At 65.3% G+C, this 95752-nt stretch carries 99 protein-coding genes, 1 tRNA gene and 1 other RNA gene (1 of these 101 cut by a window edge); 35 read left to right on the top strand and 66 right to left on the bottom strand.

Features of this window, described 5'->3' with window-relative positions:
- Together DSD28_RS12805 and DSD28_RS12800 are read left to right on the top strand one after the other, a co-directional pair.
- Window positions 1-417: amino acid ABC transporter ATP-binding protein (locus DSD28_RS12805; RefSeq protein WP_162911375.1), on the top strand; the 417-nt coding region annotated here is incomplete at its 5' end.
- 33 nt (window positions 418-450) lie between these two features.
- On the top strand, window positions 451-1500 hold the full coding sequence (locus DSD28_RS12800) for an Ldh family oxidoreductase (RefSeq protein WP_119256769.1): 1050 nt from the start codon (window positions 451-453) through the stop codon (window positions 1498-1500).
- A gap of 38 nt (window positions 1501-1538) precedes the next feature.
- Here DSD28_RS12800 and DSD28_RS12795 read toward each other — a convergent pair whose 3' ends face one another.
- The gene (locus DSD28_RS12795) at window positions 1539-2579 is read right to left on the bottom strand and encodes a tartrate dehydrogenase (protein ID WP_119256768.1); all 1041 of its coding nucleotides are present in this window, start codon (window positions 2577-2579) and stop codon (window positions 1539-1541) included.
- Between the two features lie 70 nt (window positions 2580-2649).
- The gene (locus DSD28_RS12790; protein ID WP_119256767.1) at window positions 2650-4035 is read right to left on the bottom strand and encodes an aspartate aminotransferase family protein; all 1386 of its coding nucleotides are present in this window, start codon (window positions 4033-4035) and stop codon (window positions 2650-2652) included.
- Window positions 4036-4473: 438 nt separating this feature from the next.
- On the opposite strand from DSD28_RS12790, the gene DSD28_RS12785 reads away from it, so the two are divergent.
- Window positions 4474-5148 (top strand): GntR family transcriptional regulator, encoded by a 675-nt coding sequence (locus tag DSD28_RS12785; RefSeq protein ID WP_162911374.1) that lies wholly within the window; start codon window positions 4474-4476, stop codon window positions 5146-5148.
- A gap of 101 nt (window positions 5149-5249) precedes the next feature.
- Window positions 5250-7199, top strand: coding sequence for a hybrid sensor histidine kinase/response regulator (locus tag DSD28_RS12780; protein ID WP_119256765.1), 1950 nt, complete (start codon window positions 5250-5252; stop codon window positions 7197-7199).
- Window positions 7200-7262: 63 nt separating this feature from the next.
- On the opposite strand, the gene DSD28_RS12775 is transcribed toward DSD28_RS12780, so the two are convergent.
- From DSD28_RS12775 to DSD28_RS12715, 13 genes are all read right to left on the bottom strand, one after another.
- A complete protein-coding gene (locus tag DSD28_RS12775) occupies window positions 7263-7760 on the bottom strand; it encodes a RidA family protein (RefSeq protein WP_205536200.1) in 498 nt (165 codons plus the stop codon).
- A gap of 133 nt (window positions 7761-7893) precedes the next feature.
- Entirely contained in the window at window positions 7894-8310 is a 417-nt protein-coding gene (locus DSD28_RS12770) for a c-type cytochrome (RefSeq protein WP_119256764.1), read from the bottom strand.
- Window positions 8311-8355: 45 nt separating this feature from the next.
- On the bottom strand, window positions 8356-9957 hold the full coding sequence (locus DSD28_RS12765; RefSeq protein ID WP_245424820.1) for a flavin monoamine oxidase family protein: 1602 nt from the start codon (window positions 9955-9957) through the stop codon (window positions 8356-8358).
- A gap of 37 nt (window positions 9958-9994) precedes the next feature.
- Window positions 9995-10381 carry a c-type cytochrome gene (locus DSD28_RS12760; RefSeq protein ID WP_119256763.1) on the bottom strand — a complete coding sequence of 129 codons (387 nt, stop codon included), beginning with the start codon at window positions 10379-10381 and terminating at the stop codon, window positions 9995-9997.
- A 340-nt stretch (window positions 10382-10721) separates the two neighbouring features.
- Window positions 10722-11612 carry a 3-hydroxyisobutyrate dehydrogenase gene (gene mmsB, locus DSD28_RS12755; protein ID WP_119256762.1) on the bottom strand — a complete coding sequence of 297 codons (891 nt, stop codon included), beginning with the start codon at window positions 11610-11612 and terminating at the stop codon, window positions 10722-10724.
- Window positions 11609-12697: an enoyl-CoA hydratase/isomerase family protein gene (locus DSD28_RS12750; RefSeq protein ID WP_432430856.1), complete on the bottom strand. Its 1089-nt coding sequence runs from the start codon at window positions 12695-12697 to the stop codon at window positions 11609-11611. The genes mmsB and DSD28_RS12750 overlap by 4 nt, the downstream gene beginning before the upstream one ends.
- Entirely contained in the window at window positions 12675-14060 is a 1386-nt protein-coding gene (gene lpdA, locus DSD28_RS12745; protein ID WP_119256760.1) for a dihydrolipoyl dehydrogenase, read from the bottom strand. The genes DSD28_RS12750 and lpdA overlap by 23 nt, the downstream gene beginning before the upstream one ends.
- Window positions 14061-14064: 4 nt before the next feature.
- The gene (locus tag DSD28_RS12740; RefSeq protein ID WP_119256759.1) at window positions 14065-15333 is read right to left on the bottom strand and encodes a dihydrolipoamide acetyltransferase family protein; all 1269 of its coding nucleotides are present in this window, start codon (window positions 15331-15333) and stop codon (window positions 14065-14067) included.
- A 2-nt stretch (window positions 15334-15335) separates the two neighbouring features.
- Window positions 15336-16349, bottom strand: coding sequence for an alpha-ketoacid dehydrogenase subunit beta (locus DSD28_RS12735; RefSeq protein WP_119256758.1), 1014 nt, complete (start codon window positions 16347-16349; stop codon window positions 15336-15338).
- A 1-nt stretch (window position 16350) separates the two neighbouring features.
- Entirely contained in the window at window positions 16351-17583 is a 1233-nt protein-coding gene (locus DSD28_RS12730; RefSeq protein WP_119256757.1) for a 3-methyl-2-oxobutanoate dehydrogenase (2-methylpropanoyl-transferring) subunit alpha, read from the bottom strand.
- A 63-nt stretch (window positions 17584-17646) separates the two neighbouring features.
- Entirely contained in the window at window positions 17647-18774 is a 1128-nt protein-coding gene (locus DSD28_RS12725) for an acyl-CoA dehydrogenase family protein (RefSeq protein WP_119256756.1), read from the bottom strand.
- 24 nt (window positions 18775-18798) lie between these two features.
- Window positions 18799-19980 carry an acetyl-CoA C-acyltransferase gene (locus tag DSD28_RS12720; protein ID WP_205536201.1) on the bottom strand — a complete coding sequence of 394 codons (1182 nt, stop codon included), beginning with the start codon at window positions 19978-19980 and terminating at the stop codon, window positions 18799-18801.
- Between the two features lie 15 nt (window positions 19981-19995).
- The gene (locus DSD28_RS12715) at window positions 19996-20763 is read right to left on the bottom strand and encodes a 3-hydroxyacyl-CoA dehydrogenase (protein WP_119256754.1); all 768 of its coding nucleotides are present in this window, start codon (window positions 20761-20763) and stop codon (window positions 19996-19998) included.
- A gap of 187 nt (window positions 20764-20950) precedes the next feature.
- On the opposite strand from DSD28_RS12715, the gene DSD28_RS12710 reads away from it, so the two are divergent.
- Together DSD28_RS12710 and DSD28_RS12705 are read left to right on the top strand one after the other, a co-directional pair.
- On the top strand, window positions 20951-21961 hold the full coding sequence (locus tag DSD28_RS12710) for an AraC family transcriptional regulator (protein WP_119256801.1): 1011 nt from the start codon (window positions 20951-20953) through the stop codon (window positions 21959-21961).
- Window positions 21962-22063: 102 nt separating this feature from the next.
- Complete coding sequence (locus DSD28_RS12705; RefSeq protein WP_119256753.1) at window positions 22064-22612, top strand: NADPH-dependent FMN reductase; 549 nt, start codon at window positions 22064-22066, stop codon at window positions 22610-22612.
- A gap of 30 nt (window positions 22613-22642) precedes the next feature.
- Here the strand turns inward: DSD28_RS12705 and DSD28_RS12700 are convergent.
- The 3 genes from DSD28_RS12700 to DSD28_RS12690 form a co-directional block, all read right to left on the bottom strand.
- A tRNA-Met gene (locus DSD28_RS12700) sits at window positions 22643-22719 on the bottom strand.
- A 133-nt stretch (window positions 22720-22852) separates the two neighbouring features.
- Window positions 22853-24049, bottom strand: a complete 1197-nt coding sequence (mnmA, locus tag DSD28_RS12695; RefSeq protein WP_119256752.1) for a tRNA 2-thiouridine(34) synthase MnmA — start codon at window positions 24047-24049, stop codon at window positions 22853-22855.
- Window positions 24050-24233: 184 nt separating this feature from the next.
- Window positions 24234-24983, bottom strand: coding sequence for a helix-turn-helix transcriptional regulator (locus tag DSD28_RS12690; RefSeq protein WP_119256751.1), 750 nt, complete (start codon window positions 24981-24983; stop codon window positions 24234-24236).
- A gap of 441 nt (window positions 24984-25424) precedes the next feature.
- On the opposite strand from DSD28_RS12690, the gene DSD28_RS12685 reads away from it, so the two are divergent.
- Together DSD28_RS12685 and DSD28_RS12680 are read left to right on the top strand one after the other, a co-directional pair.
- Window positions 25425-25700 carry a DUF1153 domain-containing protein gene (locus DSD28_RS12685; protein ID WP_023515011.1) on the top strand — a complete coding sequence of 92 codons (276 nt, stop codon included), beginning with the start codon at window positions 25425-25427 and terminating at the stop codon, window positions 25698-25700.
- A gap of 187 nt (window positions 25701-25887) precedes the next feature.
- Window positions 25888-26169 carry a GNAT family N-acetyltransferase gene (locus DSD28_RS12680; protein ID WP_119256750.1) on the top strand — a complete coding sequence of 94 codons (282 nt, stop codon included), beginning with the start codon at window positions 25888-25890 and terminating at the stop codon, window positions 26167-26169.
- 107 nt (window positions 26170-26276) lie between these two features.
- Here DSD28_RS12680 and DSD28_RS12675 read toward each other — a convergent pair whose 3' ends face one another.
- Window positions 26277-26627 carry a flagellar export protein FliJ gene (locus DSD28_RS12675; RefSeq protein WP_119256749.1) on the bottom strand — a complete coding sequence of 117 codons (351 nt, stop codon included), beginning with the start codon at window positions 26625-26627 and terminating at the stop codon, window positions 26277-26279.
- Window positions 26628-27156: 529 nt separating this feature from the next.
- Here DSD28_RS12675 and ctrA point away from each other — a divergent pair.
- Window positions 27157-27858 (top strand): response regulator transcription factor CtrA, encoded by a 702-nt coding sequence (gene ctrA / locus DSD28_RS12670; protein ID WP_119256748.1) that lies wholly within the window; start codon window positions 27157-27159, stop codon window positions 27856-27858.
- 279 nt (window positions 27859-28137) lie between these two features.
- Here the strand turns inward: ctrA and DSD28_RS12665 are convergent, their stop codons facing one another.
- Both DSD28_RS12665 and chpT read right to left on the bottom strand, forming a co-directional pair.
- A complete protein-coding gene (locus DSD28_RS12665; RefSeq protein WP_119256747.1) occupies window positions 28138-28500 on the bottom strand; it encodes a response regulator in 363 nt (120 codons plus the stop codon).
- 116 nt (window positions 28501-28616) lie between these two features.
- Window positions 28617-29270, bottom strand: coding sequence for a histidine phosphotransferase ChpT (gene chpT, locus DSD28_RS12660; RefSeq protein ID WP_119256746.1), 654 nt, complete (start codon window positions 29268-29270; stop codon window positions 28617-28619).
- Window positions 29271-29487: 217 nt separating this feature from the next.
- Here chpT and DSD28_RS12655 point away from each other — a divergent pair, with 217 nt between their 5' ends.
- The 3 genes from DSD28_RS12655 to DSD28_RS12645 all read left to right on the top strand — a co-directional run bounded on the left by DSD28_RS12655 (window position 29488) and on the right by DSD28_RS12645 (window position 32006).
- The gene (locus tag DSD28_RS12655) at window positions 29488-30066 is read left to right on the top strand and encodes a DUF1134 domain-containing protein (protein WP_119256745.1); all 579 of its coding nucleotides are present in this window, start codon (window positions 29488-29490) and stop codon (window positions 30064-30066) included.
- A gap of 139 nt (window positions 30067-30205) precedes the next feature.
- Window positions 30206-31360, top strand: coding sequence for a hypothetical protein (locus DSD28_RS12650; protein ID WP_119256744.1), 1155 nt, complete (start codon window positions 30206-30208; stop codon window positions 31358-31360).
- A gap of 115 nt (window positions 31361-31475) precedes the next feature.
- Window positions 31476-32006 carry a dihydrofolate reductase family protein gene (locus DSD28_RS12645; RefSeq protein ID WP_119256743.1) on the top strand — a complete coding sequence of 177 codons (531 nt, stop codon included), beginning with the start codon at window positions 31476-31478 and terminating at the stop codon, window positions 32004-32006.
- A gap of 97 nt (window positions 32007-32103) precedes the next feature.
- On the opposite strand, the gene DSD28_RS12640 is transcribed toward DSD28_RS12645, so the two are convergent.
- On the bottom strand, window positions 32104-32934 hold the full coding sequence (locus tag DSD28_RS12640) for a TrmH family RNA methyltransferase (RefSeq protein ID WP_119256742.1): 831 nt from the start codon (window positions 32932-32934) through the stop codon (window positions 32104-32106).
- A gap of 6 nt (window positions 32935-32940) precedes the next feature.
- On the bottom strand, window positions 32941-33330 hold the full coding sequence (locus DSD28_RS12635; protein WP_119256741.1) for a hypothetical protein: 390 nt from the start codon (window positions 33328-33330) through the stop codon (window positions 32941-32943).
- Between the two features lie 37 nt (window positions 33331-33367).
- Here DSD28_RS12635 and DSD28_RS12630 point away from each other — a divergent pair, with 37 nt between their 5' ends.
- The gene (locus DSD28_RS12630; protein ID WP_119256740.1) at window positions 33368-34402 is read left to right on the top strand and encodes an RluA family pseudouridine synthase; all 1035 of its coding nucleotides are present in this window, start codon (window positions 33368-33370) and stop codon (window positions 34400-34402) included.
- A gap of 246 nt (window positions 34403-34648) precedes the next feature.
- Window positions 34649-35554 carry an RNA polymerase sigma factor RpoH gene (rpoH, locus tag DSD28_RS12625; protein WP_119256739.1) on the top strand — a complete coding sequence of 302 codons (906 nt, stop codon included), beginning with the start codon at window positions 34649-34651 and terminating at the stop codon, window positions 35552-35554.
- Between the two features lie 73 nt (window positions 35555-35627).
- Here the strand turns inward: rpoH and DSD28_RS12620 are convergent, their stop codons facing one another.
- Together DSD28_RS12620 and DSD28_RS12615 are read right to left on the bottom strand one after the other, a co-directional pair.
- On the bottom strand, window positions 35628-37838 hold the full coding sequence (locus DSD28_RS12620) for a hypothetical protein (RefSeq protein ID WP_119256738.1): 2211 nt from the start codon (window positions 37836-37838) through the stop codon (window positions 35628-35630).
- A gap of 69 nt (window positions 37839-37907) precedes the next feature.
- Window positions 37908-39203, bottom strand: coding sequence for an adenylosuccinate synthase (locus tag DSD28_RS12615; RefSeq protein WP_119256737.1), 1296 nt, complete (start codon window positions 39201-39203; stop codon window positions 37908-37910).
- Between the two features lie 222 nt (window positions 39204-39425).
- Here DSD28_RS12615 and DSD28_RS12610 point away from each other — a divergent pair, with 222 nt between their 5' ends.
- Window positions 39426-40319: a DMT family transporter gene (locus tag DSD28_RS12610; protein ID WP_119256736.1), complete on the top strand. Its 894-nt coding sequence runs from the start codon at window positions 39426-39428 to the stop codon at window positions 40317-40319.
- 65 nt (window positions 40320-40384) lie between these two features.
- Here DSD28_RS12610 and serA read toward each other — a convergent pair whose 3' ends face one another.
- From serA to ruvC, 20 genes are all read right to left on the bottom strand, one after another.
- Entirely contained in the window at window positions 40385-41980 is a 1596-nt protein-coding gene (gene serA, locus DSD28_RS12605) for a phosphoglycerate dehydrogenase (RefSeq protein WP_119256735.1), read from the bottom strand.
- Between the two features lie 76 nt (window positions 41981-42056).
- Window positions 42057-43238, bottom strand: a complete 1182-nt coding sequence (locus tag DSD28_RS12600; protein WP_119256734.1) for a phosphoserine transaminase — start codon at window positions 43236-43238, stop codon at window positions 42057-42059.
- A gap of 175 nt (window positions 43239-43413) precedes the next feature.
- Complete coding sequence (locus tag DSD28_RS12595; protein WP_245424819.1) at window positions 43414-44142, bottom strand: outer membrane protein; 729 nt, start codon at window positions 44140-44142, stop codon at window positions 43414-43416.
- Between the two features lie 185 nt (window positions 44143-44327).
- Window positions 44328-45149 carry an outer membrane protein gene (locus tag DSD28_RS12590; RefSeq protein WP_119256733.1) on the bottom strand — a complete coding sequence of 274 codons (822 nt, stop codon included), beginning with the start codon at window positions 45147-45149 and terminating at the stop codon, window positions 44328-44330.
- A gap of 240 nt (window positions 45150-45389) precedes the next feature.
- Window positions 45390-46742, bottom strand: coding sequence for a phosphoglucosamine mutase (gene glmM, locus DSD28_RS12585; protein WP_119256732.1), 1353 nt, complete (start codon window positions 46740-46742; stop codon window positions 45390-45392).
- A 280-nt stretch (window positions 46743-47022) separates the two neighbouring features.
- Window positions 47023-48945: an ATP-dependent zinc metalloprotease FtsH gene (gene ftsH / locus DSD28_RS12580; RefSeq protein WP_119256731.1), complete on the bottom strand. Its 1923-nt coding sequence runs from the start codon at window positions 48943-48945 to the stop codon at window positions 47023-47025.
- Between the two features lie 211 nt (window positions 48946-49156).
- Entirely contained in the window at window positions 49157-50437 is a 1281-nt protein-coding gene (tilS, locus tag DSD28_RS12575; protein ID WP_119256730.1) for a tRNA lysidine(34) synthetase TilS, read from the bottom strand.
- 20 nt (window positions 50438-50457) lie between these two features.
- Window positions 50458-51465 carry a tol-pal system protein YbgF gene (gene ybgF, locus DSD28_RS12570; RefSeq protein ID WP_119256729.1) on the bottom strand — a complete coding sequence of 336 codons (1008 nt, stop codon included), beginning with the start codon at window positions 51463-51465 and terminating at the stop codon, window positions 50458-50460.
- A 151-nt stretch (window positions 51466-51616) separates the two neighbouring features.
- A complete protein-coding gene (gene pal / locus DSD28_RS12565; RefSeq protein ID WP_119256728.1) occupies window positions 51617-52153 on the bottom strand; it encodes a peptidoglycan-associated lipoprotein Pal in 537 nt (178 codons plus the stop codon).
- A 309-nt stretch (window positions 52154-52462) separates the two neighbouring features.
- Window positions 52463-53767 (bottom strand): Tol-Pal system beta propeller repeat protein TolB, encoded by a 1305-nt coding sequence (gene tolB, locus DSD28_RS12560; protein ID WP_119256727.1) that lies wholly within the window; start codon window positions 53765-53767, stop codon window positions 52463-52465.
- Between the two features lie 21 nt (window positions 53768-53788).
- Entirely contained in the window at window positions 53789-54901 is a 1113-nt protein-coding gene (locus DSD28_RS12555; RefSeq protein WP_119256726.1) for a hypothetical protein, read from the bottom strand.
- 9 nt (window positions 54902-54910) lie between these two features.
- Entirely contained in the window at window positions 54911-55363 is a 453-nt protein-coding gene (gene tolR, locus DSD28_RS12550; protein ID WP_119256725.1) for a protein TolR, read from the bottom strand.
- Between the two features lie 33 nt (window positions 55364-55396).
- Window positions 55397-56113, bottom strand: a complete 717-nt coding sequence (tolQ, locus tag DSD28_RS12545; protein ID WP_119256724.1) for a protein TolQ — start codon at window positions 56111-56113, stop codon at window positions 55397-55399.
- Window positions 56114-56425: 312 nt separating this feature from the next.
- Window positions 56426-56896 (bottom strand): tol-pal system-associated acyl-CoA thioesterase, encoded by a 471-nt coding sequence (gene ybgC / locus DSD28_RS12540; protein ID WP_119256723.1) that lies wholly within the window; start codon window positions 56894-56896, stop codon window positions 56426-56428.
- A 66-nt stretch (window positions 56897-56962) separates the two neighbouring features.
- Window positions 56963-57865, bottom strand: coding sequence for a metallophosphoesterase (locus tag DSD28_RS12535; protein WP_119256722.1), 903 nt, complete (start codon window positions 57863-57865; stop codon window positions 56963-56965).
- Window positions 57866-58906 carry a Holliday junction branch migration DNA helicase RuvB gene (ruvB, locus tag DSD28_RS12530; protein WP_119256721.1) on the bottom strand — a complete coding sequence of 347 codons (1041 nt, stop codon included), beginning with the start codon at window positions 58904-58906 and terminating at the stop codon, window positions 57866-57868.
- A gap of 40 nt (window positions 58907-58946) precedes the next feature.
- Window positions 58947-59564, bottom strand: a complete 618-nt coding sequence (gene ruvA / locus DSD28_RS12525; protein WP_119256720.1) for a Holliday junction branch migration protein RuvA — start codon at window positions 59562-59564, stop codon at window positions 58947-58949.
- 11 nt (window positions 59565-59575) lie between these two features.
- Window positions 59576-59992, bottom strand: a complete 417-nt coding sequence (locus DSD28_RS12520; RefSeq protein WP_205536199.1) for a type II toxin-antitoxin system VapC family toxin — start codon at window positions 59990-59992, stop codon at window positions 59576-59578.
- Window positions 59973-60233 (bottom strand): AbrB/MazE/SpoVT family DNA-binding domain-containing protein, encoded by a 261-nt coding sequence (locus tag DSD28_RS12515; protein ID WP_119256718.1) that lies wholly within the window; start codon window positions 60231-60233, stop codon window positions 59973-59975. The genes DSD28_RS12520 and DSD28_RS12515 overlap by 20 nt, the downstream gene beginning before the upstream one ends.
- Before the next feature lie 55 nt (window positions 60234-60288).
- A complete protein-coding gene (ruvC, locus tag DSD28_RS12510) occupies window positions 60289-60801 on the bottom strand; it encodes a crossover junction endodeoxyribonuclease RuvC (protein ID WP_119256717.1) in 513 nt (170 codons plus the stop codon).
- Between the two features lie 160 nt (window positions 60802-60961).
- On the opposite strand from ruvC, the gene DSD28_RS12505 reads away from it, so the two are divergent.
- Window positions 60962-61963, top strand: coding sequence for an LLM class flavin-dependent oxidoreductase (locus DSD28_RS12505; RefSeq protein WP_119256716.1), 1002 nt, complete (start codon window positions 60962-60964; stop codon window positions 61961-61963).
- 185 nt (window positions 61964-62148) lie between these two features.
- Here the strand turns inward: DSD28_RS12505 and DSD28_RS12500 are convergent, their stop codons facing one another.
- Together DSD28_RS12500 and DSD28_RS12495 are read right to left on the bottom strand one after the other, a co-directional pair.
- Complete coding sequence (locus DSD28_RS12500) at window positions 62149-62895, bottom strand: YebC/PmpR family DNA-binding transcriptional regulator (RefSeq protein WP_119256715.1); 747 nt, start codon at window positions 62893-62895, stop codon at window positions 62149-62151.
- 168 nt (window positions 62896-63063) lie between these two features.
- Window positions 63064-63558, bottom strand: coding sequence for a hypothetical protein (locus DSD28_RS12495; protein ID WP_162911373.1), 495 nt, complete (start codon window positions 63556-63558; stop codon window positions 63064-63066).
- 140 nt (window positions 63559-63698) lie between these two features.
- On the opposite strand from DSD28_RS12495, the gene DSD28_RS12490 reads away from it, so the two are divergent.
- Window positions 63699-64235 (top strand): pyridoxamine 5'-phosphate oxidase family protein, encoded by a 537-nt coding sequence (locus DSD28_RS12490; protein ID WP_119256713.1) that lies wholly within the window; start codon window positions 63699-63701, stop codon window positions 64233-64235.
- A gap of 9 nt (window positions 64236-64244) precedes the next feature.
- Here DSD28_RS12490 and DSD28_RS12485 read toward each other — a convergent pair whose 3' ends face one another.
- The 3 genes from DSD28_RS12485 to DSD28_RS12475 form a co-directional block, all read right to left on the bottom strand.
- Window positions 64245-65069: a TIGR00282 family metallophosphoesterase gene (locus DSD28_RS12485; RefSeq protein WP_119256712.1), complete on the bottom strand. Its 825-nt coding sequence runs from the start codon at window positions 65067-65069 to the stop codon at window positions 64245-64247.
- A gap of 9 nt (window positions 65070-65078) precedes the next feature.
- Window positions 65079-65663: a 5-formyltetrahydrofolate cyclo-ligase gene (locus DSD28_RS12480; RefSeq protein WP_119256711.1), complete on the bottom strand. Its 585-nt coding sequence runs from the start codon at window positions 65661-65663 to the stop codon at window positions 65079-65081.
- A 71-nt stretch (window positions 65664-65734) separates the two neighbouring features.
- Complete coding sequence (locus DSD28_RS12475) at window positions 65735-66721, bottom strand: sugar-binding transcriptional regulator (RefSeq protein WP_119256710.1); 987 nt, start codon at window positions 66719-66721, stop codon at window positions 65735-65737.
- 297 nt (window positions 66722-67018) lie between these two features.
- Between DSD28_RS12475 and tal the strand changes: the two genes are divergently transcribed.
- Complete coding sequence (gene tal, locus DSD28_RS12470; RefSeq protein WP_119256709.1) at window positions 67019-67981, top strand: transaldolase; 963 nt, start codon at window positions 67019-67021, stop codon at window positions 67979-67981.
- Between the two features lie 225 nt (window positions 67982-68206).
- Here tal and ssrS read toward each other — a convergent pair.
- The 3 genes from ssrS to DSD28_RS12455 all read right to left on the bottom strand — a co-directional run bounded on the left by ssrS (window position 68207) and on the right by DSD28_RS12455 (window position 69139).
- Window positions 68207-68365, bottom strand: a non-coding RNA gene (gene ssrS / locus DSD28_RS12465) — 6S RNA.
- Between the two features lie 108 nt (window positions 68366-68473).
- Window positions 68474-68845, bottom strand: a complete 372-nt coding sequence (locus tag DSD28_RS12460) for a cell division protein ZapA (RefSeq protein ID WP_119256708.1) — start codon at window positions 68843-68845, stop codon at window positions 68474-68476.
- Window positions 68846-68866: 21 nt separating this feature from the next.
- Window positions 68867-69139 carry a DUF4164 domain-containing protein gene (locus tag DSD28_RS12455; RefSeq protein WP_119256707.1) on the bottom strand — a complete coding sequence of 91 codons (273 nt, stop codon included), beginning with the start codon at window positions 69137-69139 and terminating at the stop codon, window positions 68867-68869.
- A gap of 329 nt (window positions 69140-69468) precedes the next feature.
- Between DSD28_RS12455 and tkt the strand changes: the two genes are divergently transcribed.
- From tkt to DSD28_RS12440, 3 genes are all read left to right on the top strand, one after another.
- Window positions 69469-71451: a transketolase gene (tkt, locus tag DSD28_RS12450; RefSeq protein WP_119256706.1), complete on the top strand. Its 1983-nt coding sequence runs from the start codon at window positions 69469-69471 to the stop codon at window positions 71449-71451.
- Between the two features lie 68 nt (window positions 71452-71519).
- Window positions 71520-72521 carry a type I glyceraldehyde-3-phosphate dehydrogenase gene (gene gap, locus DSD28_RS12445; RefSeq protein ID WP_119256705.1) on the top strand — a complete coding sequence of 334 codons (1002 nt, stop codon included), beginning with the start codon at window positions 71520-71522 and terminating at the stop codon, window positions 72519-72521.
- A 77-nt stretch (window positions 72522-72598) separates the two neighbouring features.
- Window positions 72599-73798, top strand: coding sequence for a phosphoglycerate kinase (locus tag DSD28_RS12440; protein ID WP_119256704.1), 1200 nt, complete (start codon window positions 72599-72601; stop codon window positions 73796-73798).
- 386 nt (window positions 73799-74184) lie between these two features.
- Here the strand turns inward: DSD28_RS12440 and DSD28_RS25910 are convergent, their stop codons facing one another.
- The gene (locus DSD28_RS25910; RefSeq protein WP_162911372.1) at window positions 74185-74340 is read right to left on the bottom strand and encodes a hypothetical protein; all 156 of its coding nucleotides are present in this window, start codon (window positions 74338-74340) and stop codon (window positions 74185-74187) included.
- Window positions 74341-74491: 151 nt separating this feature from the next.
- On the opposite strand from DSD28_RS25910, the gene DSD28_RS12435 reads away from it, so the two are divergent.
- Both DSD28_RS12435 and DSD28_RS12430 read left to right on the top strand, forming a co-directional pair.
- Complete coding sequence (locus DSD28_RS12435) at window positions 74492-75769, top strand: MFS transporter (RefSeq protein WP_119256703.1); 1278 nt, start codon at window positions 74492-74494, stop codon at window positions 75767-75769.
- On the top strand, window positions 75766-75954 hold the full coding sequence (locus DSD28_RS12430) for a DUF1192 domain-containing protein (protein WP_119256702.1): 189 nt from the start codon (window positions 75766-75768) through the stop codon (window positions 75952-75954). The genes DSD28_RS12435 and DSD28_RS12430 overlap by 4 nt, the downstream gene beginning before the upstream one ends.
- Here the strand turns inward: DSD28_RS12430 and DSD28_RS12425 are convergent.
- On the bottom strand, window positions 75951-76394 hold the full coding sequence (locus DSD28_RS12425; protein WP_205536198.1) for an NUDIX domain-containing protein: 444 nt from the start codon (window positions 76392-76394) through the stop codon (window positions 75951-75953). The genes DSD28_RS12430 and DSD28_RS12425 overlap by 4 nt on opposite strands.
- 420 nt (window positions 76395-76814) lie before the next feature.
- Here DSD28_RS12425 and DSD28_RS12420 point away from each other — a divergent pair, with 420 nt between their 5' ends.
- Window positions 76815-77333 carry a DUF1465 family protein gene (locus DSD28_RS12420; protein ID WP_119256700.1) on the top strand — a complete coding sequence of 173 codons (519 nt, stop codon included), beginning with the start codon at window positions 76815-76817 and terminating at the stop codon, window positions 77331-77333.
- A 297-nt stretch (window positions 77334-77630) separates the two neighbouring features.
- Here DSD28_RS12420 and rpmE read toward each other — a convergent pair whose 3' ends face one another.
- On the bottom strand, window positions 77631-77852 hold the full coding sequence (rpmE, locus tag DSD28_RS12415; RefSeq protein ID WP_119256699.1) for a 50S ribosomal protein L31: 222 nt from the start codon (window positions 77850-77852) through the stop codon (window positions 77631-77633).
- 190 nt (window positions 77853-78042) lie between these two features.
- Here rpmE and DSD28_RS12410 point away from each other — a divergent pair, with 190 nt between their 5' ends.
- The gene (locus tag DSD28_RS12410; protein WP_119256698.1) at window positions 78043-79866 is read left to right on the top strand and encodes an ABC transporter transmembrane domain-containing protein; all 1824 of its coding nucleotides are present in this window, start codon (window positions 78043-78045) and stop codon (window positions 79864-79866) included.
- Window positions 79867-79884: 18 nt separating this feature from the next.
- On the opposite strand, the gene DSD28_RS12405 is transcribed toward DSD28_RS12410, so the two are convergent.
- The 5 genes from DSD28_RS12405 to DSD28_RS12385 all read right to left on the bottom strand — a co-directional run bounded on the left by DSD28_RS12405 (window position 79885) and on the right by DSD28_RS12385 (window position 84873).
- Window positions 79885-80916 (bottom strand): peptidoglycan -binding protein, encoded by a 1032-nt coding sequence (locus DSD28_RS12405; RefSeq protein WP_119256697.1) that lies wholly within the window; start codon window positions 80914-80916, stop codon window positions 79885-79887.
- A complete protein-coding gene (locus DSD28_RS12400) occupies window positions 80917-81984 on the bottom strand; it encodes a MotA/TolQ/ExbB proton channel family protein (RefSeq protein ID WP_119256696.1) in 1068 nt (355 codons plus the stop codon). It abuts the gene before it with no gap.
- A 110-nt stretch (window positions 81985-82094) separates the two neighbouring features.
- Window positions 82095-82895 carry an inositol monophosphatase family protein gene (locus DSD28_RS12395; RefSeq protein WP_119256695.1) on the bottom strand — a complete coding sequence of 267 codons (801 nt, stop codon included), beginning with the start codon at window positions 82893-82895 and terminating at the stop codon, window positions 82095-82097.
- Window positions 82896-83076: 181 nt separating this feature from the next.
- Window positions 83077-84210 carry a tetratricopeptide repeat protein gene (locus DSD28_RS12390; RefSeq protein ID WP_119256694.1) on the bottom strand — a complete coding sequence of 378 codons (1134 nt, stop codon included), beginning with the start codon at window positions 84208-84210 and terminating at the stop codon, window positions 83077-83079.
- Between the two features lie 9 nt (window positions 84211-84219).
- On the bottom strand, window positions 84220-84873 hold the full coding sequence (locus tag DSD28_RS12385; RefSeq protein WP_119256693.1) for a thiamine phosphate synthase: 654 nt from the start codon (window positions 84871-84873) through the stop codon (window positions 84220-84222).
- 93 nt (window positions 84874-84966) lie between these two features.
- Between DSD28_RS12385 and DSD28_RS12380 the strand changes: the two genes are divergently transcribed.
- Together DSD28_RS12380 and DSD28_RS12375 are read left to right on the top strand one after the other, a co-directional pair.
- Window positions 84967-85737, top strand: coding sequence for a sulfite exporter TauE/SafE family protein (locus tag DSD28_RS12380; protein WP_119256692.1), 771 nt, complete (start codon window positions 84967-84969; stop codon window positions 85735-85737).
- Window positions 85738-85799: 62 nt separating this feature from the next.
- Window positions 85800-86060: an ArsR/SmtB family transcription factor gene (locus DSD28_RS12375; RefSeq protein WP_117370534.1), complete on the top strand. Its 261-nt coding sequence runs from the start codon at window positions 85800-85802 to the stop codon at window positions 86058-86060.
- Window positions 86061-86247: 187 nt separating this feature from the next.
- On the opposite strand, the gene DSD28_RS12370 is transcribed toward DSD28_RS12375, so the two are convergent.
- On the bottom strand, window positions 86248-86421 hold the full coding sequence (locus DSD28_RS12370) for a YdcH family protein (protein WP_119256691.1): 174 nt from the start codon (window positions 86419-86421) through the stop codon (window positions 86248-86250).
- Between the two features lie 217 nt (window positions 86422-86638).
- On the opposite strand from DSD28_RS12370, the gene DSD28_RS12365 reads away from it, so the two are divergent.
- The 5 genes from DSD28_RS12365 to DSD28_RS12345 all read left to right on the top strand — a co-directional run bounded on the left by DSD28_RS12365 (window position 86639) and on the right by DSD28_RS12345 (window position 89422).
- Complete coding sequence (locus DSD28_RS12365) at window positions 86639-86842, top strand: YdcH family protein (RefSeq protein WP_119256690.1); 204 nt, start codon at window positions 86639-86641, stop codon at window positions 86840-86842.
- 50 nt (window positions 86843-86892) lie between these two features.
- The gene (gene purE, locus DSD28_RS12360; RefSeq protein ID WP_119256799.1) at window positions 86893-87360 is read left to right on the top strand and encodes a 5-(carboxyamino)imidazole ribonucleotide mutase; all 468 of its coding nucleotides are present in this window, start codon (window positions 86893-86895) and stop codon (window positions 87358-87360) included.
- Window positions 87357-88415, top strand: coding sequence for a 5-(carboxyamino)imidazole ribonucleotide synthase (locus DSD28_RS12355; RefSeq protein WP_119256689.1), 1059 nt, complete (start codon window positions 87357-87359; stop codon window positions 88413-88415). The genes purE and DSD28_RS12355 overlap by 4 nt, the downstream gene beginning before the upstream one ends.
- Before the next feature lie 180 nt (window positions 88416-88595).
- Window positions 88596-88721, top strand: coding sequence for a type B 50S ribosomal protein L36 (ykgO, locus tag DSD28_RS12350; protein ID WP_119256688.1), 126 nt, complete (start codon window positions 88596-88598; stop codon window positions 88719-88721).
- Between the two features lie 83 nt (window positions 88722-88804).
- Window positions 88805-89422, top strand: a complete 618-nt coding sequence (locus DSD28_RS12345; protein WP_119256798.1) for a tetratricopeptide repeat protein — start codon at window positions 88805-88807, stop codon at window positions 89420-89422.
- 75 nt (window positions 89423-89497) lie between these two features.
- Here DSD28_RS12345 and pyk read toward each other — a convergent pair whose 3' ends face one another.
- Entirely contained in the window at window positions 89498-90937 is a 1440-nt protein-coding gene (gene pyk, locus DSD28_RS12340) for a pyruvate kinase (protein WP_119256687.1), read from the bottom strand.
- Window positions 90937-91413, bottom strand: coding sequence for a DUF1036 domain-containing protein (locus tag DSD28_RS12335; RefSeq protein WP_119256797.1), 477 nt, complete (start codon window positions 91411-91413; stop codon window positions 90937-90939). Before DSD28_RS12335 ends, pyk begins: the two co-directional genes overlap by 1 nt.
- A 194-nt stretch (window positions 91414-91607) precedes the next feature.
- Between DSD28_RS12335 and DSD28_RS12330 the strand changes: the two genes are divergently transcribed.
- From DSD28_RS12330 to DSD28_RS12320, 3 genes are all read left to right on the top strand, one after another.
- Complete coding sequence (locus DSD28_RS12330) at window positions 91608-92396, top strand: N-formylglutamate amidohydrolase (RefSeq protein WP_119256686.1); 789 nt, start codon at window positions 91608-91610, stop codon at window positions 92394-92396.
- Between the two features lie 10 nt (window positions 92397-92406).
- On the top strand, window positions 92407-92712 hold the full coding sequence (locus tag DSD28_RS12325; protein WP_119256685.1) for a DUF1244 domain-containing protein: 306 nt from the start codon (window positions 92407-92409) through the stop codon (window positions 92710-92712).
- 115 nt (window positions 92713-92827) lie between these two features.
- Window positions 92828-93094 carry a DUF2312 domain-containing protein gene (locus tag DSD28_RS12320; protein WP_119256684.1) on the top strand — a complete coding sequence of 89 codons (267 nt, stop codon included), beginning with the start codon at window positions 92828-92830 and terminating at the stop codon, window positions 93092-93094.
- A gap of 71 nt (window positions 93095-93165) precedes the next feature.
- Here DSD28_RS12320 and DSD28_RS12315 read toward each other — a convergent pair whose 3' ends face one another.
- A complete protein-coding gene (locus DSD28_RS12315) occupies window positions 93166-94932 on the bottom strand; it encodes a DUF882 domain-containing protein (protein WP_119256683.1) in 1767 nt (588 codons plus the stop codon).
- A 196-nt stretch (window positions 94933-95128) separates the two neighbouring features.
- On the bottom strand, window positions 95129-95752 hold the 3' end of the coding sequence (locus DSD28_RS12310; protein WP_119256796.1) for a sigma-54-dependent transcriptional regulator. 906 nt of this gene lie beyond the right edge of the window; the window shows 624 of its 1530 coding nt (coding positions 907-1530); the start codon falls outside the window, past its right edge; the stop codon is at window positions 95129-95131.

Below are 95752 nucleotides of genomic sequence, written 5' to 3'. Positions count from 1 at the left end.
TGGGTGCGCAAGATGCCGAAGAAGGACGCCGAGGAAGTGGCGATGCACTATCTCAAGCGCGTCAAGATCCCGGAACAGGCCCACAAATATCCCGGCCAGCTCTCGGGCGGCCAGCAGCAACGCGTGGCGATCGCCCGTTCGCTGTGCATGAAGCCGAAGATCATGCTGTTCGACGAGCCGACCTCTGCGCTCGATCCGGAAATGGTCAAGGAAGTGCTCGACACGATGGTGTCGCTGGCTGAAGAGGGCATGACCATGCTGTGCGTGACGCATGAAATGGGCTTTGCCCGCCAGGTCGCCAACCGGGTCATCTTCATGGACCAGGGGCAGATCGTCGAGCAGAACTCGCCGCACGAGTTCTTCGACAATCCGCAGCACGAGCGCACACGGCTCTTCCTCAGCCAGATCCTGCACTGAACAGGTCGCGAGACAGCCGCGAAGGAGACGACCATGCAACGCTACCGCTACACGGACCTCATGCACTTCTCCACGCGGCTGCTCGAACGCGCCGGCCTTGCGCGCGATCGGGCGGAAACCGTCGGCTCGCTCTTCCTCGAAGCCGACCTTCTCGGTTATTCGACCCACGGCATGCAGCGCCTGCCGACGAATGTCGAATGGCTGCTCAGTGGCGAGACGCGCCGGGAGGGCGACCACACGGTCCTCGGCGCATCCCGCAGCAACGAGGTCTGGGACGCCGAATTCCTGCCCGGCCCGTGGATCACGGCAAGGGCGGTGGACCGCGCCTGCGACATCGCGAAGACCGAGGGAACCGGCACCGTCGTCGTGCGCCGGGCGCAGCACATCGCGTGCCTTGCGAGCTACCTGGAGCGCGCGACCCGGCGCGGCATCATGGTGATGATCACCGCCAGCACGCCGACAGAGGCCGTCGTTGTGCCGCATGGCGGACTGAGCCGCGTCTTTTCCTGCAATCCGATCGCCGCCGGCATCCCGACGGACCGGGACCCCATTCTCATCGACACGACGGCCGCAATGTCCGCGCTGGGCCCGCTCAACCGCAGCTATCGGCTCGGGCAGACACTGCCGGCGCCCCTGGTCGTCGCGCAGGATGGCACGGTCACGGACGATCCCGCCGAATTCGTCGAACGAGGCGGCGGCATCCTGCCTATCGGCGGCACCGAACAGGGCTACAAAGGCTTCAGCCTCGCCCTCCTCACCGAAGCGCTCTCCGGCGCATTGGGTGGCTTCGGCCGCGGTTCGCAGACCGGCGACAGCGAGGCGAACGGCGTCTTCGTACAGGCCATCGACCCCGAACATTTCGCCGGCCGCGCGACCTTCGAGCAGGAGATGGGACGGCTTGCCGAGCAATGCAGGGCGAGCGCGGTCGCGCCGGGGCATGATCCGGTGCGCATTCCCGGAGATCGCTCGCTTGCCCGCAAGCGCGACCAGCTCGAAAACGGCGTGGGACTGATCGATACCATCGTCGGCGACATCCGCCCGTGGACGGTCAAGCTGGACTGCCCCTTCCCCGACCCGATCTGAACCGCCTCCGCCCTTCCAAGCGGAAGCGATATTCCATTTCAGTCGAGCGCTGCAAGCACGGCGGCGGCAATCGCATCCGTCTTGTCCTTGCCCGGCTTGACGCCGATGCCGCGCGCGGTGGTGCGCTCGATGGCGGCCATGACGCGGGCGGCGGCCTCGCGCTCGCCGAGATGATCGAGCATCATCGCGCCGGACCAGATGGCGGCGATGGGATTGGCGATGCCGAGATGGGCGATGTCGGGCGCCGAGCCATGCACCGGCTCGAACATCGAGGGCGCGTTGCGGTCGGGATTGATATTGGCGGAGGCGGCAAAGCCGAGGCCGCCCTGGATCGCCGCGCCGAGATCCGTCAGGATATCGCCGAAGAGGTTGGAGGCGACGACCACGTCGAGGCTTTCCGGCGCCATCACCATGCGGGCGGCCATGGCGTCGATGTGATAGCTGGTGACCTCGACATCGGGATATTCGGCCGCAAGCTGCCGGGTGATCTCGTCCCAGAACACCATCGAATATTTCTGCGCATTGGACTTGGTGACGGAGGCGAGCCTGCCACTGCGGGCGCGCGCCTGCTCGAAGCCGAAGCGCAGGATGCGCTCGACGCCCGTTCGGGTGAAGATGGAGGTCTCCACCGCCACCTCGTCCGCCGTGCCCTGATGGACGCGCCCGCCAGCGCCGGAATACTCACCTTCCGTGTTCTCACGGATGCACAGGATGTCGAAACCTTCCGCACGCAGCGGGCCTTCGACGCCCGGCAGCAGGCGGTGCGGGCGGATATTGGCATATTGCACGAAGGCCTTGCGGATCGGCAGCAGCAGGCCGTGCAGGGAAACGGAATCGGGAACTTCCGCCGGCCAGCCGACCGCGCCGAGCAGGATGGCGTCGAAGCCGCGCAGCGTCGCGATACCGTCCTGCGGCATCATCGCCCCGGTTTCCTTGTAGAAGGCGCAGGACCACGGGAAGGTCGTGCCCGAGAGCTTGAAAGTGCCGGACGCCGCCTTTTCGAGAACCGCCCATGCGGCTTCGGTGACGGCCGTGCCGATGCCATCGCCCGGGATGAGCGCGATCGAATAGGTCTTCATGGGATGGGTCTCCAGATCAGCCGGAAGGCAGAAAAGGGGCGCCGCGATCGACGCGGCGCCCCTTGCCGTCTCAGTTCAGGTTTTCTTCGGCGCGCCACTTGGCGGTGTCGTCGAGCGCCTTGCGCAGGCGGCTCACCGTCTCGTGCACCTGCTCCTCGGTGATGATGAGCGGCGGGCAGAGGGCAACGACGTCGCCGATGGCGCGGACGATGAGGCCATGTTCATGGCCTGCGGCGAAGGCGCGGGCGCCCGCCTTGCCGGCAGCGGCGAAGGGACGGCGGGTCTCCTTGTCGGCCACCATCTCGATGCCGGCGATGAGGCCGGCGCCGCGCACTTCCCCGACCAGCGGGTGATCGACCAGTTCCGCCAGGCGTGCCTGGAAGATTGCGCCCATGCGGGCGGCGTTGCCGATGAGGTCGCGCTCCTCGATGATCTTGAGGTTCTCGAGGCCGACGGCGGTCGCGACCGGATGGCCGGAGGCGGTGAAGCCATGGCCGAAGGTGCCGATCTTCGCCGTGTTGTCGGCAATCGCGTTATAGACCGCCTCGGTGAAGACGACGGCGGCAAGCGGCATGTAGGACGAGGTCAGTTGCTTGGACATGACCATGATATCGGGCGTGAAGCCGTAATGCTCGCAGCCGAAGCTCGTGCCGAGGCGGCCGAAGCCGCAGATCACTTCGTCGGCGATGAGCAGGATATCGTATTTGCGGCAGAGCGCCTCGATGCCCTTCCAGTAGCCGGCCGGCGGCGGCATGACGCCACCTGCGGCCATCAGCGGCTCGCCGATGAAGCCGGCAATGGTTTCGGGGCCTTCCTCGAGGATCACGGCTTCGGCTTCGGCGATCAGGCGCGCGGTGAACTGCGCCTCGCTCTCGCCGGGCTGACCGAAGCGATAGAAGTGCGGGCAGGTCAGGTGACGGACCGGGATCGCCGGTAGGTCGAAGTCGCGGTGGTTGTTCGGCAGGCCCGTCAGGCTGCCCGAAGCGATCGTGATGCCGTGATAGGCGCGGGTGCGGGCGAGGAACTTCTTCTTCTGCGGGCGGCCCAGCGCGTTGTTCATGTACCACACCATCTTGATCATGGTGTCGTTGGCTTCCGAGCCGGAGCTGGTGAAGAAGACGCGGGTCAGCGGCTCCGGCGTCATCTCGACGATCTTCTCCGACAGGCGGATGGAGGGCTCGTGCGCCTTGTGGCTGAAGGTGTGATAGTAGGGCAGCTTGGCCATCTGATCGGCCGCAGCCTTCACGAGACGCGGTTCGTCGAAGCCGATGGCGACCGACCAGAGGCCCGCAAGACCCTCGATATATTCCTTGCCGGCGTCGTCGTAGATATAGATGCCCTTGCCGTGGTCGATGATCATCGGGCCCTGGCGCTCATGGGCGCGGGCATCCGTATAGGGATGCAGGGTCGTCGTGATATCCGCATGGGCCAGCGAATTGGAGAGCGTGCCGCTCATGGTCTGTTCCTCCTTCGGGCTTTTCCGCCAGCGCGGAACCCCGGCGGCGGATGCAAGGCGCCCGCCGCATGCATATGTCTCGGCATCCTCGGGATGGCCGTTCGAAAACCGGAGGCGGCGCGCCGGGCGCCCGCCTCCGGCGGTGGCAGTGACACGCCGCACGCTCGCCCGTCAACGCCCGCGAATCCGGTGCGGGAGCGTCATCGAGCCCGACAGAGGGCGTTTGCGACAGATGGAGCCTGAACGCGACCACGATTTCGACAACACGCGTCTGGATTGTGGTTTTGTCCCGCCCTAGAATGGATCGCTTCCGGCGAAAGAAGGCGCTGTCCTTTCTTCTGTCTAGTGTTATAACACATTCAACATGCCGTCCGATGTTTTTGGTGTCAAGCCATCTGTTGGGTGTTATGACGAGTTGCGCACAAGGGGAGAGCCTATTTGACGATCCGTGACATCCCAGATGCTGGGGCGAACGCACCGGAACTGTCGCCGGTATCCCGGGACATGCTTCACGAGCAGATCTACGACATGCTGAAGCGCAACCTGATGATGGGCCGCTTCACCCCCGGGCAGAAGCTCCCGCTGCGCGGCCTCGCCAAGAGTCTCGGCACCAGCCTGATGCCGGTTCGCGACGCGCTGCAACGGCTCGAAAGCGTCGGCAGCGTGGTCTCCACGCCCAACCGGACCATGATGGTGCCGATCTTCAGCACCAAAGAATTGCAGGATATCCGCACGCTCCGCTCCATCCTCGAAAGCGCGGCCCTCGAGCGCGCGGTGGAGAACCGCACGGACGAGGAACTGGAAAAGCTCAAGGCCCATGTCGCCGACATCTTCCGCTCGGCCGAGATCAACGACCTCGACCTCTTCCTGGAAGCCAATTACCATTTCCATATGCTGATCGCGGAAATGAGCCGCCTCTCCTTCATCGCCCAGCTTCTGGAACCGTTGTGGATGCATATCGGCCCGTCCGTGCGCCATTCCGTACCGAACGAGGCGATGTTCCAGAGCTCCGCCCAGAACCACAAGGACGTCTACGACGCCATCGTCGCCCGCAACGCCAGGGCGGCGAGCGAAGCCCTGCAGCGCGATATTTCCGAAGGCTACAACTTCTAACGTCCCGGCCGGCAGAACCGGCGGAAGGCCCCGATAAAGGTTCGCGGCAGGGAACCTAATGGATGCTGCCGCGTTTTTGTGGGCCAGCAGCGGGGGACGAAATGTTGAAAGCCGAAATACCCATGCTCGACGTGGAGGACCGCTACCGGCTCCTGATCGACGCGATCACCGACTACGCCATTTACATGCTCGACCGGGACGGCAGGATCGTCAGCTGGAACGCCGGCGCAAGCCGTTTCAAGGGTTATGCGGCGGAGGAGGTCCTGGGCACGCATTTTTCCCGCTTCTATCGCCCCGCCGACCGCGAACGCGGGCTTCCGGCACGCGCGCTGCGACATGCCATGGACGAGGGCCGTTTCGAGGACGAAGGCTGGCATGTCCGCAAGGACGGCTCCGAATTCTGGGCCCATGTCATCATCGATCCCATCCATGACAGGAACGGCGCCCTCATCGGCTTTGCCAAGATCACGCGGGACCTTACCGAACGCCGGCAGGCCGAGGAACAGTTGCGCAAGGCCGAGCAGCAGTTCCGCCTTCTCGTGCAGGGCGTGACGGACTACGCCATCTACATGATGGATGCGGAAGGCCGCGTCTCCAGCTGGAACGCCGGCGCGGAACGCATCAAGGGCTACCGGCCGAATGAGATCATCGGCCAGCATTTCTCCCGCTTCTTCCCCGAGGACGACAGGAATGCCGGCGTCCCGCAGCAGGCGCTGGAAGCCGCAAGGCGTGACGGGCGCTACGAATCGGAAGGCTGGCGGCTGCGCCAGGACGGCACGCGGTTCTGGGCGAACGCCATCATCGACGCCATCCGGGACGACCGGGAACAGCTGATCGGCTTTGCCAAGATCACTCGCGACATCACGGAAAAGCGCGATGCGCAGAGGGCGCTCGAACTGGCGCGCGAAGAACTCTTCCAGGCGCAGAAGATGGAAGCGCTCGGCCAGCTCACGGGCGGCGTCGCCCACGACTTCAACAACCTGCTGATGGCGATCCAGGGCAGCCTCGATCTTCTGAAAAAGCGCACCACGCTGGCGCCGGAGGCCCAGTCACTCATCGACAACGCCCTGCTGGCCACCCAGCGCGGCGCGTCGCTGACACAGCGGCTGCTGGCCTTCTCGCGGCGGCAGGATCTCGACTTCGAGCCGGTCGACCTGCCGAACCTGGTACGCGACACCGCCGACATGCTCCAGCGCGCCATCGGCCCGACGATCGTCGTCACGACCGATTTTCCGCCGGACCTGCCGCCCGTCCGCACCGACCCGAACCAGTTGATCAATGCGCTGCTCAACCTTGCGATCAATGGCCGGGACGCGATGCCGGAGGGCGGGTCGCTCTTCATCGGCGCGCGCCTCGAGCGCGATCCGCAGGCGACACATGCGGACCTGCAGGGTGCGGCCTATATCTGTCTTTCCGTGATCGATGCCGGCCATGGCATGGATCCAGCCACGCTCAAGGAAGCGACGGCGCCCTTCTTCACCACCAAGGGCGTCGGCAAGGGAACGGGGCTCGGCCTTTCCATGGTGCAGGGCCTGATGGCGCAGACGAACGGCAAGCTCGTGCTCCGCTCGCAGGAAGGCACCGGCACGACGGCCGAACTGTGGCTTCCCGTCATGGAGGAGCCCTTCCGGAAGACCGCACCCGACGAGGCCCGCGCGGCAGCCGAGACCCCGCCCGCCGCGGCCACCCTGACCGTGCTTGCGGTCGACGACGACCCGCTCGTCCTGATGAACACCGTCATGATGCTGGAGGATATGGGCCATACCGTCATCGAGGCCACATCCGGCGCAAAAGCGCTGGCCGTGCTCGCCGAACGGCCTATCGATCTCCTCGTCACCGATCAGGCCATGCCCCAGATGACGGGCTCGCAACTGAGCGAAGTCGTGCGCGAGCGCTGGCCGCACATCCCGGTCATCCTCGCGACCGGCTATTCCGAGCTGCCGCCGGAAGCGCGCGCGGACCTGCTGCGCCTGTCGAAGCCGTTCAGCGAGCGCCAGCTTGAAGATGCCCTGCGGCGCGCCCTCTCCGCCTCTCCCTGTCCCCAACGATAATGCCTCCGCCGAGGATCTCGACGGAGGCATGACATATTCCGGACCGGTAAGGGGTCGAACCGCTCAGGGGCGCGCGGCGATCACCTCGATCTCGACGAGAAAGCCGGGACCGGCAAGGCCGGCCACCTGGAACACCGAGCGCGCCGGCAGGTTGGGCTGCTCCTTGGTGCCGAAGAACTGGGTATACCCTTCCATGAAGCCCTTGAAGTCCATCTTGCTCTCCTTGGAAGGATCGCCGACGAGGAAGACCTGCATCTTCACCACGTCGCTCATCTTCAAATCCATGCCGGCAAGCGTCTTCTCGATCGACTGAAGCGCCGAGACGGTCTGCGTCTTGGTATCGCCATAGGCTTCGATCGAGCCCTTCGGCGCCTTCTCGTCGGCGACCGAAGCCAGCGCGCCGCTGACATAGACGGTCGTCATGCCGGCCGGAATCTCGACCGCCTGCGCAATGGGGAAATCCGAATTCGGGATCTTGTGCCGCGTCACCTCCGCCGCGAAGGCACCGCCGGCCGTTGCCATCAATGTCGAAAGAACGATCGCACCCGTCATGAATTTCATTGTCAAAGCTCCGTCATGCAAAGCGCCGCGAACGAAACCGCCCGGCAGGCGCTCAAATCCTGATTGGTCCCGGCGAAAAACCCACCGGGACCGTGATGTCGAAGGCGGCGGCCCTGCGGCCGCCGCCATTGTCTCAGCGCGCGTCCTTCACGTCCTCGGCCGTCGCTGCATCCTTGTAGTCGTTGCCGAAATGGGTCCGGACATAGTTCACCACGGCGGCGACCTGCTCGTCCGTCATCATCTGCCCGACGGGCGGCATGCCCTTCTGGCCGTGCAGGATGACATAGATCGGGTAGCCCGCCGATTCGAGGTTCTCGTTCTTGGCGAGCGGCGGATATTTCCCCGCCCCGACAGCCCCCGCGCCCTCAGGCATGTGACAGGCCTGGCAGACATTGGAGTAGATCTCCTCGCCGGTCTTTTCGGAGAAGGTGTCGCCCTGACTGAGCGTCGCACCGGCCGAATCCGCCAGCGCGGTTCCCGTGGAAAGGGCGGCCAGCGACACGGAGAAGAGCGTCGCAAGCCCCCAGGCGTATTTTCTATCTTTCGACATGGCAGAATGCCTCACTGAATTCTTGGGATTCAACTAACCGGACGCTCAACCCTGCATCACCCGCTTGTGCAGGCGCTCGATGGCGTTGATCGAGGAGAGGATCGCGCCTTCCTGCCACGCCGGAATGTACGACGCGTGCTCCCCGGCAAGAACGATGCGGCCATCGATCTCACAGAGATTGTCGTAGTGCTCCTTGCGGGCTTCGTCCGTCCAGTCGCCGGCGCAGCCGAGGGTGAACGGAGAACGGTGCCACGCCCAGGACACGCCGTTCTCGAACTCGTCCTTGTATTGGGGATGGATGATCATGCCCTGCTCGACAGCTTTCTTGACGCGTTCCTGCGGCTCCAGCGCCGAGAACTCGTAGGACGCCGGACCGTTCCAGGTATAGCAGCCGAGCAACACGCCCTTCCCGCCCTTGTTGAAGTCGGTGCTGGGATAAGAAATATTGGTGATCGGCAGATCCGTATAAGTAACGCCGCCGAAGATGAGATCGTCTTCTTCCCAGAAGCGGCGCTTCATCTGCAGGCCGACCTTGACCGACGATGCATAGGGCACCGCGCCGATGGCCGCCTTCATCTTGTCCGAGACCTGGATGTCGATCTGGCTGAGGATGGTGAGCGGGATCGTGCAGACGCACCAGTCGGCGCTTTCCGTATGGGTCTCGCCGGGCTTGCTCGTGTCCTCATAGGTGACGGTCACGCCTTTGTCGCCCTGCTCGATCTTCACCACCTTCGCGTTGAAGGTGATGAGGTCCTTGACCTCCTTGGCGAAGGCGTCGCCGATCCGGCCCATGCCGCCGACCGGCTGGAACATGGTGGTCTGGAATTCGTAGAGCGCGAAGTTGGCAAGTGCGCCCCAGAGGCCGGAGGAAAGCAGTTCCTTGAAGGCCAGCGGCTCGCCGGGGACCGGCTCGGCGCCGAGGCCGCCGCCCGGGTCCTTCTCGTAGCCGCGGAACTCGCCCGAGACCGCGCCCTTGGCATATTTGTAGTCCTTGTCGAGCGCACCCCAGGACCGGAGCGCCTCGAGCAGGATCTCCTGGTCTTCCTTGCCGACGCCCTCTTCGAGCTTGCCCTTCTGCGTGACCTTGGCGAGCAGTTCGGAGACATGGCCCTGGAAGTCGATCTTCACGTCGCGCACGCGCTGCGGCTTGCCACCAAATCCCTTGGTGGAATGCAGGAGCGCATTGTGATTGATCTGCTGGAACGGCTCGAGCTGCACGCCGAGCCGGCGGCAATAGGCGAGCAAGCCATTGTGATGATAGGGAATTCGCCAGGGACCCGGATTGATGTAGAGGCCTTCGTCGAACTCGCATTTCTGCGTAAAGCCGCCGAGTTCCGTCACGGTGTCGCCGCCGCGGATCGTCCAGTTCCGGCCGCCCGCGCGATTGTTGTATTCGAGAACCTTCACCTTGTAGCCGGCCTGGCGCATTTCCATCGCGGCCAGCATGCCGGCAAGGCCGGCGCCGAGGATCAGGACCGAGGCGCCCTTGGGATCGCCGTCGAGTTTCACCGGCCCCTTGTAGCCGGACTCGGCGGCAAGGCCGAGCGTCGTCATCGCCTGGTACATGGCCGCGGTGCCGGCCGTCAGGCCGATCATCTGCAGCAGCCGGCGCCGGCTCATGCCGATATAGGGTTGTTCAGTCATCATTTCCCACCTCATTCGATTTCGTTGGACTGCCGATGCATCACTGGTTCTGGGAAAACTGCTTCAGATAGGCGATGACATTGGCGATGTCCTCGTCGGTCTTGAGCCCCGCGAAGGCCATCTTGGTCTTCGGGACGACATCCTTCGGCTTGCGCAGGTAATTGGTCAGGCTCTCGTCGTTCCACACGAGACCGCCTTCCCCCGCCTCCTTCATGGCCGGGGAATAGCTGTAGCCGGCATAGGTGCCTGCCGTGCGCCCGATCACCCCTTTCAGGGACGGACCGACCCTGTTGGTTTCCTGATCGGCGACGTGGCACGCCTTGCATTTGTTGAAGACCTTCTGGCCCAGTTCGGCATCCTGCGCGAAGGCGCCGGATGCGACAGCGAGGGCGAGAGACATGGGGAACAAGGCGGTAAAAACACGCATTTTTCTCACCTGTGAGACATGGATACATTAGCATGTAAAAACGAAAAAACTGGCTTTCGTTATTTACAAGCCCATATACATAGCGCTCCGTGAGCGGCGTCAATTACTTGAAGAGAAAAATTTAAACTTGACAAATCTGCACTACTTAACACGTGCAGCATCTCGTTCGCGTGCCTGTTTAAGCACTTCGAAACAGGCGGATCGCCGGTTCCGCAGTGCTTGCAGCGCAGCCGATGACAGAGGACCTTCGACCGGAAAACGCCCCCGGCCGCCCCGATCCTCCTTCCCCGTCATGACCGGAGGAGCGAAACATAATTAACAAGTTCATCATGTCGCGCCGCTAGCCGGCGGCAGGCCCCTCCCGCAGCATGGCGATGATGGCGGAAAAATCCTTCGCGCCCGCCCCTTCGTCGGCGAATCGCTGGTAGAGCGCCGCCGCCCCGGCGCCGAGCGGGGTCACGGTACCGGTATCCTCCGCCGCCGCCTGCGACAGCTTCAGGTCCTTCAGCATCAGCGCCGCGGCGAAGCCCGGCTCGTAATCGTGGTTGGCGGGCGAGGTCGGGACGGGCCCCGGCACCGGGCAATAGGTGGTCAGCGACCAGCATTGCCCCGACGAGACCGAGGCGACGTCGAACAGCGCCTGATGCGAAAGGCCGAGCCGTTCGCCGAGCACGAAGGCCTCGCCCACGGCGATCATGCTGATGCCGAGGATCATGTTGTTGCAGATCTTCGCCGCCTGGCCGGCGGAGGCGCCGCCGCAATGGATGATCTTCCTGCCCATCGCCTCGAAGACCGGCTTTGCCCCGGCAAAGACCCCGGCATCGCCCCCCACCATGAAAGTGAGCGTGCCGGCCGAAGCGCCCCCGGTGCCGCCCGAGACAGGCGCATCGAGCGCCGGACAGCCATGCGCCTCGGCCAGCGCATGGGCCTTGCGGGCGCTCGCCATGTCGATGGTGGAGCAATCGATCAGCAGCGTGCCTGACGGCACGATGGCGACGAGGTCCTGCCACACCGAAAGCACATGCGCTCCGGCCGGCAGCATGGTGATGACGAGGTCCGCGCCCGAAATCGCCTCGCCGATGGAGGCGACGGTCGCCACGCCGTTTTCCCGCGCCAGGTCGAGCGAGGCGGCGGAAAGGTCGAAGCCGCGCACGGCATGGCCGGCCTTCACGAGATTTGCGGCCATCGGGCCGCCCATATGGCCAAGGCCGATGAATGCGATGGAGCTCATGGGCGTTCTCCTTTTCCCGTTTCCCCGGCAAAGAGCGGCTCTGCCGCCGGCTCGAAGAAGGCGGCGACGTCCTCTTCGGTGACGTCGGCCAGTTGCGCCGGGCGCCAGCGCGGATTGCGGTCCTTGTCGACCACCGCGGCCCTGACGCCCTCGTAGAAATCGTGGCTGCGCAGCACCGCCGCCGTCGCTGAGAATTCCCGCTCCAGGCAGGCTTCCAGCGAGGGTTCCCGGCGCCCGAGGCGCAGCAGGCGCAGCGTCACCTTCAGGCTAAGCGGCGATTTCGTCCGCAGGATGCCGAGCGCCCTTGCGGCGAAGTCCGATCCGTCCCGCTCCAGCGCCGCGAAAATCGCCTCCACCGTGTCGAAGGCGAAGAGCCGGTCGATCAGCACCCGCTGCCCGGCGATCTCTCCCGGCGTCGGTGTTTCCGCGAAGGCGGCAATGGCGGCCGAGACATCGGCATGGGAAGCCGTGGCCGGCAAGCCGGACAGCTTTTCGGCCAGTGCCGGCAGGCGCTCCGAAGGCACATGGCTGTCGGCAAGGCCGAAGGCGATCACGTCGCCCGCCGCAAGCTGTTCGCCGGTGAGCGCGGCATAGGTGCCGAGCTCGTCGTTCCTCCGCGTCAGGAACCACGAGGCGCCGACATCGGGGAAGAAGCCGATGCCGGTCTCCGGCATCGCGAACCGCGTCCGCTCCGTGACGATGCGATGGCTGCCATAGACCGAAACGCCGACCCCGCCACCCATGACGATGCCGTCCATGAAGGCGATATAGGGCTTTGCCAGCCGGGCGAGGCGCGCATTCATGCGATATTCCTCGCGCCAGAAATCGACGGGCTCCGGCGAGCCGGCCCTGCCGCCGTCGTAGATCATGCGGATATCGCCGCCCGCGCAGAGCCCGCGCTCGCCCTCGCCGGTAAGAAGCACGGCGGCGACCGCGGGATCGGCCTCGAAAGCGTCCAGCGCTGCCTCGATCTCACGCACCATCGCGAGCGTCAGGCTATTGAGCGCCTTCGGCCGGTTGAGCCGGATGCGCCCGAGCGCGCCGGTGCGGTCGATCAGGGTCTCAGATGTGGAGGGCATGGCCAAGGGCTTTCAATGCGGCTTCCTGCAAGCCTTCGCTGCGGGTCGGATGGGCGTGGATCGTGCCGGCGATGTCCTCCAGCCGCGCCCCCATTTCGAGCGCCAGCGAAAAGGCGCTGGAAAGCTCCGAGACACCGGCGCCCACCGCCTGAAGGCCGAGCACGAGGTTGGTGTCCGCACGCGCCACGGCGCGCACGAAGCCGTCCTCCGACTGGGTCGTCATGGCGCGGCCGTTGGCGTTGAAGGGGAAGAGGCCGACGCGGACCTCGTAGCCCTGCGCGCGCGCCTCGTCGGGCGAAAGGCCGGCGGTGACGATCTCCGGATCGGTGAAGCAGACGGCGGGGATGGCGCGCTTGTCCCAGACGCGCTTGCGCCCGGCGACGATCTCCGCGACCATCTCGCCCTGCGCCATGGCGCGATGCGCCAGCATCGGCTCGCCGGTGACGTCACCGATGGCGTAGACGCCGCGCATCGAGGTGCGGCAATGCTCGTCGATGCGGATGAAGCGGCCGGCGCGGTCGAGGTCGAGTTCTTCGAGGCCCCAGCCTTCCGTGCGCGGCCTGCGGCCGACGGTGACGAGCACCTTGTCCGCGGCGATCCGCTCCTCCTTGCCGGCGATCTCAACCGCCAGCGCCTCACCCGAATAGCCCTTCGCCTTCGCGCCGGTCAGCACGCGCACGCCGAGTTCGCCGAGACGCTTGGCGACGGGCTTGACGAGTTCGCCATCGTATTGCGGCAGGATCTGCGCCATCGCCTCGACCACCGTCACCCGCGCGCCCAGCTTGGCAAAGGCGGTGCCGAGCTCCAGCCCGATATAGCCGCCGCCGACGACGGCAAGCGATTTCGGAACCTCCGGCAGCGACAGCGCCCCGGTGGACGAGAGGACCGCCCCGCCGAAGGGCAGCGCCGGCAGTTCGATCGGTTCGGAGCCGGTCGCGATCACCACCGTCTCGGCACGGATAAGCTGGGTTCCCGTCTCGGTCTCGACCTCGACGGTCTTGCCATCACGAAAGCGCGCCGCGCCGTGCACGATCTTCACCTTGGCCTTGCGCAGGAGGCCGAGCACGCCGCTGTTCAGCCGCCCGACGATGCCGTCCTTCCAGCGGACGGTCTGGGCAAGGTCGAGCCGCGGCGTCTCGACGGTGATGCCGAGCGCGTTGAGGCCCGCCGTATGGCGGAGCTTGTCGAATTCCTCCGCCGCATGGATCAGCGCCTTGGAAGGGATGCAGCCGACATTGAGGCAGGTACCGCCGGCCTTCGTCTTCTCGACGATGACGGTATCGACGCCGAGCTGGCCGGCGCGGATGGCGCAGATATAGCCGCCGGGGCCGGCGCCGATGACGAGGAGCTTGCAGACGATCTCTTTCATGTCATCAGCCTTCGATGAAGATCAGCGCGGGGGTTTCGAGAAGCGCCTTGAGCCGCTGGACGAAGACCGCGGCGTCCCAGCCGTCGACGATGCGGTGGTCGAAGCTCGACGAGAGGTTCATGATCTTGCGCGGGATGAACTGGGTTCCGTCCCAGACAGGCCGCATCATGATCTTGTTGACCCCGACGATCGCCACTTCCGGATGGTTGATGATCGGCGTCGTGACGATGCCGCCGAGCGCGCCGAGCGAGGTGATGGTGATGGTCGAGCCGGAAAGCTCCTCGCGCGCCGCCGTGCCGTTGCGGGCGGCATCGGCGAGACGAACGAGTTCGGCCGCGCTGTCCCAGATCGACCGCGCCTCGGCATGGCGCACGACCGGCACCGTCAAGCCGGCGGGCGTCTGCGTGGCGATGCCGATATGCACGGCGCCATAACGCGTTACGATGCCGGCATCGTCGTCGAAGGTGGCGTTTATGCCGGGCTGCTCGGCAAGCGTCTTCACCAGCGCCCGCATCAGGAAGGGCAGAATGGTGAGCTTCTGCTGGTCGGGCTTGCGGCCGGCATTCATCGTGGCGCGCAGGTCCTCCAGGTCGGTGACGTCGACCTCCTCCACATAGGTGATGTGGGGAATGCGGGAGCTTGCAAGACGCATCTTCTCGGCGATGCGGCGGCGCAGGCCCGTGACCTTGATCTCCTCCGTCGCGGTCTTGCGGGCAAGCCCGGCCGGCGCGGCGGCGGGCTCACCCCCACGCGCGATGAACCGGTCGAGATCGTCATGGGTGATGCGGCCGGCCGGGCCGCTGCCCGACACCTGCCGCAGATCGACACCGGCCTCCTGCGCCCGCAGCCGCACGGCCGGCGAGGCAAGCGGCCGCTCCGCCGGCTCCCGATGGACGGGACGCTCGGCCGGTTTTTCCGGTGCCGGGTCCCTTACCTTTTCAACCGACTTCGTCTCGGTAATCGGCTCGGCCTTCGCAACGGGTTCGGTCGCGGGTGGCAGGACCGCCTCTTCGGTGGGCGCCTCGCCTTCGCCGGCAACCTCGATGCGCAGCAGCGGCGCCTTGACGGCGACGATGTCGCCGATCTCGGCGCCGAGCCAGAGCACCGTGCCATCGACCGGAGAGGGAATCTCCACCGTCGCCTTGTCGGTCATGACGGCGGCGAGCACCATGTCCTCGCGCACCGGATCGCCCGGCTTGACGTGCCATTCCACAAGCTCGGCCTCGGCCACGCCCTCGCCCACATCGGGCATCTTGATGACGAACTCGCCCATCCTCAGCCCTCCATCACTTCCTGCAACGCCCGGCCGACGCGGGCAGGCCCCGGGAAATAGTCCCATTCCTGCGCATGCGGATAGGGCGTGTCCCAGCCCGTCACGCGCACCACCGGCGCTTCGAGGCTGTAGAAGCAGTGCTCCTGCACCAGCGAAACGACCTCGCCGCCGAAGCCGGAGGTCAGCGTCGCCTCGTGCACGACGACGCAGCGGCCGGTCTTCTTCACCGATTGGACGATGGTGTCGAGATCGAGCGGCAGCAGGCTACGCAGGTCGATCACCTCGGCGTCGATCCCCGTCTCCTCGGCGGCGGCGAGCGCCACATGCACCATCGTGCCATAGGCGACGACGGTGACGGCGCTGCCCGGTCGGCGGATTTCCGCCTTGCCGATGGGGATCGTGTAATGCCCCTCCGGCACCTCGCCGAGCTCGTGCTTCGACCAGGGCGTGACCGGCTTTTCGTGATGACCGTCGAAGGGGCCGTTGTAGAGGCGCTTCGGTTCGAGGAACATCACCGGGTCCGGGTCCTCGATGGCCGCGATCAGCAGGCCCTTGGCGTCATAGGGATTGGAGGGGACGATCACCTTCAGCCCGCAGACATGGGTGAACAGCGCCTCGGGGCTCTGGCTGTGCGTCTGGCCGCCGAAGATGCCGCCGCCGGTCGGCATGCGCACGACGATGGGGCAGGTGAAATCGCCGTTGGAGCGGTAGCGGATGCGCGCCGCCTCCTGGGTGATCTGGTCGTAGGCCGGATACATGTAGTCGGCGAACTGGATCTCGACACAGGGCTTCAGCCCATAGGCCGCCATGCCGATGGCCGTCCCGAGGATACCGGATTCGTTGATCGGCGCGTCGAAGCAGCGCGTCTTGCCGTATTTGGCCTGCAGCCCCTGCGTCGCCCGGAAGACGCCGCCGAAATAACCGACGTCCTCGCCGAAGACCACGACCCCGTCATCACGTCCCATCGAGACTTCCATGGCGCTGCGCACCGCCTCGATCATCGTCATTCTTGCCATGTCAGTATCCTGCCTTCTGCCGCTGGCGGCGGATATGGGCGGGCATTTCCGCATAGACGCCCTCGAAGATGTCGCGCACCGAGGGCTTGCCGCCCGCATGCAGCGTGCCGTGGCTTTCGGCCTGCTTCTGCGCCTGGATCACCTCGTCGAGGATCTCGGCCTCCGCCTGCGCGTGGCGCTCCTCCGACCAGACGCCGCGCAGGACGAGGTGCTTCTTCAGCCGCAGCACCGGATCGCCGAGCGGCCAGGCCTCGGATTCGGTCTTCGGGCGATAGGCGCTCGGATCGTCCGAGGTGGAATGGGCGCCGACCCGGTAGGTGACATATTCGATCAGCGTCGGGCCGAGATTGCGCCGCGCCCGCTCGGCCGCCCATTTCGCGACGGCATGGACGGCGAGGTAGTCGTTGCCGTCGACGCGAAGCGCCGGGATGCCGAAGCCGAGGCCGCGGGCGGCAAACGTACCCGAGCCGCCGCGGGCGATGCCCTGGAAGGTCGAGATGGCCCACTGGTTGTTGACGATGTTGAGGATCACCGGCGCCTTGTAGGTCGAGGCGAAGACGAGGGCGGAGTGGAAATCGGATTCGGCTGTCGAGCCGTCGCCGATCCAGGCGGCGGCGATCTTCGTGTCGTTGCGGATGGCGGACGCCATGGCCCAGCCGACGGCCTGCACATATTGCGTGGCAAGGTTGCCGGAGATCGTGAAGAAACCGTGCGCCTTCGACGAATACATGATCGGCAATTGCCGGCCGCGCAGCGGGTCCGCCTCGTTCGAGTAGATCTGGTTCATCATCTCGACCATCGGATAGTCGTCGGCGATGAGGAGGCCTGCCTGCCGGTAGGTCGGGAAGTTCATGTCGCCCTTGGCGAGTGCCTTGCGGAAGGCACAGCTCACCGCCTCCTCGCCGAGATGCTGCATGTAGAAGGAGGTCTTGCCCTGCCGCTGCGCCATCAGCATGCGCGCGTCGAAGGCGCGCAGCTTCATCATGTTGCGCAGACCCGCCAGCAGCTCCTCGTCGGAGAGCAGCCCCGCCCAGGGACCGACCGCCTCGCCGTCGCGGTTGAGCACGCGGATGATGGAATAGGCGAGATCGCGGATTTCCTCCGGCGCGACGTCCACCGCCGGGCGCGGCACCGCGCCGGCCTTGGCGATCTTGACGTTGGAGAAATCCGGCTGGCCGCCGGGCCGGACCGCCGGCTCGGGAACGTGAAGGCTCAGATGCGGAACCTCGTTCATGTCCTGTCATTCCTCCCTTGTGGACCGCCCCGCCGCCTCCCTGCGACGGGTACGGTCCCGGCCTCAAAGATTGCGCGCGATGACGATGCGCTGCACGTCGCTCGTACCCTCGTAGATCTGGCAGATACGGACGTCGCGATAGATGCGCTCGACCGGATAATCCGCCACGTAACCGTAGCCGCCATGGATCTGGATCGCGTCGGAGCAGACCCGTTCGGCCATTTCCGAGGCGAAGAGCTTGGCCATCGACGCTTCGGTAAGGCAGGGCTGGCCCGCCTCCTTCAGCCCGGCGGCATGCAGCACCATCTGGCGCGCCACCTCGATCTGCGTCGCCATGTCGGCGAGCCGGAAGGCGACGGCCTGGTGCTCGATGATCGGCGAACCGAAGGCCGTACGCTCGCGGGCATAGTCGCGCGCCGCCTCGAAGGCCGCCCGCGCCATGCCGACGGACTGCGCGGCAATGCCGATGCGCCCGCCCTCGAGGTTCGAAAGGGCGATCCGGTAGCCCTCCCCCTCCCCGCCGAGGCGGTTTCCGGCGGGAACGCGCATGGCGTTGAAGGCGATCTGGCATGTATCGGAGGAATGAAGGCCGAGCTTCTGCTCCACCCGCACGACCTCGTAGCCCGGCGTATCGGTCGGCACGATGAAGGCGGAAATGCCCTTCTTGCCGGCATCGGGATCGGTGACGGCGAAGACGATGATGACATCGCCGTTCTTGCCCGAGGTGATGAACTGCTTGGCCCCGTCGATGACGTAATGGTCGCCGTCGCGGCGGGCGCGGGTCTTGAGGTTGGAGGCATCGGAACCGGCCTGCGGCTCGGTGAGCGCGAAACCGCCGATCCATTCGCCGCCCGCAAGCTTCGGCAGGAAGCGCTGCTTCTGCTCATCGCTGCCGTATTTCAGGATCGGCACGCAGCCGACGGAGCTGTGCACGCTCATGATGGTCGAGCACGGCCCGTCGCCGGCAGCGATCTCCTCCAGCGCCACGGCATAGGCGACCGTGCCCGTCTCCGAGCCGCCATAGGCCTCCGGCACGAGCATGCCGAGGAAGCCGAGCTCGCCCATCTCCTTCAGTTCCGCGCGGGGAAAGCGGCTCTCCGCGTCACGCTCCGCCGCACCCGGCGCCAGCCGCTCGCGGGCGAAATCGCGGGCCATGTCGCGGATCTGGGTCTGCTGTTCCGTCAGGATCATGGTCCGGTCTCCTCCCCAAACCGCTCAGTGCCGCTCGATGGCCACCGCCGTCGCCTCGCCGCCACCGATGCAGAGCGTCGCCATGCCGCGCCGCAGATCGTAGCGTTCCAGCGCCGCCAGCAGGGTGACGAGCACGCGCGCGCCCGATGCGCCGATGGGATGGCCGAGCGCGCAGGCGCCGCCGTGGACATTGACCTTGTCATGCGGCAGGTCGAGATCGCGCATCGCCGCCATGGCGACGACGGCGAAGGCCTCGTTGATTTCGAAGAGGTCGACATCCTTGAGGTCCCAGCCGGTGCGCTCGCCGAGCCTGCGCAGTGCGCCGATGGGCGCGGTCGCGAAGAGATTGGGCGCCTGCGCATGCGTCACATGGCCGACGATGGTGGCGAGCGGCGTCAAGCCCTCGCGCTCGGCCCGGGAGCGCCGCATCAGCACCAGCGCGGCCGCGCCGTCGGAGATCGAGGAGGCATTGGCCGCCGTCACCGTGCCGTTCTCGCGAAAGGCCGGCTTCAGTGTCGGGATCTTCTCCAGCCTGGCCTTGCCGGGCTGCTCGTCGCGGCTGACGACGGTCTCGGAGCGGCCGGCCTTCACGGTGACGGGGACGATCTCGGCGTCGAAAGCGCCCGTCTCGATGGCGCTGCGGGCGCGGGTCAGGGAGGTGACGGCATAGTCGTCCTGCGCCGGACGGGTGAACTGGTAGGCCTCGGCGCAGTCCTCGGCGAAGGTGCCCATCAGGCGCCCCTTGTCATAGGCGTCTTCGAGGCCGTCGAGGAACATGTGGTCGATGACACGGCCATGGCCGAGCCGGTAGCCGCCACGGGCGCGGTCGAGAAGGTAAGGCGCATTGGTCATGCTCTCCATGCCGCCGGCGACGGCAACCGAGGCGCTGCCGGCGGCGATGAGATCATGCGCCAGCATCACGGCCTTCATGCCCGAGCCACACATCTTGTTGACCGTCGTCGCCCCGGCCGCGAAGGGCAGGCCCGCGCCGATGGCGGCCTGCCGCGCGGGGGCCTGCCCCTGCCCGGCCGGCAGCACGCAGCCGAACACCGTCTCCTCCACGGCATCCGCCGCGACGCCGCTCCGCTCCAGCGCCGCGCGGATCGCGGCGGCGCCGAGTTCCGGCGCGGTGGCATGCCCGAGGTCGCCCTGGAAACCGCCCATCGGCGTGCGGGCCGAACCGACGATGACGATGGGATCCTGCATCATATCGAAACTCCCTCAGCGCGGCGCCATGCGTAGCGCGCCGTCGAGGCGGATGACCTCGCCATTCAGCATGACGTTCTCACAGATGTGGCGCACCAGGGCCGCAAATTCCACTGGCTTGCCGAGACGCGGCGGAAAAGGCACGCTCCGCCCGAGCGAATCCTGCACTTCCTGCGGCATGCCGGCCATCATCGGCGTCTGGAAAATCCCCGGCGCGATGGAGACGACGCGGATGCCGTGGCGGGCCAGCTCGCGGGCGACCGGCAGCGTCATGGCGGCAACCCCGCCCTTGGAGGCCGCATAGGCCGCCTGCCCGATCTGGCCGTCGAAGGCCGCGACCGAGGCCGTGTTGATAACAATCCCCCGCTCGCCGTCCGCCTCCGGCTCTTCCTTCGCGATGGCGGCCGCCGCGAGCCGAGTCATGTTGAAGGTGCCGATGAGGTTGATGCCGATGGTGCGGGCAAAGCTGTCGAGCCGGTGCGGCCCGTCGCGGCCGAGCACCTTTTCGCCGGGCGCGACGCCCGCGCAATTGACCAGCCCGTGCAGATGGCCGAAGCGCTCCAGCGCAAGATCGACGGCGGCCTGGCCGTCCGTCTCCTGCGTCACGTCGGTCTGGATGAAGGCTGCGCCGGTCCCAAGTTCGCCGACGATGCCACGGCCGGCATCGACATTGACGTCGGCGATCACGACATGCGCGCCCTCGCCCACCAGCATGCGCGCCACCGCCGCGCCGAGGCCCGAACCGCCGCCGGTGACGAGAAAGGTCTTTCCGCGGATCAACATGGCTGCTCTCCCTCAGCGCATTCGATTTCCGTGCAATCCGGCCGAATGCGGCCCTCCCGGTGCCGTATCCGCCGGCAGGGCGATCTGCCCTCCGTCTTTCCTATTTTATGCCGGCACGATATTGCATGCGATGACCGAAGCGTCTCGAACGATCGGCCAGTTTTACCACATCCCGCGGGACATGACGATGACGGATACCGGACGGCGGATGATATCGCCCTTCTTCGTTGAAGAGGCCATCGACTGCCTGAAACGGCAGGGCAAGACGCCGGAGAAGGTACTGGCCGCCGCCGGCCTGCCGGCCCGCATCGGGGCGCCGATCTCCGCAGAAAGCTACGGCGCCCTCTGGCTCGCCATCGCCGCGGAGATGGACGACGAGTTCTTCGGCATGGGCGCAAGGCCGATGCGACGCGGCAGCTTCACCCTGCTCTGCCATTGCATCCTGCATGCCCGGACCCTCGACCAGGCCTTGCGGCGTGCGCTGCGCTTCCTCAATGTCGTGCTGGAGGACCCGGAAGGCCGTCTCGAAACCGCCGACGGGCTGGCCCAGATCGTCCTTGCCGACCGGCAGGGCCCGCGCTCCGCCTTCGCCTACCGCACCTACTGGATCCTGCTGCACGGCATCACCTGCTGGCTCATCGGGCGTCGCATTCCGCTACGGATGGTCGATTTCCGCTGCGCCGAGCCGGAGCACGGTGCGGATTACCGGCTCTTCTTCGGCGCGCCCGTGCGCTTTTCCCAGCCGGTGAGCCGCCTCGCCTTCGACGCCGCCATGCTGAAACTGCCCGTCGCGCGCAGCGAGCAGGCGCTGAAACAGTTCCTGCGCAACGCCCCAGCCAATATCCTCGTGCGCTACCGCTACGATGCGGGCCTTGCCGCCGGCGTCCGCAAGCGCCTGCGCGAGATGCCGCCGACCGCCTGGAATGCCTTCGACGACCTCGCCGCGCAGATGCGCATGTCACCCTCGACCCTCAGGCACCGCCTCGCCGCGGAAGGCCAGAACTACGCCGCCATCAGGGACGAGATCCGCCGGGACCTCGCCATCGAGATGCTCCAGGCGACGACGCTCGGGGTCGGCGAGATCGCGACCCGCCTCGGCTTTTCCGAACCCAGCGCCTTCCACCGCGCCTTCCGGAAATGGACGGCAAGAAGCCCCGCCGCCTTCCGGCGCGAGACGGCGGCGCCGCGCCGGGCCTGATTCCCCGGCCTACGACCTCAGCCAATAAAAGCTTCGTTTTCGATATTGAGTTTTCCCGCCTGAGGAGCGAGGATCGGCGCGCCACGTAGCCTGGAGTTTCCCATGACCACCGTTGCAGTTCTCGTCGGCAGCCTCCGCAAGGAGTCGTTCAGCCGCAAAGTCGCCAAGGCGCTCGTTTCCCTCACCCCCGGCCTGAAATTCGAATTTCTCGACATCGGCTCGGTTTCCTACTTCAACCAGGATCTCGAAGCCACGCCGCCGGCCGACTGGACCGCGCTGCGCGAGCGCGTCGCGGCCGCCGACGCCATCCTCTTCGTCACCGCCGAATACAACCGCTCGGTACCCGGCGTTTTGAAGAATGCGATCGACGTCGCCTCGCGGCCCTATGGACAGGGCGCCCTGATGGGCAAGCCGGCAGCGATCATCTCGACCTCGATCGGCGCCATCGGCGGCTTCGGCGCCAACCATCACCTGCGCCAGTCGCTCTGCTTCCTGAACATGCCCGTTCTGGAACAGCCGGAAGCCTATATCGGCGGCACCGGCAGCCTGTTCGACGACGCGGGGCACCTCACCAACGACGGAACGCGCGATTTCCTCGCCAGTTTCGGCAAGGCATTCGAACAGCACATCGCGCGCAACGCGAAGCGGTAGAAATCTGCGCATTCGATTTTTGGAAAAAAATGGTAGCGGAGGAGGGATTCGAACCCCCGACACAAGGATTATGATTCCTCTGCTCTAACCTACTGAGCTACTCCGCCGCCCGAAGGGACGATCGAGAGCGATGTCCGTTTCCGTCCGGTGCGCGGCTTATAAGGCGGGCTTCCCGCGGGTGTCAAGCGAGGTTTTGAGAAAATTCGCTTTGTCCGCAAGGGCTTTGCCGGTCGCGGCTTTTCAGGCCGCGACCGGGGTGGAAAGAATGCGCTTCAGGGCGTCCTCGGCATCCGCCTCGCGCTCGGAACGCAGGATGAAGCCGCCGCCGTAGATGCGGGCATCCTCGCCCTCGCCGGAATAGAGCGCGCAGGCCTGGCCGGGCGCGACGCCCGGCTCGCCTTCGGCAAGCTCGACATAGATGCCGCCCTCGTTCGCCTGGAGGCGGGCCGGGCGCGGCGGGCGCGTGGAGCGCACCTTGGCGTAGCAGTCGAAGCCGGCGGCCGCGACGGCTTCGAGGTCGCCATCGCCCAGCCAGTTGATGTCGCGCAGGTAGAGGCGGCGCGTTTCCAGCGCCTCCTTGGGGCCGACGATGACACGGCGCGAGCGGGCGTCGAGATAGACGACATAGAGCGGCTCGCCCGTGGCGATGCCGATGCCCCGGCGCTGGCCGATCGTGTAATGCAGGATGCCCTCGTGGCGGCCGAGCACGCGCCCGTCGATATGCACGATGTCGCCGGCAAGCGCCGCATTCGGCTTCAGCTTATTGACGATGTCGGAATACTTGCCCTGCGGCACGAAGCAGATGTCCTGGCTGTCCGCCTTCTTGGCGACGACGAGGCCCATCTCCTCGGCCAGCGCCCGCGTTTCGGCCTTGGAAAGATGGCCGAGCGGGAAGCGCAGGTAATCGATCTGCTCCTGCGTTGTGGCGAAGAGGAAATAGCTCTGGTCGCGCTCGGCATCGACGGGGCGATAGAGCGCGCGGCGATCAGGCGCGTCCGGCGCCGGATTGGGGCGCGAGCGGATGTAATGGCCGGTCGCCAGCGCGTCCGCGCCCAGTTCCCTGGCGGTGGCGAGGAGGTCGGCGAACTTGACGGTCTGGTTGCAGGCGACGCACGGGATCGGCGTTTCGCCCGCGACATAGCTTTCGGCGAAGGGATTGATCACCGTCTCGCGGAAGCGCTTTTCATAATCGAGCACGTAATGCGGGATGCCGAGCGTTTCGCAGACGCGGCGCGCATCGTCGATGTCCTGGCCGGCGCAGCACGAGCCCGCCCGGTGCACCGCCGCCCCGTGATCGTAGAGCTGCAGGGTGATGCCGAGAACGTCGTAGCCTTCACGTTTCAGGATGCCGGCCACCACCGAACTGTCGACGCCGCCCGACATGGCGACGACGACGCGCGTATCTTCCGGCTTGCGATCGAAATCGAGACTGTTCACGCGAGGTCCGTTCCGGTGCCGGCCGCGCCGAGGCTGCCGTCCTGCACCTTTGAATTGGGGCCGAAACCGGCCGTTGCGGCATCCCGCGATCCGCGGAACGCCTTTCGGGCGACATATAGAAACTTGCCGCATCGAGGGCAAGAGAAGGCCGGAAAGCTCCTCCTCCCCGGCTCGCGAACCAAGATCAGATGAGCCGGAGCCGCAGGGCGATGGCGATGGCCTGCATGCGGTTGACGGCCTGCAGCTTGCGGGTCGCGCTCTTGAAGTAACTGCTCACCGTATAGACCGAGATGCCGAGGATGATGGCGATCTCGTCGCTGCTCTTGCCGGCGGCCGCCCAGCGCAGGCACTCGACCTCGCGGCTGGAGAGCTTTTCGCGCCCGGCCGTCACGGCGACGAAGGTCTTTTCCAGGCATTCGAAAAGCTGGAGGGCGGCGAAATGCAGCTCCGCCAGCTCCGGCCGGGCGAGCGGCGCGCGCGTTCCGGAAAACACCATCAGGTAGGGATCGGCCGTCGTCGAATGCAGGAGGAAGGCCGTCGAGGCGGAAAGGCCATGGCTCTCGGCGAGCGCGATCGCCTCGCCGGCCTGCGCGTTTTCCCAGTCGGCCGGCGCCATCAGCGCGCTGTCGCCCTGCACCGGCAGCTTGGTCATGCCGGTATCGACCGCCAGCCGGCTGACATGGAAGAGGCTCATCGCATCGTATTTGCGCACGAGCTCGGCCGGCCAGTTGCTGACGAGCAGGCGCTCGGCGAACCGCTGCTGATCGTTTGCCGGGAAGCGCGCGACCATGAAATGGCTGAAGCCGAAATGGCCGGCGCACTGGCGCATGAGGTGCAGCACCTCGTATTCGGTCTGCACCGCCTCGATAGTGGCCGAAGAGAGGAACTCTGGCGACCGGCCCTGCTGCGCGAGCATGTTGTCTGGGTCTCTCATTTTCCGTTTCCAACAACCGGCGCGTGAACGCCGGGTTTCCAGTGCATTCCCGGTCCGGAAAATTTCAGGCGCATCCCGCGCGACAGGCGAAAAAGAAAAAACGCCGCAAAAGCCGTATCCCGCGAAGGAACAGCTTGGAGTGGCAATTCATTTGGATGCATCCTGGGGGCTTCCGATGGCATCGACCCGACGCCGCCCCGAATTTTGCGGCCTGATAGCAGTATTTAAGTAAAATGGAAACGGAATATTTGCATGGCTCCCATGCAGGTAAAGGGCAGCGAAAACCGCTGGACGTAAGGGAAGGCAGGCTTTTCCGCCTCGCTGCCGTACCGGCGAAGCCGCTCAAAAGATTAGAAAATTGTTAGCATGCGCTTAGGCAATTCTTAAATGTGGCAGGCTAGAGTCCCTCACATATGGTCTTGAGTTTATGTAGAGAGTCCAATGACCGATCTGATACGACCCCGCGTTAAATACGTCATCGGCCCCGATGGCAGCCCCCTGACGATCGCCGATCTGCCGCCGGCCAATACGCGGCGCTGGGTGATTCGCCGGAAGGCCGAAGTCGTCGCCGCCGTGCGCGGTGGCCTTCTCAGCCTCGAAGAAGCCTGCGAACGCTATACTTTGACGGTCGAAGAATTCCTCTCCTGGCAGTCCTCCATCAACGATCATGGCCTTGCCGGCCTGCGCACCACGCGCATCCAGCAGTACCGCCACTAGACCATTTCATTCCGGATCAAGACCCTGCGGCCGCTTCATGCGGCCGCAATGCTTTTGCGGAAAGCCCGCCTTCCGGGGCGGAGCATCATGCCTCGATAGAGCACGCACTGTTCACAGCCGCACTGCTTGCGGGATCACGCGGGACAGGAAAGGATGCCTCCAGCGCAACGACAGCGAGGAGAGCGTCATGGACATCCTGCACGAAGACAGCGGCACGAAGGGCCGCTACTATGCGGTCATCGAGGGGCATGAGGGGGAAATGACCTATTCCCGCGCCTCCCCGCAGCTCATCATCATCGACCATACCGGCGTGCCGGACGCCTTGCGCGGCAAGGGCCTCGGCCAGGCGCTGGCGGCTCATGCCGTGGAAGAGGCCCGCAAGGGCGGCTGGAAGATCATGCCGCTCTGCCCGTTCTTCCGGGCGCAGGCCATGCGCCACAAGGAATGGCACGACGTCGTCAATCTCTGAAGCGTCAAGGCGGGCGCAAACACGTCGGGCGCGTCCAAAAAAACGCGAAGAGCCCTCGTGAGCGGTCTTGCGGCCGCTCGCGAGGGTTCTTCAGGATGGCACCTTGATCAGGCGCGCATCCGGACCGCGTTGTCGCGCTCTTCCAGCGCCGAAGCCTTGGCGAATTCCGCCTCCGCCTCTTCCAGCGCCAGTTCGGCCGCGTCCTGCTGCACCTTCAGTTCCCGGATGGAGACCTGAAGATTGTCGGAGCGTTGCCGCGCCGCCTTTGCAAAGGTGGGATAAGCGAAGTGGCCCGGATCGGTGATCCCGGATTTCTTCTCTTCGATGGCGATCTGGCTTTCCAGTTCCTTCGACATCCGCTCGAATTCGGACATCATCAACTGAAGCTGTGCCAGCTGCCGTCTCTTGTCTTTCACCTGAAATTCCTTCAGGCGAACTAGGCTCTCACGCGACTTCATACGCAATACTCCCGTGGATAGCGAGACCCCGGCATTGGAGCGGACGCCGCCGAAAACACTGGCGGACCTCCACTCGGCATTCCAACCCGGCCTTTGGAAAGCGCGGCATTCCACCGCGCACCGCCGACCGTCACGACAACCCGTAACCGGCAAACCCTGCCGAACCGTAAAAAAATTCAGCGAGATTAATGAAATCCTACCGCTGGTAACCTTTCGTTTACGGGCATCGTTAATCATAGCGATGATGATTTAAGGCTCAGTAAATGCGGTTCGCGAAAAACGAGGTGGCCACATTGATGAGTCGAAAGAGTCGGTTAACGTGTTTTCTTAAAAATTGTGTTTAAGAGACACATTTCCGATTCATGTATGAAATCAGGAGCCTGCCTAAAATAATTAACAGACCGATACGCTCTTGCCAAAGTGAATCAGGATTTGTTAACCATTTCGTGGCAGCCTCCAAATCAGGCAACGACTGGATCCGTATCGCGTAGGGGGCCAGGTACCTTGAGCGGCGGAAAAGGGGACAGATATGCGGGTTCTACTCATTGAGGACGATAGCGCGACAGCGCAGAGCATCGAACTGATGCTGAAGTCCGAAAGTTTTAATGTGTATACCACCGACCTCGGCGAGGAAGGTGTCGATCTGGGCAAGTTGTACGATTACGACATCATCCTGCTCGACCTGAACCTCCCCGACATGTCGGGTTACGAGGTCCTGCGCACGCTGCGCCTGTCCAAGGTCAAGACGCCGATCCTCATCCTCTCCGGCATGGCCGGCATCGAGGACAAGGTGCGCGGCCTCGGCTTCGGCGCCGACGACTACATGACGAAGCCCTTCCACAAGGACGAGCTCGTCGCCCGTATCCACGCCATCGTGCGCCGCTCCAAGGGCCATGCCCAGTCGGTCATCTCGACGGGCGAGCTCATCGTCAACCTCGACGCCAAGACCGTCGAAGTCGGCGGCCAGCGCGTGCACCTGACGGGCAAGGAATACCAGATGCTCGAGCTGCTCTCGCTGCGCAAGGGCACCACGCTCACCAAGGAAATGTTCCTCAACCACCTTTATGGCGGCATGGACGAGCCGGAACTGAAGATCATCGACGTCTTCATCTGCAAGCTGCGCAAGAAGCTGGCCAACGCCGCCGGCGGCGCGAACTACATCGAGACGGTCTGGGGCCGCGGCTACGTGCTGCGCGAGCCCGAAGGCGGCGACTATCTCGAAAGCGCCTGACAGCGCCCCTCCCCGCTCCCGCATCAGACCCGCCGCTCGCCGGCGGGTTTTCTTTTGCGCGAATGTCGGGTTTGCGAGGGCCGGCCAGACGCAGAAGCGGCTGGCTCCTCCGGAGGCAGCCGCCAGACCGCAGACAAGATCCATAAGCCGTTGGAAAACGATGGATCCTCGGCTCAAGGCCGAGGATGACGGCAAGTGGGTGGGAAAATAAGGCTCGATAAGCAAACGCGGCCGGCTCCCTGGGAGCGGCCGCGTTTTCGTTCAGCTATGGAAATCTCTTCAGGCGGCGATCGAAAGATTGCCGAAGACCTGGGTCAGGATCTTCCGGTCGAACGGCTTCAGCAGGAAGTCGTCGGCGCCGGCGCGCTTGCCCATCATCATCTTCTTGAGGTCGGCCTCGACCACGCAATAATAGATGCGCACGGACTTGCCCTGCGGCAGGTTGCGCACGTTGCTGATCAGCTCGAGCGCGCCGTCCATGGTGGAATCGACGATCAGGATGTTGGGCAGTTCGGCTTCGCAGCGCACCAGCGCCTCAAGCGAGCTCGAGGCTTCCAGCACGAGGAAATCGAAACCGGAAAGAATACGCTTGCCGACCTTACGGACGACATCGGAACCGTCGGCGATCATCAACCGCTGCATTAGCTGCTCCTAGGTCTCCCGCTCGCAGAGCGGGAACGATACAGGATGCAACTCTACCGGCACCTGGCAAACAAAGCGTTAGCGGCCATGGTTAACGAACCATGGCCGCCCACCGATCATTCCGATGCCGCAACCATGCGGGCGGAGAAGACGATCTCTTCGGGATGCACCGTCACGTCGAGTTCCATTCCCGCCTCGTCGGCGAGCAGCACCGTGTAGTAGGGCTGGATGGAATGCGCGTCGACCGCCTCTTCCGGCGTGCCGGAAAGGATTTCCATGAACTTCGGCGGCACGCGCAGCATGCGGCCCTTCACGGCGAGTTTGAACACCGCGTCGAATTCCGGGTTTTCCAGCGTCACGTCGATCGAGCCGCCGCGCGGGATCGCGCCATAGGCGATGAGGAACAGGTTGAGCAGCAGCTTGACCCGGTTCTTCGCGACGATGGCGCGGGGGCCCGTCCAGGTGATCTCCGTCTTCTTCTCGGCCGCCGCGAAGTCGCGCGCCGCCTTTTCCGCCTCGCCCGTATCGATCGAGGCGCCGACTGAGCCGGACGCGCCGAAGGCAAGGCGCGCGAATTTCAGGCGCACGGAGGCGTTGAGGGCGCTGGCGCGGATGAGATCCATCGCCTCGGCGTCGGCACCGCCCTCGTCGAGCAGTTCCAGGCCATTGTTGATCGCTCCGACGGGCGAGATGACGTCATGGCAGACGCGGCTGCACAGAAGCGCTGCCAGATCGGGACCGGTCAGCGTAAGGTTCGGATTTTTCGCCATAAATTTCTCCCAGATCCACGCATTCGTTCATCGCGGGCCGCCCATTGCGGGCACACGCGGGGACATTCCGCGCGACGCATAGCACGCCGGAATTGCGCGAGGCGTGCTCGATTTCAAGACAGCCATAATGACACCACATTTGGTAAACCGATTGTTAAGATCATCGGGTCAAATTGCTGATGGAACGGGGCCGGGACATGAAGGAAGGCGGACGGACATGGCTATTTCACATCTGGTGACGAAGGTATTGGGGCTCGCCGCAGCGGCGTGCATGACCCTCTTCTTCGCCTTGCCGGCGGCTGCGCAGCAGAGCAACCAGTATACCATGCAGGAGATCGTCGACACCGGTCACAGCTTCTTCGGCGAGACCTCGGGCGGCCTTGCCAAGCTGGTGGAACGCGCCTTCGAATCCTACGGCCTGCCGAACGGCTACATTCTCGGCCAGGAAGGTTCCGGCGCCTTCGTTGCCGGCCTGACCTATGGCGAAGGCACGCTCAACACCAAGAATGCCGGCCAGCACTCCGTCTTCTGGCAGGGTCCCTCGCTCGGCCTCGACTGGGGCGGCCAGGGCAGCCGCACCATGATGCTCGTCTACAACCTGCCGAATGTCGATTCGCTGTACGATCGCTTCGGTGGCGTCTCTGGCTCGGCCTATATCATTGCCGGCCTCGGTATGCAGGTCAACGTCAACCGCGACATCGTGCTCGTGCCGATCCGCACCGGCGTCGGCGCCCGGCTCGGCATCAACGCCGGCTATCTGAAGCTGACGCGCCAGCCCACCTGGAATCCTTTCTGACACGAATGAAGCCGACGCCTCGTCCGTCAGGCAAAAGCAGGCCGATTTCGCGGGAACGCCCCCTGTGCAAGCTCGAACGAGCCGCTATAGTGCGCTCGTTCGAGACCCGTTTTGGGCCATGTTTGGAACGAGTGGATCCGTGATCGAGTACGCCCTCCTCTTCGCACTCGGCTTTCTCGCCGCCACGCTGGCCGGCCTTCTCGTCGCCCCGGCGATCCAGAAGCGTATCGTCAGGTTCACCGAACAGCGCATGCTCGCCACCATGCCGCTCAGCCCGCAGGAAGTGCGCGCGCAGAAGGACATGGCGCGCGCCGCCTTCGCCGCCGAAAACGCCCGCCTCGCCCAGGATGTCCGCCGCGCGCGCGCGAAGCACACGCTGGAAATGGTCCGCACCGAGAAGCTGATCGCCGAGGCCGGCGCGATCAGCACGGAAAATGCCGAACTTCACGCCCAGATCGCCGACATGAACATCGAGGCCGGCGACCGGCGCTCGGCGCTCCGGCGCGAGGAAATGAAGAGCGAGCAATTGAGAAACGCCCTCGTCGGGGCCGATCGCGAGATTCGCGCGCGCGCGGCGGATATCGAAAAGCTCGAAGGCACGATCGGCCGCCTGCGCGCCGATCTCGACAACATGAAGATCGACCTTGCCGCGCGCGACACGGTGATGGAGAACCTCCAGAGCCGCATCGGCAACCTGAAGGACGAGCGGGACAAGCTGCGCGAGGATATCAAGGCATCCATCGAGAAGGCGAAGGCGCTCGAAATCCGCCTTTCGCGCGAGGAAGGCCGGACCCGCCAGCTCGAGACGAAGCTGACGCGGGAACTGGCCGGCAGCGCCGACAAGGACAATGCGATCGAGCGGCGCATCGCGGAGATCGGCCGCCTGCGCGAGAAGGTGAAGACTTTGACGGCAGAAAGCAAGGAAGCGGCGAAGGCCAGCCACGCCACCGGCCTCTCCCGCAACATCGCGGCAAGCCGCATTTCCAACCGCCGCGCCGAAAAGGTGCTCCAGCCCGTCCCGCCGATCGACATCGTCGCGCTGGAGGAGGATGCCCGTAACCAGAGCACCGCGCTCACGGAACGCCTGCTGGCGGCCAGGACCGATGCGAACGACGCCGCGCTGCGCGAGGAGATGGCCGACCTCGCCAGCAAGATGATCGTGCTGACCGCCACACGTGAAGGCGCAAGCTCCCCCGTCCACGACCTCATCGCGACCATCGAGCCCGATCTCGAAGGCGACGACCAGAGCCTCGCCCGCCGGGCGCGCGAGCGCATGGGCCACGACGAGAGCTGACCGCGGGCGGGCCGAGTCGGAAGCCGAGTGGCCTCGCCAGTACCGGATTGTAGCCGGTGCCTTTTCTGCGTAGCATTCCCCACGCCCTTTCAGCGCTTTTGAGGAGACCCGCGGCATGGCGAAGCTCGTATTCGCTTTGAACCAGTCCCTGGACGGCTATGTCGATCACACGGCATTTGCGCCGGAGCCGGCGGTGTTTCTTCATTTCATCGATGACGTGCGCGGCCTCACCGGCATGATTTACGGCCGACGGATGTACGACGTGATGCGCTATTGGGACGACGACCGTCCGGAATGGGGCGAGGCGGAGCGCGACTATGCGGCGGCATGGCGCAGCCGGCCGAAATGGGTCGTGTCGCGCTCGCTCAAATCCGTCGGCCCGAACGCCACGCTTCTTTCCGAAGACATCGAGGCGCCGATACGGCAACTGAAGGCCGACCACGACGGAGAGATCGAGGTTGCCGGACCCGAACTGGCGAGAAGCCTGACCGATCTAGGCCTCGTCGACGAGTACCGGCTGTATCTCCACCCCGTCGTGCTCGGCCACGGCAAGCCGTTCTTCGCCGGCCCGCGCCCGCCGCTGCGCCTCGTGGCGAGCGACCGCATCGGTGAGGATGTGATCCGGCTGACCTATCGTCCCGCCTGAAGCAATTCCAGCAAAAGTGCGAAGCGGTTTTGCGTCCGGGATTGCGCAAAAATAAAGAGTTGGAGCGTTTTCGCGATTCGAAGAAAGCGAAAATGCTTTAGCTCACCCGTCCCATCGTCAGGGCGATCTGGTAAAGCGCGACGCCGCTCGCCGTCGCGACATTGAGGCTGTCGAGGCCGGGACGTTGCGGGATGCGGGCGGTACGGAACGAGGAAAGAATGCTGTCCGGCAGCCCCTCGCCTTCCGTCCCCAGCACGAGCGCGATCCGGCGCGCGGCGGGGATGGCGGCCACTGGTACCGCGCCGCGCGGCGAAAGCCCCCAGATCTCGAAGCCAGCCTCAAAAAGCCCGCGCAGCATGGCTTCGGCGGCAAGGCCGCGTGCGAAGGGCACCGTCAGCACGGAGCCGACCGAGACGCGAATCGCCTTGCGGTAGAGCGGATCGCAGGACGTCTCGTCGAGGAAGACCGCATCCGCGCCGAAGGCGGCGGCGTTGCGGAAGATCGATCCGACATTGTCATGGTTGGAAAGGCCGCAGCCGGCCAGGACGAGGCTCGCCGCCGGCAGCCGGCCGAGCAGCGAGGCGCCGATCTCCGACGCCGGCTTGCGGCCGAGCGCCAGCACGCCGCGATGCATGTTGAAACCGGCGATAGCATCGAAGACCGGCTGCGCGGCGACATAGACCGGCACGCTTTCGGGAAAGGCGTCGAGCATGTCGCCAAGCCCGGCCAGCCGGTTTTCGAGAAGCAAGATGGCTTCCGCCGCAAAGCCGTTGCCTCGCGCCGCGCCCTGCCCGAGCATGCGCAGCACCACGGTGCCCTCGGCGATGAAAAGCCCGTCGCGGCCCGTCAGGTCCCGCTCGCGGATCGAGACGAAGCCGGCAATGCGCGGATCGCCGGGATCGTATATGCGGATCGGCGCGGCGGCCATGCCGGATCAGTTGCCCGCAATGTCGATTTCGGCGACGACGCGGCCGGCGGCGATGTCGAAGAGGAAGGCCTTGCGCGCGCCATCGGCCATCGCGCCGTAGAACAGGATCTGCCCGGCCGACTGCGACACGGCCGAAACGGCGAAACCGGCCGGCAGCGTCGCGGTCGCCTTGACCGGCGCATCGCTCGGCACCGACAGGCCGCCCGAAGTCGCCACCGCTTCCGGCTTGCCATCCCGGTTGCTGATCTTATAGACAATGGCCGCGAGCACCGCCATGAACATCAGAAGCATGATGCCGCCCGAAACGAGTTGCAGGCGCATCATCTTGCGGCGCACATTCTCCATGACCGGGTCGAGCGGCTTGTCTTCCTGATCGTCGTTTTCGATATTGGACATGTCGGGCGCCCTTCCGGCAATCAGCATAAGTGAAACGATGACCGACCCCTTTAAAGAAGCCGAGGCCACAAGAAAAGTCCTGACCGCGCCGGAAGATGCGGAAGGACGCATCGACGCATGGCTGGCCGCCACGCTTGCCGGCGACTATTCGCGCAGCCGCATCAAGGCGCTGATCGAGGAAGGGGCCGCCATCGTCAACGGCGCGGTGATGACCGAGCCGAAGCGCAAGGTGCATCCCGGCGACGTGATCGAATTCATCATGCCCGCCCCGCGCGATCCCGAGCCGAAGGGCGAGGACATCCCGCTCGACGTGCTCTACGAGGACGACGACCTGATCGTCCTCGTCAAGCCGGCCGGCCTCGTCGTGCATCCCGCCGTCGGCAACTGGACGGGCACGCTGGTCAATGCCCTCATCCACCATTGCGGGGCGAGCCTTTCCGGCATCGGCGGCGTGCGCCGCCCCGGCATCGTGCACCGGCTGGACAAGGAAACGAGCGGCGTCATGGTCGTCGCCAAGAACGACGTGGCCCACCGCCATCTCTCCGACCAGTTCGCCGACCACGGCCGCACCGGTCCGCTGGAACGCGCCTACCAGGCCATCGTCTGGGGTCGCCCGCGCCAGATCAAGGGCACGATCGACGCCCCGCTCGGCCGCGGCGCCGACCGCACCAAGCGCGCGGTCAAGCGCGAGGACGCGGACGACGCCCGCGAGGCGATCACCCATTACGAGGTGGTGGAGCGCTACGGCGAGACCGAGGACGGCACGAGCCTCGCCTCGCTGGTCGCGTGCCACCTGGAGACCGGCCGCACGCACCAGATCCGCGTGCACATGGCCCATATCGGCCATCCGCTGATCGGCGATCCGGAATATGGCGCGGCCTTCCGCACCAAGGCGAACCGCCTGCCGGACGAGGCGCGAAAGATCGTCAACGGCTTCCGCCGCCAGGCGCTGCATGCCTTCCTCCTCCAGTTCGAGCATCCCTCGACCGGCGAGACCATGCATTTCGAGGCGCCCCCGCCGGCGGACATGGAACGGCTGATCGGCGCCTTGCGCAGCATGGATGAGGCGTAAACCCCTTGATTTCCAGGCGGCGGACCCCATCTTGGGGATGTGCCATAAATTCCTTTCCGCCGCCGCCTTCACGCAGCCGTGAAGGCGCGCGCAATCTTGAATCATTGTTTCGCCATACCTATCTGTAGGATCAGTGGGGTCGCCATGACCCACGGGGAGCATGGTCGCTGACGGGGATCCGGTCTCGGGATCAAGCTCCGAACCAAGGCTTGCCGGAATGGAAGCCGTCTCAGAAAGGGGTGCTGAATGGCCCGCAATACGCTGCCGTCTATCACGGCCGGAGAAGGTGGTCTCAACCGCTATCTCGATGAAATCCGCAAGTTTCCGATGCTTGAGCCGCAGCAGGAATACATGCTCGCCAAGCGTTACCAGGAGCACGGCGACCGCAACGCCGCCCATCAGCTCGTCACGAGCCACCTTCGTCTCGTGGCCAAGATCGCCATGGGGTATCGCGGCTACGGCCTGCCGATCGGCGAAGTCGTTTCCGAGGGCAATGTCGGCCTGATGCAGGCCGTCAAGAAATTCGACCCGGAACGCGGCTTCCGCCTCGCGACCTATGCCATGTGGTGGATCAAGGCCTCGATCCAGGAATATATCCTGCGGTCCTGGTCGCTGGTGAAGATGGGCACGACGGCCAACCAGAAGCGCCTGTTCTTCAACCTGCGCCGCATGAAGGGCAAGATCCAGGCCATCGACGATGGCGATCTGCGCCCCGACCAGGTGAAGGAAATCGCGACCAAGCTCAAGGTCTCCGAGGACGAAGTCGTCTCGATGAACCGCCGCCTGTCCGGCGACGCCTCGCTGAACGCGCCCATCAAGGCGTCTGAAGGCGACAGCGGCCAGTGGCAGGACTGGCTCGTCGACGACCACGACAGCCAGGAACAGACCCTGATCGAACAGGACGAACTGGAAACGCGCCGCGCCATGCTGGCCCGCGCGATGAGCGTCCTCAACGATCGCGAGCGCCGCATCTTCGAGGCCCGCCGCCTCGCCGAGGATCCGGTCACGCTGGAAGAGCTTTCCAGCGAGTTCGACATCAGCCGCGAGCGCGTGCGCCAGATCGAGGTGCGCGCCTTCGAGAAGGTGCAGGAAGCCGTGCAGAAATACGCGGCCGAACAGGCCCGCGCCGTCCGCGTCATCGAAGACGCATAAGGCGAACGGCATCCCGACATGAAAAAGGCCCGGCAGCAATGCCGGGCCTTTCTTTTTGCCTGTTGGCGGAGCCTTACTGGCCGGCGCTGCCGGCTGCGGCCCAGGCCTTCATCACCTTGTCGAAGGCTTCCGTGCCGGCCGCGCCCTTGTCGAGCGTCAGCAGCGCGCGGCGGCCGTTGCGGTAGGTGATCGGGATATCGATCCACGAGCGCGTGCGCATGAGTTCCGTGTTCTTGGCGATCGCCTCGGGGAAGTCGTTGAGCGCGATCATGTGGAAATCGTCGGTGATCTTGGCGGGCACCGCGATGAGCGCATCGCCGCGGTCCTGCTCGGTCCGCTTCATCGCCACGCGCTGCACGCTCTCGATGCCGCCGCCCTCGAAATTCTCCGGCAGCGAGAAGACCAGTTCGACGATATGGCTTGCCGGCAGCGACTTGTCCGCGTTGCGGCGGAAGGTGATGAGCGCCGTCAGGCCCTTCGAGGGCACGTTGATCTGCGCGCGCACCACCGGCTCGGGCTTGGCGTCTCCGCCCGGCGATTCCTCGGCGCTCGACCAGGCGACCGTGCCTTCGATGGCCGTCGGCGAGGTCTGGCCGAGACGCTCCTCGTAAAGGAACATCTTCTGCGACACGCCTGCAGCGGGCTGCTCACCCGTTGCGGCCGGGACCTGTTCGCCGGTCGTCGTCGCCGTGCCGTTGCCGGCCGGGGTCTGCTGCGCCGTTTCCGTGCCCGTGGCCACGCCGGCATTGCCGTCGTTCCCGGCCTGGGCGGTTTCCGTGGACTGGGCCGCGACGGACTTGCCCTCTTCGGTCCCGTTGCCGTCGAGCGCCGGCGCCGGGCCGTTGTCGACCTCCGAGCCGTCCGTCATCAGGCGCTGGGTGAACTTGCCGCTGGCATTCTGCGCTGCGGAAGCGACCTCGGTGTTCGCCGTGGTGCCGGCAGCATTATTATCGCCCGTCTGCTGGGTGGAAGGCGTGGTGTTCGCCGGCAGGTCGCGTGCGCCATCCGCCGTCTCGGTGGCCGGCTTCGTCTCCGCGGGCGTCTTTTCCGCCGGGGCGGTGAAGGAGGCGATCTTCTCGTTGACCCAGCCGTTCACCGTATCGCGGTTGAACCAGTAGGCCGCGCCGGCACCGCCGACGATCGCCAGGAACGCGACGGTGGCGGCAAGCGCACCGAGGCCGAAACGCGACTTGCGCGGCTCGGCGCGGAACGAACGCTGCGGCGCGCGGGCCGTCTCGGCGCCTGCTGTTGCCGCTGCCGTCGAGGTGATCCCCGCAAGGCCGTCGTCGAAGGCCGGGGGCTTCGCCGTGACGGACGGTTCCGTCTTGGCCGGGAAGCCCATCAGGTCGTCGAGGTCGTCCCAATCGCTCTTCTTCGCGGTGTCGGCCGGCTGGGCTTCCGCCGGGACGGCCTTTTCCTCGGGCCATTCCCAGGCAAGCGGATCGGGCTCGACGGCGGGCTGGTCGCGGTTCTCGGCGACGGTCGCGGTGGTGGCTGCCTCGTTCCAGTCCCATGCGGCTTCGGCGGCCGGCATGCGGGCTTCCGCCAGCGGATCGGCCTCCGGCGCCTGTACGTCGTGAACGGGATAGGCGACCGGCTCGGGCTCGACGACCTCCACCGTCTCGGCCCCCGCCTCGGCGGTCACGTCATGCTCGGGCTCGTGCCAAGAGGGAACGTAGTCCTCCGTCGGCTCGGCCTCCGCCTGCCAGGACGGCTCGACATGAGCGGCGACGGCGACCGGCTCGTGATGAACGATCTGCTCCTCGACGACGGGTTCGGGCTCCGGCTCGGCGTCCGGCTCGCTGACGGCGACGGGTTCCTCGGCAGCCGGCTCTTCGGCCACCGGTTCGTGCGCAATGGGTTCATGAGCGACAGGCTCGTAAGCGACGGGCTCTTCGGCCGGCAGCTCTTCCGCATGATGCTCGACGGCGACCGGCTCCTCGTAAGGCTCCGGCTCGGCGGCTGTGACAGGCTCTTCTTCCGGCTGCGCGACGGCGGCGGGCTCTTCCGCCACCGGCGCGGCTGCAACGGGTTCCTCGACGGGTTCGAAGGCGGGCTCCTCGGCCGGAAGCGCCTCGGCATGATCGCCCTCGACGTCCGTGATCGCCGCTTCCAGCTTGTCGAGCTGGCGCTTCATGAGTTCATCGGAAGGGCGCGGGTTCATGGATTCGAGCTGCCGGCGGACCGCGCCGCGGGCTTTCTCGTAAACCTTCTGCCGCATCTCGGCATTGTTGTCCGAGAGGCCATCCACGGCCCTTCGAATGACTGCTACAAAATCCGCCATCAGAACTTTCCGTCGTGTTCGCGTGCTATCCTATTGGAATAGGTCACGGAACTGGTGTTGAGCTTGAGATTAGTCCTCAAACGGGTCGGTCACAAGTATGGTGTCGTCGCGCTCCGGGCTGGTCGAAAGCAGGGCGACCGGCGCGCCGATCAGCTCTTCGACCTGACGGACATACTTGATCGCCTGGGCCGGCAGGTCCGCCCAGCTGCGCGCGCCGACCGTCGATTCCTTCCAGCCTTCGAGCGTGACATAGATCGGCTCGACGCGGGCCTGCTGGCTCTGGCTCGCCGGCAGGTAGTCGATCTCCTTGCCATCCAGCTTGTAGCCGACGCAGATTTTCAATTCGTCCAGCCCGTCGAGAACGTCGAGCTTGGTGAGCGCGATGCCGCTGATGCCGTTGGTCTTGACCGTCTGGCGCACCAGCACGGCATCGAACCAGCCGCAACGGCGCGGGCGGCCGGTATTGACGCCGACCTCGCGGCCCACGGTCGCAAGATGCTTGCCGATCTCGTCATCCAGCTCACAGGGGAACGGGCCCTCGCCCACGCGGGTCGTATAAGCCTTGGTGATGCCCAGCACATAGCTGATCGCCGTCGGGCCGAGGCCCGAGCCGGCGGCCGCCTGCCCGGCAACCGTGTTGGAGGATGTCACGAACGGATAGGTGCCGTGGTCGTTGTCGAGCAACGCGCCCTGCGCGCCTTCAAAGAGGATGCGCGCGCCGGACTTGCGGTGCTTGTCGAGAACATCCCAGACCCGGTCGACATAGGGCAGGATCTGCGCGGCGACGGAAGTCAGTTCTTCCTCGATGGATTCGACGGAAATTTCGGCAAGGCCCATGCCCCGGCGCAGCGCATTGTGGTGCGTCAGCAGGCGCTCGATCTTCGGCCGCAGCGTCTCCGGCTCGGCAAGGTCGATCACGCGGATGGCGCGTCGGCCGACCTTGTCCTCATAGGCCGGGCCGATGCCGCGGCGGGTCGTGCCGATCTTGGTGCCGTTGCTGGAGGCAGCGTCCTCGCGCAGCGCGTCGAGATCGCGGTGCAGCGACAGGATGAGCGGCGCGTTGTCGGCGATGCGCAGCACCTCCGGCGTCACGGCGACGCCCTGCGCGCGCAGCTTTTCCACTTCCGCGACGAAATGGTGAGGATCGACGACGACGCCGTTGCCGATGACGCTGAGCTTTCCGCGCACAAGACCGGACGGAAGCAGGGCCAGCTTGTAGCTGATGCCGTTGATGACGAGCGTATGACCGGCATTGTGGCCGCCCTGGTAACGAACGATCACCTCCGCCCGTTCCGAAAGCCAGTCGACAATCTTGCCCTTGCCTTCGTCACCCCACTGCGAACCGACAACTACGACACTTGCCATTTCATCTTTCCCGTTTTCGCGCGCGAGCGCTTCACTCGTTTACGCGCACGTGCACGTGCGCCTGACCTGAAACCCGCGCATCTATACTGTGTTGTCTTTGGGAATGCGACCCTGTTATGGCGGCCGGCATCCGCTTTTTGCATGACATGGCGCGGATTTTCGCCTTATGTGAGGCGCCGCCTACCCATCCCGCCCCTGCCTTTCTCACCCGGACAAGCCGCCTTGAACAGCAGAGCCTATATCTATCTGTCCGTCACCACGCTTTTCTGGGGCGCGAACTCGGTTGCCGGCAAGCTCGCCGTCGGCCATGTCAGCCCGATGGTGCTGACGACCTTCCGCTGGATCGTGGCCCTTCTCGTCATCCTCGCCTTCATGCTGCCGCAGGTGAAGCGCGACTGGCCGAAGATCCGCCGCCACTGGCTGCAGCTCCTGCTCTACGGCGTCTTCGGCTTCACGGCCTTCAACGCCCTACTCTACACCGCCGTCGGCTATACCAGCGCCATCAATGCGGTCATCGAGCAGGCCGGCATTCCCATGCTGATCTTCGTCTTCAACTTCCTGCTCTTCCGCATCCAGGCATCGCTCGCGCAGGTCCTCGGCTTTACCGTGACCCTTGTCGGCGTGCTGTTAACAGCCGCTCATGGCGAATTCTCGGCACTGGCGGAACTTCAGTTCAATTTCGGCGACGCCCTGATGCTCGTCGCCTGCATCGTCTACGCCGGCTATACCGTATCGCTGCGCTGGAAGCCGGAACTGCACTGGCAGAGCTTCATCGCCGCCCCCGCCTTCGGTGCCCTCCTCAGCGCCATCCCGCTTTTCATCTGGGAACTGTCGCGCGGCGCAGCCATCTTCCCGGACGCCACCGGCTGGGGCGTCGTGCTCTATGCCGGCATCTTCCCCTCCCTGCTCTCGCAGGTGCTCTATGTGCGGGGCGTCGAGATGATCGGCGCGAACCGCGCCGGCCTCTTCATCAACGCCATTCCCGTCTTCGGCACCATTCTCTCCGTCCTTTTGCTCGGCGAGACGATCCAGCTCTTCCATGTCCTCGCCCTTCTCCTCGTCCTCGGCGGCATCGCTGTCGCCGAATGGGGCCGGCCGAGCGAAAAGAACGGCTGAAACGGAAAAGGCCCGCCGGATCGCTCCGGCGGGCCTTTCCATTTCCGTCTTGGGAGGGACGAAGATCAGTCGACGTTGAAGACGAGCGGCTTGACCTGGCGGATCGCCGGGTTGGCGCCGAGCTTGGCGACCACCTCATCGGAAAGCGCACCGTCGACATAGAGCAGCGCGATGGCGTCGCCCCCTTCCTTCTCGCGGCCGAGCTGGAAGTTGGCGATGTTCACGCCGGCCTCGCCGAGCGTCATGCCGATGAAGCCGATCATGCCGGGAACGTCGGTATTGGTGATGTAGACCATGTGGTGGCCGACATCGGCATCGAGGTTGATGCCCTTGATCTGGATGAAGCGCGGCTTGCCGTCGGAGAAGACCGTGCCGGCGACCGAGCGGGTCTGGTTGGCGGTCTTCACCGTCAGGCGGATATAGCCGTCGAAGACGCCCGACTTGTCACGCTTGACCTCGGAGAGGATGATGCCCTTCTCCTTGATCATCACCGGCGCCGAGACCATGTTGACGTCGGCCACCTGCGAGCGGATGAGGCCGGCAAGCACCGCGCTGGTCAGCGCCTTGGTGTTCATCGTCGCGGTCGCGCCGTCGTAGAGGATCTCGATTTCCTTGATCGCGCTTTCCGTGACCTGGCCGACGAAGGCGCCCAGCACGTCCGCAAGGCGGATGAAGGGCTTCAGGATCGGCGCTTCCTCGGCGGTGATCGACGGCATGTTGATGGCGTTCGAGACGGCACCCTTGACGAGGTAGTCCGACATCTGTTCGGCGACCTGCAGGGCGACGTTCTCCTGCGCTTCCGTGGTCGACGCGCCGAGATGCGGCGTGCAGACGACGTTATCGAGACCGAAGAGCGGGCTTTCGGTCGCGGGCTCGACCTCGAACACATCGAAGCCGGCGCCAGCGACATGGCCGGACTTGATAGCTTCGGCAAGCGCCGCCTCATCGACCAGTCCACCACGGGCGCAATTGATGATGCGCACGCCCTTCTTGGTCTTGGCGAGCGCTTCCTTGCCCAGGATGCCGCGGGTCTTGTCCGTCATCGGAACGTGCAGCGTGATGAAATCGGCGCGGGCGAGCAGGTCGTCCAGTTCCACCTTCTCGACGCCCATTTCCACGGCGCGCTCGGCCGACAGGAAGGGATCGTAGGCGATGACATGCATGCCGAGGCCGATGGCCTTCTTGCAGACGATGCCGCCGATATTGCCGGCACCGATGACACCGAGCGTCTTGCCGGTGATCTCGACGCCCATGAACTTCGACTTCTCCCACTTGCCGGCCTGGGTCGAGCTGTCGGCGGCCGGAAGCTGGCGGGCGACGGCGAACATCAGCGCGATGGCGTGCTCGGCGGTGGTGATCGAGTTGCCGAAGGGCGTGTTCATGACGATGATACCGCGGCGCGAGGCGGCCGGGATATCGACATTGTCGACGCCGATGCCGGCACGACCGATGACCTTGAGGTTGGTCGCCGCCGCGATCAGCTTTTCCGTCGCCTTGGTGGCGGAGCGGATGGCGAGGCCGTCATAGTTGCCGATGATCTCGGCGAGCTTTTCCTTGTCCTTGCCGAGCTTCGGCTGGAAATCGACTTCGACGCCGCGATCACGGAATATCTGGACGGCGGTTTCCGAGAGTTCGTCGGATACGAGTACGCGAGGTGCCACGATAGGCCTCCTTAAATCGGTCTTGAAAGATGAGATAAAGGGTGGCTCCGCCCGAAGGACGAAGCCGGTCGCGAAATCAGGCCGCAGCCTTGGAAAGCGTCGCCTTCTGGGTCTCGAAGGCCCAGGTCAGCCAGGGCATCAGCGCTTCGAGGTCGGCGGTGTCGATGGTGGCACCGGCCCAGATGCGCAGGCCCGACGGGGCATCGCGGTACGCGCCGATGTCGTAGGCGACACCCTGCTTGTCGAGCAGCGAGACGAGGCCCTTGGCGAAAGCCGCCTGTGCCTCGGCGTCGAGCGCCAGCACGTCCTTGTCGGCAATCGTCAGGCAGACCGAGGTGTTGGAGCGCGTCGCCGGATCCTTGGCGAGATTGGCGATCCAGTCGTTCTTCTCGACGAAGTCGAAGATGACCTTGGCGTTCGCATCGGCGCGGGCCATCAGGCTCTTGAGGCCGCCGACGTCCTTCGCCCAGAGGAGCGCATCGATATAGTCCTCGACGCAAAGCATGGAGGGCGTATTGATCGTCTCGCCCTGGAAGATGCCCTCGATCAGCTTGCCGCCCTTGGTCATGCGGAAGATCTTCGGCATCGGCCAGGCCGGCGTATAGCTTTCGAGGCGTTCGACGGCGCGCGGCGACAGGATGATGACACCATGTGCGCCCTCGCCGCCGAGAACCTTCTGCCAGGAGAAGGTGACGACATCGAGCTTGGCGAAATCGAGGTTCTGCGCGAAGGCGGCCGAGGTCGCGTCGCAGATGGTGAGGCCCTTGCGGTCCGCCGGGATGAAGTCGGCATTGGCAACGCGCACGCCCGAGGTCGTGCCGTTCCAGGTGAAGACCACGTCACGGTCGAAATCGATCGTGGAAAGGTCGGGCAGCAAGCCGTAATCGGCCGTGATCTTGCGGGTGTCGGGGAGCTTCAGCTCCTTCACGACATCCGAAACCCAGCCCGAACCGAAGCTTTCCCAGGCGACCATGTCGACGCCGCGCGGGCCGAGCAGCGACCACAGCGCCATTTCGACGGCGCCGGTATCGGAGGCCGGCACGATGCCGATGCGGTAATCCGCCGGCACTTCCAGGACTTCACGGGTGAGATCGATGGCCTGCTTGAGCTTCGTCTTGCCGATCTTGGCGCGGTGCGAACGACCGAGCGTAGCATCGGAAAGCGCTTCGAGCGACCAGTTGGGGCGCTTCGAGCACGGGCCAGAAGAGAAATGGGTATTGTTCGGACGCACGTCCGGCGGTGTGACGGTCTTCGTCATGATCGCTATCCTTCCAGATAGATAGCTCCTCGTTGGGGAGGAGTGTCCCGCCGCCGTGGATATGGGAGAGCCGTTTTCAAGTCAAGCGGAATATGTCGCGATCGAAAAATAATAGGGCGCAATGGAAACGGCGCGCCAGTTTCCCGATGCGCCGCGAAAACTGCTGGACGATGTCTTACCAGAGAGGAACGCGCAGCCCCACACGGAATTCGTGCTTGTGCAGGCCGTGGTCGCGGATATCCACGTCACCTGCGGCGGAGCGGAAGGCCTTGCCGCCGCCCATGCCGGAAAAGCGATAGCCGAAGTCGAGCTTGACGCGGGAGGTGAGATCCACGGAGGCGCCGGCCATCAGCGCATAGGTGAAGCGCAGGCCATCCCGCCCTTCCACGCCGGGGCAACCCGCGCCCGAGCAGGCAGGGTTCCGCCAGTCGAGCCAGGTCGCGCCGAGCCCCGCCCCGAGATAAGGCGTGAAGCCGGCGAGCGTGCCGAGGTCGATATAGCCGTTCGCCATCAGGCCGGCAGCGGAATAATCCGCCTTGAAGGCGCAGGGACCGCCGGCGCAGGCGGCGCTGCCCTTGAAATCGTCCTTGGAAAAATCGGCGGTCACATCGCCGCGCAGCAGGTCGCTGAACTGGTAGCCGATGCCGACGCCGTAGGAGAGCGGCCGGGAGAAGCGCGCCGTATCGAAATCCCGCGTGCCGCCCGCGTCCGTCAGGCGGGGCCGGTCGCCCTTGATCCAGCCGGAATAGCCGAGATCGCCGCGAATGTACCAGCCTTGCGCACTGGCACTTTTCGACACGTCGATTTCCGGCGCGTCGATGATCTCGATGTCGCCGGCAACGGCGCTTGTCGCGATGAAAGCTGCGACGGCGGCCATGCCAAACGATGCGAAGCGGCGGAACATGTCTCGATTCCCTGAAGACCGGATAGCCCGGCAGTGACCCGGTGCCGGCCGCCACACGCCGCCATACACCGTTGGTTAACCATATTTCTTAAGGAATGAAGAAACCGTTAAGCCCCTCCCCGCCGCGCCGGAATGCAAAAGGCCGCCCCGAAGGGCGGCCCTGAAAATTCATCCGGCAAGGCGGCTTACTTGTAGACAGGCTGCTCGATCGGAATATCGGCCGGCGGGATATAGGTCGCCGTTTCGCAGCCGTTGAAGGAGTAGCGAAGACCGGCGCGGGCCTCATGGCTGTAGAAGCCCTTGTCGTAGCCCGGACCGCCGTTGTTCTTGAAGCCGAACATCGCGCCCTTGGTGATGTGGCGGAAGCGATAGCCGACATCGGCCTTGAGGTTACAGGTCAGATCGATCGAAGCACCGGCCATGAGCGCGTAGGTAAAGCGCCAGCTCTTCTTGCCGCCGTGTTCAGTAGTCGTACACGTACCACCATTGCAGATGGTGTTGTCCAGCTTATTCCACTTCACATAGGAGCCGCCGATACCGCCGCCGACGTAAGGCGTGAAGACACCATAGTGGCCGATGTCGACATAGGCGTTGGCGAGCAGGCTGAGAGCGGACATTCCCGAACGATCGGTCGATTGGCAAGGCGTCACGCCGCACAGGCCGGTCGTGCCGCCCCGGAAGTTTGACTTGAACATATAGTCGAGCGTCACGTCGGTGCGGAAGTGGTCGTTGATCTGGTAACCGACACCGCCGCCGATGACAAAGCCACTTTTCAGCCGCGTATAGTCAAAATCCGCGTCGGTGTCATTCGATCCCTGGAAATAATGCGCACCGCGCATCTTGTTGTACGACCAGCCCGCATCGCCGCGCAGATACCAGCCGCTGGTCTCGACAATGGCGGTCTCCTGCACCGGGGCCTCGATGACCTGCGGCTCATACAGATCGGCCGCGTAACCCGACGTGCCTGTCAGCAGGACGGCGACGATGCCACTCAAAACTTTCCTCATGGCCTTGCTCCAATAGGCTTGTGCTTGGCACGCCCGGCAAGCCGGCTTTCCAAGTCCCTCGATCGGCTATGGATAATGGCGAAGAAAGGTTAAGGCCCGATTAACTACAAAAGTTTACTCTATCCGTTAACAACCATTCACAAATTCGGAAAATCTTTAAGTAAAGAGTACGCTTCGACTTGCAGCCAATAGAAAAGGCCGGAGCGAAGCCCCGGCCTTCAAAAATAGCGGTTGATCCGTTCAGGCGGCGCTGCGCACCGCGCCGATGACGCCGACCAGTTCGTCCACGATGCGCTCCACCTGGGCGCGGTCGTCGCCTTCCGCCATCACGCGGATCAGCGGCTCCGTGCCGGAGGGGCGGATCAGCAGGCGGCCGTTCCTGGCGAGCTGGCTTTCCGCATCCGCGATGGCCTGGCGGACCGTCGCATCCTCCAGCGGCTGGCCGGCCTGGACGCGGACATTCTTCAGCACCTGCGGCACCGGCTCGAAACGGTTGCAGACCTCGCTTACCGTCCTGCCGCTGCGCTTGACGCAGGCAAGGATCTGCAGTGCCGCCACGAGGCCGTCGCCGGTCGTGCCGAAATCGGACAGAACGATATGGCCGGACTGCTCGCCGCCGACATTATAGTCGTGCTGGCGCATGTGCTCGACGACATAGCGGTCGCCGACCTTGGTGCGCTGGAGGCCAAGGCCCTTGTCCGTAAGGAAGCGTTCGAGACCGAGATTGGACATGACGGTCGCGACGATGCCGCCGCCGCGCAGCATGCCGTCCTCCGCCCAGCTTTCGGCGATGACCGCCATCAGCTGGTCGCCGTCGATGATCTTGCCGTTCTCGTCGACGATCTGCACGCGGTCGGCATCGCCGTCGAGCGCGATGCCGATATCGGCACGCACCTCATGCACCTTGCGCTGCAGCGTCTCGGGATGCGTCGAGCCGCATTCGAGGTTGATGTTGAGGCCGTCCGGCTCGTTGCCGATGGTCACGACATCCGCGCCGAGCTCCCAAAGCGCGGCCGGCGCCACGCGGTAGGCCGCGCCGTTGGCGCAGTCGATGGCGACGCGCAGGCCCTGAAGCGTGACATCGCGCGGCAGCGTGCGCTTGGCATGCTCGATATAACGGTCGTGCACGCCGTCGATGCGCTTGGCCCGGCCGATCTCGGCGGACTTGGCGAGCTGCGCCATCATGTCCTTTTCGAGCAGGTCCTCGATCTCCATCTCCAGCTCGTCGGAGAGCTTGTAGCCGTCCGGGCCGAAGAGCTTGATGCCGTTGTCGTAGAAGGGATTGTGCGAGGCCGAGATCATCACGCCGATATCGGCGCGCAGCGACCGGGTCAGCATGGCGACGGCCGGCGTGGGGATCGGGCCGAGGACGAAGGCGTCGATGCCGGCCGCGGTGAAGCCCGCCACCATGGCGTTTTCCAACATGTAGCCGGAAAGGCGCGTGTCCTTGCCGATCACCACGCGGTGACGATGCGCGCCGCGCCGGAAGATCGTGCCGACGGCGATACCGACCCGCATGGCAAGGTCCGGCGTCATCGGGAAGGTGTTGGATTGACCCCGGATGCCATCCGTGCCGAAGTAACGACGTTTCATGTTCGCTCCTGAATTCGCCGGCCGGGCGGCATGCCGCCGTGCCGACGCGATACGCGCCCCATCTGCCGCGTCCAAGGTGCCTTCCGTGAGGCACCAACGAGGCGAGCATACTAGCCCCCTCGGGTAACCTTAAGCTTAAGACGCGCAGCTTTTGCGCTTCTTTGCCACAAAACCGGGCAAAGAACACCCGTCCCGGAATCAGAATTCATTACACTGCGTTACCGAAAGAAAACGGCCGGGAAAGATTTCCCGGCCGTTTTCATGTTTCCTGTCGCGGCGATTACTGCGGCTGCGGTTCCATTCCGCTTTCCGGTTCGCCGCCCTTCTTCTGGCCGGCCTTCGGAACGGCCGAGCCGCGATGCGGCGGCGTGTCGTCGCCAAGGTCGCGCGCCGGCTTCTCGCCGCGGATCAGCGCCTTGATCTCGTCGCCCGTCAGCGTCTCGTACTCGAGCAGGCCTTCGGCGAGCGCCACGAATTCGTGGTTCTGCTCGGTGATGATGCGCTTGGCCTCGGCATAGGCCTCGTCGATCAGACGGCGGATCTCGTTGTCGATCTTCTGCGCGGTCGCTTCGGACACGTTCTTCTGCTGCGCGACGGAATGGCCGAGGAACACTTCCTGCTGGTTCTCGCCATAGGCGACTTGGCCGAGCTGGTCGGAGAAGCCCCACTGGGTGACCATGGCGCGGGCAAGCTTGGTGGCCTGCTCGATATCCGAGGACGCGCCCGAGGTGATGTTGTCCTTGCCGAAGGTGATCTCTTCGGCGACACGGCCGCCCATCATGATGGCGAGGCGCGAGACCATCCACTTGTAGCTCATGGAATAGCGGTCACCTTCCGGGAGCTGCATGACCATGCCGAGCGCGCGGCCGCGCGGAATGATCGTCGCCTTGTGCAGCGGATCGGCGAGCGGCACCTTGAGCGCGACGATGGCGTGGCCGGCCTCGTGATAGGCGGTGAGCTTCTTTTCCGCCTCGGTCATGGCCGAGGAGCGGCGCTCGGCGCCCATCATGATCTTGTCCTTGGCGTCCTCGAATTCCTGCATGGTGACGAGGCGCTTGTTGCGGCGCGCGGCCATCAGGGCGGCTTCGTTGACGAGGTTCATGAGATCGGCGCCGGAGAAACCGGGCGTGCCGCGCGCAAGAACCTTGAGGTCGACATTCGGTGCCAGCGGTACGTTGCGGACATGCACCTTGAGGATGCGCTCGCGGCCGACGATATCCGGGTTCGGCACCACGACCTGACGGTCGAAACGGCCGGGACGCAGCAGCGCCGGGTCGAGAACGTCGGGACGGTTGGTCGCGGCGATCAGGATGATGCCCTCGTTCGCCTCGAAGCCGTCCATCTCGACGAGGAGCTGGTTCAGCGTCTGCTCGCGCTCGTCGTTGCCGCCGCCGAGGCCGGCGCCGCGATGGCGGCCGACGGCGTCGATTTCGTCGATGAAGATGATGCAGGGGGCGTTCTTCTTGGCCTGCTCGAACATGTCGCGGACACGGCTCGCGCCGACGCCGACGAACATTTCCACGAAGTCGGAGCCCGAAATGGTGAAGAACGGCACATTCGCCTCACCCGCGACCGAGCGGGCAAGCAAGGTCTTGCCGGTGCCGGGCGGGCCGACGAGCAGCACGCCGCGCGGAATGCGCCCGCCAAGGCGCTGGAACTTTTGGGGATCGCGCAGGAACTCGACGATCTCTTCCAGATCCTGCTTGGCCTCGTCCACGCCCGCGACGTCCGCGAAGGTGACGCGGCCATGCGCTTCGGTCAGAAGCTTCGCCTTGGACTTGCCGAAGCCCATCGCCCCGCGCGAGCCGCCCTGCATCTGGCGCATGAAGAACAGCCAGACGCCGAGGATCAGCAGCATGGGCAGCAGCGTGCCGATATAGCTGAGGAAACCGGAGGAACCATCCGTCTCGGGACGCGCGCTGACGACGACGTTCTTCGCCTCCAGACGCTGGACGAGCGAATTGTCGCCGTTCGGCGCATAGGTCTGGAAGGTCGCGCCGGTCTCGACATAGCTGCCGACGATCTTCTCGCCGGTGATGACGACTTCCTTGACCCGGCTCGAGTCCACTTCCTTGAGGAACTGCGAATACGGGATTTCCCGCGAGCCGGTCTGCGTCGGGCTCGTCTGGAACATGCTGAACAGCGCGATCAGCAGAAGGGCGATGATCGCCCAGAGGGCGAAGTTTCGGAAGTTAGGATTCATCGAGCTTTCCGGGCACTTTCTCGGCCAAGGGCTCCTGACCGCTTCTTTCCCGCCTAACATAGGGTCGCCTTGCGGCCTTGCCAAGGCAAAGCGCTCGGCCCCGGGGGCTTTTCTCAAACTATCGTCAACAGGCCGGGCCGAACGGCCCCTTGCGGACCATCCCGATGCCGGCACTTGACGTCATGCTACCACAACGCTTCAGCCTGCGCCCTCATTCGTTCGGCGGAGACGCAAAAGATGGGCAGCCGGCAAGCTGCGCGAGCGCCTGCGCGGCCGGCAGGTCGAATCGGGGAAGGAATCGCGCATAGGGCGCGATCACCGGCGCGATATCGACCATGCCCGCACCCACGGGCGCGCCGTCCTCGAATTTCAGGCAGGGCGCGGCATGGCGCGCCCTGAGAGCGGGGCCTTGAAGGCCTTCCACCGCCACCTGCCCGGCCGCCGAGACGATGATCGTGCGCCGCGTGCCGTTGGCGAGGCGAAACCGGCCGTCCCAAACGCCCGCCGCCCCGGCGGGCAGAACGAGAGGAGCGATCTCCCTGCACTCGCGGTAGAGATAGAGCCCGTCGCGGCGGCGGTCGAACACGACGCGCCCGGCCGTCATCCGCGACAGTGTGCCGCTGGCAAGGAAGGTCCGCAGCCGGCCGGCCGAGCGGGTTTCCAGCACATGCACCCGCCCGCCGGCGGTCGCCGCCAGCAGCAGCAGGCCCCGCCAGCCGGCGGGATCGGCGAGCGCCGTCTCGACCGCGGCCGGCGCAAGCACGAAAAGGCCCCGCTCCGCCCGCACATTGCCGAAAAGGAACCCTGCCGCGCGCTGTGCGAGCAAAAGCCGCTCGCCCGGCGTCGGCGGTAGGGCCGCCGCATCGCCCCGTGTGCGGATGCGCACCCGCTCGAAACGGGGATTGGCATTGCTCGGGTCGTCGATCCAGCTTTCACCCTTCTCACGAAGAAACGAGCGGATCGTCTCCCGGTCGATGCCGAGGAAGGGACGCAGCAGCCAGACCGCACCGTCGAGGAGAACCGCATCCGCCATGCCGGAAAGCCCGATGCCGTCCGCCGCCCGTGCCGCGCGCATGGCGACGGTCTCGGCCTGGTCGTCGCGCGTATGGGCGGAGAGGATGGCATCCGCCTGCATTTCCACGGCCGCGTCGCAAAGAAGTTCGTAGCGTTTTGCGCGCGCGGCAGCCTGGAGGCCGGCCTGCGGCTTTGCGCCCTGCCAGCGCCGGATGACATGGGGAATGCCGCGGCGCACGCAAAGCGCTGCAACGGCGGCGGCCTCGTCGTCCGAGCCGGCGCGAAGGCCATGATCGACGGTGCAGGCCGAAAGGGTAATGTGCGGATGGCGCCCGGTGGCGCAGAGCGTGGCGAGCGCCACGAGAAGCCCTGTCGAATCGCTGCCGCCGGAAACGGCGATCATCAGGCGGGCGGGGCGTTTGAAACTTGTCAGCAGGCGGCCGGCTGCCTCGTCGACGGGATTGTCCGCGCGGGCCACGACCTTCCGTCCGTCCGCAATCAGCAGGACAGGCGGCTCTGTTCGGAAGAAACCTTGTTCTTCACGGCCTTGGAGGCATTCGGGTAGCGCTTGTTCACCTCGCGCAGCGTCGCGCAAGCGGTTTCGCGATTGTCGAGGGCGGCGAGCGACATGCCGAGCTTCAGCAGCATTTCCGGCGCCTTCTTGGACTTGGAGAAGTTCTGGTGGGCGTTGAGGAAGGTCTTGGCGGCCTCGTTGAAATTGCCCTGCGAATACTGCGCCTCGCCCAGCCAGAAGTTCGCGTCGGCGGCCTTCTCGCTCTTCGGGAAGACATCGAGATAGTCGCGGAACTCGCGCTCGGCGACCTGGTAGTCGCCCGAAAGCACATGGCCATAGGCGGCCTGGTAGAGATCGTCAGGGTTGTCGAGCGAGGCGGTGGAGGATTGCGAGGCCTGCGGCAGGCCGGTATCGGCGCCCGGCACCGTGTTGTCGCTGCCGATGGAGGCGCTCTGGTTGTTCAGGTCCGGATTGGTCTCGGCGCCGATCGGGTTGCCGTTCTCGTCGAACTTGATGGAACCGAGTTCCTGCGGCTGCGCGCCGCCGCCACCGCCGCCCTGCTGGCCGAGCGTGGCGGCCCCGGCGGTGTCATCCGCCGGTACCCGGTTCGAGGCGATCTGCTGGTCGGGCGTTCCGCCATTGACCGGCTTGTCGAGCGCGCCGCTCTTGCCGCCCGCCTTGCCCTTTCCGCTTTCCAGATCCTGGAAGCGATATTCGTTGTCTTCCTGCGCCTTGCGGATCTGTTCCTGCATCTGCAGGAGCTGGTAGCTCATCTCTTCGATGCGGCCGTTGAGGTTGCGGATCTCTTCCTCGAGCTGGCCGACCCGCGGGTCCATGGCCTGCGCGAGAACCACGTTTCCGTTGCCCGCTCCCTGGCTCTTGTGGGAAAGGAAGCCGTTCGCCAGAGTCGAAAGCGGCGATGCGCTGATCGGCCCGACCGTGCCTGCAACCGCTGCGAGACTGAGAACGCCTGCCGCGACAAGTTTCTTCATCTATCTTCGTCCTGTTGGTCCGATTGTGCGCCGAAGCGCTGCCGAAGAGTTTTCCAAATACTCTCAAAAAGCAACGGAGTTCGGCCAAAGTGTGTTGAAAAAAGAAAGGCGGCCGCAAGGCCGCCTTTTCCATGCGTTCCCGGAAGGGGAATTACATGCCCGCGCCGCCGAGAACGGTGACGGCACGACGGTTCTGCGACCAGCAGGAAATGTCGTCGCAGACGGCGACCGGACGTTCCTTGCCGTAGGAGATCGTCTTGATGCGGTTTGCCGGGATACCGCGCGAAGCGAGGTACTGGCGGGTGGAAGCCGCGCGGCGTGCGCCGAGCGCCAGGTTGTATTCGCGCGTGCCGCGTTCGTCGGCATGGCCTTCGACCGTGATCGCGTAGTTCGGGTAGCGCTGCAGCCACTGGGCCTGGCGATCGAGCGTCGCGGCGGCGTCTGCGCGGATCGACGTGGAGTCGGTGTCGAAGAAGATGCGGTCGCCGACATTGACCGTGAAGTCCTGCTGCGAGCCGGGCGTGGCAGCGCCGCCGGCGCCGTTGAGGCCGAGGTCGCCGGCGCTGTTCGGCAGGTTCTTCTTGGAGGCGCAGCCCGCCAGGGCGAGCGTCATGACGAGCGCGATCATCACCGGGTTGCGGGCGATGGTCTGCATGCGGCCAGCGGCCGGAGTATGAATGCGGCTCATGAGCCGGTCTCCTTGCATCAGTTCTTGCGTCAAGTTCGTTGAAGCGTCAGGTTTCAATCAGGGTTGCCAGACTGTAACCCGGAGCGGTTAATCCGCCTTCAACGGTTATGGTTAACGATTGCTTGTAAGACCGTCCCCGGCCCCTCGCATTTCATCATGCCTTGCATGTCGGAGCGCGAAACCAGAGCACATGTCCGCGCGACATGCAGAAACGGAAGCGGGCCTGCCGCCTCTCGCCGTGTGGCCTGATTTACAGGACTTTGCGGCAAGAACGCGGCAGACCCGCTTCGAATTGTGATGCTCCGAAGACTATTCGAGCAGCGGCGACCAGGCCGGGTCGGAAGCGAAGCCCTTCGTCTGGATGAGCTGCTCGTTGTAGCCCGTCAGATCGATCGAGTAGATCTGCGGGCCGCCCGCGCCGGCCGACTGGCGGAAGAACATCAGCACGCGGCCGTTCGGCGCCCAGGTCGGGCCTTCATTGTGGAAGCCCGAGGTCAGGATGCGCTCGCCCGAACCGTCCGTCTTCATCACGCCGATGGAGAACTTGCCGCCCGACTGCTTGGTGAAGGCGATGAGGTCGCCGCGCGGGGACCAGACCGGCGTGGAATAGGAACCGTCGCCGAAGGAGATGCGGCGCTGGCCTGAGCCGTCGGCGCCCATCACGTAGAGCTGCGGCCGCCCGCCGCGGTCGCTTTCGAAGACGATCTGGCTGCCGTCGGGCGAATAGGAGGGCGAGGTGTCGATCGCGGCGGTAGAGGTCAGCCGCGTCGTGGTGCGCGAGCGCAGGTCCATCGTGTAGATATTGGCGTTGCCTTCCTGCTGCAGGCTCATGATGACGCGCTGGCCATCCGGCGAGAAGCGCGGCGCAAAGGTCATGCCCGGGAAGTTGCCGACCACCTCGCGCTGCCCCGTCTCGAGCTGAAGCAGGTAGACGCGCGGCTGGTTGCCCTCGAAGGACATGTAGGTGATTTCCTGACGGCTCGGCGAGAAGCGCGGCGTCAGGACCAGCTCGTTGGAATTCGTCAGCGCGCGGGCGTTGAAGCCGTCCTGGTCCATGATGGCGAGCTGGCGCTTGCGGGCCGTCTTCGGGCCGCTTTCGGCGACATAGACGATGCGGGTGTCGAAGTAGCCCTTCTCGCCCGTCAGGCGCTCATAGATCGCGTCGGCGATGATATGCGCCACGCGGCGCCAGTTTTCCGGCTGCGTGTAGAACTGCTGGCCGGTGAGCTGCTGGCCCGCGAAGGTGTCCCAGAGGCGGAACTCGGCGCGCAGGCGCCCGTCGCCCTCCTGCGTCACGCGGCCCGTGACGAGCGCCTGCGCGTTGATGACCTTCCAGTCGTCGAAGCGCGGCGGCTGGTCCGGATTGGAGATCTTCTCGATGAAGGCCTGCTTGTTGACCGGCGCGAAAAGGCCGGAGCGCTTGAGGTCGGCCGCGATGACGTCGGTGATGCGCTGGCCGAGGTCGCCGCCGGCGACGAAGTCCGTCACGGCGATCGGCAGCGGCTCGACATTGCCCTTGTTGATGTTGATTTCGACCTTCGCAAAGGCCTGCGGCAGAGAGACCGCAAGGCCGGTCAGCACGACCAGCAAACGAAGAAGATTGCGTCTGTACATCTATCTAGGCCTTCCTAGTTCCTACATCATTTCGCTCGGATCGAAGTTCACGACGACTTCGCTCCAGGCATCGTATTTTTCCGGGGGCAGCCCCTTGAAGGGCCGCGATTTCATGATGGCGCGGCGCGCACCGCCGGCAAGCGCTCGGCGGGCAGCTTCCGAGCCGCCGGTCGCCACGACTTCCGGCTCGCCGATGATGTCGCCGTTCTGGTCGAGCTGCATCGTGACCTTGATGCGCACGTCGGCGGCATCCGAAAGGCCGGGGATGATCGACCAGTTGTTCTGGATCTGGCCGCGCAGCGCGTCCATCTCGCTCATCGAAAGCTTGGTGCCGGTCGTCGTCTTCTTGCCACCGAGCGCCGCCTGTTCCTGCGAGCGCTTGGCGCCGCCGCCGGCCGCCTTTTCCTTGTTGAGAAGCGCGGCGATCTCGTCGGCGTTGAAGTCGCTGTCGTTCAGCGAGCTCGCCTTCTCCTGCTTCTTCTTCTCGTCCTTCTTGCGGTCGGGCGTCTTGGCCGTCTGGGCCTTCGCCGTCTCGGTCTTCTTCTCTTCCGGCTTCTTCTCCGGCTCGGCCTTGGCCGTCTCGACCTTCGGCTTCATCTCGGGCAGCGGCACCTTGTCCGGCAGCGCCTCGGCTTCCGGGTCCTCGGCCGGCTTGTCTTCAGCCGGCTTCGCCTCGGGCTTCGGGTCGGGCTTGACCTCCTGCTTGGCCTCGGGAAGGGCGGCGACCTCGGTCGAGGGCTCGCTCGCCTTTTCGACCGGCTTTGCCTCCTCGACGGGCTTGCTGTCCGGCGTCTGGACGACCTTCTCGGCCTTTTCCGGCGAGGCGGCGGTCTCGATGTCGCGCGGCTTTTCTTCCGGCGTCGGCAGGTTCTTCAGGTCGATCTCGTTGTCGCCGACATTTTCCGCATTCTCGACCGGCGTCTGCTTCTTGGTCGGAACGGGGGCGGCCTTTTCCTTCATTTCGGCTTTCTTGTCGCCCTGCTGAATCTGCGTCAGCTCCTCGATCGACACGATATCGACCGGCAGGGCTTCGACATCGGCGACGTCGAAGCTCTCGGGACTGCCGAGCGAAACCAGCGCCCAGGTGAGGACCACGGCGTGGATGACGGCGGATGTGGCAAGGCTGCCCTTCATGGCGTGCGATTACCTGTCCGGTTTCTGCTCGGTGACGAGGCCGATATTGGTGAAGCCGCCGGCCTGGATGCGCGACATGACGTCGGCCATGACGCCATAGGGCGCATTGCCGTCGCCGCGCACGAAGATACGCTCGGTATAGCCCGTGGTGGCCACGGCCTGGAGCTTGGCGGCGACCTCCTCGATCGGGATCGCTGTTTCCTGCAGGAAGACCTGGCCGTCGGCCTTGACCGAAACGGTGATCGGCTGCGTATCGGCGTTGAGGGCCTTCGCCTGCGTCTTCGGCAGGTCGAGCGGCACGCCGACGGTCATCAAGGGGGCTGCGACCATGAAGATGATGAGCAGCACGAGCATGACGTCGACCATCGGCGTCACGTTGATCTCGCTCATCGGGGCCCGCTTGCCGCCCCCGCGGCGGCGGCGACCGCCGCCTGAATTCTTCGCTCCGACTGACATGCCCATGGCGTCGTCTCCGTCTGTCCTGAACGCCGCGTTTTACTGCGCCGCAGCGCGCGGCTGCAGCTTCTCGTCGATCTGGCGCGAGAGGATGGCCGAGAACTCGTCCGCAAAGCCCTCCATGCGCGCCGTCAGCTTGCCGGCGTCGGCGGAGAACTTGTTGTAGGCGATGACCGCGGGAATGGCGGCGACGAGGCCGATGGCGGTGGCGAGCAGCGCCTCGGCGATGCCCGGCGCGACGACCGCAAGGCTTGTCTGCTTGGAGCCGGCGATGGCCTGGAAGGAGGTCATGATGCCGACGACCGTGCCGAAGAGGCCGACGAAGGGCGCCGCCGAGCCGATGGTGGCGAGCGAGCCGAGCCTGGCTTCCAGCGTTTCGGATTCACGCGACAGCGTCACGTCCATCGCCCGGTCGATACGCATCTGCAACCCTATGGGCGAGCGCGCCCCGCGTTCGAAGCTCTTCTTCCATTCCCGCATCGCCGCCACGAAGATGGCGCTCATGCCGGTGGTCTGCCGGTCGGAGAGCGTGCGATAGAGCTCCTCCAGCGACTGGCCCGACCAGAAGACCTGCTCGAAACTGTCGAGCTGGCGGCGCGCGCGGCCGTAGCTCACGGACTTGTCGACCACGATGGCCCAGGTCCAGACGGACGCGGCGAGAAGGCCGAGCATGACCAGCTTCACGATGAATCCGGCCTGGATGAAGAGACCCCACAGGGTCACGCTGCCAGCCGCTTCCAAACCCACTTGTTCCATAGACCTATGTCCCCGAATCCAAACACCCGGCACGGGCGCTTTGCGGCCCAACCGGGTAACATTCCGCCGTGGCGGGCCTCTGGGAGGATAAACCCGCTACGGCATTCAATAACGCGCGTCGCAGTCAGGGTTTTCGTCCCGCACCCGCTTCGCAGTCCGTCAAGAATGTCCGGTTGATGCCGCCGGCCGCCATGCCGGTCAAACGCTTACAACCTGCCTTCTTCACGGCAATTTTGGTTAAAGGATGACGTGCAGTGCACAAAATCCTCACCCGTCGAGTAAGACATCATTATGGTTAAGGGAGTGTTACCGCTAATGCGCGGCCGAAACTTCTTGCGTCCTGGCAAGAAAACGCGCCGCCAGCGCCTCCGGCAGCCGGCGCGGCCGGCCCGCCGCGTTGATGACCGCGATGATGACGCGCGCGGCTATCAGAAGCTGGTCGCCGCGGCGGATTTCCTGGTTGAGGATCATCTTCGCCCCGCCCGCCTTCTCGGTGGACGTCAGGATCGTCAGGATATCGTCCATCCGCGCCGGCGCCTTGAAGTCGATCTCCATGCGATGAACGACGAAGACGAGGCCCTCGCGGTCCTCCTCCAGAACGAGGCTGCCCTGCTCGACGCCGAGCAGACGCAGATAATCCGTCCGCCCGCGCTCCATGAAATGCAGGTAGCGGGCATGGTAGACGACGCCGGAAAAATCCGTGTCCTCGTAATAGACGCGCTGCACGAGCCGATGGCCTGCCTCGCTGAGTTCGCCAGAAAGATGATGGGGGAGGTCTGTCATGATCGGCGTCCGGCAAGAATTTTCCGCCTCTCTCCCGCAAAGCGGCGGCAAATGCAAGGCCGGCGCTCAGCCGAGTTCGATCACCATGATCTCCGGCGGCGAGCCGAAGCGGACCGGCAGGCCGGAACAGCCAAGCCCGCCGGAAACGCACAGATGTCGGCCCTCCTCGACGATATGGCCGTAGACATAACGGTTTCCGTAGCGCGACGGCACCACGGGCGCGTAGCCGAAAAGCCGGACCTGGCCGCCATGGGTATGGCCGCAGAGCGTCAGCGAAACCCGCGCGGGAACGCTCGGAAAGATGTCGGGCTCGTGGGCGATCAGAATGACGGGCGCGTCATCCGTCACCTGCGCGAGCGTGCCGGGCAGGTCGTCAAGCCCGGCGAACTGCGTGCGGTTCCATTTTCGCCCGGGATGGAGCGCCTGCTGGTCCTCGAGGCCCGCCAGCCAGAAAGCGCCGGATGCCGTTTCGATCCGCGCGGCGCGGTTGGCATAGACCGCGATACCGGCATCCCGCAAGGCGCGGTGGCTGAACGTCTCGCCGCCGCCCGCCGCCTGCGCCGCCCCGTCCTTCCACCAGTCGTGATTGCCGATGACGGCATGGACGCCATACGGCGCCTTCAGGATCGACAGCGCCCCGGCCCATGCGTCGGCCGGTACATGGTTCCAGACGGCACGCATGTCGGAGACATAATCGCCGAGGAGAACGATGATATCGCCGCCGAGCGCGTTCGCATGCTCGCAGATGGCGCGGATCCGCCCGACGCTCATCCAGGGGTCGCAGGCATGGACATCGGCCAGCGCGACGATGCGCAGCTTCTGCCCCTCCGGCCAGCCGGGCGGCCGGATGCGATAGATCGTCGTGCCGAGCCGCAACACCGGCTCCACGCCGACGGCGTAGGCGGAAGTGGCGAAACCCGCGGCAACCAAGCCTCCAAAGGCCTTCAGCAAACCGCGGCGGGTGATCACTCAGTCGTCCTCGGAAAAGAGCCTGAACTGTGACGCCTCAATATCCTTCGGCGGCGTGAGGCCCAGATGTTTCCAGGCATTTGCGGTTAAAACACGGCCACGCGGCGTGCGCTGGATGAAGCCCTGCTGGATCATGTAGGGCTCGATGATATCCTCGATGGCGTCGCGCGGCTCGGAAAGCCCCGCCGCGATGGTCTCGATGCCAACCGGCCCGCCGCCGAAATTGTGGGCGATCATCGAGAGATAGCGTCGGTCGAGCTGGTCGAGGCCCATATTGTCGACGAGAAGCCGCGTCAGCGCCTCGTCGGCGATCTTCTGCGTCACCGCCTCCGCCCGCGCCACCTCGGCGAAGTCGCGCACCCGGCGAAGCAGGCGGCCGGCGATGCGCGGCGTGCCGCGAGCGCGCCGGGCGATCTCGCGCGCGCCGCCGTCCGTCATGCCGAGACCCATCAGCCGCGCGCCGCGGCGCACGATCGATTCCAGCTCCTCGACGGTATAGAAATTGAGCCGCACCGGAATGCCGAAACGGTCGCGCAGCGGCGTCGTCAGGAGGCCGAGGCGCGTGGTGGCGGCGACGAGGGTGAATTTCGACAGGTCGATCTTCACTGAGCGCGCGGCCGGGCCTTCGCCGATGATGAGGTCGAGCTGGAAATCCTCCATGGCCGGATAGAGGATTTCCTCGACGGCCGGGTTGAGGCGGTGGATTTCGTCGATGAAGAGCACGTCGCGCTCTTCCAGATTGGTCAGCAGCGCCGCAAGGTCGCCGGCTTTCGCGATGACCGGGCCGGAGGTCGAGCGGAAATTGACGCCGAGCTCCTTGGCCATGATCTGCGCCAGCGTCGTCTTGCCCAGGCCGGGAGGGCCGACGAAGAGCACATGGTCGAGCGCCTCGCCGCGGTTCTTCGCCGCCTCGATGAAGATCTTGAGGTTGGCGCGCGCCTCCGCCTGGCCGGTGAAGTCGTCCAGCGTCTGCGGGCGCAGGGCCGTATCGATGTCCTCGCCGCGCTTGTCCGGCGAAAGCAGTCTGGTGTCGTCGCTCATCGAGCCCTAATCCCATTGTCCACGGTGGAAGGCAACGGCATCACCGCGACAATTCCTTGAGGCCGAGGCGGATGAGCTTGGCGCTGTCCGCCCCCTCCCCGCCGTTCTTGAGCGCCGCCGCGACGGCATTGGCCGCCTGGTCGCGCGAGTAACCGAGATTGGTGAGCGCCGACACCGCATCGGCGACCGGCGCGGAGGCGACCCCCTCGCCGATCTCCTGCTTGAGCCCGATGGCGGCCGAGGCCTCACCGGCGAAGGCCGGCGCCTTGTTGCGCAATTCGGTGATGATGCGCACGGCCACCTTCGGCCCGACGCCCGGCGCGCGCGACACGGCCGTCTTGTCCTGCAGCGCGATGGCGTTCGCCAGTTCCCCCGGTGTCAGCGTGGAAAGCACCGCCAGCGCCACCTTGGAGCCGACGCCCTGCACGCTCTGCAGCAGCCGGAACCACTCCCGCTCCAGCGCCGTAAGGAAGCCGAACAGGCGGAACTGGTCCTCGCGCACATAGGTCTCGATGAACAGCACGGCCGCCTCCCCGGCCGAGCCGAGCCTGCCGAGCGTGCGCGCCGAGCAATGGGCGACATAGCCGACGCCGTGCACGTCGAGGACGACATGGTCCTCGCCGATCTCGTCGATGGTGCCTTTGAGTTTGCCGATCATGGATGGGTCCGTCAGGGATGGATTTCGGGGGAGATGATGTCGAGCGCGGGGAAATAGGTGCGGTAGCGGGCGGCATCGCGGGTGAGCAGCCGGTGGGAACGCACGCAAGCATGCGCCCCGACAAGGAAGTCCGGCAGCGTACGCTCCCGAAGCCCACCTGCCCGGCGATAGGCATAGTGCGCCTTGCCGGCAGCGAATGCCGCCTCATAGGAAAACGGCTCCCGCCGCATGCGAAGCCAACCGAAGGCCAGATTCAGCTCCAGTTCGCTGAGCGGCGATGACGCAAGCTCCGACCAGACAACGGAATGGAGAACCAACTCCCCCTCTTCCACGCATCGTTTCAGGGCGGCAAGTGACCAGACCCGTTCCGGACGGTCCGGCCCGAGGATGTCGATCAGAACATTGGTATCAACGACGGTCGAGGTCATCACGCGGCCCCCGCAGCCATTCGAAATATTCGTCGGGCGTCATGCCGTCGATATCCCACGTTCCCCTGACGCTGGCCGCCCAGGCATCGAAATCCTTGAAATCGCCTTTGCCATCACCGACCTTCACCAGCATCACGCCGTCGTTCGAGACAACGAAATCCACCTCCGAACCGGGCTCGATGGCGAGCCGGTCGCGGATATCCTTCGGGATCGTCACCTGACCTTTTTCCGTCACACGCATGGTAATACCTCTGCGGTATTACTTATCGTCATAACCGGAACAAGTCAAGAACAAATCAACCAACGAGCTTGGCGAGGCGGCCGGAGAGGCCCTGGCGGTTGTGGGCGTGGCAGATGGCGATGGCGAGCGCGTCGGCGGCGTCGTTGCCCACGAAAGTGGCCTTCGGCATCAGCACTTTCAGCATCATGTGGATCTGCTGCTTCTCGCCATGGCCGACGCCGATCACAGCCTTCTTGACGGCATTCGGCGCATATTCGGCGACGCGCAGGCCCGCACGCGCCGGCACCAGCATGGCGATGCCGCGCGCCTGGCCGAGCTTCAGGGTTGCCGTCGCGTCCTTGTTGACGAAGGTCTGCTCGACGGCGGCCTCGTCGGGCTGGTAGCTCTGCACGACCTCGGCAAGGCCGTCATGGAGCTGGCAGAGGCGCGAAGCGAGATCCATGTCGCCATCCGACGTCACGGTACCCGAAGCGACGAAGCGCAGGGAGTTGCCGAGCGTCTCGATAATGCCCCAGCCGGTGCGGCGAAGCCCCGGATCGATGCCGATGATGCGAATCGTGTCCTGCATTGTCCAACCCTAATCCTGTCAGACGGACCCTGCCAGCGAAATGTGAACAAAACAAAAACAAACCATCGCTATGCGAATTCCGGAAATTCCTTGCTTGGATTCGAGAAAACTGAACCTACATGGGGAAGCGATCAAAATCCCTTACAAAGAGGCCGCTCCCATGGTGCCCTTCTCCATCCTCGACCTGTCCCCGGTCATCGAAGGCGGCACCGTCGCCCAGTCGCTGGAAAATTCCCGCCGTCTGGCGCAGGAGGCCGAGGCGCACGGCTACAAGCGCTTCTGGCTCGCCGAGCACCACGGCATGCGCGGCATCGCCAGCGCCGCCACCTCCCTCGTCATCCAGCACGTCGCGGCGGGCACGGAGACGATCCGCGTCGGTTCCGGCGGCATCATGCTGCCGAACCATTCGCCGCTCGTCATCGCCGAGCAGTTCGGCACGCTCGCCGCGCTCTTCCCGGACCGCATCGACCTCGGACTCGGCCGCGCCCCGGGCACGGACATGCGCACCGCGCAGGCGCTGCGCCGCAATCTCGACAGCGCCGCCAACAATTTCCCGCAGGACGTCATCGAGCTGATGCAGCTCATGGGACCGCCCGCGCCGGACCAGAAGGTCGTCGCCGTGCCGGGCGCGGGCAGCAACGTGCCGGTCTGGCTGCTCGGCTCCAGCCATTATTCGGCGCATCTGGCCGGCATGCTCGGCCTGCCCTTCGCCTTCGCCTCGCATTTCGCGCCGGACATGCTGCTGACGGCGCTGGAGATCTACCGTGAGCGCTTCGAGCCGTCGCAATATCTCGACAAGCCCCATGTCATGGTGGGCGTGATGGGCGCGGCGGCCGATACGGATGCGGAGGCCGATTACCTCTTCACCTCCATGCAGCAATCCTTCGTGCGCCTTCGCCGCGGCACGCCCGGTGCCTTCCCGCCGCCGGTCGGCAGCATGGACGGTTTCTGGAACGAGCAGGAGCGCATCATGGTGGAGCATACTCTGCAATATGCCGTCGTCGGCGGGCCGAAGAAGATCGAGCGTCGGATCGCCGATTTCCTCGCCCTTACCAAAGCGGACGAGCTGATCGTCTCCATGCCGGTCCACGACATGGAGGCGCGGGTGAAATCGCTGCGGTTGTTTGCAGGGGCGCAGAGGAAACTGGCCGAGGCAGAGTAAGGGATTGCCCCTCATCCCGCTGCCGCGACCTTCTCCCCGCAAGCGGGGAGAAGGAGTTTCGTTGTACCGGCGTCTTCCCATCTCGACGACGGGTGGGAAGGAAGCCATTCCCGTCTGCCGCCTTCGCCCCGCTTGCGGGGAGAAGGTCGCGGCAGCGGGATGAGGGGCCGTCGCAGCTCCCCCGATCAGGCCGAAAGCTTGGCCAGGACCTCGTCGGAGACCTCGAAGTTCGAATAGACGTTCTGCACGTCGTCGTCGTCTTCCAGCGTGTCGATGAGCTTCATCAGCGACTGCGCCTTTTCCTCGTCGACCGGCACGGTGTTCTGCGCCTTCCAGATCGCCTTGACGGTCTCGGCCTCGCCGAGCGTGTCTTCCAGCGCCTTGGAAACGTCGCCGATATCCTCGAAGCCGCAGATGATCGAGTGGCCGTCCTCGTCCGTCGTCACGTCCTCGGCGCCGGCCTCGATGGCGGCGTCCATGACGGCGTCGGCGCTGCCGGCGGAAAGCTTGTAGGTGATCTCGCCCACGCGGTCGAAGGAGAAGGAGACCGAGCCGGTTTCGCCCAATGCGCCGCCGGCCTTGGAGAAGGTCGAGCGGACGGAGGAGGCCGTGCGGTTGCGATTGTCGGTCAGCGCCTCGACGATGACGGCGACGCCGCCCGGGCCATAACCCTCGTAGCGGACTTCCTCGTAGTTCTCCGCATCGCCGCCGGAGGCCTTCTTAATGGCGCGTTCGATATTGTCCTTCGGCATGGACTGGGCCTTGGCGTTCTGGATCGCCAGGCGCAGGCGCGGGTTCATCGCCGGATCGGCCATGCCCGTCTTCGCCGCCACCGTGATTTCACGGGCGAGCTTGGAGAACATTTTCGACCGCACGGCGTCCTGCCGACCCTTGCGGTGCATGATATTCTTGAACTGTGAATGGCCAGCCATGGCACCCCTGTCTTGGTTTGGCGCCCTTTGTTTCGGTCGCCGGTCTTTGAGCGGGACAGGACGACCGCGGTGACGCGCCGGCTTGCTGCCCCGATTTTTGGAATGCCGCCTTATAATTTCATTGTCGCCGCGCGTCCAGCAGTCCGGCGAACAAAGCGAAGGAGGATTTCAGTCGGCCTTTAAGCGTGCGCGGCTGAGGAGGAAGGAATGGCCGTCCTCGCGCTCGCAGGTCAGCCCCGTGCGCTCCGAATGGCAGGTGAAGGGGCCGGCGCGCCAGACCTCGCCATAGTCGAGGATCGTCTCCGCCCCGCAGCAGCCCTGGTCACCGACATTGGAAAGCACCCTGCCCTTGCCGCTGCGGCCGAGAATGGCGCGCACATATTTCGGCTCGATCCGGTCGCAGGAAAGCTCCGGCCCGCCGTCCTCCGGCTGGTAGACGTCCGTGCCGCCCTCGGGAATGTAGACGCAGCCGATATTGCCCGAAGGCATGGAAAATTCCTCGGCAACCCCGAAGGACCGCGCCGGCGCCTTCTCCACCGGCTGCCTGGCCACCCCGTGCGGCTGGCCGGATTCCGCTGCCGGCCCGCCCGGCATCGGCGCGCCGTCGGCAAGCGCGATGGCGGAGGAAACGAGCAGGAGGGAAGCGGAAAGAAGAAGACGCATGAAGAAATCCCGGCCTCTGGAGCCGCGGAGAATAGGCAGCGCCGGCCGCTTCGGCAAGCCGTGCGATCATGCGCCGCCGGAACCTTGTCCGCCGCCCCACGTTCCTCCGGGCATCAACCCAACGAATGCGAGGAACAGCCATGTCCAACCTCACCCGGGCGCGCGAACACCCGAAGGAACAGCTTTTCGACGAGATCGACCGGATCCATGCCGGCATGCTCGGCATCGAGGGCAGCCACATGCACATGCAGCCGATGGCGCCGCAGCTCGACCGCCAGACCGCGACCATCTGGTTCTTCACCAAGACGGATGCGGAGATCGTCGAGGCGATCACGCCCGGCGCCCGCGCGCATTTCTGCGTGGTCGGCAAGGACCACGATTACCACGCCTGCGTCGCCGGCCGTATTTCCGTTCGCAAGGACCCGGCAAAGATCGACGAATACTGGAGTTCCGTCATCGAAGCCTGGTTCGACCACGGCAAGCACGACCCGCAGCTCACCATGCTGGCGCTGGAGATCGAGGACGCCGAAATCTGGGCCTCGACCGGCAGCAGGCTGAAATTCGGCTGGGAGATTGCCAAGGCGAACCTCAACCCGGACGACGAGCCGGATGTCGGCGTGAAGGCGCATGTGACCTTCGGCAGCGGCTCGGCCGACCACCTGCGTCACATGATCTGACGCGGGCGGTCAGCTCCAGAAATCCGGCACCGTCTCGGCAAGGCGCGCGCCGAGGCGCAGCGGCGCGATCTTTTCGGCAAGGCCGGTGCGGTCGGATATCTCGACCGCCAGCCCGCAGACCGTCGCCGGGCCGGAGGCTGCCTCGAAGCGCCCGCGCGGCATCTTGGAGATGAAGCGGTTGAGCGGCTCTTCCTTGTCCATGCCGAGCGAGGAATCGTAGTCGCCGCACATGCCGGCATCCGACATGTAACCCGTGCCGCCGTTGAGGATCTGGCAATCGGCCGTCGGCACATGGGTATGCGTGCCGACGACAACGCTGGCGCGCCCGTCGACGAAATGGCCGAAGCACTGCTTCTCGCTGGTCGCTTCCGCGTGGAAATCGAAGATGACGGCGTCCGCCTGCTCGCCGAGCGGGCAGGACGCCAGGATCGCCTCGCCCGCGGTGAAGGGATCGTCCAGCTCGGGATGCATGAAGACGCGGCCCATGATGTTGGCGACCAGCACGCGCGCCCCGTTGCGGGCGATGAAGAGGTTGGCGCCGCGACCGGGCGTGCCGGCCGGATAGTTGGCGGGCCGCAGGAACTGGTCGTGCCGGCCGGCAAAGCCCACGGCCTCCTTCTGGTCCCACACATGGTTGCCGGTCGTCACGACGTCGGCCCCGGCATTGATCGTCTCGAGGAAGATGTCCTCGGTGATGCCGAAGCCGCCCGCCGCGTTCTCCCCGTTGACGACGACGAAATCCAGCTTGAAATCGCCGATCAGGCCCGGCAGGCGCTCCCAGACGGCCGTCCGCCCGGTCTTGCCCACCATGTCGCCCAGAAAGAGAAAACGCATCGAACTGCCTTATGAAACCTGTTGGAACATCCGCAAGCCGCTTTCCGTGAGGATCGCATCCAGCGGAACGTCGTGCGGCTCGGCCGGTACTGATGCCACTTCCTGGCAGTCGAACGCAATGCCGATCAGCATCGGCGTGCGGCCTTTCGCCTTCAGCCGGTCGATCGCCCGGTCGTAATGGCCGGCGCCATAGCCGATGCGGTTGCCCGCCGCATCGAAGGCGGAAAGCGGCATCAGGAGGATGTCGGGATCGATGACCGCCGCCTCCGGTCCGGGCCCCGTCGTGCCGAAGCCGGTCTTGACCACCGGCGCGCCGACGACGAGCTCGCGGAAGACGATCGTCTCCCGGTCGAGCACCACCGGCAGGCAGAGCCGTGCCCCGCGCGTGCGCAGATGCGCCATCAGCGGCCGGATGTCGGCCTCCGAGCGGATCGGCCAGAAGCCGGAGATCACCGTGCCGGGATCGAATTCGATGCGGTCGCCCGCATGCCCGGCCATGGCAAGGCTGCCCTCGATGCGCGCTTCCGGCGTCATCGCGTCGCGCAGGGCCAGCCGCTCGTTGCGGATGGCCGCCTTCTCTTCCCTCGGTGTCACGGATGTCTCCCGCTGCTTTTCACTCCGCTTAGCAGCAGGCGGTGCCGCAATCAAATCCCACGATGATCCGGTCAGGCCGCGGCGGAGGTTTCCGCCAGCGCCAGCATCGCCTTCGCGGCGCCCTCGTCGGTGATCAGCGTATTGCAGCCGACGCGGCGGATGGTGGCGCGGATGGCCGGCGCCCGGTGCGCCCCGCCGGAGACGAGCACGATATGACGCGCCTTCTTCACCGTATCGAGATCGATCGACATGACCCGGTGGCGGATCGGATGGTCGATGGTGTGCCCCTCCGCATCGAGGAAATTGCACATCGTATCGCACACGCAGCCCGCCGCGATCAGCTCCTCCAGCTCCCGCCGGGCGATGAAGTCGCGCGACAGCGAACTTGCCTCCGGTCCGATATCGCCGCAGCTCACCACCGCGATATCCATGTTCTCGGCCAGTTCGAACAGGGTCTTGAGGCCGCATTTCTCGATGAGGCTGCGCTTGGTCTCGCGCGAATCGACGAGAAGCGGCGCGAGGAACAGGTAGCACTCCGCCCCGAGCTGGCTGGCAAGCTGCCAGGTATATTCGATGGGATTGATGCGATGCGCCTCCACCACGCCGCCGAGCAGCGAGACGACCTTGACGCGCTCGTGGCGGGCGGGGCGGAAGCTGGCCAGCGAGGCCGTCAGCGTACGCCCCCAGCCGACCCCGACCGTGCAGTCGTCGGGGATCGCCTCCGTCAGGAACTGGCCGAGCGCGAGGCCGACGCTCTTGGCCGTCCCCTCCGCGCTGTCGGCCGCCGGCACGACAACGGCCTCGTCGAGCCCGTAGGCCCTTTCCAGCCGCACGGAAAGTTCCACGCAGTCGGCAATGCCCTCGTTGATCCAGATCTGCACCTCGGAGCGCTTCAGCGCCTCGTCGAGCATGCGCACGACCGTGGTGCGGCTGACGCCGATCTTCTCCGCCACGTCCTTCTGGGTGAGGCCCTGGTTGTAATAGAGCCAGGCGGCCCGCAGGCGCAGTGCCGCCGATTCCGAATAGGCCGTATGTGTGTCGCGCCGGAGCCTTGCCACGTCGCCTCCATCTTGCTCGTTCGTTTCCGGCGGGTACCTTAGCACATCGCCGGGGAAATGCGACATATGTTCACGAGAGTGGGCAAAAGTGCTTGACTTTGTCCCGGGGAAATGTCGATAGTCGCCCCATGTCGACTGGCGGTTTTCCGCCGGTCGCCAGTGTGTGCCGGCAAGCCGGCGGCCGAAACGGAAGCACGGCCGCAGGCACGCCTGCATAGGAACATGGAGGAGGGTTCGACGTTTCCCCTGCAAGGGCCGGGGACGGAGGCCCAGCAACAACCTTTCGGGAATTCGGATATGACGTCCAAGCTTGAACAACTCCGCGCGATGACGACCGTCGTGGCAGATACCGGCGACATCGACGCCGTCCGCCGCCTGAAGCCGGTCGATTGCACCACCAATCCCACCATCGTCCTGAAGGCGCTCGGCACGCCGGCATTTTCCGACGCGGTGGCCGAAGCCATCCGCTGGGGCCGGTCGCAGGGCGGCAATCACGAGGGCGTCGTGGCCGCCGTCGGCGATCGCCTCGCCATCGCTGTCGGTGCCGCGCTTGCCGAGCTGGTGCCCGGCCGCGTCTCGACCGAAGTGGACGCCGACCTCTCCTTCGACACCGAGGCCTCCATCGCCAAGGCCCGCGAGATCATCAAGGCCTATGACGCGCGCGGCATTTCCCGCGAGCGCATCCTGATCAAGCTCGCCTCCACCTGGGAAGGTATCCGCGCCGCCGAAGTGCTGCAGAAGGAAGGCATCGACTGCAACCTAACGCTGCTCTTCAACCAGGCCCAGGCCATCGCCTGCGCCGATGCCGGCGTCTTCCTCATCTCGCCCTTCGTCGGCCGCATCCTCGACTGGCATGTCAAGGCCTCCGGCAAGACCTTCACCGCCGAAGACGATCCGGGCGTCCTCTCCGTCCGCGCGATCTACGACTACTACAAGTCCAACGGCATCGACACGATCGTCATGGGCGCCTCCTTCCGCAACACGGGCGAGATCGAAGCGCTGGCCGGCTGCGACCGCCTGACGATCAGCCCCGCCTTGCTCGAGGAACTCGACGCCGCCTCGGGTACGCTGGAGCGCAAGCTCTCGCCGGAAAAGGCCGCCAAGGTCTCGCCGATCAAGATCGACGAGAAGGCCTTCCGCTGGATGCTGAACGGGGACGCCATGGCGACCGAAAAGCTCTCCGAAGGCATCCGCGCCTTCGCCAAGGACCTCGGCAGCCTGCGCGCCATGGTCGACAAGCAGCTGAAGGCGGCCGCATAAAGCGTTCGCCGCCCTGCCCCTCACCCTAACCCTCTCCCCGCAAGCGGGGAGAGGGGACTTGCCCAACGCAACGATGAAGATTTGGGGAAACCGGCGCGGCATATCCCTTCGCCCCGCTTGCGGGGAGAAGGTGGCTGGCAGGCCGGATGAGGGGCAGCAGCCCGGAAGAAAACACGAAGGCCGCCCCGTGGGGCGGCCTTTTCGTTTGCCGGTGATTTCAGCAAGGTACGATCCGCGACGACCGATGGAGGTTTACGATCCTGGGTGCCTACAAACGTAGGTGGGCACCGTGTGACCAAGCCCACGGGCCGGGTCAGGGACAGCTCCCTTTGGATCGAGTATGGCCCCAGGGATTGTGGTTCCTGTCGGGAAGCGCAGATCGCATCCGACATATAGGATGAAAGCGGCGTTTTCGCCAGTAGCAATTCCCGAAGCAGCTTAGCAAAAGTGCAAAGGCCCTCGCCGCGCGCAAAGGCGTGGAGACGCCGCGGATCAGTTCGCCGGCGGCTTGCCGGTAAGCTTGGCGGCCATGCCCTGGATCTGGCTGGTCAGCTCGTTGAGGGCGACGGCGATGGCTTCCTCGTTGCGCGAAACCTCGCTCATCACGCCCTCGCGGCCCGTGCGCAGCTCCTCGGTTTCCTTTTCCAGCTTGGCGAGACGCCGGGTGACGTCGTTGAGCTCGTCCATCACCATGATGCCGGCCATGACGGTGAGCCTCAGGTCGCCGATCTCGCCGAACTGGCTCTTCAGGTGGCCGACATATTGATCGAAGCCGGCGGCAAGCTCTTCGAGATGCCCCTCCTGGCCTTCCTCGCAGGCCATGCGGTAGGCCTTGCCATCGATCTGTACGGTCACCTGTGCCATGCGAAGTCTTTCTTTCTGGAATTAACGGTCGAGCACGGCCCGGATCGTCTCCATAGCCGTGACGAGGCGGCGGGAGACCTCGCGGTTCACCTCTTCCAGACGGTTCGCGCGGAATTCGGATTGATCGAGCTCCTGGGCGAGCCGCGAGCGGTCGACGTTCACCCGCCGGACCTCGCCCTCGACCTCGCCGTGATCGCGCTCGCGGTCGAAGCGCATGTCGAGCGCGTTGTCGAGGTTCGCGAGAGCCCTGCGAAGCTCCTCTATCGCCGCCCTGACTGTTTCCCCGTTTGTCATGAAGCCTTCACCGGCACTTTCAAAAATACGAATCGCCGCCGCCAGCGCCGGTTCCCTTCGCGCGACAGTATTCAACTGCGGGCCCGAGCGTCAACAGCATGGCAATCCGCGCGCCAAAGCCGCTGTGGATCGGCGTTCCGCACCCCTCGCGCGAACGGCCCGGCAAAGGCTTTCGGAACTGCTAAAAAACGTCGCGGAACCAGCGCCCAAGTGCCGCAAAACCCGCCGAATTCGTTGACTCCGACGGTGCACCTGCTATGTGTCACCCCGCTTCCAACCGATACCCGGAACGGCATCGGCCCTGACACCCCGAAGAAGACGGAACAGTCATGATCTCTCGCGAAAAACACGACCGGATGGCGAACGCAATTCGCTTCCTTTCCATGGATGCCGTGGAAAAGGCGAACTCGGGTCACCCCGGCCTGCCCATGGGCGCAGCAGACATCGCAACGGTTCTTTTCACCCGCTTCCTGTCCTTCGACCCGAAGACCCCGTCCTGGCCGAACCGCGACCGCTTCGTCCTGTCGGCCGGCCACGGCTCGATGCTCCTCTACTCGCTGCTCTATTTGACGGGCTACGAGGACATCACGATCGACGAGATCAAGAATTTCCGCCAGCTCGGCGCCCGCACCGCCGGCCACCCGGAATACGGCCACGCCGCCGGCATCGAGACGACCACGGGTCCGCTCGGCCAGGGCATCGCCAACGCCGTCGGCATGGCGCTTGCCGAACGCAAGCTGCGCGACGAATTCGGCTCCGACCTCATCGAGCACTACACCTATGTGCTTGCCGGTGACGGCTGCCTCATGGAAGGCATCAGCCAGGAAGCGATCTCGCTCGCCGGCCACCTCAAGCTCAACAAGCTGATCGTCTTCTGGGACGACAACAACATCTCGATCGACGGCCCGATCTCCATTGCCGACTCGACCGACCAGCACGCCCGCTTCCGCGCCAGCCAGTGGAACACGATCGCCGTCGACGGACATGATCCGGACGCCATCGCCGCCGCCATCGAGGAAGCCCACAAGTCCGACAAGCCGACCATGATCGCCTGCAAGACGACCATCGGCTTCGGCGCGCCGAACAAGGCCGGCACGCACAAGGTCCACGGCTCGCCGCTCGGAGCCGAGGAAATCGCCGCCACCCGCAAGGCGCTGAACTGGGAAGCGGAAGCCTTCGTCGTTCCCTCCGACGTGCTCGACGCCTGGCGCCTCGCCGGCCTGCGCTCCACCAAGGCGCACAAGGAATGGGAAGCCCGTCTCGAAAAGACGGATGCCGAGAAGAAGGCGCAGTTCACCCGCCGCTTCGCCGGCGACCTAGAAGGCAGCCTCGATTCCGCGATCTCCGCTTACAAGCAGAAGCTTGCCGAGACGAAGCCCAACCCGGCAACCCGCAAGGCTTCGGAAGACGCGCTGGAAGTCATCAACGGCGTCCTGCCGGAAACCATCGGCGGCTCGGCCGACCTGACGGGTTCCAACAACACCAAGACCAGCCAGACCAAGTCGATCACCCCGAACGACTTCTCCGGCCGCTACATCCACTACGGCGTGCGCGAGCACGGCATGGCGGCCGCGATGAACGGCATGGCGCTGCATGGCGGCCTCATCCCCTATTCCGGCGGCTTCCTGATCTTCTCGGACTACTGCCGTCCGTCGATCCGCCTCGCCGCGCTGATGGGCATCCGCGTCATCCACGTGCTGACGCACGATTCCATCGGCCTTGGCGAAGACGGCCCGACGCACCAGCCGGTCGAGCACATGGCCGCCCTGCGCGCCATCCCGAACCTCCTCGTCTTCCGCCCGGCCGACGCCACGGAGACGGCGGAGTGCTGGCAGCTCGCGCTCGAAAGCCACAACCGTCCGTCCGCCATCGCGCTGACGCGCCAGAACCTGATGCCGGTACGCCTCGAATACGAGGAAGAGAACCTCTGCGCCCGCGGCGCCTACGATCTCGTCTCGGCCAGCGACGCCCAGGTGACGATCTTCGCCACCGGCTCGGAAATCGAGATCGCGGTGAAGGCCCAGCAGGCCCTTTCCGCCAAGGGCATCTCGACCCGCGTCGTTTCCGTTCCCTGCTTCGAGCTCTTCGCCGAGCAGCCTGAAGCCTACCAGCAGGCCGTCATTGGCAACTCGCCGGTCAAGATCGCGGTCGAAGCCGGCATCCGCCAGGGCTGGGATCACTTCATCGGTTCGGACGGCATCTTCGTCGGCATGTCCTCCTTCGGCGCCTCCGGCCCGTACAAGGAGCTCTACAAGCACTTCGGCATCACGCCGGAGGCCGTCGTTGCCGCCGCGGAAGCCAAGCTGGCCTGAGCGCCGTCGGGCGCGGCCCCGGCCGCGCCTCGCATCGCCAAACGTTTATCCATAGGGAGAAACCCGAAATGACTGTGAAAGTTGCCATCAACGGCTTTGGCCGCATCGGCCGCAACGTGCTGCGTGCCATCGTCGAATCCGGCCGCACCGACATCGAAGTCGTCGCCGTCAACGACCTCGGCCCGGTCGAGACCAATGCGCATCTCGTCCGCTACGATTCCGTCCACGGCAAGTTCCCCGGCACCGTCACCGTTTCCGGCGATACGATCGACGTCGGCCGCGGCCCGATCCGCGTCACGGCCATCCGCGACCCGAAGGAACTGCCCTGGGGCGACGTCGACATCGCGCTGGAATGCACCGGCCTCTTCACCACCAAGGAAAAGGCCTCCGCGCACCTCGCAAACGGCTCCAAGCGCGTCATCGTTTCGGCCCCGTGCGACAATGCCGACAAGACCATCGTCTACGGCGTCAACCACGACACGCTGACCAAGGACGATCTCGTCATCTCCAACGCCTCGTGCACGACGAACTGCCTTGCGCCGGTCGCCTACGTTCTCGACAAGGCCTTCGGCATCGAGAAGGGCTACATGACGACGGTCCACTCCTACACGGGTGACCAGCCGACCCTCGACACTATGCACAAGGACCTTTATCGCGCCCGTGCCGCCGCGCTGTCGATGATCCCGACGTCCACCGGCGCCGCCAAGGCCGTCGGCCTCGTGCTGCCGCACCTCAAGGGCAAGCTCGACGGCTCGTCGATCCGCGTGCCGACCCCGAACGTCTCGGTCGTCGACCTGAAGTTCGTGCCGAAGCGCAACGTCACGGCCGAGGAAGTCAACGCCGCCGTCAAGGCCGCCGCCGAAGGCGAGCTGAAGGGCATCCTCGACTACGTCACGGGGCCGCTTGTCTCGGTCGACTTCAACCACGACAGCCATTCGTCGAACTTCGCCGCTGACCAGACCAAGGTCCTCGACGGCAACCTCGTTCGTATCCTTTCCTGGTACGATAACGAATGGGGCTTCTCGAACCGCATGTCCGACACGGCGGTTGCCCTCGGCAAGCTCATCTAAGCGGAAACGCGAAACACCCGGGCAGAGATGTCCGGGTGTTTTTTCTTGACCAGACGACACATTCAGGAGCGGCAACCATGACCTTCAAGACCCTCGACAACCTCACCGACATCGCCGGCAAGCGCGTGCTCGTCCGCGTCGATCTCAACGTGCCGGTCAAGGACGGCAAGGTCACCGATGCGACCCGCATCGAGCGCGTCGCTCCCACCATCCGGGAACTGTCGAAGAAGGGCGCCAAGGTCATCCTGCTCGCCCATTTCGGCCGCCCGAAGGGTGAGGTCGTCGCCGACATGTCGCTGGAGCAGATCCTGCCCGCCGTGAACGACGTCCTCGGCACCAAGGTCCAGTTCGCCGCCGACTGCATCGGCGAGAAGGCCGCCGCCGCCATCGCCGCCATGCAGAACGGCGACATCCTGCTCCTCGAGAACACCCGCTTCCACAAGGGCGAGGAGAAGAACAACCCCGATTTCACCGCTGCGCTGGCCGCCAATGGCGACATCTACGTCAACGACGCCTTCTCGGCCGCCCACCGCGCCCATTCCTCGACGGAAGGCCTTGCTCATCTCCTGCCCGCCTATGCCGGCCGCACCATGCAGGCCGAGCTGGAAGCGCTGGAAAAGGGCCTCGGCAACCCGGCCCGCCCGGTCGTCGCCATCGTCGGCGGCGCGAAGGTCTCCACCAAGATCGACCTTCTGATGAACCTCGTGAAGAAGGTCGACGCGCTGGTCATCGGCGGCGGCATGGCGAACACCTTCCTGGCCGCCCGCGGCACGAATGTCGGCAAGTCGCTCTGCGAGCACGACCTTGCCGATACCGCCAAGCAGATCATGATCGAGGCGGCGACCGCCACCTGCGCCATCGTGCTCCCCGAAGACGGCGTCGTCGCCCGCGAATTCAAGGCCAACGCCGAGAACGAGGTGGTCGACGTCAACGCCATCCCGGCCGACGCCATGATGCTCGATGTCGGCCCGAAGACGATCGAAGCGGTCAATGCCTGGATCTCGCGCGCCTCGACGCTCGTCTGGAACGGCCCGCTCGGCGCCTTCGAGATCGCCCCCTTCGACACCGCGACGGTCTCCGCCGCAAAGCATGCAGCCGCCGAGACCAAGGCCGGCAAGCTCGTCTCCGTCGCCGGTGGCGGCGACACGGTCGCAGCCCTCAACCATGCCGGCGTCGCCGACGAATTCACCTATGTCTCGACCGCCGGCGGCGCGTTCCTGGAATGGATGGAAGGCAAGCCCCTGCCGGGCGTCGACATCCTGAAACAGCAGAAATAACAGGAAAGCCTTGCGCTCCGGCGCGGATCGCCTACATTTCCTGTATCGTCAACGTTCAGAAAGGAAGGTGATCCGATGTCTAATGAGATTTTGGCTTTGGCCGCGGGCATGGGAAAAGTGGTGACGAAAGCGAGGCAGCCCTCGCTCTGAACCCACCTTCCTTCGGGCCCATAGGCCCGGGTCCGTGCCGGACCAGACCTCATGGGGGCCACCTTCGGGTGGCCCTTTTGCGTTCGGGGGCCGCGTAAACACCGCACTCCTTCCGGCCAAGCCCTCACCTCCCCTCGACGTCATCCGCGGGCTTGACAAAGGAGAGGTCGGAAATCGGCGTAATCGAGGGACGGATGGTCTTCCGCGTGACGGCCGGCCTCCTCCGGGCCCTCAATTTAAGGCCGGATCAGCACCGTCAGCATCATCAGTCCGATCGCGAAAACCGCGATCTTCCAGAAATCCGTGCGCCGCCGCAGCCCCGGCAGGCCGATGGGCCGGATGATGTGCAGCAGCATGGCGGCAAGAAGCAGGGCGGGAAGGATTTTCGACATGGCGGCCTTTCTCGCCCCTTCCTGTCACACCTCGGACACTTTTCCAAGCGATCAGCGCAAGGCCTGAAAATCGCATGGTTTCAAGCTTTGCATCTGGCATTCGCCGGCAGGTACGCTATTCCTTTCCCATTGGCGAAACTGCGAAGGTCTCATGCGTAAAAACCTCATTTCCGTCTTCGCGCTGCTGATGGGCACGCTGTTCCTCTTCCTCGGCAACGGCCTGCACGGCCTGCTCCTGCCGATGCGCGGCGCCTTCGAGGGATATGCGACGACGATGCTCGGCCTGCTCGGCACGTCCTGGGCGACGGGCTTCGTCCTCGGCTGCCTTCTGGCTCCGACGGTGGTCAAGCGCATCGGCCATGTGCGCGCCTTTTCCGGCTTCGCCTCGCTGATCGCCATCATCGCACTGCTGACGGGTATCCTGGTCGATCCGGTCTGGTGGATCGTGCTGCGCGCCGTCACAGGCTTTTCCATCGCCGGCACGTCGATGATCATCGAAAGCTGGCTGAACGAGCGCGCGACCAACGAGAGCCGCGGCCTGATCTTCTCGCTCTATATCGCCATCACCCTCATCGGCACCGTGGGCGGCCAGATGACCGTCGCGCTCGGCGACGTCACGACGCCGATCCTCTTCATGTTCGCCGGCATCCTCTATTGCCTCGCCATGCTGCCGACGACGCTCTCGACGGCCGCCTCGCCGCAGCCGCTGAAACAGGTCAGGCTCGACATCCCCGCGCTCTACCGCACCTCGCCGATCGCCTGCGTCGGCATCGTGCTGATCGGCATCGCCAACGGCGCCTTCGGCACGCTCGGCGCGGTCTTCGGCGCCAATGCCGGCCTCACGCCGAGCACCATCGCCATCATGATGAGCGGCGCCATCTTCGCCGGCGCCGTCATGCAGCTGCCGGCCGGCCGCATCTCCGACAGGGTCGACCGCCGCATCGTCCTCGCGGTGCTGTCGGCCATCGCCGCCATCGCCGGGCTTTGCCTCTTCCTCTTCCAGCCGGCCTCCGTGCCCGCGCTGCTGCTGCTCACCGCGCTCTACGGCGCCATGGCCAACGCGCTGTACCCGATCGCCGTTTCGCACGCCAACGACTTCGCCAGCCCCGAGGACTTCGTGAAGGTCTCCGGCGGCCTGCTGCTGCTCTATGGCGTCGGCACGATCATCGGCCCGACGATCGGCGGCCCGATCATGTCGGCGGTCAGCCCCTATGCGCTCTTCATGGTGACCTTCGTCGCGCATATCCTGATCACCGCCTACGCGATCTTCCGCAGCCGCCGCCGCGCCGCGGTGCCGGCGGAGATGCGCGACGCCTACACGACCATCAACCCCGGCACGCTGACCACGCCGGAAAGCCTTCAGCTTTCGCCGCGCGCCCTCGCCCAGCCGCAGGCCGCCGACGATCAACAGGAGGAGCGCCCCGCATGAGCCTGTTCGACGACGACCGCCCGGCCAGGAAGACCGCACACGAGATCGGCAGCGACCTGTCGCTGCTTTCGGTGGACGAGCTTTCCGCGCGCATAGACCTCCTGCGCGCAGAGATCGAACGCCTCGAATCGGAAAAGGCGAAGAAGGGCGCGAGCCGCTCGGCGGCGGAAAGCCTCTTCCGCTAGACCTCGGGGAACAGCGCCGACAGAGGATAGGGCGGCGTCAGGCGCGGCAGCATGTCCCGCGTGAAATAGCGGAGGGACCGGGTTTCCGGGTCCGTCCAGGTTTCCCCCTCCTCGACCACCGCGCATCTGAACAGGGTGACGACATATTCGACCTCGTCACCGTTCGGATAGGTATGGCGGAAGTCCCGCCCGCCGAAGACCCCGAGGACTTCCACCGGAGCGACCTTGAGCCCGGTCTCCTCCAACACCTCGCGCATTATCGCCTCCTGCGGCGTCTCGCCCGGCTCGATGGCGCCCGCGGGTAGGCTCCAGCCCTCTCCCGAAGCCTTCTCCTGCAGCAGCAGCCGGCCATCGCCATCCTGGATGACGGCCGCGACCGATGGGACGAGAAGCAGCCGCCGGCCGACCAGGCCGCGAAGCTCCATCAGATAGGACGCCATCTTCACATTCCTCGAATCACGCCTGCCTGCGCGGGGGCCGCCGCGCCGGATTGCCGCAGCCTTGCCGAAAAGACACAGGGAAAGACCGAACGACAATAGAGTTAACCGGCCATTAAGCCTTACATGTTATTACTTGCACATCCGGTCCTTCCGGCTTCAGACATTTTCTCCCTCCGGGGTATCGGTCTGATTTTTCTCCCTGTTTTACCTTGAGAGCCGCTTTCCGCGGCTCTTTTTTTATTTGCCGCGCGCCGCCCGCGGCACCTGTCCCGAAAGAATTGTGGAGATTAACCCTTTCTTAAGAATACCCTTGCGCGAATTGGGTTATGGCATCATCTTCTAGCCATAGACCGGCCACTTGGAACACCTCGGGCCGACCTGCCGTTACCTGCAAGTGATGCGTTCAACAGGGAAGAAACCATGTCCGAAAGAGGATTGAATACCGTCAGCTTCGCTGGCCATGTTGCGTCGTCGGCGCAGTTCAAGTCCCTGTACGCCGAAGGCATGGGTCTGGTCGAGGAAACCGCGAGCTATCTCGACGGCGTCGGCAGGCAGGCATCGAAGGTTCTGCCGCGCATGGCCTCCGTGCTCTATGCGGCCGAATCCATGCGCCTCACCACCCGCCTGATGCAGATGGCCTCCTGGCTCCTGCTCCAGCGCGCCGTCAACAACGGCGAGATGAGCCGCGACCAGGTGCTTTCCGAAAAGAGCAAGGTGCGCCTCGACAGCTTCAACGTCGACAAGACCGCACCCGGCTGGAACGACCTGCCGGAAGCCTTCCGCGACCTCATCGAACGCTCGCTGCGCCTGCAGAACCGCATCGCCCTGCTCGACCGCGAGATCTACCGCCCGCAGGACGTCCAGACCTTCCAGCCGGACAACCAGAACAGCGTCCAGGCCCAGCTCAACCTGCTGCAGACGGCATTCGGGAACAACTGAGCGGCTGGCGCACGCATCCATGCATAGACCCGGCTTCGGCCGGGTTTTTTGTTGCCTGCGTTTCGGGTGGGCTGCCCCTCACCTGCCTGCCGGCATCCTCTCCCCGCAAGCGGGGCAAGGAGCGCTGGGAGCGCCGTTTTCCTGCATTCCGAGGCTTGGGGAAAACGGTGTAACACACCCTTCTCCCCGCTTGCGGGGAGAAGGTCCCGGCAGGGGGATGAGGGGCAATCTGCAAACAGCAGGCAACAAAAAACCCGGCCGAAGCCGGGTTCTCGAAAATCCACTGCGGAAGGCAGATTAAAGGCCGAGGCCTTCGAAGCGCTTCTTGAACTTGGAGACGCGGCCGCCGCGGTCCATGAGCTGCTGGTTGCCGCCCGTCCAGGCCGGATGGGACTTGGGGTCGATTTCGAGGTTCATCGTCGCGCCTTCCGAACCCCAGGTCGAGCGGGTTTCGTACTCGGTGCCGTCGGTCATCACGACCTTGATCGTGTGGTACTCGGGATGGATATCAGCCTTCATGACAACTTTCCTGCCTGTTCCGGGGGCCATTTGTCGCAACGGATTGCGGCAGCGGGGCCAAAGACGTAAATGAAGCCGCAGTCGGTCGGACCTACGGCTTCCCAATTCGATGGCGAGCCTATACATGAAGGCCGTCTGGATAACAAGAGCCGAAAGACAATTCGTGCCGCCAGGCACTGGAAACGGGGGTATGGTGTCCACAGACAGTCAGACAGTCGCGGCGGAGAAATCCGCACGCCGCAACATTCGTCCGCTTGGCAGGCTTGCCCCCTATATTCGCCGGTATCGCGGCCTCGTCACGGGCGCGCTGATCGCGCTCGTCCTTGCCGCCGTCACGACGCTGGCGCTGCCGGTCGCCGTGCGCCGCATGATCGACCACGGCTTCTCCAATGCCGACACCGGCTTCATCAACACCTATTTCACGATGCTCTTCGTGCTGGCGGGCCTGCTCGCGCTGGCGAGCGCCATGCGCTACTATTTCGTCATCACGCTCGGCGAGCGCATCGTGGCGGACCTGCGCCGCGACGTCTTCGCCCATGTGACGAAGCTCTCGCCCGCCTTCTTCGACGTCAACCAGTCCGGCGAGATCGTTTCACGCCTGACGGCCGACACGACGCAGATCAAGTCCGCCGTCGGGGCCACCGCCTCGGTCGCACTACGCAACCTCATCCTTTGTCTCGGCGCCATCGCGATGATGGTCTATACGAGCCCGAAGCTCTCCAGCCTCGTCCTCGCCGCCATTCCCGTCATCGTCTTCCCGCTCGTCGCCTTTGGCCGCTCCGTGCGCCGCCGCTCGCGCGAGGCGCAGGATACGCTTGCCGCCGCCTCCGCCTATGCCGGCGAGGCCATCGGCGCGACGCGCACCCTGCAGGCCTTCAATGCGGAAGAGGCCGCCCGCGACCGCTTCTTCGGCAATGTCGAAAGCGCCTATGAGGCCGCCCGCTCGGCCATCCGCGCCCGCTCGCTGCTGACGGGCTTCGCCATCGCCATGATCTTCGGCTCCGTCGTCGCCGTGCTCTGGTTCGGCGCCCGCGACGTGCTGTCCGGCACGCTGTCGGCCGGCACGCTCGGCCAGTTCCTGCTCTATGCGGTCTTCGCCGCCGGCAGCCTTGGCGCGCTCTCGGAGGTCTGGGGCGAGCTGTCGCAGGCCGCCGGCGCCGCCGAGCGCCTGACGGAACTGCTCGCCGAACAGCCGGCGATCACCGCCCCCGTCAATCCGGTCGCCCTGCCCGTCCCTGCCCGCGGCGAACTGGCCTTCCGGGACGTCCACTTCTCCTATCCCGCCCGCCCCGGCTATCGCAGCATCAACGGCCTCTCCTTCGCCGTGAAGCCGGGCGAGACCGTCGCCGTCGTCGGCCCCTCGGGCGCCGGCAAGAGTACGATCCTCTCGCTCGTGCTGCGCTTCTACGACCCGGATTCCGGCAGCGTCCTCCTCGACGGCGTCGACCTGCGGGCCGCCGATCCGGAAGAGCTGCGCCGGCGCATCGCGCTCGTGCCGCAGGACGTCACCATCTTCGCCGCGACGATCCGCGACAACATCGCCTTCGGCATGAGCGGCGTCGGCGACGAGGCGATCCGCGTAGCCGCCCGCGCCGCGCAGGCCGAGGAATTCATCGAACGGCTCGACAACGGCTACGACACGATGGTCGGCGAACGCGGCGTGACGCTTTCGGGCGGCCAGCGCCAGCGCATCGCGATCGCCCGCGCCATCCTCAAGGATGCGCCGCTCCTGCTGCTCGACGAGGCGACCTCCGCCCTCGACGCCGAGAGCGAGACACTCGTCCAGAAGGCGCTCGACAGCCAGATGGGCAAGCGCACGACCATCGTCATCGCGCACCGCCTCGCCACCGTGCTCAAGGCCGACCGCATCCTCGTCATGGAGGACGGCCGCGTGGTTGAGGAAGGCACGCACCAGTCGCTCATCCGGCAGGATGGCCTCTATGCCCGCCTCGCCCGCCTCCAGTTCGACCATGGCGGACAGGCATTCCTCGACGAGGAGCGCGCGGTCGGCTGACCGTGCGTTCCACCTAGGCTATTTCTCGGTGAGTTTCAGCTCGATGCGGCGGTTGGTGGCGCGGGCGGCGGCATCGTCGCCCTCGGCGATCGGCTGGAATTCGCCGAAGCCCGCCGCGACGAGCCGGTTGGCCGGCACGCCGTTGGCGATCAGGAACTTCACCACCGACGTCGCACGGGCCGAGGAAAGCTCCCAGTTGTCACGATAGCGCCCGGTGCCGGAAAGCGGCACGGCATCCGTATGACCGTCGACACGCAGCACCCAGTTGATCTCGGAGGGGATTTCCTTCGCAAGGTCGAGCAGCGCGGCGGCGAGCTTGCGCATCTCCGCCTGCCCCGCCTCGTTGAGGTCGCTGCTGCCCGAGGGGAACAGCACCTCCGACTGAAAGACGAAGCGGTCGCCGACGATGCGGATATTCTCCCGGTCGGAGAGGATTTCCCGAAGGCGCCCGAAGAAATCGGAGCGGTAGCGGTTGAGTTCCTGCACGCGCTGCGCCAGCGCCACGTTGAGGCGGCGGCCGAGATCGGCGATCTTGGCCTGCGAGTTCTTGTCCTTCGCCTCGGAGGCCTGCAGGGCCTCCTCCACGGCGGCGATCTGGCTGCGCAGCGCCGCAATCTGCTGGTTCAGCAGCTCGATCTGGCTCATCGCCCGTGCGCTCACCTGCTTTTCGCTGTCGAGCTCGCCTTCGAGCGTCGTCACGCGGGCGCTCGCGGCGGCGGAAACGCCCGCGCCGCTGTCGAGCAGCTGCTGGAGACGCGTGCGGTCGCTTTCCGACTGGGCGAGCGAGGCCTGCAGGTTGGCGAGCGCATCCTCGAGATCCTGCTTGCCGCTCTTTTCGAGCGCCAGAAGCTGCGTCAGCTCGTTGATCTGGCTCGTCAGCCGGTTCAGCACGTCGTCCTTGCCCGAGATTTCCCGGCTCAGGAAGAATTGCGCCAGCACGAAGACGGTGAGCAGGAACATGATGGCGAGCAGCAGCGTCGACAGCGCATCGACGAAGCCCGGCCAGTAATCGATCGTGCGCTGGCTGCGCCGGTTGCGCCCGAGCGCCATTTATTCGCCCCCGGCCGGATGGGCCTTTTCAGCGGCGCGCTCGGCCTTCTCGCCGCTGCGCGCGGCAAGGCGGTCGAGCGTGCGGCGCAGGGCCTTCGATTCCTCCTGCTGCGCCTCGATCCAGTCGCGCAGCATCTGCTGCTCGCTGCGCATGTTCTTGACGAGGCCCTGGATGCCTTCGGCAAGGCTCGCCATGGCGGCGGTCGAGCGGTTGCCGCCGCCGCTCTCCTGCGAGAGCTTGAGGATCTGCTCGGCGAGAGCCTGGACGTCGGCGGGAGACGTTCCCGCAAGGCCGGCGGCCGCCGGAAGCTCGGAGCCGACATCCGTCACCGAGGAGAGCCAGTTTTCCAGCTCCGTGTAGAAGCGGTTCTGCGCGCGCCCGGCCTGAAGATCGAGGAAGCCGAGGATGAGCGAGGAAGAAAGACCGAAGAGCGAGGTCGAGAAGGCCGTGCCCATGCCCGTCAGCGGCGCGGAGAGGCCCTCCTTCAGCGCTGTCAGGATATCGTTCGCCGTGCCGCCGCCGGCATCGAGCGACTGGATGACCGAGCTGATCGAGCCGATCGTGCCGAGCAGGCCCCAGAAGGTGCCGAGCAGGCCGAGAAAGACGAGAAGGCCGATCAGGTAGCGCGACGTGTCGCGCGATTCGTCGAGGCGGGTCGCGATGGAATCGAGGATCGAGCGGAGCGTCGCCGTCGAAAGCGCCACGGAATGGTGGCGACCGATCAGCGCGCGCATCGGCGCGAGCAGGACGGGATCGCGCCCGACCTTCTCGGCGCTGCCCGCCGCGCGGAAGGAATTGAACCAGCGCACCTCCGGCCGGAGCGCCAGCACATGGTTGAACACCAGCAGCACGCCGATGAGCAGCACGCCGAGGATCAGGCCGTTGAGGCCGGGATTGGAAAGGAACGCGGTCTGCGCCTGGCGGAAGAGGATCGCGGCCACGAAGCCGACGATGATGAGGAAGATCACCATCGTCCAGAAGAAGGCCATGGGGCTTGAGAGTTTGTGCGGGTAATCGTCCCCGGTCTCGGCCGAACCTCCCCAGCCCGGCAGCGCCAGCTTAGCCATGTAGTCGCATCTCCGCTTCCTCGTCGGGGCGGAGACTAGAGGAAGATTGCGCCGAATTGAAGGGGCTAGCCCGCAACACGGCGCAGGAATGCGCCGCGCCTTTCAATCGCTTAGCGCGTCGGCACCGGGCGGTGCACGACCTCGCGGAGCGCCTTGTGGATATATTCGTTGCCGGCGATGATCGTGCCGTTGTCCAGCATGGCGTTACCGCCCTCCAGATCCGTCGCATAGCCGCCGGCCTCGCGAATCAGCAGAATGCCGGCCGCGATGTCCCAGGCCGAGAGGTCGCGTTCCCAGAAGCCGTCGAAGCGGCCGGCCGCGACATAGGCAAGGTCGAGCGAGGCGGAGCCGAGGCGGCGCATGCCGGCCACTTCCCCCATGACATGGCGAAGCTCGATGAGGAACTTGCCGTGGTTGCCCCGGCCGAGATGCGGCACGCCGCAGCCGATGACGGCATCGGAAAGGTTCTTGCGCGCGGCGACGCGCAGGCGGCGATCGTTGAGGAAGGCCCCGCCGCCGCGCTCGGCGGTGAAGAGCTCATCCGTAGCCGGGTTCAGCACCACGGCCGCGACGATCTCGCCGTTGCGCTCGAGCGCGATGGAGATGGCGAAGCACGGAATGCCGTGCAGGAAGTTGGTCGTGCCGTCGAGCGGATCGACGATCCAGCGATGCGCGCCGTCCGTCCCGACGATCTCCTCGGATTCCTCGCCGAGGAAGCCGTAGGTCGGCCGGGCCTTCATCAGCTCCTCGCGGATCAGCTTCTCGGCCTTGCGGTCGGCCTGAGAGACGTAGTCGCCGGGCCCCTTGAGCGAGACCTGAAGGTTCTGCACTTCGCCGAAATCGCGCGCGAGCGACTTGCCGGCCTTGAAGGCGGCCTGAACCATGACGTTGAGAAGAGCTGAACGAGCCATGAACTAAAGTCCTTCGGGAATGTCCGGCGCTTCGGAGACGGCAAAAGCCGCGGCGCGGGAAGCGCACCGGGACCGGGATGCGCCTCAAGACCACAAATCCCCCGAAGTTTCAAGCCTTAGCCGCGTGCAAGCGATGCAATGCAGGGTCTCGCGTCGTGCAACAGGGTAAACGGCAGCCGTTTCAGGAGCCCGAGCGGTACTTGTTCGCCGCGTCGACCGCCGCCTTCTGCTGCTGGTCGTTCAGCCCGAGATAGAAATCCTCCAGCGACGGATCGTTGAGCCCGGCGCGGCGTGCCAGCACGAACCATTTCGCCGCCTCCACCGGATCGGACTTGGTGCCGATGCCGTGGATGTAGAGCTGGGCGAGCTTGCTCTGGGCGACGGCATTGCCGCCTTCGGCCGCCCGTTTCAGCCAGTTGAAGCCGGCGTCGTAGTCACGCTCGCCCGCCGTGCCGTTCACCAGCCACATGCCGAGATCGAGCTGGGCGGTGTCGAAGCCGGCGCGGGCGGCGCGCAGCAGCCATTCGCGCGCCCGCTTGCGTTTCGCCTCCGGCAGGTCGGGAATGTTGGCGTAGATCTGCGAGAGCGCATATTGCGCGTCGGCAATGCCCTGCTCGGCGGATTTCTCGTAGTAGGGCAGCGCCTCGCGCAGCCCCTTCTCGCCGGGACTGTCGGCCACCAGCACCTGCGCATAGTTGAACTGCGCCGAGGGATTGCCCAGCTCGGCCGATTTCTTCATCAGCTCGTCGGCCTTCTTGCGGTCGTCCTTGGAGCGCGAGCGCTCCATCAGCAGAACGGCATATTTGAACATGCCGGTCGGGTCGCCGCCGTTGGCCGCCTGCTGGTACCAGAACATCGCCTGGTCGCGGTCCCGCTTCACGCCGAGCCCGCGGTCGAGGATTTCCGCGACGAGCGTCTGGGCGGACGGATCGCCGAGCTGCGCGCGCGGCAGGGCAAGGTCCATCGCCGTCAGGTAGCGCCCACGCTGGAAGGCGCCGTAGGCCTCGTCGACCTTGCCGGTGAAGGGCTTTTCCGCCGGCAGGTCCGGCAGATCGGCGCCCATGCGGTCAAGCACCGTCAGGCCGCTCGACGGTCCGTCGGCAGGCGTGTCCCCGTCCGCAGGCTTGTCCGCCGGCTTTTCGAATGTGGCGGCGGGCTGCTGGGCATCCTTCGCCTTCGCATCCGCCTCGCCGGCGGTGACGGCGGGGCCCTTCTTCGCCGTTTCCGCGGCAGCGGGCACGGCCGCAAGGGCAACCGTGGCGAGAAGCGCCAGAGGCGCGATGCGGCGAGCGTGCGAGAAAACGGCCCTGATCATGAGCGCCTACTATTCCCCAAACCGTGGCGCTTTTTCGTCAAGCAGCGCGTTCACGGCCGCAACGACATGCGGCGCCTGCGCGGGATCGGCGAAGACCGCCTTGTCGAGCGCCACGAATTCGGCCCCGCTCTCCGCAACGGCCAGCGCCGACTGCGGATCGGTGCCGCCGAGCACGATGCAGGGAATCTCCACCATCGAGGCCCACCATTCGGCAAGCGCGAGGTTCTTCGGATGGGCCTCCGGCTTGATGTCGCCGCCGATCTTGCCGAAGAAGATATAGTCCGGCTGCACCTCGCCGATCTCCAGCGCCTTGTGCCGGTCCGTGGCGTTTCCGCCGCCGACGATGAGGCGCGGGGTGAATTTCTCCACCGTCTCGCCGAGCTCTTCCAGCCCGCCCGTCACATGGATGCCGTCGGCCTTGGCCCGGCCCGCGACGCGCGTGTCGCCGGCGAGGAGCGCGGCCGCGCCCGCCTTCTGGACGATCGATACCAGCACTTCGGCATGCTTCTGGAACTGGCCGTCGTCGAGGCCGTATTGCGGCAGGATCACGGAAGCGACGTCACCGCCCTTCAGCGCGCCCTCCAGCATGGCGGCCCGCGCGGAAAGCTCCTCCCCCTCGGGTAGGATCAGCACAAGGCGGCAGCGGTTTTCGACGTCGGACATGGATGGGCACTTCCCTCGGATTGAGATGTTCGGGGCTCGTCATAACAGATCAAAGCGGATAGACGGAAGGACGAAGAGGATCAATCGCCTTCCATGCCCATCGACCCCGCCATCTATTATGCCGCCATCCCCGCAGTCCTGCTCGTCGGACTCACCAAGGGCGGCATGGGCGAGGCGCTTGCCCTCATGGGCGTGCCGCTGCTGGCCATGGCCGTGCCGCCGGTGCAGGCCGCCGCCATCCTCCTGCCGATCCTCGTCGTGATGGATTGCGTGTCGCTCTATATCTGGCGCCGGCACAACGACCGCACGCTCCTGAAGATGATGCTGCCCAGCGCGCTTTTCGGCATCGCCATCGGCTGGGCGACCTCGGCCTATGTGCCGCGCGATGCGCTGCGCCTCATCATCGGCCTCATTACCGTGCTCTTCGTCGCCCGCTATTTCTACAACAGCTGGCGCGCCCGGCACGGCTACGTCATCGCCGCGAAGCCGCACCGGCTGGTGCCGGCGGCCTTCCTCGGCACGCTTTCCGGCTATGGCAGCTTCGTCGCCCATGCGGGCGGCGCGCCATTCCAGGTCTACGGACTGCCGCTGAAGCTGCCGCCGCGCGAATATACCGGCGCTGGCGTGCGCTTCTTCGCCATCCTCAATTTCATCAAGCTCGGCCCCTATTTCGCCCTCGGCCAGCTCGATGCCGAGAACCTGACGATCTCCGCGACGCTCGTTCCCCTCGCCATCGCGGCGACGGCCTGCGGCGGCTTCGTCGTCAAGCGCATGAAGCCGGATGTCTTCTATCCCTTCATGTATGCCATGGCCCTCATCGCCGGCCTGAAACTCGTCTATGACGGGGCAGCCGCCTTCGTCTGAGAGGCTTTTCGGCACTGCACAATTTGCTTGCCGGAAATGCTGCTTTGCCATAGCTTTCGGCCATGGCGCACCCGGATCCCTTTGCTGCGATTGCCGATCCCAACCGCAGGTTCCTGCTGGAGGAACTCCGACGCGCGCCGCGCACGGTCAACGAACTCTCCGAAGGCCTGCCGATCAGCCGCCCCGCGGTCTCCCAGCACTTGAAGGCCCTGCTCGATTCCAACCTCGTCAGCGTGAAGGCCGAGGGCACGAAGCGCATCTACGCCATCAATGCGAAGGGCTTCGACAGGCTCAATCTCTGGCTCGACCAGTTCTGGTCGTGAGCCACCCGTCCCATCCTGAAACAAAACGCCCCGGCGCGTCTTTCGAACGGGCCAGGGCGTCACGACATCTGAAAATTCGTCTTTGAAGGGCGGTTTCGCGAAACGGGTTCAAACCCGGGTCTTCCCATACAGACCAGTCTCTACGCGACCCTCACTCCTTTGTAACTTTGGAAAAATCCCTGTCTTTTCAGTGGGTGGAAGAGCGAAGACGCTCAATCTCATCCTTGATGCGCAGCTTGCGACGCTTCAGGTCCGCAATCGCCTGGTCCTCTGCGGAGGGGCGATTCATTGCAGCATGCAGCTCTTCCTCCAGAGCAACGTGCTTCTTTTCGAGCGTGGCCAGATGAGCCTCAATCGTCATGTGACAGTTCCTTCCTTTTGCTTGCACCCGGTCACTTGCGTGCCGGATGATCCAGGTTGCAACAAAGTCAGTGTGCCATGTCATTTTTCATTTGTCGAAGGCGAAAACGTGGCAAGGGATAACTTCCCGTTACCAGGGCTTTCGTGGTAGGAGCAGCCTTTGTTGAGACTGGAGGAGGGCGGTCGGTCCGCCCTCTCCGCCGAGGGGAACGAATAGCATGGCAGACCAGGAACAGGCTGAATTGCGGCTTGCCGTTGCACGGCTGCGCCAGGAACACGAAGACTACGACACCGCGATCAACGCCATGATCCAGACCGGCTGCGAAGCCCTCAGAATCCAGCGGATGAAGAAGAAGAAACTGATCCTCAAGGACAAGATTTCCAAGCTGGAAGACCAGATCATTCCCGACATCATCGCCTGAACGGACGAGACGCCTTGGACACCACAGAAACGCCCCCCGTCGCCATCATCATGGGAAGCCAGTCCGACTGGGAGACGATGAAGAACGCCGCCGACACGCTCGATGCGCTCGGCGTCGATTACGAGGCCCGCATCATTTCGGCGCACCGCACGCCCGACCGGCTCTACAGCTTCGCCCGCGGGGCGAAGGCGGAGGGCTTCAAGGTCATCGTCGCCGGCGCCGGCGGGGCGGCCCACCTGCCCGGCATGGCGGCCGCGATGACGCCGCTTCCGGTCTTCGGCGTTCCGGTCCAGTCCAAGGCGCTGTCCGGCCAGGACAGCCTGCTCTCCATCGTGCAGATGCCGGCCGGCATTCCCGTCGGCACGCTCGCCATCGGCAAGGCGGGCGCGGTCAACGCCGCGCTGCTCGCCGCCGCCGTGCTGGCCCTCAGCGATCCCGAGCTCGCCCACAGGCTCGACGAATGGCGCGAGAACCAGTCCAGCGGGGTCGCCGAATATCCCGTGGACGGCCCCCTATGAGCGCGCGCACCATCGGCATCATCGGCGGCGGCCAGCTCGGCCGCATGCTGGCCATGGCGGCCGCCCGCCTCAACCTCAACACCGTCATCCTGGAGCCGCAGGCCGATTGCCCGGCCGCACAGGTCGCCAATGCCCAGATCGTTGCGGCCTATGACGATCCGGACGCGCTCGCCGAGCTCGCCCGCCTCTCGGATGTCGTGACCTACGAATTCGAGAACGTACCCGTCGCCGCCGCCGCCGCCCTCGCCGCCTCCGTTCCGGTCTTCCCGCCGCCGCGCGCGCTGGAGGTCTCCCAGGACCGGCTGGTGGAGAAGAGCTTCATCCGCGATTGCGGTATCCTCACCGCCGATTTCGCCGCCGTCGACAGCCAGGCCGACCTTGAGGCCGCGCTCGATGCCTTCGGCGGTGTCGGCGTGCTCAAGACGCGCCGGCTCGGCTATGACGGCAAGGGCCAGCGCCTGTTCCGCTCGCCGGCCGAAAGCCGCGAGGGTGCCTTCGAGGCGCTCGGCGGCGTGCCGCTGATCCTGGAAAGCCTCGTGCCCTTCGAGCGGGAGATTTCCATCATCGCCGCCCGCGACGGCGAAGGCACCATCGCCTGCTACGATCCGGCGGAGAACGTCCACCGCAACGGCATCCTGCACACCTCGACCCTGCCTGCCCGCGTCAGCGAGGCGACGGCGGACCAGGCGCGCAAGGCCGCGCGCGCCCTTCTCGACCACCTCGCCTATGTCGGCGTCATCGGCGTCGAGTTCTTCGTGCTGCCCGATGGCGGCCTCGTCGCCAACGAGATCGCCCCGCGCGTGCACAATTCCGGCCACTGGACGGAGGCGGCCTGCGTGGTCTCGCAGTTCGAGCAGCACATCCGCGCCGTCGCCGGCCACGCGCTGGGCGACCCGCGCCGCCACTCGGACTGCGTGATGCAGAACCTCATCGGCGACGACATCAACGACGTTCCCGCCTGGCTCGCAAAGCCCGATGTGCTGGTCCATCTCTACGGCAAGACGGAGGCCCGTCCCGGCCGCAAGATGGGGCATGTGACGCAGATTATCGGCTGAAAAGCCGTGCCGGGGGCTGGAAAACCGGCATAGTTCCACGGAAAACCCGCCGGCCACGGTTGACAGCGCAAATGTCACGGGTTACATGCCTGCCAACCTGAAAGCGCGCCCGAAACGGCGCGTTTTTGATTGAGGAAATCCGGCGAACTCGAGTCGCCCTGCAATACGCGGATCAGAAAAATGAAGATCAAGAATTCGCTCAAGTCGCTCAAGGCTCGCCACCGCGAGAACCGCCTTGTTCGCCGCAAGGGCCGTGTTTACATCATCAACAAGCAGAACCCGCGCTTCAAGGCTCGTCAGGGCTGATCGGGCGTCACGGTCGCCTTTCCGCCTTGCGGGAAGCGTTGATCGACAAATATCGATTTGAAATTGGGCCATGGCGGTTTACCATAACCGCCATGCGCTTTTTCATGCTTGCTGCACTTTATCTTTCCTTCTCCCTCGTCGCCTCCGCGCCGGCCGATGCCCTTGCGCAACAGGCGGACAAGGCCTCCGTGGACGCCTCGTCCACCGCCTTCGCCACGCAGGCCCAGCGTCTCGACAAGCTCTTCGACGCGCTGAAACGCGAGGCAAATCCCGACGCCGCCAAGGGGATCGCCAACCAGATCCGCAGGGAATGGCAGGATTCCGGCAGCGCCACCGTCAATCTCCTGATGCAATGGACCGACAAGGCCGTCGACGAGGACAAGAACGCCGCGGCGCTCGACTATCTCGACGAGGCGATTCGCCTGCGCCCCGACTATGTCGAGGGCTGGAACCGCCGCGCGACGCTGCATTTCAAGATGGGCAACTATCGCAAGTCCATGTCGGACCTCAATCAGGTGCTGAAGATCGAGCCGCGCCACTTCGGCGCCCTCGCCGGCATGGCCGCCATCATGGCCCAGACCGGACGCGACGAACTCTCCCTCAAGGCCTGGGAAAAGTTCCTCGACGTCTATCCCGCCGAGCGGGACGCCCAGAAGGAATTCGGCGACCTTTCCGAGAAACTCACCGGCCAGCGCACCTGAACAGTCGTCTCCGGCCGCCTGAAACGAAAAAGGCGGGCCGAAGCCCGCCTCTCCCAAATCATTCCGGGAAAGCCCTCAGACGCCGCTGACGCCGTCCGCGGCGATATAGGCGATGCGCAACATGTTCGTCGCGCCGGGCGTGCCGAGCGGGACACCGGCCGAGATGATGATGCGGTCGCCCGGCTTGCCGAACTCCTCGCTGACGACGATGCGGCAGGCGCGGTTCACCATGTCGTCGAGGTCTTCCGCATCGCCCGTGACGACGCAGTGCAGGCCCCAGACGACCGAGAGGCGGCGCGCCGTCTCGATGACCGGCGAGAGCGCCAGAACCGGCACGTCCGGCCGCTCGCGGGCCGTGCGCAGGCCCGTCGCACCCGACGAGGTGTAACAGACGATGGCCGACAGCTTCAGCGTCTCGGCGATCTGGCGGGCGGCGAGCGAGATGGCATCCGCGCCGGTCGCTTCCGGCGTCGAGCGCTGGGCGTAGATGATGCCGGGGTAGTGCGGGTCGCGCTCGACCGTGCTGGCGATGGACGCCATGGTGGAGACGGCCTCGACCGGATAGGCGCCGGACGCCGATTCGGCCGAAAGCATGACGGCGTCCGCGCCCTCGAAGACGGCGGTCGCGACGTCGGAGACCTCGGCGCGGGTCGGGACCGGCGCGGAAATCATCGATTCCAGCATCTGCGTGGCGACGACGACCGGCTTGCCGGCACGGCGGCAGGCGCGGATGAGCTGCTTCTGGATGCCGGGGACGGCTTCCAGCGGCATTTCCACGCCGAGGTCGCCGCGGGCGACCATCAGGGCGTCGGAAAGCTCGATGATCTCGTCGATGCGCTCGACGGCCTGGGGCTTTTCGATCTTCGACATCAGGCCGACGCGGCCACGCGCGACCTTGCGCACCTCGGCAAGGTCTTCCGGGCGCTGGATGAAGGAGAGCGCCACCCAGTCGACGCTGCCGGTCGCCAGAACGGCGTCGAGGTCGACGCGGTCCTTCTCCGTCAGCGCGCCGACGCCGAGCAGCGTGTCGGGCAGGCTGACGCCCTTGCGGTCGGAGATCTTGGTGCCGGAGACGACCGTGCAGACGATCGACTTGCCGTCGGCGCTCTCGGCCCGCAGGTGCAGCTTGCCGTCGTCGATCAGCAGGCGATGGCCGGGCTTGACCGCTTCCAGGATTTCCGGATGCGGCAGGAACACGCGGGTATTGTCGCCGGGCACATCCTTGTTGTCGAGCGTGAAGGTCTGGCCGGGCTTCAGCTCTTCCGAGCCGTTGGCGAACTTGCCGACGCGCAGCTTCGGGCCCTGCAGGTCGGCGAGGATGCCGATCGGGCGGCCGCAGCGGGCCTCCACGGCGCGGATGCGGCTGATCAGCGTGCGCATCACGTCGTGGCTGGCATGGCTCATGTTGATGCGGAACAGGTCTGCTCCCGCCTCGTGCAGCTTCTGGATCATCTGCTCGTCAGACGATGCCGGTCCGAGCGTGGCGAGGATTTTGACTTTTCTGTTCCGTCTCATCAGTTCTGGCTTTCCTGCGTCCCTGGCGTATCGGAAAGCTGTACCATCCAGCTTCCCTGCCGCCCCGTGTCATATTCCTTGAAGCCCATGCGCTGGAAACCGCGGGCAAAGCAGTCCTGCACGCCGGTGATCTTGAACTCGTTCTCGGCCACGCACATGTTGACGTCGCCGGTCCAGCGGCCGCCGCGGGCGGCGTCTTCGGCATAGAGGTAATAATAGCGCGACTGCAGCTCGCCCTCGATCAGCGTGGCGCAGGTCGTCGCGGGGACCTGCCACCAGCCCTCGGTGATCCAGCCTTCCTTGGCGCGATAACCGATCGCGACGCCGACGAGGTTCTGCGTGCCGTTGCAGACGCGGAAATCGGCTCTCGCCTCCTCCGGCACGGACAGCGCGAGGAAACCCGCGAAAAGGAAGAGGCCGGCCTGGAGAAGACCGCTGGCTTTCAGGAAAGTCGGGCGATGGCTATTGGCTCTCACGGCTTCCAATGGAACTCCGTTGATTTGAATATGCGCTTTCTTGCGACGACGGGGCAGGAATGTCAACGCGGCTCTAATCGATTACATCGTCACAAAAAGCGAAGGAATCTTTCCGAAACACCAGGCATTGCGGGTTGCGGGGCGGATCGCCCCATGCGATCACTCGCGCGGCGCGGCAGACGGACGGCAAAAGCATGCAGGACCTCCCCCCTTTCGAGATCATCGACGGCGACCCTGCCCTCGGGCTGGTCATCCTGGCGGACCATGCCACCAACCGCCTGCCCGAACGCTATGGCCGCCTCGGCCTGCCGGAAAGCGCCTTCGAGCGCCACATCGCCTACGATATCGGCGTCGAAGGGGTGGTGCGCGGCCTCAATGCCCGGCTGAACGCGCCGGTGGTCATGAGCCGCTTTTCCCGCCTCCTCATCGATCCCAACCGGGGCGAGGACGACCCGACGCTCGTCATGCGTATCTCCGACGGCGCGATCATTCCAGGCAATCATCCGATCACGCCCGAAGAATGGCAATACCGGCTGGAAACCTTCCACCGCCCCTATCACGATGCCGTGTCCCGCACGATCGCCGCCGTTGCGGACAAGACGGGCAAGGCGCCGCTCGTCCTGTCCATGCATTCCTTCACGCCGGCCTGGAAGGGCGTTCCCCGCCCCTGGCAGGTGACGGTGCTGTGGGACAGCGACCCCCGCGCGGTGCGTCCGCTGCTGGCCGAGCTGGAAGCGCCGGGCGACGTCGTCGTCGGCGACAACGAGCCCTATGACGGGGCGCTGCGCGGCGACACCATGTTCCGCCACTGCATGAAGCCCGGCATTGCCCACGCGCTCATCGAGATCCGCCAGGACGAGATCGGCAACGAAGCCGGCATCGCCCGCTGGGTCGACCGGCTGGCGCCGGTCTTCTCGCGCTTGAATGCCGACGAAAGCCTGCACACATACGAGATACACCCGTCCCGCACCGGACCCTATTGAGACAGAGACGATGACCGACCTCAGCAAGGAACAGCAGACCGAATTCGAGGCCGCCGCCTTCCGGCGCCTCGTGCGGCATCTGCGCGAGCGCACCGACGTGCAGAACATCGACCTGATGAACCTTGCCGGCTTCTGCCGCAACTGCCTGTCCAACTGGTACCGCGACGCCGCCAACGAGGCGGGCGTGCCGCTCGACAAGGAAGCCTCCCGCGAGATCGTCTACGGCATGCCCTACGAGGAATGGCGCGCGCGCTACCAGCGCGAGGCGACCGACGCGCAGAAGGCCGCCTTCGAGGACAACCGCCCGAAGGAATGACGCCTTCGCCGCGCGAAAATCGGCAGGCGGCGCACGATTGGTCTTGATCTTGCCGGAAGTTCGCGGCAAGTCACGGCACCTTCGAATTTCTACCAGCCCATCCAAGGAGAAGACCATGTCGGATGCCCACGGCGTCGCACGCGACCAGCTTCGCGCGTTCATCGAACGCATCGAGCGGCTCGAGGAAGAAAAGAAAACCATCGCCGACGACATCAAGGACGTCTACGGCGAAGCCAAGGGCGTCGGCTTCGACACCAAGATCCTGCGCAAGGTCATCCAGATCCGCAAGCAGGACAAGGACGAGCGCATGGAGCAGGAAGCGATCCTCGACACCTATCTCCAGGCCCTCGGCATGGTCGAGCTGCCGCCGGACGCCGAATAAGCCTCCCGCAAGGCCAATAAAAAACCCGCCGGATCGCTCCGGCGGGTTTTTTGTTGGCTATGTCTTGCCGCTCAGTTCTCGGCGCTCTCGAACTTGCGGACTTCCATGAAGTTCACCGCATTGCCGCTGAAGCGGCCGGCGTCGACCGAGTGGCCTTCCGACTGGAAGCCGGCCATGTAGACGGTGGTCGGCGCGGCGCGCAGCGTGCGGCTGACGAAGCGCGGCGCCTTGACCGGCTTGGACAGTGTCGCGACACGGCCCTGGGTCAGCGCCCATTGCGACAGGATCTTCTGCGACAGCTTCGGCTCGGTGCGGATCGCACCGCGGCTGGCGGCATCGGCATCCTTCTTCTTCGGACGGCCGCCCTTGGCCGGCACCTCTTCCGCCGTCTTGGCGTCGAAGGCGTCGGCGCCGGAAAGCGAGCGGGTCGCGCCGCCATTCGTCGGCATCAGCGCGGCCATCTCGACCGGCGCGTTGCCGCCGCCGCCCGTCGCCGGATCGGAGAGCGCGGCAAGGCCGGAGCGATCGGCAGTCGTCGGCAGGGCGACGTCCGCTTCCGCGGCCGCCATCAGCGCCGTCTGCGTCTTGTCCAGCTCGACCTGCGGGCGCAGGCCCGGCACAGGCACCATGGCCAGCTCCTCGCCATCCTCGGCCGCCGCTTCGGCGGTCATCACGTCGCCCGGCTGGGCATCGCCGGCCTGGCCGCGCGCGCCGAGCATGACGGGAAGCGGGATCTTGTAGGCGGCAAGGTCTTCGTATTCAGGCGTCTGCTCTTCGGTCGTCGCCGCTTCGAGCGCCGCGACGGCACCGCTCGTCGGCGGTGCGACAAGCGCAAGCTCGCTCGTCTCGGCGGACTTGAAGGCCGGGCGGCTGCCGGGAACGGGCGCGTTGAAGGCAAGCTCCGTCTCCGCTTCGGCCGCGGCGGGCTGCGCCTCCTGCACGGCCTTCGCCGCCGGACGGCCGGAACCGCCCTCGTCGAAGTCGTCGGCGATCGCCGCGCTGCTGGCAATCATTTCGGGTTCTTCATCCTCGTCGCCGCCTCCGCCGAAGAGGTTGGCGAGGAAGCCGCCCTTGCGCTTGGAGGCCGAGGGCTTGGAACCGCCGCCGGCGACCTGGATGGCATCCGAGCCGACGCGGCGCTTGTAGTCGGCGACCGCCTGCTGGTAGCCCGGCAGCGGCTTGCCGTCGGTCGGCACATGCATGGTCTTGCCGTCGGGGAACAGGCTGACGAGTTCCTGGCGGCTCATACGCGGCCAGGCGCGCACGCCGCCGACGTCGAGATGGACGAAGGGCGAGCCGGAGGTCGGATAGTAGCCGACGCCGCCGACCTGGAATTTCATGGCCGTGGCGCGCAGCGTCGCGAGCTTCACGCCCGGAATGTAGAAGTCCATCGCCTTGCCGAGCATGTGCTGGCTCTTCTTGGCGACACCCTTGGTGCGCGAGCGCAGCATGCCGTTGGTGGCCGGCGAGCGATAGGCGGAGACGACGTTGATGTAACCGGTGGCGCCGACCTTCTGGTAGACTTCCCAGACGAGGTCGAAGAGGCGGGGATCCATCTTCGTCGGCTCATTGCGGCGCCAGTCGCGCAGGAACTCGTTCAGCTGCTTCAGGCCGCGCTGGTCATAGCGGCCGTTGCGCTTGAAGGTGATCTCGGCCTTTTCCTTGGTATGGATGAAATAGAGCTTGAGCGTGCGGCTGCCGCTCTCGGCCTGGACGGTCGCGGGAATGGCTGCGGGCAGGATGAGGGCAGCAGAGAGCACGGCCGTGGTCACAGCCTTGGGCAGCTTTTGCAACACTGTCTTGCAGAGGCTGCCCAGGGTCGTCCCCGGGCGCTTCATCGATGCGAACAAATTTGCCAACTCTTTCCCCGTCCGAAGGACAACGAACGTCCGTTGCCCCAGATGACTGCCAATTGCGGTGAGAGCATGGCAAATCCGCCACACTCGTCATCGCGCACCCGTTATAGTGAACAATCCACTAACAGGGAATAAACGGCAATCGAGAAATCCCAAGTGGCCGGGATTCCAAGGGGTTTTACGCAGCTTCCTTCATCGGATCGTCGGGGTCGATCCCGTAATCCTTCAATTTGCGGTAGAGCGTCGAGCGGCCGATGCCCAATTTGCGGGCAACCTGGCTCATCTGGCCATGATAGAATTTCAGGGCGAAGCGGATCAGTTCCTCCTCCACATCGGCCAGCTTGCGTACATGGCCGCCCTTGTCGACGCTCGAGATCGCATTGTCCGGCACGTCGGCATCGACTGATTCGTTCGGGCGGAAGTCCGGATAGACGCTCGGCAGATGGCTCTCAGCCGACGGCTCCGGCGCGCGGAAGGCCGTCGTGTCCCAGGTCGCGGCGCCGCTTTCGGCAAGGCCGTAGCCCGGCACCTGCGCGGCGATCTGCGGGAAGTCGGACGCCGTCAGCTCCGCCCCTTCGGAGAGCACCACGGCCCGGAAGATGGCGTTTTCGAGCTGGCGGATATTGCCCGGCCAGTCATAGGCCGTCAGCAGCGCCAGCGCGCCGGCCGATACGGCGAGCGGGCGGGCGAGCTTCTGTTCCCCGGCGAAGCGCTGCACGAAGGCGCGCACGAGAACCGGGATGTCCTCCTTGCGCCGGCGCAGCGCCGGAATGGTGATCGGGAAGACATTGAGGCGGTAGTA

It is taken from the genome of Shinella zoogloeoides, assembly GCF_003574625.1.
Classification (GTDB): domain Bacteria; phylum Pseudomonadota; class Alphaproteobacteria; order Rhizobiales; family Rhizobiaceae; genus Shinella; species Shinella zoogloeoides_A.
Note: the sequence above shows the minus strand (reverse complement) of the source record. Positions and strands in the feature narration are given on the sequence as shown.

Coding starts and splice junctions, on each gene's coding strand:
- ruvB (WP_119256721.1), bottom strand. CDS start 58,906: ATGAGCGACGACACCAGACTGCTTTCGCCGGACAAGCGCGGCGAGGAC.
- DSD28_RS12380 (WP_119256692.1), top strand. CDS start 84,967: ATGCCCATCGACCCCGCCATCTATTATGCCGCCATCCCCGCAGTCCTG.
- DSD28_RS12630 (WP_119256740.1), top strand. CDS start 33,368: ATGACCGACCCCTTTAAAGAAGCCGAGGCCACAAGAAAAGTCCTGACC.
- DSD28_RS12665 (WP_119256747.1), bottom strand. CDS start 28,500: ATGCAGCGGTTGATGATCGCCGACGGTTCCGATGTCGTCCGTAAGGTC.
- DSD28_RS12485 (WP_119256712.1), bottom strand. CDS start 65,069: ATGCGTTTTCTCTTTCTGGGCGACATGGTGGGCAAGACCGGGCGGACG.
- DSD28_RS12325 (WP_119256685.1), top strand. CDS start 92,407: ATGACCGACCTCAGCAAGGAACAGCAGACCGAATTCGAGGCCGCCGCC.
- DSD28_RS12655 (WP_119256745.1), top strand. CDS start 29,488: ATGGCTATTTCACATCTGGTGACGAAGGTATTGGGGCTCGCCGCAGCG.
- DSD28_RS12370 (WP_119256691.1), bottom strand. CDS start 86,421: ATGACGATTGAGGCTCATCTGGCCACGCTCGAAAAGAAGCACGTTGCT.
- DSD28_RS12355 (WP_119256689.1), top strand. CDS start 87,357: ATGAGCGCGCGCACCATCGGCATCATCGGCGGCGGCCAGCTCGGCCGC.
- DSD28_RS12780 (WP_119256765.1), top strand. CDS start 5,250: ATGTTGAAAGCCGAAATACCCATGCTCGACGTGGAGGACCGCTACCGG.
- DSD28_RS12740 (WP_119256759.1), bottom strand. CDS start 15,333: ATGGGCGAGTTCGTCATCAAGATGCCCGATGTGGGCGAGGGCGTGGCC.
- chpT (WP_119256746.1), bottom strand. CDS start 29,270: ATGGCGAAAAATCCGAACCTTACGCTGACCGGTCCCGATCTGGCAGCG.
- DSD28_RS12460 (WP_119256708.1), bottom strand. CDS start 68,845: ATGGCACAGGTGACCGTACAGATCGATGGCAAGGCCTACCGCATGGCC.
- ybgC (WP_119256723.1), bottom strand. CDS start 56,896: ATGACAGACCTCCCCCATCATCTTTCTGGCGAACTCAGCGAGGCAGGC.
- DSD28_RS12455 (WP_119256707.1), bottom strand. CDS start 69,139: ATGACAAACGGGGAAACAGTCAGGGCGGCGATAGAGGAGCTTCGCAGG.
- DSD28_RS12500 (WP_119256715.1), bottom strand. CDS start 62,895: ATGGCTGGCCATTCACAGTTCAAGAATATCATGCACCGCAAGGGTCGG.
- ruvC (WP_119256717.1), bottom strand. CDS start 60,801: ATGCAGGACACGATTCGCATCATCGGCATCGATCCGGGGCTTCGCCGC.
- DSD28_RS12730 (WP_119256757.1), bottom strand. CDS start 17,583: ATGAACGAGGTTCCGCATCTGAGCCTTCACGTTCCCGAGCCGGCGGTC.
- gap (WP_119256705.1), top strand. CDS start 71,520: ATGACTGTGAAAGTTGCCATCAACGGCTTTGGCCGCATCGGCCGCAAC.
- DSD28_RS12505 (WP_119256716.1), top strand. CDS start 60,962: ATGGTGCCCTTCTCCATCCTCGACCTGTCCCCGGTCATCGAAGGCGGC.
- DSD28_RS12595 (WP_245424819.1), bottom strand. CDS start 44,142: ATGTTCCGCCGCTTCGCATCGTTTGGCATGGCCGCCGTCGCAGCTTTC.
- tkt (WP_119256706.1), top strand. CDS start 69,469: ATGATCTCTCGCGAAAAACACGACCGGATGGCGAACGCAATTCGCTTC.
- DSD28_RS12365 (WP_119256690.1), top strand. CDS start 86,639: ATGGCAGACCAGGAACAGGCTGAATTGCGGCTTGCCGTTGCACGGCTG.
- DSD28_RS12790 (WP_119256767.1), bottom strand. CDS start 4,035: ATGAGCGGCACGCTCTCCAATTCGCTGGCCCATGCGGATATCACGACG.
- DSD28_RS12715 (WP_119256754.1), bottom strand. CDS start 20,763: ATGTTGATCCGCGGAAAGACCTTTCTCGTCACCGGCGGCGGTTCGGGC.
- DSD28_RS12795 (WP_119256768.1), bottom strand. CDS start 2,579: ATGAAGACCTATTCGATCGCGCTCATCCCGGGCGATGGCATCGGCACG.
- DSD28_RS12425 (WP_205536198.1), bottom strand. CDS start 76,394: ATGGCGTCCTATCTGATGGAGCTTCGCGGCCTGGTCGGCCGGCGGCTG.
- ctrA (WP_119256748.1), top strand. CDS start 27,157: ATGCGGGTTCTACTCATTGAGGACGATAGCGCGACAGCGCAGAGCATC.
- DSD28_RS12615 (WP_119256737.1), bottom strand. CDS start 39,203: ATGGCAAGTGTCGTAGTTGTCGGTTCGCAGTGGGGTGACGAAGGCAAG.
- DSD28_RS12635 (WP_119256741.1), bottom strand. CDS start 33,330: ATGTCCAATATCGAAAACGACGATCAGGAAGACAAGCCGCTCGACCCG.
- tolR (WP_119256725.1), bottom strand. CDS start 55,363: ATGGGCATGTCAGTCGGAGCGAAGAATTCAGGCGGCGGTCGCCGCCGC.
- DSD28_RS12620 (WP_119256738.1), bottom strand. CDS start 37,838: ATGGCGGATTTTGTAGCAGTCATTCGAAGGGCCGTGGATGGCCTCTCG.
- mmsB (WP_119256762.1), bottom strand. CDS start 11,612: ATGAGCTCCATCGCATTCATCGGCCTTGGCCATATGGGCGGCCCGATG.
- DSD28_RS12710 (WP_119256801.1), top strand. CDS start 20,951: ATGACGGATACCGGACGGCGGATGATATCGCCCTTCTTCGTTGAAGAG.
- ybgF (WP_119256729.1), bottom strand. CDS start 51,465: ATGAAGAAACTTGTCGCGGCAGGCGTTCTCAGTCTCGCAGCGGTTGCA.
- DSD28_RS12410 (WP_119256698.1), top strand. CDS start 78,043: ATGGTGTCCACAGACAGTCAGACAGTCGCGGCGGAGAAATCCGCACGC.
- DSD28_RS12375 (WP_117370534.1), top strand. CDS start 85,800: ATGGCGCACCCGGATCCCTTTGCTGCGATTGCCGATCCCAACCGCAGG.
- tal (WP_119256709.1), top strand. CDS start 67,019: ATGACGTCCAAGCTTGAACAACTCCGCGCGATGACGACCGTCGTGGCA.
- DSD28_RS12405 (WP_119256697.1), bottom strand. CDS start 80,916: ATGGCGCTCGGGCGCAACCGGCGCAGCCAGCGCACGATCGATTACTGG.
- pyk (WP_119256687.1), bottom strand. CDS start 90,937: ATGAGACGGAACAGAAAAGTCAAAATCCTCGCCACGCTCGGACCGGCA.
- DSD28_RS12775 (WP_205536200.1), bottom strand. CDS start 7,760: ATGAAATTCATGACGGGTGCGATCGTTCTTTCGACATTGATGGCAACG.
- DSD28_RS12490 (WP_119256713.1), top strand. CDS start 63,699: ATGTCCAACCTCACCCGGGCGCGCGAACACCCGAAGGAACAGCTTTTC.
- DSD28_RS12765 (WP_245424820.1), bottom strand. CDS start 9,957: ATGATGACTGAACAACCCTATATCGGCATGAGCCGGCGCCGGCTGCTG.
- DSD28_RS12770 (WP_119256764.1), bottom strand. CDS start 8,310: ATGTCGAAAGATAGAAAATACGCCTGGGGGCTTGCGACGCTCTTCTCC.
- DSD28_RS12640 (WP_119256742.1), bottom strand. CDS start 32,934: ATGGCCGCCGCGCCGATCCGCATATACGATCCCGGCGATCCGCGCATT.
- DSD28_RS12590 (WP_119256733.1), bottom strand. CDS start 45,149: ATGAGGAAAGTTTTGAGTGGCATCGTCGCCGTCCTGCTGACAGGCACG.
- tolQ (WP_119256724.1), bottom strand. CDS start 56,113: ATGGAACAAGTGGGTTTGGAAGCGGCTGGCAGCGTGACCCTGTGGGGT.
- pal (WP_119256728.1), bottom strand. CDS start 52,153: ATGAGCCGCATTCATACTCCGGCCGCTGGCCGCATGCAGACCATCGCC.
- DSD28_RS12330 (WP_119256686.1), top strand. CDS start 91,608: ATGCAGGACCTCCCCCCTTTCGAGATCATCGACGGCGACCCTGCCCTC.
- DSD28_RS12315 (WP_119256683.1), bottom strand. CDS start 94,932: ATGAAGCGCCCGGGGACGACCCTGGGCAGCCTCTGCAAGACAGTGTTG.
- DSD28_RS12675 (WP_119256749.1), bottom strand. CDS start 26,627: ATGAAGTCGCGTGAGAGCCTAGTTCGCCTGAAGGAATTTCAGGTGAAA.
- DSD28_RS12320 (WP_119256684.1), top strand. CDS start 92,828: ATGTCGGATGCCCACGGCGTCGCACGCGACCAGCTTCGCGCGTTCATC.
- ftsH (WP_119256731.1), bottom strand. CDS start 48,945: ATGAATCCTAACTTCCGAAACTTCGCCCTCTGGGCGATCATCGCCCTT.
- DSD28_RS12600 (WP_119256734.1), bottom strand. CDS start 43,238: ATGACGAAGACCGTCACACCGCCGGACGTGCGTCCGAACAATACCCAT.
- DSD28_RS12430 (WP_119256702.1), top strand. CDS start 75,766: ATGAGCCTGTTCGACGACGACCGCCCGGCCAGGAAGACCGCACACGAG.
- purE (WP_119256799.1), top strand. CDS start 86,893: ATGGGAAGCCAGTCCGACTGGGAGACGATGAAGAACGCCGCCGACACG.
- DSD28_RS12385 (WP_119256693.1), bottom strand. CDS start 84,873: ATGTCCGACGTCGAAAACCGCTGCCGCCTTGTGCTGATCCTACCCGAG.
- ykgO (WP_119256688.1), top strand. CDS start 88,596: ATGAAGATCAAGAATTCGCTCAAGTCGCTCAAGGCTCGCCACCGCGAG.
- tolB (WP_119256727.1), bottom strand. CDS start 53,767: ATGTACAGACGCAATCTTCTTCGTTTGCTGGTCGTGCTGACCGGCCTT.
- glmM (WP_119256732.1), bottom strand. CDS start 46,742: ATGAAACGTCGTTACTTCGGCACGGATGGCATCCGGGGTCAATCCAAC.
- DSD28_RS12760 (WP_119256763.1), bottom strand. CDS start 10,381: ATGCGTGTTTTTACCGCCTTGTTCCCCATGTCTCTCGCCCTCGCTGTC.
- DSD28_RS12495 (WP_162911373.1), bottom strand. CDS start 63,558: ATGCGTCTTCTTCTTTCCGCTTCCCTCCTGCTCGTTTCCTCCGCCATC.
- DSD28_RS12725 (WP_119256756.1), bottom strand. CDS start 18,774: ATGATCCTGACGGAACAGCAGACCCAGATCCGCGACATGGCCCGCGAT.
- DSD28_RS12685 (WP_023515011.1), top strand. CDS start 25,425: ATGACCGATCTGATACGACCCCGCGTTAAATACGTCATCGGCCCCGAT.
- lpdA (WP_119256760.1), bottom strand. CDS start 14,060: ATGAAAGAGATCGTCTGCAAGCTCCTCGTCATCGGCGCCGGCCCCGGC.
- DSD28_RS12800 (WP_119256769.1), top strand. CDS start 451: ATGCAACGCTACCGCTACACGGACCTCATGCACTTCTCCACGCGGCTG.
- DSD28_RS12690 (WP_119256751.1), bottom strand. CDS start 24,983: ATGAGAGACCCAGACAACATGCTCGCGCAGCAGGGCCGGTCGCCAGAG.
- DSD28_RS12705 (WP_119256753.1), top strand. CDS start 22,064: ATGACCACCGTTGCAGTTCTCGTCGGCAGCCTCCGCAAGGAGTCGTTC.
- DSD28_RS12390 (WP_119256694.1), bottom strand. CDS start 84,210: ATGATCAGGGCCGTTTTCTCGCACGCTCGCCGCATCGCGCCTCTGGCG.
- rpmE (WP_119256699.1), bottom strand. CDS start 77,852: ATGAAGGCTGATATCCATCCCGAGTACCACACGATCAAGGTCGTGATG.
- DSD28_RS12555 (WP_119256726.1), bottom strand. CDS start 54,901: ATGAAGGGCAGCCTTGCCACATCCGCCGTCATCCACGCCGTGGTCCTC.
- DSD28_RS12395 (WP_119256695.1), bottom strand. CDS start 82,895: ATGGCTCGTTCAGCTCTTCTCAACGTCATGGTTCAGGCCGCCTTCAAG.
- DSD28_RS12420 (WP_119256700.1), top strand. CDS start 76,815: ATGTCCGAAAGAGGATTGAATACCGTCAGCTTCGCTGGCCATGTTGCG.
- DSD28_RS12435 (WP_119256703.1), top strand. CDS start 74,492: ATGCGTAAAAACCTCATTTCCGTCTTCGCGCTGCTGATGGGCACGCTG.
- DSD28_RS25910 (WP_162911372.1), bottom strand. CDS start 74,340: ATGTCGAAAATCCTTCCCGCCCTGCTTCTTGCCGCCATGCTGCTGCAC.
- DSD28_RS12440 (WP_119256704.1), top strand. CDS start 72,599: ATGACCTTCAAGACCCTCGACAACCTCACCGACATCGCCGGCAAGCGC.
- DSD28_RS12520 (WP_205536199.1), bottom strand. CDS start 59,992: ATGACCTCGACCGTCGTTGATACCAATGTTCTGATCGACATCCTCGGG.
- DSD28_RS12735 (WP_119256758.1), bottom strand. CDS start 16,349: ATGGCAAGAATGACGATGATCGAGGCGGTGCGCAGCGCCATGGAAGTC.
- DSD28_RS12515 (WP_119256718.1), bottom strand. CDS start 60,233: ATGCGTGTGACGGAAAAAGGTCAGGTGACGATCCCGAAGGATATCCGC.
- DSD28_RS12400 (WP_119256696.1), bottom strand. CDS start 81,984: ATGGCTAAGCTGGCGCTGCCGGGCTGGGGAGGTTCGGCCGAGACCGGG.
- ruvA (WP_119256720.1), bottom strand. CDS start 59,564: ATGATCGGCAAACTCAAAGGCACCATCGACGAGATCGGCGAGGACCAT.
- DSD28_RS12680 (WP_119256750.1), top strand. CDS start 25,888: ATGGACATCCTGCACGAAGACAGCGGCACGAAGGGCCGCTACTATGCG.
- DSD28_RS12720 (WP_205536201.1), bottom strand. CDS start 19,980: ATGCAGGATCCCATCGTCATCGTCGGTTCGGCCCGCACGCCGATGGGC.
- rpoH (WP_119256739.1), top strand. CDS start 34,649: ATGGCCCGCAATACGCTGCCGTCTATCACGGCCGGAGAAGGTGGTCTC.
- DSD28_RS12645 (WP_119256743.1), top strand. CDS start 31,476: ATGGCGAAGCTCGTATTCGCTTTGAACCAGTCCCTGGACGGCTATGTC.